Annotated in this window: 96 protein-coding genes and 1 tRNA gene (1 of these 97 cut by a window edge); 70 read left to right on the top strand and 27 right to left on the bottom strand. The window is 32.4% G+C overall.

All coding sequences use genetic code 11. The annotated features are described in order from the left end of the window. Positions 1-16: 16 nt before the first annotated feature. Positions 17-1114, bottom strand: a complete 1098-nt coding sequence (locus ACHRVZ_RS01305; protein WP_395420257.1) for an amidohydrolase family protein — start codon at positions 1112-1114, stop codon at positions 17-19. Positions 1115-1529: 415 nt separating this feature from the next. On the opposite strand from ACHRVZ_RS01305, the gene ACHRVZ_RS01300 reads away from it, so the two are divergent. Beyond that, entirely contained in the window at positions 1530-2015 is a 486-nt protein-coding gene (locus ACHRVZ_RS01300) for an alpha/beta hydrolase (RefSeq protein ID WP_395420256.1), read from the top strand. A gap of 914 nt (positions 2016-2929) precedes the next feature. Here the strand turns inward: ACHRVZ_RS01300 and ACHRVZ_RS01295 are convergent. Beyond that, positions 2930-3973 (bottom strand): helix-turn-helix domain-containing protein, encoded by a 1044-nt coding sequence (locus tag ACHRVZ_RS01295; RefSeq protein ID WP_395420255.1) that lies wholly within the window; start codon positions 3971-3973, stop codon positions 2930-2932. A 1321-nt stretch (positions 3974-5294) separates the two neighbouring features. Between ACHRVZ_RS01295 and ACHRVZ_RS01290 the strand changes: the two genes are divergently transcribed. From ACHRVZ_RS01290 to ACHRVZ_RS01275, 4 genes are all read left to right on the top strand, one after another. Beyond that, positions 5295-5471 carry a hypothetical protein gene (locus ACHRVZ_RS01290; RefSeq protein ID WP_395420254.1) on the top strand — a complete coding sequence of 59 codons (177 nt, stop codon included), beginning with the start codon at positions 5295-5297 and terminating at the stop codon, positions 5469-5471. Between the two features lie 114 nt (positions 5472-5585). Further along, positions 5586-6122, top strand: a complete 537-nt coding sequence (locus ACHRVZ_RS01285) for a hypothetical protein (RefSeq protein ID WP_395420253.1) — start codon at positions 5586-5588, stop codon at positions 6120-6122. 17 nt (positions 6123-6139) lie between these two features. Further along, positions 6140-7426 (top strand): YfaP family protein, encoded by a 1287-nt coding sequence (locus ACHRVZ_RS01280; RefSeq protein WP_395420252.1) that lies wholly within the window; start codon positions 6140-6142, stop codon positions 7424-7426. 1041 nt (positions 7427-8467) lie between these two features. Next, positions 8468-10828 (top strand): arylsulfatase, encoded by a 2361-nt coding sequence (locus tag ACHRVZ_RS01275; protein ID WP_395420251.1) that lies wholly within the window; start codon positions 8468-8470, stop codon positions 10826-10828. Between the two features lie 102 nt (positions 10829-10930). Here the strand turns inward: ACHRVZ_RS01275 and ACHRVZ_RS01270 are convergent. After that, positions 10931-11004, bottom strand: a tRNA-Arg gene (locus ACHRVZ_RS01270). 114 nt (positions 11005-11118) lie between these two features. Here ACHRVZ_RS01270 and ACHRVZ_RS01265 point away from each other — a divergent pair. Further along, the gene (locus ACHRVZ_RS01265) at positions 11119-11631 is read left to right on the top strand and encodes an adenine phosphoribosyltransferase (protein WP_395420249.1); all 513 of its coding nucleotides are present in this window, start codon (positions 11119-11121) and stop codon (positions 11629-11631) included. Between the two features lie 81 nt (positions 11632-11712). Here ACHRVZ_RS01265 and pheT read toward each other — a convergent pair whose 3' ends face one another. After that, positions 11713-14133 (bottom strand): phenylalanine--tRNA ligase subunit beta, encoded by a 2421-nt coding sequence (gene pheT, locus ACHRVZ_RS01260; protein ID WP_395420248.1) that lies wholly within the window; start codon positions 14131-14133, stop codon positions 11713-11715. 274 nt (positions 14134-14407) lie between these two features. Here pheT and ACHRVZ_RS01255 point away from each other — a divergent pair, with 274 nt between their 5' ends. Further along, positions 14408-15913 (top strand): aldehyde dehydrogenase family protein, encoded by a 1506-nt coding sequence (locus ACHRVZ_RS01255; RefSeq protein WP_395420247.1) that lies wholly within the window; start codon positions 14408-14410, stop codon positions 15911-15913. Between the two features lie 76 nt (positions 15914-15989). Next, positions 15990-16364: a DUF779 domain-containing protein gene (locus tag ACHRVZ_RS01250; RefSeq protein WP_395420245.1), complete on the top strand. Its 375-nt coding sequence runs from the start codon at positions 15990-15992 to the stop codon at positions 16362-16364. A gap of 214 nt (positions 16365-16578) precedes the next feature. Here ACHRVZ_RS01250 and ACHRVZ_RS01245 read toward each other — a convergent pair whose 3' ends face one another. The 5 genes from ACHRVZ_RS01245 to ACHRVZ_RS01225 form a co-directional block, all read right to left on the bottom strand. Continuing rightward, positions 16579-17502 (bottom strand): AraC family transcriptional regulator N-terminal domain-containing protein, encoded by a 924-nt coding sequence (locus tag ACHRVZ_RS01245; RefSeq protein ID WP_395420243.1) that lies wholly within the window; start codon positions 17500-17502, stop codon positions 16579-16581. Between the two features lie 72 nt (positions 17503-17574). Then, the gene (locus tag ACHRVZ_RS01240) at positions 17575-18438 is read right to left on the bottom strand and encodes a bestrophin family protein (RefSeq protein ID WP_395420241.1); all 864 of its coding nucleotides are present in this window, start codon (positions 18436-18438) and stop codon (positions 17575-17577) included. Between the two features lie 27 nt (positions 18439-18465). Beyond that, positions 18466-19776 carry a TolC family protein gene (locus tag ACHRVZ_RS01235; RefSeq protein WP_395420239.1) on the bottom strand — a complete coding sequence of 437 codons (1311 nt, stop codon included), beginning with the start codon at positions 19774-19776 and terminating at the stop codon, positions 18466-18468. Between the two features lie 69 nt (positions 19777-19845). Further along, the gene (locus ACHRVZ_RS01230; RefSeq protein WP_395420237.1) at positions 19846-22941 is read right to left on the bottom strand and encodes an efflux RND transporter permease subunit; all 3096 of its coding nucleotides are present in this window, start codon (positions 22939-22941) and stop codon (positions 19846-19848) included. Positions 22942-23048: 107 nt separating this feature from the next. Next, a complete protein-coding gene (locus tag ACHRVZ_RS01225) occupies positions 23049-24107 on the bottom strand; it encodes an efflux RND transporter periplasmic adaptor subunit (RefSeq protein WP_395420236.1) in 1059 nt (352 codons plus the stop codon). A gap of 542 nt (positions 24108-24649) precedes the next feature. On the opposite strand from ACHRVZ_RS01225, the gene ACHRVZ_RS01220 reads away from it, so the two are divergent. The 3 genes from ACHRVZ_RS01220 (at position 24650) to ACHRVZ_RS01210 (ending at position 26838) form a co-directional block, all read left to right on the top strand. Next, a complete protein-coding gene (locus tag ACHRVZ_RS01220) occupies positions 24650-25246 on the top strand; it encodes a TlpA family protein disulfide reductase (protein ID WP_395420235.1) in 597 nt (198 codons plus the stop codon). A gap of 29 nt (positions 25247-25275) precedes the next feature. Next, on the top strand, positions 25276-26130 hold the full coding sequence (locus ACHRVZ_RS01215; RefSeq protein ID WP_395420234.1) for a hypothetical protein: 855 nt from the start codon (positions 25276-25278) through the stop codon (positions 26128-26130). Positions 26131-26235: 105 nt separating this feature from the next. Further along, complete coding sequence (locus ACHRVZ_RS01210) at positions 26236-26838, top strand: PAS domain-containing protein (protein WP_395420232.1); 603 nt, start codon at positions 26236-26238, stop codon at positions 26836-26838. Positions 26839-27123: 285 nt separating this feature from the next. Here the strand turns inward: ACHRVZ_RS01210 and recG are convergent, their stop codons facing one another. Then, on the bottom strand, positions 27124-29232 hold the full coding sequence (gene recG, locus ACHRVZ_RS01205) for an ATP-dependent DNA helicase RecG (protein ID WP_395420231.1): 2109 nt from the start codon (positions 29230-29232) through the stop codon (positions 27124-27126). A gap of 216 nt (positions 29233-29448) precedes the next feature. On the opposite strand from recG, the gene ACHRVZ_RS01200 reads away from it, so the two are divergent. Next, positions 29449-29994: a DUF1697 domain-containing protein gene (locus ACHRVZ_RS01200; protein WP_395420230.1), complete on the top strand. Its 546-nt coding sequence runs from the start codon at positions 29449-29451 to the stop codon at positions 29992-29994. A 79-nt stretch (positions 29995-30073) separates the two neighbouring features. Here the strand turns inward: ACHRVZ_RS01200 and ACHRVZ_RS01195 are convergent, their stop codons facing one another. Continuing rightward, positions 30074-30820, bottom strand: a complete 747-nt coding sequence (locus ACHRVZ_RS01195) for a diphthine--ammonia ligase (RefSeq protein ID WP_395420229.1) — start codon at positions 30818-30820, stop codon at positions 30074-30076. A gap of 93 nt (positions 30821-30913) precedes the next feature. Here ACHRVZ_RS01195 and ACHRVZ_RS01190 point away from each other — a divergent pair, with 93 nt between their 5' ends. Both ACHRVZ_RS01190 and ACHRVZ_RS01185 read left to right on the top strand, forming a co-directional pair. Continuing rightward, a complete protein-coding gene (locus tag ACHRVZ_RS01190) occupies positions 30914-32974 on the top strand; it encodes a M1 family metallopeptidase (protein WP_395420228.1) in 2061 nt (686 codons plus the stop codon). Positions 32975-33156: 182 nt separating this feature from the next. After that, entirely contained in the window at positions 33157-34056 is a 900-nt protein-coding gene (locus ACHRVZ_RS01185) for a patatin family protein (RefSeq protein ID WP_395420226.1), read from the top strand. Positions 34057-34130: 74 nt separating this feature from the next. Here the strand turns inward: ACHRVZ_RS01185 and ACHRVZ_RS01180 are convergent, their stop codons facing one another. Further along, positions 34131-34652 (bottom strand): hypothetical protein, encoded by a 522-nt coding sequence (locus tag ACHRVZ_RS01180; RefSeq protein ID WP_395420225.1) that lies wholly within the window; start codon positions 34650-34652, stop codon positions 34131-34133. 124 nt (positions 34653-34776) lie between these two features. Between ACHRVZ_RS01180 and ACHRVZ_RS01175 the strand changes: the two genes are divergently transcribed. The 3 genes from ACHRVZ_RS01175 (at position 34777) to ACHRVZ_RS01165 (ending at position 38955) form a co-directional block, all read left to right on the top strand. After that, entirely contained in the window at positions 34777-35544 is a 768-nt protein-coding gene (locus ACHRVZ_RS01175) for a sulfite exporter TauE/SafE family protein (protein WP_395420224.1), read from the top strand. Between the two features lie 221 nt (positions 35545-35765). Beyond that, complete coding sequence (locus ACHRVZ_RS01170) at positions 35766-38102, top strand: ATP-dependent helicase (RefSeq protein WP_395421284.1); 2337 nt, start codon at positions 35766-35768, stop codon at positions 38100-38102. A 232-nt stretch (positions 38103-38334) separates the two neighbouring features. Then, a complete protein-coding gene (locus ACHRVZ_RS01165; RefSeq protein ID WP_395420222.1) occupies positions 38335-38955 on the top strand; it encodes an L-threonylcarbamoyladenylate synthase in 621 nt (206 codons plus the stop codon). Between the two features lie 189 nt (positions 38956-39144). On the opposite strand, the gene ACHRVZ_RS01160 is transcribed toward ACHRVZ_RS01165, so the two are convergent. Genes ACHRVZ_RS01160 through ACHRVZ_RS01150 form a run of 3 tightly spaced genes read right to left on the bottom strand, consistent with a single transcriptional unit; the run spans position 39145 to position 41505 of the window. Beyond that, a complete protein-coding gene (locus ACHRVZ_RS01160; protein ID WP_395420221.1) occupies positions 39145-39978 on the bottom strand; it encodes a flagellar motor protein MotB in 834 nt (277 codons plus the stop codon). A 34-nt stretch (positions 39979-40012) separates the two neighbouring features. Then, complete coding sequence (locus tag ACHRVZ_RS01155; protein WP_395420220.1) at positions 40013-41032, bottom strand: glycosyltransferase; 1020 nt, start codon at positions 41030-41032, stop codon at positions 40013-40015. A 26-nt stretch (positions 41033-41058) separates the two neighbouring features. Next, positions 41059-41505, bottom strand: coding sequence for a type I restriction enzyme HsdR N-terminal domain-containing protein (locus ACHRVZ_RS01150; protein ID WP_395420218.1), 447 nt, complete (start codon positions 41503-41505; stop codon positions 41059-41061). A gap of 97 nt (positions 41506-41602) precedes the next feature. Here ACHRVZ_RS01150 and holA point away from each other — a divergent pair, with 97 nt between their 5' ends. The 3 genes from holA to ettA all read left to right on the top strand — a co-directional run bounded on the left by holA (position 41603) and on the right by ettA (position 44632). Beyond that, positions 41603-42607, top strand: a complete 1005-nt coding sequence (gene holA, locus ACHRVZ_RS01145; protein ID WP_395420216.1) for a DNA polymerase III subunit delta — start codon at positions 41603-41605, stop codon at positions 42605-42607. Between the two features lie 66 nt (positions 42608-42673). Next, positions 42674-42856, top strand: coding sequence for a CAL67264 family membrane protein (locus ACHRVZ_RS01140; protein ID WP_294923581.1), 183 nt, complete (start codon positions 42674-42676; stop codon positions 42854-42856). A gap of 81 nt (positions 42857-42937) precedes the next feature. Continuing rightward, positions 42938-44632, top strand: a complete 1695-nt coding sequence (ettA, locus tag ACHRVZ_RS01135) for an energy-dependent translational throttle protein EttA (RefSeq protein WP_395420214.1) — start codon at positions 42938-42940, stop codon at positions 44630-44632. A gap of 73 nt (positions 44633-44705) precedes the next feature. Here ettA and ACHRVZ_RS01130 read toward each other — a convergent pair whose 3' ends face one another. Further along, positions 44706-45122, bottom strand: a complete 417-nt coding sequence (locus ACHRVZ_RS01130) for a thiol-disulfide oxidoreductase DCC family protein (RefSeq protein WP_395420212.1) — start codon at positions 45120-45122, stop codon at positions 44706-44708. A 362-nt stretch (positions 45123-45484) separates the two neighbouring features. Continuing rightward, positions 45485-47650, bottom strand: a complete 2166-nt coding sequence (locus ACHRVZ_RS01125) for a DNA mismatch repair protein MutS (RefSeq protein WP_395420211.1) — start codon at positions 47648-47650, stop codon at positions 45485-45487. A gap of 109 nt (positions 47651-47759) precedes the next feature. Between ACHRVZ_RS01125 and ACHRVZ_RS01120 the strand changes: the two genes are divergently transcribed. Continuing rightward, positions 47760-48428 carry a uracil-DNA glycosylase gene (locus ACHRVZ_RS01120; protein ID WP_395420210.1) on the top strand — a complete coding sequence of 223 codons (669 nt, stop codon included), beginning with the start codon at positions 47760-47762 and terminating at the stop codon, positions 48426-48428. 97 nt (positions 48429-48525) lie between these two features. On the opposite strand, the gene ACHRVZ_RS01115 is transcribed toward ACHRVZ_RS01120, so the two are convergent. From ACHRVZ_RS01115 to ACHRVZ_RS01095, 5 genes are all read right to left on the bottom strand, one after another. Beyond that, a complete protein-coding gene (locus ACHRVZ_RS01115; RefSeq protein ID WP_395420209.1) occupies positions 48526-48912 on the bottom strand; it encodes a DUF4258 domain-containing protein in 387 nt (128 codons plus the stop codon). 36 nt (positions 48913-48948) lie between these two features. Further along, positions 48949-50148, bottom strand: a complete 1200-nt coding sequence (locus ACHRVZ_RS01110) for an alanine dehydrogenase (protein WP_395420207.1) — start codon at positions 50146-50148, stop codon at positions 48949-48951. Between the two features lie 82 nt (positions 50149-50230). Beyond that, positions 50231-50704, bottom strand: coding sequence for a GNAT family N-acetyltransferase (locus ACHRVZ_RS01105; RefSeq protein WP_395420205.1), 474 nt, complete (start codon positions 50702-50704; stop codon positions 50231-50233). A 9-nt stretch (positions 50705-50713) separates the two neighbouring features. Continuing rightward, positions 50714-51121, bottom strand: coding sequence for a tRNA (adenosine(37)-N6)-threonylcarbamoyltransferase complex ATPase subunit type 1 TsaE (gene tsaE, locus ACHRVZ_RS01100; protein WP_395420203.1), 408 nt, complete (start codon positions 51119-51121; stop codon positions 50714-50716). Between the two features lie 82 nt (positions 51122-51203). After that, positions 51204-52757 (bottom strand): response regulator, encoded by a 1554-nt coding sequence (locus ACHRVZ_RS01095; protein WP_395420201.1) that lies wholly within the window; start codon positions 52755-52757, stop codon positions 51204-51206. Between the two features lie 221 nt (positions 52758-52978). Between ACHRVZ_RS01095 and ACHRVZ_RS01090 the strand changes: the two genes are divergently transcribed. From ACHRVZ_RS01090 to ACHRVZ_RS00995, 20 genes are all read left to right on the top strand, one after another. Beyond that, positions 52979-54208, top strand: coding sequence for an HD domain-containing protein (locus ACHRVZ_RS01090; protein WP_395420199.1), 1230 nt, complete (start codon positions 52979-52981; stop codon positions 54206-54208). A gap of 39 nt (positions 54209-54247) precedes the next feature. Continuing rightward, complete coding sequence (lpxD, locus tag ACHRVZ_RS01085; protein WP_395420198.1) at positions 54248-55291, top strand: UDP-3-O-(3-hydroxymyristoyl)glucosamine N-acyltransferase; 1044 nt, start codon at positions 54248-54250, stop codon at positions 55289-55291. Further along, positions 55284-56672 carry a bifunctional UDP-3-O-[3-hydroxymyristoyl] N-acetylglucosamine deacetylase/3-hydroxyacyl-ACP dehydratase gene (locus ACHRVZ_RS01080; RefSeq protein ID WP_395420196.1) on the top strand — a complete coding sequence of 463 codons (1389 nt, stop codon included), beginning with the start codon at positions 55284-55286 and terminating at the stop codon, positions 56670-56672. Before lpxD ends, ACHRVZ_RS01080 begins: the two co-directional genes overlap by 8 nt. 74 nt (positions 56673-56746) lie before the next feature. Next, a complete protein-coding gene (gene lpxA / locus ACHRVZ_RS01075; RefSeq protein WP_029270176.1) occupies positions 56747-57532 on the top strand; it encodes an acyl-ACP--UDP-N-acetylglucosamine O-acyltransferase in 786 nt (261 codons plus the stop codon). 93 nt (positions 57533-57625) lie between these two features. Further along, on the top strand, positions 57626-58192 hold the full coding sequence (gene efp, locus ACHRVZ_RS01070; protein WP_035624093.1) for an elongation factor P: 567 nt from the start codon (positions 57626-57628) through the stop codon (positions 58190-58192). A 134-nt stretch (positions 58193-58326) separates the two neighbouring features. Continuing rightward, entirely contained in the window at positions 58327-59256 is a 930-nt protein-coding gene (locus tag ACHRVZ_RS01065; protein WP_395420194.1) for a UDP-3-O-(3-hydroxymyristoyl)glucosamine N-acyltransferase, read from the top strand. A gap of 1 nt (position 59257) precedes the next feature. Continuing rightward, positions 59258-59620 (top strand): nuclear transport factor 2 family protein, encoded by a 363-nt coding sequence (locus ACHRVZ_RS01060; RefSeq protein ID WP_395420192.1) that lies wholly within the window; start codon positions 59258-59260, stop codon positions 59618-59620. Positions 59621-59704: 84 nt separating this feature from the next. Further along, a complete protein-coding gene (sucD, locus tag ACHRVZ_RS01055) occupies positions 59705-60577 on the top strand; it encodes a succinate--CoA ligase subunit alpha (protein WP_017497509.1) in 873 nt (290 codons plus the stop codon). 164 nt (positions 60578-60741) lie between these two features. Then, positions 60742-61170 carry a hypothetical protein gene (locus ACHRVZ_RS01050; RefSeq protein WP_395420190.1) on the top strand — a complete coding sequence of 143 codons (429 nt, stop codon included), beginning with the start codon at positions 60742-60744 and terminating at the stop codon, positions 61168-61170. 428 nt (positions 61171-61598) lie between these two features. Further along, positions 61599-62210: an RNA polymerase sigma factor gene (locus tag ACHRVZ_RS01045; RefSeq protein ID WP_395420188.1), complete on the top strand. Its 612-nt coding sequence runs from the start codon at positions 61599-61601 to the stop codon at positions 62208-62210. Between the two features lie 91 nt (positions 62211-62301). Continuing rightward, positions 62302-63417, top strand: coding sequence for a FecR family protein (locus ACHRVZ_RS01040; protein WP_395420186.1), 1116 nt, complete (start codon positions 62302-62304; stop codon positions 63415-63417). A 308-nt stretch (positions 63418-63725) separates the two neighbouring features. Further along, complete coding sequence (locus ACHRVZ_RS01035; protein ID WP_395420185.1) at positions 63726-67442, top strand: SusC/RagA family TonB-linked outer membrane protein; 3717 nt, start codon at positions 63726-63728, stop codon at positions 67440-67442. 11 nt (positions 67443-67453) lie between these two features. Next, on the top strand, positions 67454-68938 hold the full coding sequence (locus ACHRVZ_RS01030) for a RagB/SusD family nutrient uptake outer membrane protein (RefSeq protein WP_395420183.1): 1485 nt from the start codon (positions 67454-67456) through the stop codon (positions 68936-68938). Positions 68939-68957: 19 nt separating this feature from the next. Then, positions 68958-69818 (top strand): putative zinc-binding metallopeptidase, encoded by an 861-nt coding sequence (locus ACHRVZ_RS01025; RefSeq protein WP_395420182.1) that lies wholly within the window; start codon positions 68958-68960, stop codon positions 69816-69818. A 45-nt stretch (positions 69819-69863) separates the two neighbouring features. After that, complete coding sequence (locus ACHRVZ_RS01020; RefSeq protein ID WP_395420181.1) at positions 69864-71216, top strand: DUF4302 domain-containing protein; 1353 nt, start codon at positions 69864-69866, stop codon at positions 71214-71216. Between the two features lie 217 nt (positions 71217-71433). Then, positions 71434-71634, top strand: a complete 201-nt coding sequence (locus ACHRVZ_RS01015; protein ID WP_395420180.1) for a hypothetical protein — start codon at positions 71434-71436, stop codon at positions 71632-71634. A 258-nt stretch (positions 71635-71892) separates the two neighbouring features. Then, positions 71893-72639, top strand: coding sequence for a 3-oxoacyl-[acyl-carrier-protein] reductase (gene fabG, locus ACHRVZ_RS01010; RefSeq protein WP_395420179.1), 747 nt, complete (start codon positions 71893-71895; stop codon positions 72637-72639). 89 nt (positions 72640-72728) lie between these two features. Beyond that, positions 72729-74756: a hypothetical protein gene (locus tag ACHRVZ_RS01005; RefSeq protein WP_395420177.1), complete on the top strand. Its 2028-nt coding sequence runs from the start codon at positions 72729-72731 to the stop codon at positions 74754-74756. Positions 74757-74836: 80 nt separating this feature from the next. Next, the gene (locus ACHRVZ_RS01000; RefSeq protein ID WP_395421283.1) at positions 74837-75733 is read left to right on the top strand and encodes a LysR family transcriptional regulator; all 897 of its coding nucleotides are present in this window, start codon (positions 74837-74839) and stop codon (positions 75731-75733) included. 74 nt (positions 75734-75807) lie between these two features. Continuing rightward, positions 75808-76773, top strand: coding sequence for a YeiH family protein (locus tag ACHRVZ_RS00995; RefSeq protein ID WP_395420176.1), 966 nt, complete (start codon positions 75808-75810; stop codon positions 76771-76773). Positions 76774-76778: 5 nt separating this feature from the next. Here the strand turns inward: ACHRVZ_RS00995 and ACHRVZ_RS00990 are convergent, their stop codons facing one another. Next, the gene (locus ACHRVZ_RS00990; protein ID WP_395420174.1) at positions 76779-77582 is read right to left on the bottom strand and encodes a hypothetical protein; all 804 of its coding nucleotides are present in this window, start codon (positions 77580-77582) and stop codon (positions 76779-76781) included. A 322-nt stretch (positions 77583-77904) separates the two neighbouring features. Here ACHRVZ_RS00990 and ACHRVZ_RS00985 point away from each other — a divergent pair, with 322 nt between their 5' ends. Beyond that, complete coding sequence (locus ACHRVZ_RS00985) at positions 77905-78903, top strand: zinc dependent phospholipase C family protein (RefSeq protein WP_395420172.1); 999 nt, start codon at positions 77905-77907, stop codon at positions 78901-78903. Between the two features lie 106 nt (positions 78904-79009). Here the strand turns inward: ACHRVZ_RS00985 and ACHRVZ_RS00980 are convergent, their stop codons facing one another. Further along, the gene (locus tag ACHRVZ_RS00980; RefSeq protein WP_395420170.1) at positions 79010-81100 is read right to left on the bottom strand and encodes an LTA synthase family protein; all 2091 of its coding nucleotides are present in this window, start codon (positions 81098-81100) and stop codon (positions 79010-79012) included. 199 nt (positions 81101-81299) lie between these two features. Between ACHRVZ_RS00980 and ACHRVZ_RS00975 the strand changes: the two genes are divergently transcribed. From ACHRVZ_RS00975 to ACHRVZ_RS00910, 14 genes are all read left to right on the top strand, one after another. Further along, positions 81300-81965 (top strand): response regulator transcription factor, encoded by a 666-nt coding sequence (locus tag ACHRVZ_RS00975; RefSeq protein ID WP_395420168.1) that lies wholly within the window; start codon positions 81300-81302, stop codon positions 81963-81965. Then, on the top strand, positions 81966-83366 hold the full coding sequence (locus tag ACHRVZ_RS00970; protein WP_395420167.1) for a sensor histidine kinase: 1401 nt from the start codon (positions 81966-81968) through the stop codon (positions 83364-83366). 310 nt (positions 83367-83676) lie between these two features. After that, complete coding sequence (gene hisG / locus ACHRVZ_RS00965; protein ID WP_395420166.1) at positions 83677-84534, top strand: ATP phosphoribosyltransferase; 858 nt, start codon at positions 83677-83679, stop codon at positions 84532-84534. 104 nt (positions 84535-84638) lie between these two features. Continuing rightward, positions 84639-85922 (top strand): histidinol dehydrogenase, encoded by a 1284-nt coding sequence (hisD, locus tag ACHRVZ_RS00960; protein ID WP_395420164.1) that lies wholly within the window; start codon positions 84639-84641, stop codon positions 85920-85922. Between the two features lie 102 nt (positions 85923-86024). Further along, a complete protein-coding gene (gene hisC, locus ACHRVZ_RS00955; RefSeq protein WP_395420162.1) occupies positions 86025-87071 on the top strand; it encodes a histidinol-phosphate transaminase in 1047 nt (348 codons plus the stop codon). Positions 87072-87182: 111 nt separating this feature from the next. Beyond that, positions 87183-88319, top strand: a complete 1137-nt coding sequence (hisB, locus tag ACHRVZ_RS00950) for a bifunctional histidinol-phosphatase/imidazoleglycerol-phosphate dehydratase HisB (protein WP_395420161.1) — start codon at positions 87183-87185, stop codon at positions 88317-88319. Between the two features lie 87 nt (positions 88320-88406). Next, positions 88407-88757 carry a nuclear transport factor 2 family protein gene (locus tag ACHRVZ_RS00945; protein WP_395420159.1) on the top strand — a complete coding sequence of 117 codons (351 nt, stop codon included), beginning with the start codon at positions 88407-88409 and terminating at the stop codon, positions 88755-88757. A 68-nt stretch (positions 88758-88825) separates the two neighbouring features. Continuing rightward, positions 88826-89407 carry an imidazole glycerol phosphate synthase subunit HisH gene (hisH, locus tag ACHRVZ_RS00940; RefSeq protein WP_395420158.1) on the top strand — a complete coding sequence of 194 codons (582 nt, stop codon included), beginning with the start codon at positions 88826-88828 and terminating at the stop codon, positions 89405-89407. Between the two features lie 56 nt (positions 89408-89463). Then, complete coding sequence (gene hisA, locus ACHRVZ_RS00935) at positions 89464-90189, top strand: 1-(5-phosphoribosyl)-5-[(5-phosphoribosylamino)methylideneamino]imidazole-4-carboxamide isomerase (RefSeq protein WP_395420156.1); 726 nt, start codon at positions 89464-89466, stop codon at positions 90187-90189. 97 nt (positions 90190-90286) lie between these two features. Further along, positions 90287-91042, top strand: a complete 756-nt coding sequence (gene hisF, locus ACHRVZ_RS00930) for an imidazole glycerol phosphate synthase subunit HisF (protein WP_395420155.1) — start codon at positions 90287-90289, stop codon at positions 91040-91042. A gap of 160 nt (positions 91043-91202) precedes the next feature. Beyond that, the gene (gene hisIE / locus ACHRVZ_RS00925) at positions 91203-91799 is read left to right on the top strand and encodes a bifunctional phosphoribosyl-AMP cyclohydrolase/phosphoribosyl-ATP diphosphatase HisIE (RefSeq protein ID WP_395420153.1); all 597 of its coding nucleotides are present in this window, start codon (positions 91203-91205) and stop codon (positions 91797-91799) included. Between the two features lie 129 nt (positions 91800-91928). Further along, positions 91929-92534 carry a hypothetical protein gene (locus ACHRVZ_RS00920; protein ID WP_395420151.1) on the top strand — a complete coding sequence of 202 codons (606 nt, stop codon included), beginning with the start codon at positions 91929-91931 and terminating at the stop codon, positions 92532-92534. Between the two features lie 509 nt (positions 92535-93043). Continuing rightward, positions 93044-94699 (top strand): M1 family metallopeptidase, encoded by a 1656-nt coding sequence (locus ACHRVZ_RS00915; protein WP_395420149.1) that lies wholly within the window; start codon positions 93044-93046, stop codon positions 94697-94699. Positions 94700-94794: 95 nt separating this feature from the next. Then, the gene (locus tag ACHRVZ_RS00910) at positions 94795-95592 is read left to right on the top strand and encodes a penicillin-binding transpeptidase domain-containing protein (protein ID WP_395421282.1); all 798 of its coding nucleotides are present in this window, start codon (positions 94795-94797) and stop codon (positions 95590-95592) included. 72 nt (positions 95593-95664) lie between these two features. Here ACHRVZ_RS00910 and ACHRVZ_RS00905 read toward each other — a convergent pair whose 3' ends face one another. After that, complete coding sequence (locus ACHRVZ_RS00905; RefSeq protein ID WP_395420148.1) at positions 95665-97209, bottom strand: hypothetical protein; 1545 nt, start codon at positions 97207-97209, stop codon at positions 95665-95667. Positions 97210-97364: 155 nt separating this feature from the next. Here ACHRVZ_RS00905 and ACHRVZ_RS00900 point away from each other — a divergent pair, with 155 nt between their 5' ends. From ACHRVZ_RS00900 to acs, 7 genes are all read left to right on the top strand, one after another. Then, on the top strand, positions 97365-98540 hold the full coding sequence (locus ACHRVZ_RS00900) for a 2-isopropylmalate synthase (protein WP_395420146.1): 1176 nt from the start codon (positions 97365-97367) through the stop codon (positions 98538-98540). A 90-nt stretch (positions 98541-98630) separates the two neighbouring features. Beyond that, a complete protein-coding gene (gene leuB / locus ACHRVZ_RS00895; protein WP_395420144.1) occupies positions 98631-99749 on the top strand; it encodes a 3-isopropylmalate dehydrogenase in 1119 nt (372 codons plus the stop codon). A 267-nt stretch (positions 99750-100016) separates the two neighbouring features. Beyond that, positions 100017-101690, top strand: a complete 1674-nt coding sequence (ilvD, locus tag ACHRVZ_RS00890) for a dihydroxy-acid dehydratase (RefSeq protein WP_395420142.1) — start codon at positions 100017-100019, stop codon at positions 101688-101690. Positions 101691-101761: 71 nt separating this feature from the next. Then, the gene (ilvB, locus tag ACHRVZ_RS00885) at positions 101762-103450 is read left to right on the top strand and encodes a biosynthetic-type acetolactate synthase large subunit (protein ID WP_395420140.1); all 1689 of its coding nucleotides are present in this window, start codon (positions 101762-101764) and stop codon (positions 103448-103450) included. Between the two features lie 87 nt (positions 103451-103537). Beyond that, complete coding sequence (gene ilvN, locus ACHRVZ_RS00880) at positions 103538-104059, top strand: acetolactate synthase small subunit (RefSeq protein WP_154782267.1); 522 nt, start codon at positions 103538-103540, stop codon at positions 104057-104059. Between the two features lie 63 nt (positions 104060-104122). Then, positions 104123-105592: a ketol-acid reductoisomerase gene (gene ilvC, locus ACHRVZ_RS00875; RefSeq protein WP_395420138.1), complete on the top strand. Its 1470-nt coding sequence runs from the start codon at positions 104123-104125 to the stop codon at positions 105590-105592. 497 nt (positions 105593-106089) lie between these two features. Beyond that, the gene (gene acs, locus ACHRVZ_RS00870) at positions 106090-107997 is read left to right on the top strand and encodes an acetate--CoA ligase (RefSeq protein ID WP_395420137.1); all 1908 of its coding nucleotides are present in this window, start codon (positions 106090-106092) and stop codon (positions 107995-107997) included. 83 nt (positions 107998-108080) lie between these two features. On the opposite strand, the gene ACHRVZ_RS00865 is transcribed toward acs, so the two are convergent. Both ACHRVZ_RS00865 and ACHRVZ_RS00860 read right to left on the bottom strand, forming a co-directional pair. Further along, entirely contained in the window at positions 108081-108677 is a 597-nt protein-coding gene (locus tag ACHRVZ_RS00865; protein ID WP_395420136.1) for a PolC-type DNA polymerase III, read from the bottom strand. Between the two features lie 2 nt (positions 108678-108679). Then, on the bottom strand, positions 108680-110596 hold the full coding sequence (locus ACHRVZ_RS00860; RefSeq protein WP_395420135.1) for a DUF294 nucleotidyltransferase-like domain-containing protein: 1917 nt from the start codon (positions 110594-110596) through the stop codon (positions 108680-108682). Between the two features lie 677 nt (positions 110597-111273). Between ACHRVZ_RS00860 and ACHRVZ_RS00855 the strand changes: the two genes are divergently transcribed. The 7 genes from ACHRVZ_RS00855 to ACHRVZ_RS00825 all read left to right on the top strand — a co-directional run. Next, positions 111274-111600, top strand: a complete 327-nt coding sequence (locus tag ACHRVZ_RS00855; RefSeq protein WP_395420134.1) for a hypothetical protein — start codon at positions 111274-111276, stop codon at positions 111598-111600. An 83-nt stretch (positions 111601-111683) separates the two neighbouring features. Beyond that, on the top strand, positions 111684-112877 hold the full coding sequence (locus ACHRVZ_RS00850; protein ID WP_395420132.1) for a hypothetical protein: 1194 nt from the start codon (positions 111684-111686) through the stop codon (positions 112875-112877). A gap of 307 nt (positions 112878-113184) precedes the next feature. Beyond that, positions 113185-113904, top strand: coding sequence for a hypothetical protein (locus tag ACHRVZ_RS00845; RefSeq protein WP_395420131.1), 720 nt, complete (start codon positions 113185-113187; stop codon positions 113902-113904). A 2-nt stretch (positions 113905-113906) separates the two neighbouring features. Next, the gene (locus tag ACHRVZ_RS00840) at positions 113907-114413 is read left to right on the top strand and encodes a hypothetical protein (protein ID WP_395420130.1); all 507 of its coding nucleotides are present in this window, start codon (positions 113907-113909) and stop codon (positions 114411-114413) included. 111 nt (positions 114414-114524) lie between these two features. Further along, complete coding sequence (locus ACHRVZ_RS00835; RefSeq protein ID WP_395420129.1) at positions 114525-114914, top strand: hypothetical protein; 390 nt, start codon at positions 114525-114527, stop codon at positions 114912-114914. 103 nt (positions 114915-115017) lie between these two features. Beyond that, entirely contained in the window at positions 115018-115215 is a 198-nt protein-coding gene (locus ACHRVZ_RS00830; protein WP_395420128.1) for a hypothetical protein, read from the top strand. Continuing rightward, positions 115208-115343, top strand: partial view of a hypothetical protein gene (locus ACHRVZ_RS00825; protein WP_395420126.1) — the beginning only. The gene runs 419 nt beyond the window's last position; the window shows 136 of its 555 coding nt (coding positions 1-136); its start codon is at positions 115208-115210; its stop codon lies off the right edge, out of view. The genes ACHRVZ_RS00830 and ACHRVZ_RS00825 overlap by 8 nt, the downstream gene beginning before the upstream one ends.

Raw genomic sequence — 115343 nt, 5'->3', positions numbered from 1 at the left:
AAACTTTATTTATCTGCTATTTGTCAAGTATATTTTTATAAACGATTCCATTTTTCACAATCAACAATAATGTTTTGTTATAGTCTTCTAGTATATTCAAATTTTCAATAGGATTTCCGTCTACTAATATAACGTCGGCATAAGCACCTTCTTCTATAACACCTAATTTGTTGGGGTAGGGATTACGTGGGCCGCTCATGGCAAGTAATTCTGCATTGGTAGAAGTAGCCATTTTTAATATTTCGTAAGGTTTGTACCAGCGCAATAACTTTACAAGATCTCCTGCTCTTTTTGCCGAATGCTCAGGTTCAAAGAGACAATCTGTTCCAAATGCAGTTTTAATGTTGTACTTTTTTGCAAAATTATAGGCTTTATCGGTACCGCTCATCATAGCTTGTTGTTTGATACGATTTGGTGAACCTTCGGCATAAAGACTTTTACCTTCGTCTATAAAAGGCTGCAGGCTTAGCCATGCCTTTTTATCGGCTAGCATTTTTGCTGTTGCGTCATCAATAAGTTGAGCATGATCTATACAAAGCACTCCTGCACGCAATGCAGTTTGTATGGCTCTAGGTGTATAGGCGTGAACAGTGACATAGGTACCCCAATTTTCTGCGGCATCGACAGCTGCTTTCATTTCTGCTTCTGTAAATTGAGAGACATCCAGAGGGTCGTAAGTTGAAGAAACACCACCACCGGCAGCTAGTTTTATTTGTGTGGCACCAAGGCGAAGCTGCTCTCGTACGCGTTTCAATACTTGATCTGCGCCATCAGCTATCACACCAAAATTATTACGTTCGGTAAAATCAAGGCTTGCTGCGATATCTCTTGGAACAGCATTTGGACTAAGGAAATCTCCATGCCCACCGGTTTGAGAAATCATGGCGCCTGAAGGATAAATACGTGGACCAATTATTAAACCTCTGTCTATCGCTTTTTGTAAACCAACCGCAGGACCGGCAAGATCTCTAAAAGTTGTAAAGCCCTGCATAAGATCTTTCTCTGCAGATTTTATAGCGCTTGCGGTAATGTATTCTATATCGCTGTTCATTAGCTCTGTAATGCTCATCGATTCCATCATGATATGTGTGTGTGCATCAATAAGCCCAGGCATCAAAAATTTTCCTTTACCATCAATAATAATAGTATTTCCGCTTTTATCAGTTGGTATTGGGGATGTAGAAATTTTGCTAATCAGATTATTAACAATCAAAAGATTTCCATTAGTTGTTTTTTCATCCTTACCATTAAAAATTTGAACATTGTTGATGAGGATTGTCTTTTGAGCCATCACATAAAATGAACTCAGTAAAATTGCCGCTGTAAATAATTTTCGTTTTATAGAACACATATTTCTAAGGTTGTTGAAGTTATAGTACTAATATAATAAATGTTGCATTAAGTTATTGATCTTTCCACGGGCATTTTTAGCTTGCGAGCGCTACGGGATAAATTACGCATTATTTTATGGAGGATTTAAAAGAGACTTGCGCACAATTGGTAGTGCGCGGCTTTGAGTGGCTTTAGTAATGTCGAAAGACTATAATGATTCTGTAACTCTGGAACAAAGAACCAAAACATTGGAGGCTTTAGGTGAACAGCGTTGGAAAGATGTCGAAAACGGAAAAGCAGCAGATGGCCCTAGAAATTTACCTGAAAAATTGAAAGGTGATGAACCACAATTTGTAAAAGAATATTTTGATTATTACAGAACGCCGCGTGGTTTTCAAGTTAATTCTGTGAACTCAAACGGGGCTTGGCTGATAACTAACCCTATCTCCTTTATGAATATGCCAATACTAACTTATGTAAAAGAAATTTCGCCAAGGCCAATTCTTTTAATCGCAGGAGAAAATGCACATTCAAGATATTTTAGTGAAGACATTTTTAAATTAGCAAATGAACCAAAAGAATTAATAATTATCCCAAATGCTGTTCACGTCGATTTGTATGACAAAGTAGATGTGATTCCTTTTGATAAGTTAAAAAGTTTCTTTAATGATAATTTGAAATAATATATTGGATGGTGATTTAATACAGTACATAAATTTAGCTCATTTGATAAGTATGGAAATACAGTTGATTTCCTGTCGATTAGACAAAAACAGAGAATGTATGCTCAGCCATTTTTAATAAGGGTAATTGCAAATAATTGCAAGCCAGATAGCATAAATATTGATAAAAGCGGCTCAAACATAAGTGCTGTTAGAGTTTATAACAAACGTAGGTTTTCTAAAATAGTAATTCGACAATTTTAATTATGTTTTAATAAAACAGCTGCTACAGAACCCCTTTGTAAGTCATTAATAAAGCAAAGAAGAGCCAGATATGACTCCTCTTTGTTTATTAAAATTTAGGCTTTTCTGTGGGGCAAAAAAGGCAATTTATCCGTTTTTATTACCAAGAGATATGAAATCTTATGATAAGAAAAATAGATTTTTTTATATCGGATACTTAGTTTAATAAGGGTTGAAAAAGTTTAAAAACAATAAAGTTTGCTTTTAGAGTTTTTATTGTTCTGCAATCAGTACTTATTATTTTTGTTCAGCGATTATAGATTGATAAAGTTTTTTTATTTTTTTGTAAGTTGTATTATCTGCCAAAAATAAACAGTGGATTTTCATCGTCTTCAAACATGGTCATAGGTTTAGTTTCGATTGGCAAGTCATATGTATATTTTGTGCTTGTTTTGTTATTAAATGGGATGCAAAATTAAATGAATATAAAACTGTCAAATGGTCAATTAGGACATATTTTAACAGCGGTACATAATTGTGGTATTAATAAAAAAAAAGCCACAATATATTGTGAATTTAAACTTGTAATACGTTTGTAATGAGTTGTGTATTGTTAAAATGCTAAAATATTTTAATTTAATTAGCAGATCAATTTTCAAAAAAAAATGAGTAAAAAAAATAGAAGAGAGGCGTTAACGAGCTTCTGAAGGCAGCTCACCAAATCGTTTTTTGTAGGAGGAAGCAAATCTGCTGGGAGAATCGTATCCGGTTATATTTGCAATTTCCTGTATGCTGATTTCAGGATTTGTAATTAATTGCTTTGCAAGCAACATGTTTTTTTCTTTATGGTATTTTAACATTGAAAAACCATAGACAATTTTAAAAATAGTCTTTAATTTTGTTGGAGAGCAATTAACTTCTTTGGCAATAAAATCAATTCCAACAAAAGCTAGATGTAAATTAGTTGAAATAATTTTTTCGGCTCTGGCGACCTTACTATAATCAGAATTGCTCAATGAAATGTTTTCTAAAATACGGTTATCTTCGAAAGAATTTTCAAAAAAAGTAACAATTAACTTCATGCTTTTTTTCTTTAAACAAGCAAGATCAAAATTGATATTATTTTTTATAGTTTCTGATAACTCTGCAGCCAGATCATTGCTGTTAGGAGTAATGTCTGTCCATCTGTAAAAGCCCCTTTTATTGTTTAAAAGCTGAAGAATTGCTTTTTTTTGTTTAATTGTTTTTGAAGATATTTTTTTCTTAAACCAGTCTTTTTTAAAAGCAAAACTAATGATCTTTCCATTGGTTTTGTTATAGAAATAATTAGGCACTTCGGTATTAGGCTTATTAAAAGACCAGGTAGTATTTGCTAGAGTAACCTTCGAATCTTTTACAAAAAATTCGTGTCGAAATATCGACAGATTAAGAAAATAATAGTCATTTACATTGTGTTGATCATAATTAGAAATGGCTACTATATTTTCCTTGATGTTCATGGAGGTTACCAAAATCCAAAAACCTTCATCAATTTGTTTATAGTATGTTTTTGATTTATAAAAAGAGCTGTTTATGGAGAAAAACTGCTTTATAATGTTATGCTTTGCTATTGGTAAATGCGTAAGGCCTTCTAGCATTTTCTCGGGAGAATTGTACAAATAAGGCAATTGAAAGAAATCATCTTTTAATAGAAAAAGATATTTATGAATATGTTTAGGCCAATTATCTAAATTCATGGGTAGAAAATTTTTAATGACTGTTTTTAAAAATCATCAGTAATTATTATAAAAAAATAATTAAAAGTAAAGTTGAAATTGGTACATATTAATATTTAAAAAACTTCGAAAAGAAACCTCTAAAATAAATACCAGCGAAAAAAAATATTTTGCAAAATTATGAATTACACTTTAAAATGAGTAGTACTATCTGATATTCCTTTTGCTAATATAGTTTCAACAGTACAAAAGCAATGAGCTATAGTAAAATAATAAAAAAAAGGAAGGTGTCAAATCGCACTCAGACAATATCATTGTATTTTTTCGTTTTGATCGCTGATCCCTTAAGAAAAAGGCAAAAAAAATCCCATTTCGTTAGAAATGGGATTTTAATTTTGTGACCCCAAACGGACAAATTCCGCATCATTTTATGGAAGATTTGAAGATATTGGCTTACTATTTGTAAGGTCTGTCTTTCATTGGCTTTACAAGTTTGGTTTAGATGTCCTGTTAGGGATTGATGTAAAAAAAATGTAAAAACTAAATTGGTTTATGTCAATAAACGGATATACAATTCTACAAAAAAATATTGAGGATTTGAAAAGAATGTTTTAAGTTAGGGGAGTATTGTCTTTGTTTGGCTCAATCAATTATTGTCTGGGATTTTAAAATAAATCTATTTGATTTTCGAAATTTTTTAACAAAATGATAATTTATTTGGTTAAATAAGTCTTCCTTAAATTTTGTAGCAAGAATTTCATAAATAGCAAAAATTTTTTAACATTAGTCTTAGCTTTTTGGGTTGGAAAAAGTATTAAGTCTATACTAATTGATTGTTGTTCGACTGGAGTTAAAAATTGGTTTATTTCTGTATTCCAGAGTTGAGTTGTTTAACTATTTGTAAAACAGGTATTTATACGTGCTTTTAGTATTTTTAAAAGTGCTACTTTTGAAATGTATAAAATTATCAATTTAAAGTATCCACCGTAAAAAATATCTAATCCTTTAATGTAATACTACAAAAAGACAGCTCTAAGTCTATACATAAAAAGGTAACTGCCTGATTGATATTTTAAGCCGCATCAAATTGTTATATTTTGGACAAGCTATCTTTTTTCATGCGATTTTTAACTGCCGATTTTTAAAGATCATAATATGTTGATTTATTCATCTGAATTGAAAATTACTATCTAATTAATAGTTCATTTCATTTTGAGAATAATTGTAAATTGATCTGTTTTTTTATTTAGATACATTGGTAATGCAACGTTCACACTGAGACAGCAACCAAAGCGCTTGAATGCACAGAATAAATAATTTTTGAACGCAAAAAACTGCAGACATGAAAAAGATAATTTTATTTTTTTTCTTGCTGTTGCACATCGAGACAGCATTTCCCCAAGTCTCAGCTTTTCAAAAGATAGCTATACCTGCTACAAATTTTGAATTATCTACTATTTACAAAATCAAAGTAATACCTTCATCTGTTCTGATTTTAATAGAGCTGCACCAGAAATAAATGCAAGAAACTTTGATTTTGTTCACTTGGATGAAAAATGTGTTACAATAGGTAACAACTCTCTAATTTCGCTACAAGAAGCAATCAACAGTAAAACTTAAAATGAACATAATTATGAAAAAATCAAAAATCACCCATGATTCTTTAAAAAAAACCTCAAGAAGGTTTCGTCTTTTACTTAGTGCATTTTTAATATTGTTCACTTTGTCTTGTTGTTCAGATAAAGATAATAATACGGATATTCAAGATAATCTTCCACCCGATCCAGGAGTGGCTGGTAAAGCTACGCTTGAAGGAATAGATAGCGACAAAGATGGCCTTCGGGATGACGTACAGAGGTATATCTACATGAACTTCAATAAAGAAGATGAAAGAAAAGTACTAATTAATCTTGCAAATAATATTCAAATTATGATTTTAAATTCCCAGGATAAGAATAGTGCTATTAATGCTGCTCAACAAATGTCATTGAATTTGGAATGTTTATACTATTTAAACTCAACAAATGCGTCTAAAGTAGTTGAAAATATCGAAGCTCTATCGGCTAATACAGAACTACGATTCGCAGCATATATGAAGGCTAATGAAAATCTATCTGGAGAAACTTTTCTTTCTAACGGAATAGATAATTTCAAAGATAGTTGCTTTTAACCTAAAATATTATAATTATGAAATCTTTCTCGAAATTTTCATGCACTGTAGTTTGTTTATTATTTTTAGTTACAACAATAGAAGCTCAATCAAATCAGTGTAATGATAAAGATATCAATATATACTTTGGAAACGGTATGAACAACACTTTTTTAGAAGCTGCGATGTCTACTATAGCTTTACAGGGAAAACTAATAAATCAATTACCTGCGGATTTGAAAATTCAGTATGGTCTTTCTTACAATAAGAAAGAAGGTCAAGTGAGCCAATTATTACAAGTTGCTCGTCAAAAAAATGTGGATGATTATTCTAAGTTATTTACATGGTTTTCCAGTGTAGACATTGCTCCACAATGGTTCCAAGATTGGATGAAAGAAACAGCAAGAAAATATGATGAAAAGGAATATGTTGTTGACAGTGATCTCCAACGTCATATCCAGAGATATAGCTCTGATCTAAAAGAAGGAAAGCCAGTTATAGTGGTTTCACACTCACAAGGAAATTTTTATGCAAATAGGGCATCAGGCATATTGAATTCGAAAAGCTTTAAAATTGTTGCTGTCGCAACACCATCTGGTTTTGTTGCAGGGAATGGTGACTACACGACACTAACAAATGACCGTATAATAAATATAGTTTCAGGATCGCTTCCAGCCAATACTACCAATAATAATTCATACGAATGGACTAATCACAACTTTGATAAAACTTATCTTAATGGTAATATTTCTGGTCCACAAATTATTAATAACATAAAAAATGCGGTTCAAAAAATAGAATTACCTAACAAAGAAGCAAAACAGGGTTTGATAACAGTAACTTTAGCATGGGGATCTGCACCTGATGTGGATTTACATGTTTTTGAACCCAATGGCACTCATGTATATTATGACAACCCTTTTGGTAGTTCTGGTTCTCTAGATGTTGATATTGTGACATCCTTCGGTCAAGAACATTATTATGTAAGTTGCGATTCAATTGCAATTGGAACTTATACGATTGGAGTTAATTATTATGAAGGTACAACTCCTGAGTTTGCCACGGTTCAGATAAAAGCCGGTAATCAGATACGATCATTTTCAAAAAGTTTGCCTAATGAACAGGGCGAGAAAGGTGATTCCAATCCCTATATTATTGCAAAAATCGAATACTTTTTAAATAAAGAAACAGATAAGTATGAATTTAATATTACGTCCGCTTCTTCTCTTAAGCAAGTAACTGTTAAAGTTAATGAATCAAATGTTTTATCACCAAAAAAATATAAAACTGATAAAATATTTTCAAATAAACTCCAAAAGCGGTAGCAAGCTCTCAATTTTTTAGCGCTGGGAAAGATAAATTCCTGACAAAAAAATTAAGAGCTTGCAATTAAAGTATTTTTCTAGAGTGGCGCAAAACTAAATCGGTACAAAAGAAAAATTTCCGTTTCGCGCCACTCTAGAAAAATAATAATCTTGAATAGGATTAAATCAATTTTTTGCCCAAGTCGAGTAACAATTAATAATCGTAAAATGAGAACGGATGATGAGATGATTAAACATTTTCCAAATGAGATAGCATTATTAGCCTTTGAATAGTAGTTGAAAACAATTTAGAGGAAAAATAAAACATAATTTCAGTTCTATTCTTTGTATTCAAATCTTGTTAAGTTATCAAATACTGCATTTTAAATTTAACTAATTTTTCACGAAAAGACATATTTTTTTATAGGTTGCTTCTTTATCTACTAAGGTTTAAAAAAAGCAAAACGAGTAAAAGTTACTTATTAATTGGGTATAAATAAAAAAAAAGGCGCCAATTGTCTTCAATTGGCGCCTTTTGGCTGCGTGACCCTTACTGAATAATTTGCAAACCATTTTATGCAGGAATTAAAGAAATTGGCTTATTTTCAGATTAATTGGTAGGATTATTTTAAAAATTACTCGTAAGCTGTAGTTTGTATATATAGTGAGGGTAAAATGTTAAAAGCGTTAAATTTAATTTATCCAGTCTTCTGGGATGTATTTTTCAGAGTAGCTTTTTATTTGATAATATAATTGTTAGTAATGCGAATTTAGCTCAATTAAGAAATGAAATTAATTAAATATTTTATAGAATTTCATATCATAATTATAGTGATGACATAAATGGGTATTTCCACCTCTTGGACTTATAATGGTAGTTTCTACTTGTTCTTTTGTTTTACCTTAAATGTGGGTAAGTTAAATAAATAGAAATATGTTTTTAATTAATCATGTTGCAAGTTGTAATATGGAACACACTTCTGATTGATAATTGAGTCAGGTAAAATAAAAGCAATAATTTTAAAAGATAAGATTTTATTTATAAATCATAAAATTTAAAATATGAATAATTTTAACTCAATTAAATTGATTCTTTTGTTATTAGGGATCTTTTCAGTACATGTCGTCTCAGCACAAGAAAAAGAAAAGACAGGAACTCCAGAGATACTACCACAACCTGATTTCCATTTTAATGGACATGTTGGCAGAACTTATCTGGATTCAGATCCTGCACAGTTTCCACAACCTACAAAAGCACCAAAAGGAGCTCCTAACATTGTGATAATCTTAATAGATGATGCAGGTTTTGGACAGTTTAGTACGTTTGGAGGAGGAGTACCATCTCCAACAATGGATAAGCTTGCGGCTGAAGGATTACGGTATAATCGTTTTCATACAACGGCTTTATGTAGCCCGACACGAGCATCATTGCTTACAGGTCGTAATCATCATTCGGCAGCATTTGCAGGAATTACTGAACTTGCCACAGGATACGAAGGGTATACCTGTATACTTCCAAAAAGTTGTGGTACAGTTGGAGAAGTATTACGTCAAAATGGATATGCAACTGCATGGATAGGAAAAAACCATAATACACCTACTTGGGAAACAAGTGATGTTGGTCCTTTTGACCATTGGGCTAACGGACTAGGTTTTGATTATTTCTATGGATTCAACGGAGGTGATATGAACCACTGGAATCCGGTTTTGTATGAAAATCGAAATCTTGTTCCAGCATCGACAGATCCTAATTATTATATGACAACTGATCTTACAGATAAGGCAATTTCATGGATGCAGAAAACCAAAAGTATAGCGCCTGATAAGCCTTTCTTTTTATATGTTGCGCCTGGTGCGACTCATGCTCCCCATCATGCTCCTAAAGAATGGATTGAAAAATTCAAAGGAAAGTTTGATATGGGATGGGATTTATATAGAGAACAAGCATTTGAGCGTCAAAAAAAACTAGGAGTAATTCCGGCAAATGCAAAACTGACTCCAAGACCGGAAAGCCTTCCAGCATGGGAATCACTTAATGCCGATCAAAAGCGTCTTTACTCTCATATGATGGAAGTTTTTGCAGCATATGGTTCCTTTGCAGATGATCAAATGGGACGAATTACTTCAGCTATTAGTAAACTTCCAGATGCAGACAATACGATAACTATATACATCGCAGGAGATAATGGAGCAAGTGCGGAAGGTGGTATTGAAGGATCTGTAAATGAAATGTTGTTTTTTAACGGACATCCTGAAAAATGGCAGGATAACCTAAAAGCAATTGATGAATTAGGTGGTCCTAAATATTTTAACCATTTCACATCGGCTTGGGCATGGGCAATGAATACACCTTTTCAATGGACAAAGCAAGTAGCGAGTCATTTTGGAGGAACTCGTAATCCAATGATTATCGATTGGCCTGCAAAAATTAAAGATAAGGGTGGATTAAGAAATCAGTTTACACATATAATTGATATTGCACCAACGATTTATGAAATGGTTGGAATTACTCCTCCTACTGAGCTTAATGGAATTCAACAAAAGCCGATTGAAGGAATCAGTTTTGCTTATACCTTTAATGATGCTAAAGCAAAGGAACGTCATACTACTCAATATTTTGAATTGGGTGTAAATAGAGGAATATATAGCAATGGTTGGATGGCTTCTGCTATATCATTCCCTCCATGGCAGGCAGAACGCGGAGAATTTAATCCTGATAAACAGAAATGGGAACTTTATAATATTGACGAAGATTTTACACAAGCTAATGATATAGCAAAACAAAATCCTGAAAAGCTTCGTCAAATGCAAGATTTATGGTGGATAGAAGCTTCTAAATATAATGTGCTACCTCTGGATTGGCGAGGCTCTAATCCAAGAATGAATGCAGAACTTATGGGAAGACCAAGTCTTATTGGTAAACGTAAATCGATGACTTATTACCCCGGTGTAAACGGATTACCAGATGCAGCTGCGCCTCCAATGCTTAATAAATCATGGACAATTATAGCTGAAGTTGAATTATTAGATTCTAATACAAGCGGAATAGTAATAACTCATGGAGGAATGCAAGGAGGTTATGGATTGTATTTAAAAGAGGGGAAACCTGTTTTTGTATATAATTATTTGGCTTTGGATCGTATATATTTTAACGCTAAAGAATCTTTACCAAAAGGAAAAACAAAAATTGTAGTCGATTTTGTTTATGATGGAGGAGGACTTGGAAAAGGAGGTAAAATAATAATGAGCGCCAATGGAAAAAAAATAGCCGAAGGACGACTGGAAAAAACAGTACCTGTACAATTCTCCATTGTAGAAGGATTGGATATAGGAAAAGATGGTGGGTCTCCAGTTGACTGGACTTACAAAATGCCGTTTGAGTTTACAGGTAAGATCGAAAAGGTAACTGTTGATTTGAAGTAAGCAGGATTTCCAAACCGTTCCATTTTATATGTTAAAACTTGTAAATAGTTAGAAAAAGACAAAAAAAAATCCCATTTCGTTAGAAATGGGATTTTAATTTTGTGACCTCGACTGGATTCAAACCAGTAACCTCTTGAGCCGTAATCAAGTGCGCTATTCAGTTGCGCCACGAGGCCGTTTTGTTGTCAATTAGCTATTTTTTTGTAACTTCGTTGACTGCTTATTGCGGGTGCAAAGATAGAAAGAAATGTGAGATATACAAGCATAAAATAACATAAAATTTAAAAAAAATGAAGATTGAAAATTATATACGTGATATTCAGGGTTTTCCTAAAAAAGAAATTTTGTTTAAAGATATCACTCCGTTGCTAAATGATCCAATTGCAAGGAAAGAATGCCTTTCAATTTTAATAAATTCTTTAAAAGGACAAAAAATAGATAAAGTGGTAGGAGCAGAGAGCCGTGGTTTTTTCTTCGGTATCTTATTGGCACAAGAATTAAATGCAGGTTTTGTTCCGGTAAGGAAGCCAAATAAATTGCCATACGATAAAATTTCGGCTTCCTATGCGTTAGAATATGGCACGGACAGTTTAGAGATGCATATCGACGCGATAAAGAAGGGAGAGAAGGTTTTGGTTCATGATGATGTTTTAGCAACAGGAGGAACCGCTAAAGCAGTTTGTGAGTTGGTAGAGAAATTAGGTGGTGAAATTGTACAGTGTAATTTTCTAATGGAACTAACTTTCCTGAACGGAAGAGAAAAAATCAAAGAGTATCCAATTTTTGCTGCTTTGACTTATTAAAAGTGAAAAAGAGGAATAAAAAAAAATCCCAATTCTATAATTTTTAGAATTGGGATTTTTACTATAATTTGAAAACAATTTTTATCTTAAAGTTGCTCCAAGTTCAGTCTCAAAAGTTTGTTGCAGTTTCGACATGATTTTATCAATTTGAGCATCTGTAAGCGTTTTTGTATTGTCTTGAATAGTGAAGCTCAATGCATACGATTTTTTGCCTTCAGGAAGTTTTTCGCCTTCATAAACATCAAATAAGTTAATGTCTTTTAAAAGTGATTTTTCAGTTTGCTTCGCAAGATTAAAAATACTTTCATAAGTAGTTTCTTTGTCAATCAATAAAGCTAAATCTCTACGAACTTCAGGATATTTTGGAATCTCACTGTACTTAATTTTTCCTGTAATGATTTTTAGAACCAAGTCCCAGTTAAAATCAGCAAAGTAAACATCTTGCTTGATACCAAAAGTTTTTAGAATTGATTTTTTTACAACTCCCATTTCTACTAAAACATCATTGTTGTAAGTAATTGCAGTTCCTTCTGAGAAAATATCTGATTGAACCGGTGCATTCGAAATCTTATCAATTCCTAAACGCGCCAAAATACCTTTTACATATCCTTTTAATAAAAAGAAATCAGTTGTTTTTTGTGGGTTTGTCCAGCTTTCTTTATTTCTGTTTCCAGATAATAATAAAGTTAGGTGTTTGTGCTCTTCGTATCCGTTAAGATATTTGTGATATGATTTACCGTATTCAAATAATTTTAAATCTGAATTTTTTCTGTTGATGTTATATGAGATTGCTTCTAAACCAGAAAACAACAAAGATTGGCGCATTGTAGATAAATCACTACTCAACGGATTCAATATCGTTACATTATGCTCTTCTTTTAAAACAGTCGACAATTTAGCGTAAGCAGCTGTTGTTAAAGAATTTGCCATCATTTCATGAAAACCTTGCGAGTTTAGCTGAGAGGCAATTACATTTTGTACTTTATAATCTTCCGTTCTTGGTGAGTTAGAAACAGTTGCATTGAATTTTTTAGAAAAATTAATGTTATTGTATCCATAAACTCTCAAAATCTCTTCGATTACATCAATTTCACGTTGTACATCAACACGATAAGCAGGAATAGTTAATCCTAATCCAGAATCAGAAACGCTGTTTACTTTTATGTCTAAAGAAACCAATATTTTTTTGATGGTATCTTTTGGAATTTCCTGTCCAATAATTTTTGAAACGTGGCTGAAGTTCAGTAAAACTGAAAAATCTTCCACTTTTTTAGGATATACCTCTACAACATCAGAAGTTATTTTTCCGCCCGCTACTTCTAAAATTAAAAGTGCAGCACGTTTTAGAGCATATTCAGTGATTGTAGGGTCAATTCCTCTTTCAAATCTAAAAGAAGCATCAGTGTTTAATTGGTGTCTTTTAGCTGTTTTACGAACGCTTACAGCATCAAAATAAGCACTTTCCAGGAATATAGTCGTTGTACCTTCTGTTACACCGGATTTTTTTCCTCCAAAAACTCCTGCAATACAAAGCGGACCTTTTTCGTCGCAAATCATCAAATCTTCTTTATGTAATGTTCTTTCAACATCATCAAGAGTGACAAATTTTGTTCCTTCAGGAAGTGTTTTTACAATTATTTTCCCATTGACTTTTGCAGCGTCAAATGCATGAAGCGGCTGTCCTAATTCATGTAAAACATAATTAGTAACATCGACAATGTTATTTTTAGGAGTTAATCCAATAGCTTTTAAACGATCTTGCAGCCATGCAGGAGATTCCTGAACAGAAATTCCAGAAATAGTAACACCACAATATCTTGGCGCTAGAAGAGGCTCTTCAACATTTACGTCAATTTTTAAAGTACGCATGTCAACTCTAAAGTTGCTCACAGATGGTGTAATCAATTCGACATTTACACCACGTTGTAACATTCCTGCTCTTAAATCACGAGCAGTTCCAAGATGACTCATAGCATCAGCACGATTTGGAGTTAATCCAATTTCGAATACTTCATCATTAACAACTTGAAAAACTTCTGAAGCACGAGTTCCCGGTACTAATTTCTCATCCAGAACCATGATTCCGTCGTGACCAGTACCTAGACCTAATTCATCTTCGGCACAAATCATTCCGTGGCTTTCCATTCCACGAATTTTTCCTTTTTTAATAGTAAATTCTACACCTTCTTTATCATACAAAATGGTTCCAATAGTGGCTACGGGAACTTTTTGTCCTGCAGCAACGTTAGCAGCGCCACAAACAATTTGTATAGGAGCTTCTAACCCAATATTTACAGTTGTAACTTTTAATCGGTCAGCATCGGGATGTTTTTCGCAAGTAAGTACGTGTCCTACAACAACTCCTTCTAAACCGCCTTTTATCGACTGGTATTTTTCGACAACTTCTACTTCAAGACCCAAATCTGTTAGTAATTCTGAAGTTTGCTCAGATGTCCAGTCTGTTTTAATAAATTGTTTTAACCAGTTGTAAGATATTTTCATGTTAACTTTTTTATTCTTGTATAAGGATACAAATATAAGGATTGCGTGTTGTAGTAAGAAACAATTTATTTGGTTTTTTTAGAGTGCATTTAATTTAAGTAAAAGCATCTCGTATTGAATAGTTTGTTTTTTTAATGCTAATTTTTTAATAATTAAATATTAAAAGTTAGTTATAAAAATGAATATGTAATTTTTGTGCTATTAGATGAATGAAAAGTGCTATTCTGAATCAAATTATGAAGGTAAATTTGAAATGAATCAAAAAGATATTATTATGAGTACTATTGCACAAAGACCTGAATTTAAGGCAAAATATGATAATTATATTAACGGAAAATTTACAGCGCCAATAAAGGGAGAATATTTTGATGTTATTTCTCCAATTGACGGAAAAGTTTTTACCAAAGCAGCACATTCAGGAAAAGAAGATTTGGAGCTTGCTGTTGATTCAGCTTATGAGGCATTCAAAACTTGGGGAAAAACATCAGTTACTGAAAGAAGTATTTTACTAAATAAGATTGCACAAAAAATAGAAGATAATCTCGAATATATTGCTACAGTTGAGACTATAGACAACGGAAAACCAATTAGAGAAACACTTGCAGCAGATATTCCGCTGGCGATCGATCATTTTAGATATTTTGCAGGAGTTATTCGTGCCGAAGAAAGTTCGATTGCAGAGTTGGATTCTCAAACAGTTTCAATTGCTTTAAGCGAACCTTTGGGAGTTGTAGCGCAAATTATTCCTTGGAATTTTCCGATTCTAATGGCTGTCTGGAAAATTGCTCCGGCATTAGCAGCAGGAAATACAATTGTTTTAAAACCAGCCGAAAGTACACCAATTTCTATTTTAGTATTGATGGAACTAATTGGAGATATTCTTCCAAAAGGAGTTCTGAATATAGTAAACGGTTTTGGTGCTGAACTTGGACGTCCTTTAGTAACAAACAAAAAAGTTGCTAAAGCTGCTTTTACTGGTTCTACTACAACCGGGCGTTTGGTTATGCAATATGCGACTGAAAATATTATTCCGGTTACGCTTGAACTTGGAGGAAAATCTCCTAATATTTTCTTTCCGTCAGTAGCAGATCATGATGATGATTTCTTTGATAAAGCGATTGAAGGAGCAGTTTTATTTGCCTTGAATCAGGGAGAAATTTGTACCTGTCCGTCAAGATTGTTAATTCATGAAGATATTTACGACAAGTTTATTGCAAGAGTGATCGAAAGAACTGAAGCGATTATAAAAGGAAATCCTCTGGATAGATCGACGATGATTGGTGCACAAACATCATTAGTTCAGAAAGAAAAAATCATGTCTTATATTAAATTAGGAAAAGAAGAAGGTGCCGAATTATTGACAGGAGGAGATGAAAATCATCTTGGAGGAGATCTTGAAGGAGGTTACTATATTAAGCCTACTTTGTTTAAAGGACATAATAAAATGAGAATTTTCCAAGAAGAAATCTTTGGACCTGTTCTCGCAGTTACGACTTTTAAAACGACTGAAGAAGCTATTGAAATTGCGAATGACACAATGTACGGTTTGGGGGCCGGTGTCTGGACTCGTGATGCACACGAAATTTATCAGGTGCCAAGAGCAATTCAGTCAGGTCGTGTCTGGATCAATCAATATCATTCTTATCCTGCGGGCGCGCCTTTTGGAGGTTACAAACAATCAGGAATTGGTCGCGAAAATCATAAAATGATGTTAGGTCAATATCGTCAGACGAAAAATATGCTAATTTCTTATGATAAAAAGAAGTTGGGTTTCTTTTGATTAGATTAGTATGTTGGTTTGAAAAGGTAAGTTTCTGACTTACCTTTTTTTTTAAGTTTAATTTAAAATGAACGTCATGATAAAGAGAATTGATGCAACGGAAAAAGCTATAGAATTAATAAATATTCTAAAGGAAAAACACGGCGATTTAATGTTTTATCAAGCCGGAGGATGTTGTGAAGGAACGCAGCCGCAATGTTTTGAAAAAGGAGGATATTATCAGCGAATGGGTGATGTTTGTATTGGTACAATTGAAGATACCGAATTTTGGGTTGATAAGGATTTATTTGAATATTGGAAACACGCACATTTTACTTTAACTGTAATTGATGCTTTTGGTGTTGGAGGTTTTTCACTAGAAACTCCACTAAAAAAGACTTTCCAGATAGAATATAGAATTTTTACTGAGGAAGAAGAAAAAGATTTAGAACCGGTTAGGTTTATAGAATGAGGAAAAAGGTTCAAAGTTGCAATGGTGTATTAGGAACAAAGGTTTTTGTAGAGACGTACAGCAGTGCGTCTTTTTTTTATATGATGTTTTAGATTTAGAAGCAACGGATTTTAATCTATTTTTAGGATTCTTTAAAAGACAAAAATATGCGTTCTCAAAGCAAAAACCTTTGTCTCTTCCATCTCTGAGCCTTTGCATCTTTTAAAAAAAAAACTCAGTTCACATGCAACAACTGATATTGCTTCGGAGTAATACCTTCGTGTTTTTTAAATAGTCTGATGAAGTAATTTGCGTCTTCAAATCCGGATAAATAACAAACCTCATTAATTTGTATTCCCGGGTTTCTAAGTAGTTTTTTTGCGTATTTTATTTTTTCATTCAAAACATACTCAATCGGACTCATGCCTAATTCTCGTTTAAAAAAACGGTAAAATGAAGCTGTACTCATGCAGGCTTTATCGCTCAGACTTTTGAGATTTATATTTTCTTTTAAATTGAGTTTGATAAATTCGGTCACTTCAAAAATTGGATTATTGGCTTGAATATAAATCCCTTCATCAATTGATTTTATGGTTTGTGTCTGGATGATACGGATTAACAATTCTTGTAATGTCAAGTCTGCTAAAGCATCTTTGGTTATCGAAGTGCTCATGCATTCTTTAATAAGCTTACTTATAGTTGTAGCAAGATCTACATTATTGTAAAAAAAATAATTCTGATAATTGAGCTGCCAATAGGAATCGGTACCTTCTTTTGGATAACGTTCGTTTAAGAAATTTAAAGTATCTGTTATTTTAGATTTATCAATTGCTAGTGCGAGGCATTGAGTCGGATTTTCTCTTGAAGCTTCCGGAAAATCAATTTTCATTTCAACATTCGACGGAATCACAACGGTTTCTCCAGGCAGATAATCAAAACCCGGTTCGTCAAAAAGATGCATTACTTTTTTACCTCTTAGCATACTGGTTACGACAAAATCGTTAAATTTTAGCGGAACTAATTCAGATGATTCGTAGGTTTCAAAGATGTTTAATTCGCAATGATTCAAGGTATAAACACTCCTGTTTTCTACAAGTGTTTTTAGCGATTTTTCATTTGATAAATGAGGCGGATGAATTAAAACACGTTGATTATGCATTGCGATTAAGTTTTAAGTAAAGACTTTAAATTTAATCAAAATAAGTATAAGAATCTTAGATTTAACGTTTTATTAAATCAGTTCTTCAACATGTTTTTTAATGTTTTCGGCTATTTTTTTTGTTGGCAGATCATTTTCATCTTCTCCAAACGGGTCCTCAATTTCTTCAGCAATAAGCTCTAAACTTGCCAGTACGTAAAAAATAAAAACAACTACAGGAGCAACTAGATATCCTAAACTTACAGAATATCCAAAAGGAAGTGTCATGGTGTAAAAGAAGATGAATTTTTTTATAAAAGCGCTGTAAGAGTAGGGAATAGGTGTATTTTTGATTCTTTCGCATGCACCACAAATGTCTGTAAAAGCTTGCAGTTCATCGTTTAGAATAATAAGCTGTTCCCCCGTGATTTTTTTTGCATCGTAAAGATCATTAATCTTATGATACATCATTCTTTTAACCTGATTGGGCTTGTGTTTGTGATGGTCAATTTCTAAATCTACATCGTCAAAAAGTTGCCTGCTGGTTTCAGAATCATGCAAATGTTTGTGTAGAATATTAGCATAAGTGGGAATGATTTTTCTGAAGAATTTTCGATCGTTTTCATCTTTCAGCATTGCCGAAAGTTTAATAGCCAGATTACGGCTATTATTAACGAGACCTCCCCATAATTTTCGTCCTTCCCACCAGCGATCGTAAGCTGTATTGGTTCTAAAAACTAATAATAACGAAATAACAAAACCCAACATTCCATGCATAATTGGAATATTATGGATATAATCATTTTTCCCAATCTTAAAATAGTAAATTTCAAGATAACCAACAAGAGCAGAGTAAATTGCTATAGCAATCATGATAGGGAAAAGTTTTCTAACCGTATCAGATTTATGAAAGTGGAAAATAAATGTAAACCAATCTTTGGTATTGTATGAAATCATTAAAGTAAGTTTTTAAACAAATTTACTTTAAAAATTAATATTTCCTGCCAATTCTTTTAAAGCAATTTCAGATAATTTTGCCTCATATTGAGCGTTACTGTAACGCACTTTTGCATTTACGTAGTTCAATTGAGCCGTTCTGAAATCAAGTGTTGTTATAGTTCCAATTCTGAATTTATCTAATGTAATATCTAAATTTTGTTTTGCGATCGTTACGTTGTCTTCTTCAAGATTAATTAATTCCAGGTTAGTTAGGTAAGTTTGAAAAGCAGTGCTTAATTGCGTATTCAAAATCATGTTTTGCTGCTCTATTGCGATCTGAGAATTCTCAATTTGCAGTTTTGCTACTTTTTCATTTCGATGTTGATTCAATCCGTCAAATACATTTATTGAAGCATTAAAACCGTAATTAAAACCTTTTGACGAAGCCGAGCTTGTAAAACCTAAACTTGACTGACTTTCTGTAAAATTATATCCTGAAGTTAAATTTACTATAGGATATCGGTCAGCTTTTACTTGTTTCAATTGCAGTTCGGCAATTCGTTTATTTATTATTTGTGATTCTAAAGCCGGATTTTGTTTTTGTGCTAAATCCATTAAATCAACTAAAACCAATTTGCTATCTACAGAAACCTGATTGGTTACCGTAAAATTTACTTTTGGATCACGAGCTAAATATTGATTCAGTAAAATTTTAGCATTTGCATAAGATTCTTTTTGTCTCAATAATGCGACCTGATCAGAGTTTAAATCAACCTGAGCATTTAAAACTTCCAGTTTTGAAGCTTTTCCAATGCTAAATCGGTTTTGAGCCAATGTTAATCTTTGTTTCGAAATTACGATTGTAGTATCTAATGCTGCTAGCTGCTGTTGCTGTTGCACTAAGTCGTAATATGCGCTGTTTACCTGACCAATTTTGACCAATACAGTTCGTTTTAATTCAGAATCGCCAAGTTTTTGTAATTCTTTTAACTGGTCTAATCTGGCAAACATTTTCATTCCGTCAAAAACCGTCCATCCTAAACTTACACCGTAATTTAAATTGTTATTTTTCGCATTATTTAAAGATGTCGAAGTTCCGTCCTGACGTGTTTGTGATGAATTAGTCACGCTGTTATTGTCGGTTATTGAAGCAGTTGCTGTTGGCAGCATTCCAGCGTTTCCGATAGTGACATTCGTATCGCTTATTTTTGAATTGTTCTTCGCAATTTTAATTTCAAAATTATTTTCTAAAGCTATTTTCATCGCATCTTCAATAGTCAGAACTTCCTGTGCATTTATTTTTGTAATGCATAAGAAGAAAAATATTAAAGTGCGGAATAAAATTTTAGTATTCATATTAGGTTTTCTTTTGCTTAAAATTCACGAATTAAAATATCTAAAATCCGTGAATTTTTGGCTAATAAATTATTTACTTTCTCTTTCGTATTCTTCAATATGGTCAAATTCCGGATAATGCTTTCTTTCTTTAGACCACATGAAGTAAATCGCAGGAATTACAAAAAGCGTTAAAGCTAATGAGAAAATAGTTCCTCCAACAATAACAACTCCCATTCCGATTCTACTTGTAGACGCTGCTCCAAGTGACATTGCAATTGGTAAAGCTCCTAAAGCAATTGCTAAACTTGTCATTAAAATGGGGCGTAAACGAGCTTCTGAAGCTTCTAGAATTGCCTCTAATTTTGGTTTTCCCTGTTCTCGTAACTGATTCGCAAATTCGACGATCAAAATACCATTTTTAGTTACCAGACCAATAAGCATTACGGTTCCAATTTGGCTGAAAATATTCCAGGTTTGATTGAATAACCATAACGAGAATAAAGCTCCCGCAACCGCCATTGGCACAGTTAAAATAATAATAAGCGGATCAATAAAGCTCTCGAATTGTGCCGCAAGAATTAAAAAGATTAATAGTAAAGCCAGACCAAAAGCGAAAGAAGTATTAGAGCTACTTTCAACAAAATCGCGCGATTCACCACTTAAATCAGTTGTAAAACTTTCATCTAAAACTTTAGCTTTAATTCTATCCATTTCGGCAATACCATCACTAATACTTTTTCCTGGTGCTAAACCGGCAGCAACTGTCGCTGACATATAACGGTTATTGTGGTACAATTGAGGAGGATTACTTTGTTCCTCAACATTAACAACGTTATCCATTTGAATCAATTCACCTTTTTTGTTTTTTACAAACATCGAAGTTAAATCCAAAGGTTTAGATCTGTCTTTTTGATCAAATTGACCAATAACCTGATATTGTTTTCCGTTTTTAATAAAGTAACCAAAACGTTGTCCGCTTAAAGAAAGCTGCAGAGTTTGCGCAATATCGATAATAGAAATCCCTAAACTTTCGGCTTTTGCACGATCGATACTTACATTTATTTCAGGTTTATTAAATTTTAAATTTACATCTGTTGTAGAGAATACATCGCTTTTACCTACTTCATCCATAAAAACAGGAACTTTTTCTCTTAGTTTTTCAAAAGTCGGCGCCTGAATAATGTACTGTATCGGAAGACCTCCACGTCTGTTTACAGCAATTGTAGGTTGTTGTGTTACCGACGTTTTTGCGCTTGGATATTTTTTTGTCCATTTAGTTAATTTATCGGCAATTTCTTTTTGGGATGCTTTTCTTTCGCTGACATCTTTTAATGTAAGTCGTACTAATCCGGAGTTTACTGAATTTGAACTAAATCCGGGAGAAGTAATCACTAAACTAACTTTTTTCTCTGGAATAGAATCATCGATTAATTTAGAAATTTCCTGCATAAAACGATCTGTGTATTCATAAGAAGATCCTTCAGGAGTTGTCATTCTCATTGTTACAGAACTTCGGTCATCATATGGTGCTGTTTCTTTTGGAAGTATTGTGAAAAACAAATAAATCAATCCAAAACAGGCAATTAAAATCGGAAAACTAATCCATTTTTTATCCATAAAACGATTCAATGCATCAGCATAACCGCTATTTAATTTTTCGAAAAATGGTTCCGTTTTAATGTAGAATTTCGATTTTTTCTGTTCGCCGCCTTTCATCAAATAGGCATTTAACATAGGTGTTAAAGTCAAGGATACAAAGGCAGAAATTAATACAGCTGCACCAATTACGACACCAAATTCCCGAAAGAGTCGGCCTACGAAACCTTCCAGAAAAATTACAGGTAAAAATACAGCCGCTAATGTTACCGAAATCGAAATTACAGCATAGAAAATTTCATTAGAACCTTTGATTGCTGCTTCAATTGGTGACATTCCTTCTTCGACTTTTTTGAAGATGTTCTCAGTTACTACAATTCCGTCGTCGACGACCAAACCAGTTGCTAAAACAATGGCTAATAATGTCAATACATTGATAGAGAATCCAAAAAGCCACATAATGAAAAATGTAGCAATCAACGAAACAGGAATATCGATTAAAGGTCTGAAAGCGATCGCCCAATCTCTAAAGAATAAATAAATAATGATGATTACTAAAATAATCGAAATACCTAAAGTTTCAGCAACTTCAAGTACAGATTTCTTTACGAAAATTGTGTTGTCAAGTGCAATATTTAATTTGATATCTTTTGGAAGATCTTTCTTTAAAGCTTCGTATTTTTTATAAAATTCTTTTGAAATATCTAAGTAATTGGCGCCCGGCATTGGTACAATTGCCAAACCAATTAACGGTAATCCAGATTGGCTTAGTTTTGTTTCTAAGTTTTCAGGTCCTAATTCAGCACCTCCAACATCGCTCAAACGAACGATTTTATCACCATCAGTACGAATGATAATATTATTAAATTCTTCTGGTTTAGAAAGATTTCCAATGGTTTTTACAGTAAGTTCTGTATTATTTCCCGTTAGTTTTCCCGAAGGTAATTCTACGTTTTGCGCATTTAAGGCATCACGAACTTCGGCAACAGTACAGCCATAAGCGGCTAATTTTACGGGATCAATCCATAAACGCATAGCGTAGCGTTTTTGTCCCCAAATTTGAACAGCACTAACACCCGGAATTGTTTCTAATCGTTGCGAAATTACATTTTCAGCATAATCACTTAATTCTAAAGAACTTCGTGTATCGCTTTGAACTGTCATCGAGATAATAGCTTCACTATCAGCATCAGCTTTAGATACAACCGGCGGTGCATCAATGTCTTGCGGTAAACTTCTAACGGCTTGTGATACTTTGTCACGAACGTCATTTGCAGCTTCTTCCAGATTTTTATCCAGATTAAACTCAATTGTAATATTACTGCTTCCTTGATTACTTGAAGAAGTTATATTTCTAATTCCGTCAATCGCATTTACGGCTTTTTCAAGTGGTTCTGTAATTTGAGATTCTATAATATCAGAATTGGCTCCTGTGTAATTTGTTCTAATAGAAACCTGCGCAGGGTCAATCGAAGGAAATTCCCTTACACCCAAAAAAGTATAACCAATGAAACCGAATAAAATAATCAGAAGATTCAGTACAATGGTTAAAACAGGTCTTTTTATGCTTGTTGTTGATAAACTCATGTGAGATTTTAGATTTTAGATTGTTGATATAGATTTTAGATGTCTAATATCTATATTCAAGTCTTATGACTTTCGGCTTTAAGACTTGCAACTTTATGACTTTATAACTATTTTACAGTAACTTTTACGGGAGCTTCATTTTTTAATGACATAACACCACTTGTAATTAAAGTATCTCCAGCTTTCAATCCTGATAAAATCAAAATTGAAGAGTCAGTTCTAGTTGTGGCATCAACCATAACTTCTTTTGCTTTTCCCATATCGGCAATAAATACTTTTTTACCGTCTTGTACCGGTACAATGGCTTGAGAAGGAACAACAATGGCATCTTTGATGATATTTAACGGTAATTTTATATCAGCAAAAGTTCCCGGGAAAAGTTTTCCGTCTATATTATCAGCAATTGCTCGAATTTGTAAAGTACGTGTAGCAACAGCAACTTCAGGTTCGATTGCATAAATCTTTGCTGAATAGGTCTTATCTGAACCAGAAACTGTAAAATCTATTGATGATCCTGTTTTTACTTGCGATGCATATTTTTCAGGAATAGAGAATGTAATTTTTAATTTTCCGGTATTTACCAATTTTGCTACCAAAACAGTTGGCGTAATATAAGTTCCGGGTGAAATAGAACGTAAACCAATTTTTCCTGAAAAAGGGGCTTTAACAGATGTTTTTGAAATTTGCGCTCTAATTAATTGGCTTTGCGCCTGCGCCGATGCGTGGTCTGCCTTTGCAACATCAAATTCTTCCTGGCTAATTGCTTCTTTCTGAAGCAATAGCTTGGCTCTTCTTTCGTTTTCAGCTGCCAAACCTTCTTTTGTTGTTGCTTGTCTTAGTTGCGCTTTTAATTCGATATCATTAACTTTAAAAAGTACCTGACCTTTGTTTACATTGCTACCTTCATTAAAGTAAATTCCTTCTACAATTCCTGAAACTTCGCTATGAATTTCTACTTGTTCGTTTGCTTCAATAGATCCGGATAAAGATAGATTATTGTCAAAAGTAGAAGTTTTCACTACAATTCCTGAAACTGTTATTGGAGCTCCTTTGTCTCCAGATTTTTTTGATTCGTCGTTTTTGTTCTTGTTTGATACGACTCTGTAGGCAATAAATCCTCCTATAACAATGATTAATAGGGCGTAAACTAGGTTTTTTACTTTCATAAAATTGAGGTAAATGTATTTTTGGGTATATAATTTAGTAAGCTCACAAATTTAACTTTTTGAAGCGAAAACGAAAGAGCTAAGTCTTTTATTTAACACTTGTACGTACAAATTTTAAATTATGATTTAAGTTGGACTAATTTTCTTCACAATGGTTTAATGTGGGTTGAAAAAAAAAAATTAATTAGTTAATCGGAAGAAATGCAGTTTACTATTTATACTTGCCAAAAGGGATTGTTGTTTAGGTTTTTACGCACAAATAAAGTAGAATTACGTGTACTGAAACTAAGATAAAACTGATAAATAAATATTTTAAGGTATTTTGTCCGATTTATTTTGCACTTTATCGATTTAATTCGTAACATTGATAAGCTTAAACAAAATGATAGTTTTTTTGTGCGAATAGTAATGTTTTTGAAGGTTAAGCGGGAATATGTGTAGGTTTTTTATTTGTTTTTAAGTTAATTTTTTTAAATAATAAAATAAATCAATTAACAATTGTTTAGACATTTTTCGTTTCGGTAACCTCAAAACTACTTTTTATGATAAAAAAACTACTTGCTGGATTATGGTTTACTTTATTACTTGTTGCAATTTCGGCTTTGTTTTGGCAGAATGAATTTAAATATAGTTTGCCTACACCAATTCCTAAAAATTATCATGATATAGCCATGGGAAGTAGGGTTGATTTAAAATGTTGTGTGAGTGGTGGCAAGCCAATTTTTATACACTTTTTTAATCCTGATTGCCCTTGTTCACGCTTTAACGTTCCTCACGTAACTGAACTAATTAAAAAGTACGGCGATCGAATCAATTTTAAAATTGTGGTATTGAATAAAGAGAAAACTTTTACAATAGCAGAAATTCAAAATAAGTTTGACGCCAAAATTCCCGTTTATTTTGATGATGGTATTGCAAAAAGCTGTGGTGTTTTCTCGACTCCTCAAGCTGTTCTTATAGATGCTTCTCAAAAATTATACTATCGTGGAAATTACAATAAAACCAGGTATTGCACTAATGCAGATAGCAATTATGCCCAAATGGCAATAGATTCATTATTAAAACAAAATCAGTCCCCTTCATTTGATGCTTTAGCTCTCCGAGCTTACGGATGTTCATTACCAAAATGCACTAAATAAATCTATTTCTTAACCTAATTCTTTAATTTATGAAAACAAAAGCCAGTTTGAATGAACAAGATTATCTGCACAATTTTATGTCTACGATGACGCAAAAATCAGATATAATAATTAATTACGTTCTTGCTATTTACTTTTTTCTCGGGATTGCCTTAGCTTTTAAGTATGATACGTTTGAGATTGGAGTAGGAGTCGGAACCTTAAATTTGTTGTTGTATTACTCAGCAAAATTTTTCTTTAAAAACTCTAATTTTTATCAGTATGTGTTGTCAGTAGTTTTGGCAATTTTTATGGCGCAGTACATTTATCAAATGCACGGATTGTTTGAGATGCACTTTACCGTTTTTATTGCGAGTACAATCTTGATTATTTACCAGAACTGGAAACTGCAAATTCCGCTTACACTTTTGGTAGTGCTGCATCACGGAGCTTTGGCTTATATGCAAAATACCGTTTTTAATGATCCAAAGGGATTACAATTGTATTTTTCGCAAGTGAATTTTGATTTAGAAACATTTCTTATACACGTTGTTTTGGCAGCAGTAGTGTTTTTTATGAATGGATATTGGGCTTATTATTTTAAAGAACACAGTCAAAATCATATTTCTAAAATCTCTGATGAATATGAGTTAGAGAATATCAAATTAGCATCTGCTAAATACAGCTCAATGACTGCTACAAAAGAGTATAATGATTTTATTCACAGAACAACTTTAGATTTAAAATTACCGGTAAGTTCAGTACTTAAGCTTATTGATGTTTCAAAAGGGCATACTGATAATGACAAATTATTGAGCTACTTAGAAATGATGCGAGAAAGTACTAAGAAAATAGACGATTTGGTCAACGATATTCATGTTAAATCGACGAATAGCAGAAGTTGAAAATTGGTATTAAATACTAAGAGATCAACTACTGAGTAGAATAATACTTTAAAGGAATTTAATTTATACGCAAAATGTAATACATTAATTTTAAATAGAAGATTTATGGATACCAGAATTACTCGCCCAACTCCATCAGACAGAGAAGTTGATTGGAATAAAACTAAAGTATTATTAAGCAAAACGGATACAAAAGGAACCATTTTGTATGCAAATGAAGATTTTATAGATGTTTCTGGTTATGATGAACATGAATTAATTGGCCACGCTCATAATATAGTTCGTCATCCTGATATGCCTAAAGTAATTTTTAAATTCTTATGGGATAGTATTAAATCGAGTGAGAATATTCATGTCATTATAAAAAATATGTCGAAAACTGGAAGATTCTATTGGGTAGTAACCGATTTTAAGATTATTGCTGATAACGATGGAGAAATTGCAGGTTTTTTTGGTACAAGAAAATCAGTTCCTGAAGAAATTATTACAAAGTTTATAGATCCGTTATACAAAAAGCTCTTGCATATCGAGGAAGTCAGCGGAGTAGGCGCTTCTGAAGATTATTTGATTGGTTTTCTGGAAGAACGCAAAAAAACATATATGGAATACATTGATCATCTGATTGCTACAGGAAAAGATGATAAAAATAAAATAAGCAAAGGACTTTTTAGCGGTCTTTTTGAAAAAAAAGCATCGCCTAAAAAATAAAATTAGTCCAAACAAGATACTTCATTGTACGAAATTAAATATTCAAACTTAAAAATTTGTCCCCCAACAAATCTAATCACCTAAGATAAAAGTTATTGAGTATTGAGGTTTGTTACAATGAAGTTTTTTTTAGTTTCTAAGCAACTAAGGCGCTAAGTTTCTAAGTGTTTTAGTCTGTTTTTTTATTTAAATTTTTTTTCGCAATCCAGTAATACTAAGAGCAGTAATAAGTTTTAAAATATGATACTAAAACTTAGAATCTTAACATCTCAGAACCTTAGCTCCTTAACTAATATAATTCCAAATATTTTTCTTTTTTGTCAATTCGATAAAAACAGCTTTTAAGATCGCGTGTTCTGGTTTTTGTAACGGGGCATCTTCTTTTAGAACTTTCATAGCATAATTACGAGCTAAACTTAAGATATCTCGGTCACGCACAATATCAGCAATTTGAAGATTTAAAACACCACTTTGTTGTGTTCCCATCAAGTCACCGGGTCCACGAAGTTTAAGATCTACTTCGGCAATTTCAAAACCGTCGTTGGTCTGTACCATTGTTGCCATTCTGGTTTTACTATCGTCGCTTAATTTATGGCTCGTCATTAAAATACAATAACTTTGTTCAGCACCACGACCAACGCGACCACGCAGCTGATGAAGTTGCGATAAACCAAAACGCTCCGCACTTTCAATAATCATGACACTTGCATTTGGTACATTAACACCAACTTCAATTACAGTTGTCGCCACCATTATGTTTGTTTTTCCTTCAGAAAAACGTTTCATTTCAGCATCTTTATCCGCAGGTTTCATTTTTCCGTGTAGAATTGAAATCGAATATTGAGGTAACGGAAAATCACGTGAAATACTTTCGTAACCGTCCATTAAATCCTTATAATCCATTTTTTCAGATTCCTTAATCAACGGATAAACAATGTAAATTTGTCTTCCTAAAGCAATTTCATCCCGAAGAAATTTCCATACTTTCAATCTGTTACTATCGAATCGATGAACGGTCTGAATTGGTTTTCTGCCTGGAGGCAATTCATCAATTACCGAAATATCTAAATCACCGTACAAACTCATTGCCAGAGTTCTCGGAATAGGAGTGGCGGTCATAACTAAAACGTGTGGCGGAATTTCATTTTTCTTCCACAATTTAGATCTTTGCTCCACGCCAAAACGATGCTGTTCATCAATTACGGCTAGGCCTAAATTATTGAATTTTACTTTATCTTCAAGTAAAGCATGCGTACCAATTAAAATATGCAAACTTCCATTCTCTAATTCTTCATGAATGATTCTTCGTGCTGCAATTTTGGTTGAACCGGTTAATATTTTTATGTTGATGTTTAACGTCTCCGCTAATTCTGATAAACCAATAAAATGCTGATTGGCAAGAATTTCAGTCGGTGCCATTAAACAAGCCTGAAAACCATTGTCAATCGCTAAGAGCATACTTAAAAAAGCCACAATAGTTTTTCCCGAACCTACATCTCCTTGTAATAATCGGTTCATTTGGGCATTACTTCCCATATCTGAACGGATTTCTTTCACCACTCTTTTTTGCGCGTTTGTAAGCTGAAAAGGCAAATGATTCTGATAAAATTCATTAAAAAACTCACCAACTTTTGTAAACGGATGTCCTTTTATTTTATGTTTTCGAATCAGGTTTTTAGTGATTAATTGCAATTGAATAAAGAATAATTCTTCGAATTTTAATCTGAATTGCGCTTTCGCTAAAGTATCGGTGTTTTTAGGAAAATGGATGTTAAATAAAGCTGCTCTTTTTGAGATAAGTTTTAATTCTTCAATCAAATAAGCCGGAAAAGTTTCGGTAAATAAAGCCTGAGTTTCAAGGAACAATTGCTCCATTAACTTATTAATGGTTCGGTTCGAAATTCCTCTATTAGTTAGTGTTTCTGTCGAAGGATAAACGGGCTGCATTGCTGATCGAAGACTTTTTTCATGTTCGCTTAGCAATTCAATTTCAGGATGCGCCATACTAAATTGGCTTCCATAAAGCGAGCATTTACCAAAAATCACACAAACTTCATTTAGTTTTAAACTTTCTCGAATCCATTTATGACCCTGAAACCAGTTTAAGTCGATTTGTCCTGTATCATCAACGAAAGTGGCAACCAAACGCTTTTTGTTTTTGGCAAATTCAACCGTTTTTATGTTGATGATTTTTCCAATAATCTGAACTTCCGCGCCCGTATTTTGAAGTTCGTTTATTTTATAATAACGCGTTCTGTCAATATAGCGATTCGGAAAAAAATTGACTAAATCTCTGTATTTATGAATACCCAATTCCTTACGAAGCAATTGACCGCGACTCGGGCCAACACCTTTTAAGTATTCAATTGGGGTTTCAAGGAGATTATTAGACATTATTTTTTAGATAGTTAGATCTTTAGATTTTAGACTTCTTAGATTAATAGAAAATAGAATAGAACCAAGAAAATTGAGATTACATTTTAGTCTGTTTTCTTTGTTCTATGATCTCTTCTCTTTCAAAAAGCGAAGATAGATTTTAATTAGGAAATTTGAAAATGAGGGAATTTAAAGTTTAGAAAATAATATCTTTGGAGGATAAAATTTTAAGAAATGACAACACATTTAGCACTTTTAAGAGGAATCAACGTTTCTGGTCACAATATGATGAAGATGGAAGCATTGAAAACAATGTTGGAGAATATTGGTTTTAAAAATGTGAGAACCTATCTTCAATCGGGAAATGTTTTTGTGGACACTGATGAAGAAAGCGCATCGAAAGTTGGTTTTATGATCAAGCAGGAAATTTTTAAAGTTTTCGGACACGAAGTTCCTACAATAGTAATTACTAAAGAAGATTTAGAATTGTGTTTTAAAAACAGTCCATTTTTGAAAGAGAAAGAAATAGATACTAAAAAATTATACGTAGCTTTTGTGTCAATTACGCTTAAAAGCGAAAATATAAATGATCTTAAAATCAGTCAGTTTAAGCCAGACGAAGCCAGTATTGATGGCAATAGAATTTTTATTAAATACGCGGTAGGTGCAGGAAAAACTAGATTTGATCAAAAATACATTGAGAAAAAATTGAATGTAACAGCAACAATAAGAAACTGGAATACGGTTACGAATTTGCTTAATATGTATAATGAAAATTAGAAAATGTGTCAATTAGAAAATGAGATAATTATGGAACGTTCTAAAATTATCAAACTGACACATTTTCTAATTGTCTAATTTAGTTTTTAGGTATCAAATCACAATACCAGAATCCAAAATCAAATGCATCACTGGCGCTTGTGTCACAAGCTGTATCAGATGAATCTTCGTTTTTTGGCTTTTCATATTTGCGATAAACAATTTCACCAACGTCAAAATTGACGGGTTCTGAAAAAATAGGCCCGTCAAAAGCAAAAGTATGAAATTCGCCGTTTTCACCACAAACATCTACGTTCTCCGGTAAATCATTAATGAAATCCTGATCGATAATTCGGCCAACAAAACTCTTATCCAAATAACGTTCGTTTACACAAACGACAATCGTTTTAAAACCAAGCGAAATAAACTCCTGAATTAAATTTTGTGTTGGAATTTTCCAAAGCGGAAAAACTCCTTCAAAACCTATTTTCGCTAATTGTTCTTCACGATATCGACGTAAATCTTCGAGAAAAATATCACCAAAAACAGAATGTGTAACACCTTTGTTTTTTAATTCAGTTAAAGTTTCAGTCATTACATTTTCATAAACTTCCATTGTTGGCATTTCTGGAATCTGCATGATTTTTAATGGTAAACCAATATTTTTTGCCTGCGCTTCTAAAAGTTCAACGCGAACACCGTGCATCGAAATTCGTTGAAATTGCTGGTTAACACTTGTCAATAAACACTCAATTTTAAAATCAAGATTTTGCAGAATTTTGTATAAAGCCAGAGCAGAATCTTTTCCGCTGCTCCAGTTAAATAAGGCTTTTTTTGGTGTTGACACGTTGTTATAATTTTCTGTGGTAAACTTACAAATTTCATTCGATTTGTTGGTGAAACCTTTGTAACTTTGAAATTTGCCTTCAAATTATTTTCGATGAAATACATTTTTCTATTATTTACTACTTTTCTTTTCGCACAACAGACCCAATTTGTCGATTTTAAATCGGTTTCAGGACAATTGTCTGTTAATGCCAAAGAAAAATCAGTTTCGGGTTCGGTTGATTATCAATTTGAAGTTTTAAAACCAATAGATACTATTAAGATCGATGCCAAAAGCATGGATTTTTCAAAAGTTCAAATTAATAATAAAGAGGTTGTTTTTGTTAATTCAGGTAAACAATTACAAATCATTAGTAATTTTCAAAAAGGAGAACATCATTTAACTTTTGGATATACAGTTCAACCAAAACAGGCTTTGTATTTTGTAGATATTGAAAATCAAGATGTTCAAATTTGGACGCAAGGACAAGGCAGATACACAAGCAATTGGTTTCCTAGTTTTGATGATGTCAACGAAAAAGTAATTTTTAATTTGGGAATTACTTATGAAAAGGAATATCAAGTAGTTTCAAATGGTATTTTAAAAGAAAAAAATGCAAGCGGAAATTCATTTCATTGGCAATATGAAATGGAAAAACCAATGAGCTCATATTTGTTAATGCTCGCAATTGGAAAATATGATAAAACAGCGTTAAAAGCAAAATCTAAAATTCCGTTAGAGTATTATTTAGAAAATAAAGACGCAAATCGTTTTGAGCCAACTTACAGATACTCAAAACGTATTTTTGATTTCTTGGAAAAAGAAATTGGAGTTAAATATCCTTGGAAAATATACAGACAAATTCCGGTTCGTGATTTTTTGTATGCGGGAATGGAAAATACGACAGCAACACTTTTTGCGACACGTTATGTTGTTGATTCGATTGGTTTTGAAGATCGTAATTATACCAATGTTGATGCACACGAGTTGGCGCACCATTGGTTTGGTGATTTAATTACAGCCGAAAGCAGCACGCATCATTGGCTTCAGGAAGGTTTTGCAACTTATTTTGCCGCTTTGGCCGAAAGAGATATTTATGGCGATGATTATTTTTATGCTAAACTATACGATACAGCGCAACAGATAAAATTTGCTTCAAGAACCGATGCAGTTCCAGTTTTGAATGCTAAAGCCAGTTCGCTGACTTTTTATGAAAAAGGGGCTTGGGCACTGTTTGTTTTACACGAATCTATTGGTGATAAAGCGTTTAAAAAAGCAATAAAAAATTATCTAAAAAAGTATGCATACAAAACCGTAAATACTCAAAATTTCTTTGATGAGATAAAAAAAGTATCGGATTTTGATTTAGATAAATTTCAAAAAACGTGGTTAGAATCGACTGTTTTCGATACACCAACTGCAAATACGTTATTGAGCAAAAACAAAGCGATTCAGGTTCGTTTGGAGGTTGATAAACTAAAGAAAACGGCTTTGGCTGAGAAAGAAGATTTCTTAAAAAAGACTTTAGAATCAGATGTTTATTTTTCTGTAAAAGAAGCAATTGTAAATCAATTGGAAGTTGAAAAATATGAAGTAAAGAAAGAGCTATTATTAATTGCTTTACAAACCAATGACATACAAGTTAGACAAGCAGTTGCTGGCTCATTAGCAAAAATTCCTGAAGATTTTAGAACAACATATGAAACCTTACTAGATGATAAATCTTATCAAACACAGGAAATTGCATTGTACTATTTATGGAAAAATTTTCCGGATCATCGAACAGATTATTTAAACAAATCTAAAAATTGGATTGGATTCAGCGATTATAATCTTCGGACACTTTGGCTTTCACTAGCGTTATCAACTCCAAATTATAGTGATAATTCAGAAACTTTGGTTTCAGAATTAATTGCTTTCTCTTCTACAAAGTATGAAGCAACTACGCGACAGAATGCATTGGAAAAACTAATATCTTTTAAAATTATAAACGATCAGGTTTTGTCTAATTTAGTAAATGCAACTACGCATCATATGTGGCAATTTTCAAAATACGGTCGAGATACAATTCGGATTTTATTAAAAAATTCAGAATTACGTGCTTCGTTTGAAAGAATTTTGCCTAATTTGAACCCCGATGAACAATTTCAATTGAATCGTTTGTTGAAAGAATAAAGAGAATAGAATAAAGAGAATAGAATAAAGGGAATAGAATAAAGAGAATAGAATAAAGAGAATAGAATAAAGAAATTAGAGCAAAGAAATTAGAGCAAAGATTTAACGATTGTAAAAAGTCTTTATTCTTTGTTCTATTTTCTTTTCTTTCTAAAAACAAAACAAAAACCTACAATAAGTATATGAGAGCATTGGTTATTTCTGGTGGAGGAAGTAAAGGCGCATTTGCCGGCGGTGTGGCGCAATACCTAATAGAAGAAAAAAATCACGAATACGATTTGTTTATAGGAACTTCTACCGGGAGTTTGCTTATACCACATTTGGCGTTGGGTCATATAAAGAAAATTCACTCAGTTTATACTAATGTTACCATGGGAAGTATCTTTAATATTTGCCCTTTTGTGGTTAAAACTAAAGATGGAGTAGATATTGTAACAATTAACCATTTCAATGTATTGCGTCAGTTTTTTAAAGGAAAAAGAACTTTTGGTGAAAGTAAAGGTTTGAAAAGATATATACAGAATAATTTTTCTATTTCGGATTTTAATAAACTTAAAAAACTGAATAATGATGTAATAATTACGGTTACTAATTTTACTAAAAACGAATCAGAGTATAAATCAATAAAAGATTGTACTTATGAGGAATTTTGCGAGTGGTCTTGGATATCCAGTAATTATGTTCCGTTTATGAGTTTGGTCGAGAAAGATAATTTTGAATATGGCGATGGAGGTTTTTCAAGTTTGGTTCCTATTCGTGAAGCTATTAATCGTGGCGCAACCGAAATTGATGTTATTATTCTGGAAACGGAAGTCAATATGAACAAAACCGTTATTGGTAAAAATCCGTTTTCATTGATGATCGATTTATTCCGAATTGCCTTAGATCAGGTCGAAAAACATGACATTGCTATAGGAAAACTGATGGCAAATAATAAGAATGTAAAGCTTAACTTATATTACACGCCAACCAAACTGACAGATAATGCACTTATTTTTAATAAAGAAGTGATGAAAGAATGGTGGGAGCAAGGTTATGAATATGCTCAGAATAAATCTGAGGTTATGAGTGATAATCGATAATTTTAGACTTCAGATTTTAGATTGAACTTGATAGTAAAGATACAAGAAATCTAAAATCTGAATTCGTCAATTAATTACCAAAGTTCAGCAACCTCATTCTTAATATATCCCAAAGCAGCATTACTAGGAGATTGTTTCTCTAATAAATCATTCAAAATCACTTCACGTAATTTGTCTGCATTTTCTACACGGTCGCTCATAGCGGCTTTTCTAATGATTTGTATCGTTGAGTTTTTTGCAGTTGTAATAATTGTCCAACATTCGTCAGACATATAAATTTGTTGTGTTAAATTATGTTCAAATTCCTGCTCGATTTGCTCGATTAAGAAGTTTACATAGTCGTGTTTCTCATTTGAAATGGGCGCAATTCTAATTAGCAATTTTGTCAAATTGATACGTTCTAAAAATAACGTCATGCGCTCGTAAGCCTGTAAACGAATTGGTAAAGATTGTTTGTTATATTCTCTGTTCAATAAAAAATCACGTTTTTTATCGTTGTTTTTAATGTGTAATTCAAAAAAACTATACGCTACAAATCCTGTAACAATGGCTGGTAAAGTATAACTGGCTAATTCTATAATTCTTGTATAATCCATTTGATTTAATTTTTCAACAAAAATATACTTTTTGGAGAGAAATCCATTTTAAATTTATTGTATTAAACAAAATGGAAGTCTATTTTTGTTGACGGTTTTCAAAACTGCCTGAAACACAATATTAATGGATTCATATATTATAATTTTACTTTGTTTAGCTGCTTTTGCTGCAGGATTTATAGATGCTATTGTTGGCGGCGGCGGATTGATTCAGACTCCAATGGGATTGATTCTGTTGCCAAATTTACCTGTGTCTACTGTAATTGGTACCTTAAAATTACCTGCTTTTAGCGGAACTGCTTTTGCTGCCTTTCAATATATGAAAAAAGTTGTGATTCAATGGAAATTACTTTTGATAATGATGTGTTTAGCAGTTCCATCTGCATTTTTAGGTTCAACTTTATTGACCATGGTAAGTAACGATTTTATGAAACCACTTTTGTTGGTCGTTTTGTCTTTACTATTTATATATACGTATGCAAAAAAGAACTTTGGACAGCATGTTGCAAAAGATCATTCGGCCACGACACAAATAATTTATGCGGTTGGTATTAGTATAATCGTTGGTTTTTACGACGGATTTATTGGTCCGGGAACCGGTAGTTTTTTTGTAGTTGCTTTTATAGCACTTTTAGGGTTTGATTTTTTGCACGCTTCTGCGAATGCCAAAATGGTAAATCTGGCGACTAATTTTGGCTCGATTTGTTTGTTTATGATCAAAGGAAAAATCATTTGGACAATTGCAATTCCAATGGCTATAAGTAATGGACTTGGCGGTTGGCTTGGCGCAAAATTGGCAATTAGTAAAGGAAATGGTTTTATTAGAATTTTCTTTTTGGTTGTTGTTGTCGGAACATTGATTCGATTTGCTTACGACGTTTTCTATAAGTAGTTTTTTTTTCATCATATAGGAGATTATAAGCCGTTTGATAAAGAAGGCTTTTTTAAAATTCCCACCTTTAAGTATTTAATAGTTTTATTTGAATTATTAAGGATTAAAAGAGCATATATCACGAATAGCTATGTTCAAAAAAACTTAGAACCTTAGTAGCTTGGTATCTTAGGAACTTTCTTTTATAATTCTTATTTTTGCATAATATGGAGAAAAATTTCATGCAGAAGTACATTGACCAGCTCAATGAAGCGCAACGACAACCCGTTCTGAAAAAAGACGGGCCAATGATTATTATTGCTGGTGCAGGTTCAGGAAAAACACGTGTTTTAACAATTAGAATTGCTTATTTAATGGCGCAGGGTATTGATGCTTTCAATATTTTGTCGTTAACTTTTACGAATAAAGCAGCCCGTGAAATGAAGCACAGGATTTCTGATATTGTGGGAGCGAGCGAAGCAAAAAATCTTTGGATGGGAACCTTTCACTCGATTTTTGCCCGTATTCTTCGCGCAGAATCAGATCATTTGGGATATCCGTCTAACTTTACTATTTATGATTCTCAGGATTCGGCTCGATTGATTTCTTCAATTATTAAAGAAATGCAATTAGATCGTGATATCTATAAACCAAAACAAATTTTAGGACGTATATCTAATTATAAAAACAGTTTAATTACGGTAAAAGCCTATTTCAATAATCCTGAATTGGTAGAAGCCGATGCAATGGCTAAAAGACCTCGATTAGGAGAAATTTATCAACAATATGTAGAGCGATGTTTTAAAGCAGGTGCAATGGATTTTGATGATTTATTATTAAAAACCAATGAATTACTGACTCGTTTTCCTGAGATTTTGGCTAAGTATCAAAACCGTTTTAGATACATTATGGTTGATGAGTACCAAGATACCAATCACTCTCAGTATTTGATTGTTAGGGCTTTATCAGATAAATTTCAGAATATTTGTGTAGTTGGAGATGATGCACAGAGTATTTATGCGTTCCGTGGAGCGAATATCAATAATATTTTGAATTTCCAGAAGGATTATGAAGGCGTAATAATGTTTCGTTTAGAGCAAAATTATCGCTCAACCCGAAACATAGTTGAAGCTGCCAATACCGTTATGGAGCATAATAAAACCAAACTGGATAAAGTAGTTTGGACAGCAAACGATTTTGGTGCAAAAATTAAAGTTCACCGTAGTTTAACAGATGCCGAAGAAGGTCGTTTTGTAGCGAGTACTATTTTTGAACAAAAAATGCAGAATCAGTTGCATAATGGTTCTTTTGCGATTTTGTATCGTACCAATGCACAATCGCGTGCAATGGAAGATGCATTAAGAAAACGCGATATTCCGTATAGAATTTATGGAGGATTGTCTTTTTATCAGCGTAAGGAAATCAAAGATGTTTTGTGTTATTTGCGATTAGTAATTAATCCGAAAGATGAAGAGGCTTTGGTTCGTGTGATTAATTATCCTGCACGTGGAATTGGAGACACAACTGTTGAAAAACTTACGATTGCAGCCAATCATTATAAGCGTTCGATTTGGGAAGTAATGGTGAATATTGATAAAATCGATTTAAAACTGAATAATGGAACGAAAAACAAAATAAAGGATTTTGTAACGATGATTCAGAATTTTCAGGTAATTGATCAAAATCAGGATGCATTCTATATTACAGATTATGTAGCTAAGAAAACAGGCTTAGTTCAGGAACTTAAAAAAGATGCCACGCCGGAGGGAATGGCAAAAATTCAGAATATTGAAGAACTTCTAAATGGACTGAAAGACTTTACTGATGGTCAGAAAGAAATTGATGGTGCTAGAGGAGCTTTGTCTGAATTTATGGAAGATGTAGCACTTGCGACGGACTTAGATAATGATACTTCTGATGAAGACCGTGTTGCCTTGATGACGATTCACCTGGCAAAAGGTCTTGAATTCCCTCATGTTTTTGTAGTAGGAATGGAAGAAGATTTATTTCCGAGTGCAATGAGTATGAGTACAAGAAGTGAATTAGAAGAAGAACGTCGTTTATTTTATGTAGCTTTAACTCGGGCAGAACATCAGGCATATTTGACATATGCGCAATCGCGTTATCGTTGGGGGAAATTAACTGATAGTGAACCGTCTCGTTTTATTGAAGAAATTGATGGACAATTTTTAGAATATTTAACTCCTGCCGAAAGTAATTATCGTTATAAATCACCAATCGATGGTGATATTTTTGGTGATATTGATAAATCAAAATTGCGTTTAGCAAAACCGATTGGTTCAACACCACCAAAGCAAGTAACAGCAAACGAACCAAAATCAGATCTTAATATTCGTAAATTAAAACCAGTTGCGGGAAACAACCCAAACAGTGCTGCACCTAATTTATTTGATAATAGCTTAACAATTGGTAATGTTGTTATGCACGAGCGTTTTGGTAAAGGTGAAGTTGTTAATATGGAAGGTGTTGGAGCTGATAAAAAAGCCGAAATAAAATTTGAAGTTGGAGGTATCAAGAAATTGTTGCTTAGATTTGCTAAATTAGATGTTGTAGGGTAAGAAAAGAATCCAGAAGAAAGATGATAGAAAATAGATTTTTGAAAAAGTTAATTTTTTGTTGCTGGATTTGATTTTTAACGTTAAAAAATTTTTCATAACTTTTCAAGAGATTTCGGATTATTTAATTTTAAATTAAATCTATTTTCAATTGAAATTATCTTATTTATAAAAAAAATATAAGAATTAAAGAGTAGTCTTTATTCTATTGTCTAACATCTTTATTCTAAAAAAAATGGCTGAGTTCATAAAAATATATCCAGATAAACCTAGTGAAGCTGCAATTGCAAAAGTTGTAAAAGTGCTTCAAAATGGAGGTTTAGTAATTTATCCTACAGATACCGTTTACGGTTTAGGTTGTGATATTACAAACTCACGTGCTTTAGAAAAAATAGCAAAAATTAAAGGTGTTAAATTAGAGAAAGCAAATTTTTCATTTATTTGTCATGATTTAAGTAATTTATCAGATTACGTTCGTCAGATTGATACGTCTACTTTTAAAATTCTGAAAAGAGCTTTGCCTGGTCCTTATACTTTTATTTTACCTGGAAATAATAATCTTCCAAAAGAATTTAAAAAGAAAACCACAGTCGGGATTCGTGTTCCGGATAATAATATTGTTTTAGAAATTGTGCGTCAATTGGGAAATCCTATTGTATCGACTTCGATTCGTGATGAAGATGATGTAATTGAATATACGACAGATCCGGAATTAATTTTTGAGAAATGGCAAAACCTTGTAGATTTGGTTATTGATGGAGGATATGGCGATAATGTTGCGTCAACAATTATTGATCTGTCAGAATTTGAACCAGTTATTGTCAGAGAAGGAAAAGGAGATATTGGGATTTTGTAAAAAAAAACTGAATTTACATAATTATTTAAAATAAATGGCTAACTTTAATATTAGTTAAAATTTAGTTAGTTGATTAAAAATAATGCTATTCTTGATTTATATTTAATTGGTTATTAAAAAAATTAAGGATACATAAAAGCAGGTCAATTGACCTGCTTTTTCTGTATTATAAAGTATGTAAACAAGGAATTATTTCGCTTGTTTTTTCATTTCTTTTTCAATCATATCGTAGAATTGATCGATTTTTGGCATAACCACAATACGAGTTCTTCTGTTACGAGCTCTGTCATCTGGAGTATCGTTAGCTACCAATGGTACGTAAGAACTTCTACCAGCTGCGATTAATTTTGCAGGGTTAACACCAAGATCATTTGTTAATACACGTACAATAGAAGTAGAACGTTTAACACTTAAATCCCAGTTGTCTAGCAAGATTCCGTTGCTTTTGTAAGGAACGCTATCAGTGTGCCCTTCAACCATACATTCAAAATCAGGTTTGTCATTTACTACTTTTGCAACTTTAGCTAAAACACCTTTAGCTTTATCAGTTACATCATAGCTACCACTTTTAAATAATAATTTATCTGCAATAGAAATAAATACAACTCCTTTTTCTACATTGATTTCGATATCTGGATCATTAATTCCAACAGCTCCTTTTAAGCTAGTAACTAAAGCTAAAGTTACACTGTCTTTTTTAGTTAATGCATCCTGAAGTCTAGATATTTTTAAATCTTTTTCTTTTAAACTTTCTAAAGATTTTTCAAGATTTTCAGCTCCTTTAGTAGTTAATACTGTTAAGTCTTTAGAAGTGCTTATTAAATCTTGATTATGTTGTTTATAGCTTTCTGCTGTCGCTGCTAATCCTGCTTTTTCCTCTAAACAAGCATTTAGTTTTACGGTGCAAGAGTTTAATAAATCTTGGGTTTCTTTGTTCTTAGCTTCTAACGCTGCGTATTGCTTTTTCGATACACACGAAGTTAAGGCCATTAATACTGATAGTGCAATTACTATTTTTCTCATAGGTATTATATTTAATTAAACGTTGATTACAAATTTAGTTTTTAATATTTTGATTACTGTTAAAGATTTCTTTAAATACAGTCACTTTCTTTATGTAATACAAGAAAACGATACTTTTTACTGTATAGTATTGTTGTATTTGAAAATCTTTACGTTCTCGCAGATATTTTAAAGATATGCAATAAAATGAAAAATGAGCTTTAAGAATAGCAAAAGTATGACTGAATTTTCCTTGTGTAAGAAAACGGATACCAGCAATACCATCTAAAACCATTCTGAAGAAAATGATCCAAAACAAACCTTTTTTGGGTAAGTTTTTGACAAGCATTAAAAGTGAATTTCTAAAATTCAAATAGGTCTTTTTAGGATTTCCTTGCTGCAAAGTTGCTCCTCCAACATGATATACTGTTGATCCGGAATTATACTTAATAATATGTCCTTCATTTGCAGCGCGCCAGCATAAATCAATTTCTTCCTGATGTGCAAAAAAGCTTTCGTCAAAACCACCAAGTTCATGATATACTTCACTTCTAATGAAGAAACAAGCTCCTGATGCCCAAAATAACTCGCAATTGTCATTGTATTGTCCATTGTCTTTTTCAACAGTTTCGAAAATACGTCCACGACAATAAGGAAAACCATATTTATCAATAAATCCACCTGCTGCTCCGGCGTATTCGAAATATTCTTTGTTTTTGAAGTCAAGAATTTTAGGCTGTACGATCGCAGTTTGCTTTTCAGTTTCAAAAGTTTCGATAATTGGTTTTAGCCAATTTTCTGTCACCTCAATATCTGAATTTACTAATGCATAAATTTCGGCATCAATATGTTGAAGCGCATCATTATAACCTTTTGCAAATCCATGATTCCCACTATTTTCAACTATTTTTATAGATGGAAAGTTTTGCTTGATAAAATTTACAGAAGTATCTGTAGATGCATTATCAGCAACATATACAGTAGCACCTTCCGAAAATTGAACGACAGATGGTAGAAACTGTTCTAACAATTTCACTCCGTTCCAATTTAAAATGACAACAGCAATTTTATCCAAAGGTATTTTTTATTTTATTTTTAATATTATTTTTTATAATCCGGTAATGCTTTTAAAAACTCATACTTTTCGTTTTCAAAATCCATTTGACAATAATAATGATTCAACCCGTTTGTGACATTCAAAAACCGTGCCTGCATTGTCATATTGTAACGGGCAATTTGATCAAAAGTTGCTTGCGAAATTTTAACTTCGGGTCCCTTACATTCTACTAATATATGTATAGTACCATCAGAATTAAAAACAACAACATCATATCTCTTTCTTAATCCGTTGACTGTTAAAACTTTTTCAACGTTAATCAAAGATTTGGGGTATTTTTTCTCATTCATTAAGTAATGAACTACATGCTGACGAACCCATTCTTCTGGAGTAAGAATGATAAATTTTTTCCTGATTTCATCAAAAATAGACACTTTATTTTCGCTATTTTTGAATCGGAAAGTATAAGAAGGAAAATTTAGTTGCTGCATAGCGCAAAAATATAAAATAGTTTCAGGTTTCAAAGTTTAAAATTTCAAGTTATTGAAATGAGATCATGAAACCTGAAATTTGAAACAAAAGAATTGAATGGACGAAGTTGTAAAAATTGTTAATGATATAAAAGCCGGAAATATAAAGCCAATTTATTTTTTGATGGGTGAAGAACCTTATTATATAGATAAATTGTCTGAGTATATTGAGCAGAATGTACTTGCAGAAGAGGAAAAGGGTTTTAATCAAACCGTTTTATATGGTAGAGATGTTTCTGTTGAAGATATCGTTTCAACGGCCAAGCGCTATCCTATGATGGCTGATCGTCAGGTTGTTATCGTGAAAGAAGCGCAGGATTTATCTAGAACAATTGATAAAATAGAGTCATATGTTAATAATCCAATGGAAACTACGGTATTGGTGTTTTGCTATAAATACAAAACGCTTGATAAACGAAAAAAAGTGACCAAATTATTAGCTCAGAAAGGAGTCGTTTACGAAAGTAAAAAGCTATATGAAAATCAGGTAGGCGATTGGATAAAACGTGTATTAGCAGGAAAAAAATATACAATTGACCCAAAAGCAAATGCAATGTTAGTCGAGTTTTTAGGGACTGATTTGAGTAAAATCAACAACGAACTTGAAAAATTGCAAATAATTTTACCTCAAGGAACTCTAATAACGCCACAGCACATAGAAGAAAATATTGGTTTTAGTAAAGATTATAATGTTTTTGAACTTCGAAAAGCAATTGGAGAACGTAATCAATTAAAAGCGTATAAAATTGCCGAGAATTTTGCACATAATCCTAAAGAATATCCGTTGGTAATGACGACAGGATTGGTTTTTGGATTTTTTATTCAGCTTTTAAAATACCACGGACTTAAGGATAAAAACCCAAAAAATGTTGCGACTGCTATTGGTGTAAATCCTTATTTTTTAAAAGAATATGATTTGGCTGTCAAGAATTATCCAATGCGTAAAGTAAGTCAGATTGTTGGCGCTTTGCGAGATATTGATGTGAAAAGTAAAGGTGTTGGCGCCAATGCTTTACCACAGTCTGACCTGTTAAAGGAAATGCTGTATAAAATATTTAATTAAGCCGTGAAAATTCACGATATTTGCATTTCTAAAAATTAAACGACATTAAAAAATAATTACACAATTATGGGAATGAATAAAAATACTGTCTTAGGATGGGCTACTTTTATAATGGTACTTATGGGATTGTTACTTATAGGTCTTGGCGCTTTTAGATACAGAGACGTATCAGGTTGGGGTTTTGCAGCAACAGGAGTTGGTTTCTTAGCTAATGCTTGGGTTTTTAATGCATTGAAAGGAAGAGTTTAAACCATTTCGAAATCAATTGTAAAAAATTGATTGCAGGATAAAGTCGATAAAAAATTAAATAATAAAATAAAATTATAACAAATGTCAGACGATAAGAAAGTAATTTTCTCGATGTCAAAATTGAGTAAAACCTACTCAAGCAGCGACAAACAAGTATTGAAGAATATCTATTTGAGCTTTTTCTATGGAGCTAAAATTGGTATTTTAGGTTTAAATGGTTCTGGTAAATCTTCACTTTTAAAGATTATTGCCGGAGTTGATAAAAATTATCAGGGAGATGTAGTTTTTGCTCCTGGTTATACAGTTGGATATTTAGAGCAAGAACCACAATTAGATGACGAAAAAACAGTAATCGAAATTGTTCGTGAAGGAGTTGCTGAAACTATGGCAGTTCTAGAAGAATATAATAAAATCAATGATTTATTTGGTCTTCCTGAAAACTACGAAGATCCTGATAAAATGGATAAATTGATGGATCGTCAAGCAGCTTTGCAAGATAAAATCGACGCATTAGGAGCTTGGGAAATCGATACCAAACTTGAAATTGCAATGGATGCTTTGCGTACTCCAGACGGAGATACGCCTATAAAAAACCTTTCAGGAGGTGAGCGTCGTCGTGTTGCTTTATGTCGTTTGTTATTGCAACAGCCTGATGTATTGTTACTTGATGAGCCTACCAACCACTTAGATGCTGAATCGGTACTTTGGTTAGAGCAGCATTTAGCACAATATGCTGGAACTGTAATCGCTGTAACGCACGATAGATATTTCTTGGATAATGTTGCAGGTTGGATTCTTGAGTTGGATAGAGGAGAAGGTATTCCTTGGAAAGGAAATTATTCTTCTTGGTTAGATCAAAAATCTAGCAGAATGGCACTTGAAGAAAAAGTGGCTTCAAAACGTCGTAAAAACTTAGAGCGTGAGTTGGACTGGGTTCGTCAGGGAGCCAAAGGTCGTCAGACAAAGCAAAAAGCGCGTTTGCAGAATTACGACAAATTATTAAATGAAGATCAAAAACAACTGGATGAAAATCTGGAAATTTATATCCCGAACGGACCACGTTTAGGAACAAATGTTATTGAAGCTAAAAATGTTGCGAAAGCTTTTGGAGATAAATTATTGTATGATAATTTAAATTTCACTTTACCACAAGCTGGAATTGTTGGAGTTATCGGACCAAACGGTGCTGGTAAATCGACAATTTTCAGAATGATTATGGGTGAGCAAGAGCCAGATAGCGGAGAATTTTCTATAGGAGAAACTGTAAAAATCGCGTATGTAGATCAGTCACACTCTAATATTGATCCTAATAAATCAATCTGGGAAAATTTCGCAGATGGTCAGGAATTAATCATGATGGGCGGACGTCAAGTAAACTCTCGTGCTTACTTAAGTCGTTTCAATTTTGGTGGAAGCGATCAAAACAAGAAAGTTTCAATGCTTTCTGGTGGAGAGCGTAACCGTTTGCACCTTGCTATGACTTTGAAAGAAGAAGGAAATGTACTTTTGTTAGATGAGCCTACCAATGATTTAGATGTAAATACACTTCGTGCACTTGAAGAAGGTCTTGAAAACTTCGCTGGTTGTGCCGTAGTTATTTCTCACGACAGATGGTTCTTAGATAGAATTTGTACACATATTCTAGCATTCGAAGGAGATTCTGAAGTTTATTACTTCGAAGGAGGATTCTCAGAATACGAAGAGAATAAAAAGAAACGTTTAGGTGGTGATTTAACTCCAAAACGTTTGAAATACAAAAAGTTAATCAGAAATTAATTTTTGATTCTAAATACAGAAGCCTCAAGTTCAATTGGAATTTGAGGCTTTTTTTTATATAAAATTGGTTTAGTTATGAAATAAATTTGGCTTTCAATTCTGGGGTAGTAATCATGCAGCTTTCTTTTTTGCCATACCATTTGTATCGATTTTTAGCAATATAATCGTAGGTATAATTTCGAAGTTTTTCGGGAAGAATTTTAAAAATTGTCAGCAAGCTATAAATCCCTCCTAAATCTTTGCTAATTTCAAGAACGGCTGAAGATTTGTAATAATATGCCACACCAGGATTGTATAAAATTATACTGTCAATTTTATTCTGATCAATACCAATATAATTGCAAATCTCTTTTCCTAAGTCTGATTGTAAAGCTGCAAATCTATAAATATCCTTTTTATCATTTTTGATAATAAACTGAACTGCGCTGTTGCATAAATTACAAACACCGTCAAAGAGGATTATTTTTTTATTTTTTGGAAGATCTTGCATTTTTTTAATTCAAGTTATTTTTTATCATTTCGAGGAACGAGAAATCACACAAAAAACTCCACAATCTAAATCGCCATCTTTGTCGAGTCACGTGTGTGATTTCTCGTTCCTCGAAATGACAAGTTTGTGGTTATTTAATCTTTGAGGTTGATTTTTGAGCATTATTTTTTGTTATTGATATGTGAAATTGTATAAATTTTACCAATCAAAAATGACTTTCATAAATTACCCTTAAGCCGTTTTTGGAAAATTTCTACCTTCTTAATCATCTTTAAAAAAATATCTTCTTTAAACGCTTTATTTTAATTTTCGACTCAATTTTCGCATTTTTAAGACTGAAAAATGGTACTGGCACTAAAAAATTATTTCTTCGCAGCTTCGACTAATTCCAATTCGTCCAAATTTACTTTAGAAGTGAAAATGCCATAATTTACTGTTGCTTTATTTTTTTCGATTGAATCAATACTACCAACCGATCTTCCTTCGAGCATCCGAACGCGATCACCAACTTTTAAAATTGGTTTTGGTTTTTCAATAATCGGTTTAAGTTTCTTTTCTTTTTTCTCTTTTCGAATTTCTTCAACTTGAACGGTTACTTCTGCAATAACTTCTTTTTTCTTTTCGATTATTGCTTTGGCTTCTTTTGGAGTTGCTTTTTTGCGTTTTGAATTTTCAATTTCTATGATTTTCAAAAATTCTCCAATAAGTTCTTTTTTATTTTTATTGTTGAAATATTTCTCGGAAATATCTTCAATTTTCTGACCAATGTAAATCGTCTTTTGGTTGCTGTCGTATAATTCCTGATAGCTTTCCAGTTTTTGCTTGATTTTTACATTGATGTTTTCCATCTTCTTACTTTCCTCTCTTGCTCGCGTTTCTTCTTCTTTTAAGTTGATAGAAGTTTTTTCAAGTTTCGATCTTTCTTTTTGTAGTGTTGCAATCGTTTTATCAAAACGAACTTTTCCAACTTCAATTTTCTTTTTGGCACGATTAATAAGTCCAAACGGAATTCCATTTTTCAATGCAACTTCAAAAGTAAATGAACTTCCGGCTTGACCTAAAGCCAGTTTGTACATTGGCTCAAGAGATTTTTCATCAAACATCATATTCGCATTTGTAGCAAAAGGCAATTCGTTAGCCAGTATTTTCAAGTTTGAATAATGCGTTGTGATAATCCCAAAAGCTTCACGATGATAAAATTCTTCAAGGAAAATTTCAGCCAAAGCACCACCTAATTCAGGATCAGAACCTGTACCAAATTCGTCAATTAAGAACATGGTTTTCTTGTTGCATTTCTTCAAGAAATAATTCATGTTTTTTAATCGGTAACTATAAGTACTTAGATGATTTTCAATAGATTGATTATCGCCAATATCGGTTAGGATTCTGTCGAATAAAAAAGTTTCACTGCGTTCGTGAACTGGGATCAACATTCCTGATTGAAGCATTAATTGTAATAAACCAACCGTTTTAAGCGAAATTGTTTTTCCTCCCGCATTTGGTCCAGAAATAACAATGATTCGATTATCTTGTTTTAGTTCAATGGTTTGCGGATGCGTAATCTCGTTTTTTTGTTTATTATTCAAATATAAAATCGGATGATAAGCTTCTCTGAAAAACAACCTTCTTTCTTCTGTAATTGTAGGTAAAATTCCGTTGATGCGGTTGGCATATTTTGCTTTTCCTGCAACTACGTCAATATCACTTAAGAATTCCTGATATTCAATTAGCAAAGGCAAAAACGGACGAATTGCGTTCGATAATTGCTTTAAGATTCTTGTAATTTCTTCCTTCTCTTCATATTCCAAATTAGCTAATTCTCTTGAATATTGTAAAGTTGCTTCTGGTTCAATATAGGCAATACTTCCGGTTTTTGAACTTCCTAAAATTGAGCCTTTTACTTTACGGCGATACATGGCTAAAACCGCTAAAACTCTACGATTTTGAACAAAACTTTCTTTTATGTCGTCTAGATAACCAAGACTATTATTGTGAGTAAGAGAAACTCCAAAACTTTGATTTACTTTACCGCGAACAATGTTCATATTTTGACGAATACTCAGTAAAGCTGGTGAAGCATTGTCTTTAATTTCACCATATTTGTCTACAATGGCATCGATAAGGGTAACAATATCTTTCGTGTATTCAACTCTTGATGCTCTAGCATTTAAGTTTGGATAATAATCATCGAACTTTTTAAGGAAGTTCAATAAGAAATTTGAGGTTGACGAAAGTGTTGCAATTTTCCTGAAACTCCCTACTTCTAAGAAGCTGTCTTCAATTGCTAAAAATTTGATTTCGTGAGTTATCGCGTCAAATCCATGATTCGGAATGGCGTTATTATTTTCAAAAGATGAAACATACTCAGATGTTTGCATTAAAGCCTGCATCAAAGTTTCTTTATCTCTAAATGGTGTTATTTGTAAAGCTTTTTCTTTTCCAATATCTGTATTACAGCCAGCTGAAATGGTTTCAAGTACTGTTGGAAATTGTAAATCTTGTAATGTTTTTTCGGTAATGGATATCATTATATATCGTAAGTTGTAAAGTTCAAAGTTACAAAGTTTTAAAACTAAATAGCACTATTAATTGGTACTTTGGAAAAAACTTTGCGTAATTTGTAGAAAATATACTAAAATGAAAATCAATCTTTCTTCTGAGTGGCAAAAGGTTTTAGAAGATGAAATTCAAAAGCCTTCTTTCAAGGAATTAATCTCGTCTTTAGAAGCTGAATATAACACATATACGTGCTTTCCTCCAGTGGAATTAATTTTTTCCGCTTTTAATAATTGTTCTTTTTCAAATATAAAAGTCGTTATTATTGGTCAGGATCCTTATCACGGAGAAGGAGAAGCCAATGGATTAAGCTTTTCTGTAAATGATAATGTAAAGATTCCGCCTTCGCTACGAAATATCTTCAAGGAAATAAATATGGATCTTGATTCTATTTTTATGCCAACTTCGGGTAATTTAGAGAAATGGGCAAAACAAGGAGTTTTACTTTTAAATGCTTCTTTAACGGTTCGAAAAGATAGCCCAAATAGTCATAAACACTTGAAATGGAATCTTTTTACTGATGCTGTAATTCAAGCTATTTCAGATCGAAAAGAAAATATTGTCTTTTTATTATGGGGAGGTTTTGCTCAGAAAAAAGGACTTAAAATCGATCGTTCAAAACATTATATTCTAGAATCCGGACATCCGTCTCCAATGAGTGCTAATCAAGGAAAATGGTTTGGAAATAAGCATTTTAGCCAAACAAATAGTTTCTTAAAATCAAAAGGAATTAAAGAGATTAAATGGTAAATTAAGCCTATTTGCAAAAAAATATACGAATCTAAATTTATACAATCTTGTCAGTTCTCTAGTGTGATTTCTCGTTCCGCAAAATGACAAAAAGGGATTACTTTTCTACTGGTTTCTTAGTAATTTCTTCTAAAACTGCTTTCTTTTCGTAGTTGACAACTTTTAGAATTATTTCCTGATTTTTTACTGTTTTACCTTCAATAATATAAATTTTTCCATTTTTAAACGGAACATTACTTTGATCAAAATCTACATCACCGTATGTTAATGTGTTTTTAATATCGGCAGTGTCAATCCATTTTTCGTTTAAAGTCTGAATCGCTTTATCAGAATATTGAAAAGGTTTTGTTCTTAAATCATTCAAAACTCTGGCGTTCGGAAAGTAGTTACAACGAGTATCTTTTCCACTGAAAACAAGGGCTACAAAAAAGCATCCCATAATTAGACCAATCAAATAATATGCAAAACGGTGTACGAACTTCATGAAATAAAATTTTTGCAAAGGTACGCTAAAGTTCCTTTAAAATACAAGTAAATTAATGTCGTTGTCCGGTAAATCAAACCATTCGCCAATTGCTTTGTTTGTTAGGATTCCGTGGTATAAGTAAATTCCGTTTTTCAATCCTTTATTACATCTAATAGCGCTTTCTAAACCGCCGTCTTCGGCAATTTGAAGCAAGTATGGAGTTAAGATGTTACTTATTGAAAGTGAGGCAGTTTTAGAATATCTCGAAGGGATATTTGGAACGCAATAATGCAGAACATTACTTTTTATAAAAGTCGGTTTTTCGTGAGTTGTCACTTCTGAAGTTTCAAAACATCCGCCGGTATCGATACTTACATCAACAATTACAGCGCCTTTTTTCATATGTTCTACCATAGTTTCTGTAACTATAATAGGACAACGTTCTTTTCCGCGCATGGCACCAATAGCAACATCGCAGCGTCTTAAAGCTTTTAATAATGCTTTTTGCTGCACTGTAGATGTAAAAATTCGTTGGTTTAAGTTGTTTTGTAAACGACGTAATTTTGTAATCGAATTGTCAAATACTTTTACATTTGCTCCTAAACCAATAGCAGTTTTAGCAGCAAATTCGCCTACAGTTCCAGCGCCTAAAATAACAACTTCAGTAGGAGGGACGCCGGTAATGTTACCAAATAAAAGCCCTTTTCCAAATTCATCCGTAATCATTAATTCAGCTGCAATAAGTATTGAAGCGGTTCCTGCAATTTCGCTTAAAGATTTTACAGCTGGATAAGTTCCGTCTTCATCTTTGATATATTCAAATGCAAGTGCGGTGATTTTTTTTTGTGCCAAAGCTTCAAAATAAGCTTTCTTCTTGGTTTTTAATTGAATTGCAGAAATGATTGTCGTTTCAGGATTGATCATTTCGATTTCAGCTAATGTAGGAGGCTCCACTTTTAATAGTAAAGGACAGCCAAAAACTTTTTTAGTGTCTTTTGTGACTTCTGCACCAGCATCAGAATATTCCTTGTCAGAATAACTTGAGCTTTCTCCGGCACCAGATTCGATCATAACGCGATGACCTTCATAAGTCAAAGAGTTTACGGCATCTGGAGTTAGACAAATACGACGTTCCTGATAACTTGTTTCTTTAGGAATCCCAATGAAAAGCTCTCTTTTAAATCGGCCAATTTCAAGTTTTTCTTCTTGTGGCAGCAGTTGTTGCTTCGTAAATGGAGTTAAGGTAATTGACATGGGTGGTGCAAATATTAAGAGTACAAATTACGTAAAAAGTTTTAAAATCAATGTAAAAATTCTGCTAATACTGTTTTAATAATTAAGGTAGTAATTTTTCCATTTTTATATCGGCTCTTTCGTAGATTCCTTCTTCGAGAGCAATCTCAACAAAACCAAATTTTTCATACAAATGAATAGCCGGAAGTAGTTTTCGGTTTGAATATAAAAACAACCTTTTAATGTTTTTTTCTTCTGCAACAGCAAAACAATGAACCAAAAGTTTATTGCCAATTCCGAGGCCTTGTGCTTTATCAGAAACTGCCATTTTACTTAATTCAAAAGTTGTATTGTCTACTTTTAATAATGAAGCGGTTCCCAGAATTTCGCCATTATATTTTGCATAGAAAATCATTCCTCCTTTATCGATAATTTCTTCTTGCGGATTAGAAAGTACAATTTCGTCTTTTTCTTCAACTCTAAAATATTTTTGAAGCCATTCTTTGTTTAAAGTTTTAATGGGGTCTTTTAAATCCGGAGAAAAGGGAATTATTTCTACTGTATTTTGGGTAATCATATTTTTAGCTTAAACTAAATTCAATTCTCTCTTGCCATCAGCCATCAACTCAATTGTAACTATTGAAGTTTCTTCGGGAAGTAAACTCGCAATTTTTTCAGACCATTCAATAAAGCACCAATTTCCAGAATACAAATAATCATCAACACCCATATCGAGTGCTTCTGTTTCTTTATTTAATCTGTAAAAATCAAAGTGATAAACGATTTGATTGTTGGAAGTGGAGTATTCATTAACCAAAGAAAAAGTTGGACTGCTTGTTGCGCTTTCAACTCCTAAGCTTTTGCATAGTTGTTTGATAAGTGTGGTTTTTCCAACACCCATTTCTCCGTTAAAGAGAATGATTTTTTTTGGATTTGAAGCTAAAATTTGCTCAGCTACTTCTTGAATTTGATCTAATGAAAAAACGATATTCATTTTTAATGTTTATTTATGATAATAGTCTCAGTCACAGTTCTAAGTTTCAGCTGAAAAATAAAAATTGCGACTGAATACTTTTTTATTTAGGGTTAAATACTAAAAATGGAATAATCATTTCTTCTAATGAAATTCCACCATGTTGATACGTATTTTTATAATAACTCACATAATGATTGTAGTTGTTTACATAAGCTAAAAAGTAATCATTTTTGGCAAAAATAAACGAACTGCTCATGTTTATGGCAGGTAAACCAATAGTTTTGGGTTCTTTTACAACATACACATCCTTTTGTTCGTAAGTTAAACTACGACCTGTTTTATAACGCAAATTTAAGCTTGTATTTTTATCACCAACAACTTTTGAAGGGTTTTTTACATTAATTGTTCCATGATCTGTAGTTAAAATCAATTTGAAACCTAATAATTGTGCTTGCTGAATAATTTCTAAAAGTGGAGAGTTTTTAAACCAGCTCAAAGTCAAAGAACGATATGCTTTATCGTCTGAAGCAAGTTCTTTTACAACCTCCATTTCGGTTTTAGCATGCGATAACATATCAACAAAATTGTAAACAACTGTTACTAAGTCATTTCCTTTTAATGCTTTGAAGTTTTCAGCAAGTTTTTTTCCGCCTGCATAATTCGTGATTTTAAAATAATCTTCCTTAATATTTAATCCCAAGCGCTTTAGTTGAGCAGAAAGAAATTCGGCTTCGTAAAGGTTTTTTCCTCCGTCTTCGACGTCATTTTTCCAATATTGCGGAAATTGTTTTTCCATTTCAATAGGCAACAATCCTGAGAATATGGAATTTCTTGCATATTGAGTTGCAGTTGGAAGAATGGAGAAATAGGGAACTTCTTTTTCTAATTTGTAATAATTAGAAACTACAGTTTCAAAAGATTTCCATTGATCGTAACGTAAGTTATCAATTACAACAAATAAAATTGGTTTGTCTTTTTTCTTGATTTCCGGAACTACTAATTCTTTAAATAAATTGTGCGATTGAACAGGTTTGTCAGCTTTCGGCGCGAACCAGTCTTCGTAGTTTCTCTCTATGAATTTTCCAAATTGAGAATTAGCCTCCACTTTTTGAGATTCAAGAATTTCAATCATTCCCTGATCATTGATGTTCTCTAATTCTAGTTCCCAAAAGATTAATTTTTTGTACAATTCAATCCAATCTTCAAATGAATTAACCATTGCTAATTCCATCGAAATTTTTCTGAATTCTTTTTGATAATCTAAAGTAGTTTTCTCTGAAATTAATCTTGAATGATCAAGATTCTTCTTTAAACTCAATAAAATCTGATTTGGATTTACAGGTTTGATCAAATAATCTGCGATTTTAGAACCAATGGCTTCTTCCATTATGTATTCTTCTTCGCTTTTAGTGATCATAATCATCGGGGTTGCCGATTTTTTTTCTTTCATTTCAGAAAGGGTTTCCAGGCCACTCATTCCGGGCATATTTTCATCTAAAAAAACAATGTCAAAATTGTCTTCTTCAAACAATGCTATAGCATCTAAGCCATTATTGCAAGTAGTTACAACATAGTTTTTTTTCTCCAGAAATAGTATATGAGGCTTTAAAAGGTCGATTTCATCGTCGACCCAAAGTATTTTTATCTTATCCATAAACGAATGTAATTTTAATGCAATTTAGAAGTATAGAACTTAAAAAGTATTAAAAATAGTATAAATTTCAGAATAAAGTATTGTGATTTTGGTATAATATATTTTTCGTATTTCGCTATAACCTTGATAATCATAGTGAATTATTGTTGATTTTTAAGTTGAAAACGCAAAGCTGTTTATAGTTATTTACTTATATTTGTTGACCTAAAAATAACCAAATAGTGACTCATATCAATAAGTTAAAAATATTCAATGACCCCATTTATGGGTTTATTTCCATCCCGAACGAACTTATTTACGATTTAATTCAGCACCCGTATTTTCAGCGTTTACGCCGTATATCACAGATGGGATTATCGTATTTGGTCTATCCTGGTGCCAATCACACGCGTTTTCATCACGCTCTGGGTTGTATGCATTTGATGCAAAAAGCTGTTGAAACTCTTAGATTTAAAGGAGTTGCAATATCTTCAGAAGAAGAGAATGCGTTATATATTGCCATTTTGCTGCATGATATTGGCCATGGACCTTTTTCGCATGCGATGGAAAAAAGTATTGTTGAAGATGTAAATCATGAAGCGATTTCGTTATTATTTATGAATCAGCTCAACGAAGAGTTTGATGGAAGATTGAGTCTCGCAATTCAGGTTTTTAAGGGAGATTATCACAGAAAGTTCATGTTGCAATTGATTTCAAGTCAATTAGATATGGATCGAATGGATTACTTAAAACGAGATAGTTTTTATACTGGTGTAGCGGAAGGAAATGTCAATTCTGAGCGTTTGATTCAGATGATGAATGTGGTTGATGGTACTTTGGTTATTGAAGAGAAAGGAATTTATTCAGTAGAGAAATTCCTGCTTTCGAGAAGATTGATGTATTGGCAGGCTTATTTGCATAAAACAAGCTTGGTGGCCGAATTAATTTTGATGAAAGTCCTTAAAAGAGCTAAAGAATTAACGTTAAAAGGCATTGCTTTGCCTTGTAGTGAGCCTCTTTTGTATTTTATGCAAAATAAAATCACTTTAGAAGAATTTGATGCCGAAAGATTAGATCTGTTTTCTCAATTAGATGATTTCGATATTATTAGTGCTCTAAAAGCATGGCAGAAAAATAATGATTTTATACTCTCTACATTAAGTAAAATGCTTATTAACAGAGATTTGTTGAAGATTAAATTGAGTGCAGAGAAAATCCCAATGGAAGAGTCTCAATCTTTGAAGGAAGAATTCGCTGAAGCGCATCATATTTCACAATTAGAAGCCGGTTATTTTATATTTAGAGGTAAAATTAAAAACCAAGCTTATAGTAAAGAGGCGGAACCGATACGAATTTTGAAAAAAGATAAAACAATTGAAGATGTTGTAGAAGCATCTGATCAGCTGAATTTGAAATCGTTATCTAAGTTGGTGACAAAATATTACATCTGTTTTCCAAAACAACTTATCTAAAATTAACATTTAAAATCTATTTTTTATATTTTTGTCGCAATGAAATTTACAGCAGAACAAATAGCAGGAATTTTAGAAGGAGAAGTTGTTGGGGATCCCAATGCAGAAGTTTCTCGGCTATCTAAAATAGAGGAAGGTGAGGAAGGATCGCTTACTTTTTTGGCTAATCCGAAATATATCAACTACATATATAGTACAAAAGCATCAGTAACTATTGTTAATGACAGCTTTGTACCAGAACAGGAAATTACCACAACTTTAATAAAAGTAGAGGATGCATATGCGTCTTTTTCTAAGCTTTTGCAGTTTTACAATCAGGTAAAATTGAACAAAAACGGAATCGAAGCTAATTCTTTTATTACCGAAGGAACTAAATATGGCGAAAATTTATACTTAGGAAGCTTCAGTTATATAGGACAAAATGTGGTTCTTGGAAACAATGTAAAAATTTATCCAAATAGTTTTATTGGCGATAATGTTGTTATTGGCGATAATGTGTATATTTTTGCAGGCGCTAAAATATATTCTGAAACTATTATCGGGAATAATTGTACCATACATTCCGGAACAATTATCGGTGCAGATGGTTTTGGTTTTGTGCCAAATGAAGAAGGTGTATATAGTAAGGTACCACAAATTGGAAATGTTATCATAGAAGATAATGTTGATATTGGTGCTAATACCACAATAGACAGAGCAACTCTTGGGTCTACTATTATTAGACAAGGAGTTAAATTAGACAATCAGATTCAGATTGCGCATAATGTAGAAATTGGTAAGAATACTGTAATCGCTGCACAATCTGGTGTTGCGGGTTCTACAAAAATTGGCGAAAACTGTATGATTGGCGGGCAAGTTGGTATTGCTGGCCACTTAATTATAGGTAATAATGTTAGATTGCAAGCTCAATCTGGAGTAGCAAGAAACATTAAGGATGGAGAAATTTTGCAAGGAACTCCATCACTTGGATATACTGATTTCAATAAATCATATGTTCATTTTAAGAATTTGCCTAAAATTGTTGCCGAAATGGATGAATTAAAAAAACAAATAACAAACCCAAAAAATGGAAATAATGGTTAAACAGAAGACCATCAAGAATGAAATTTCACTAACAGGCGTTGGATTACACACTGGGAAAGAAGTTACAATGACTTTTAAACCAGCTCCAATTAATAATGGTTTCACTTTTGTAAGAGTAGATTTGCAAGGTCAACCGGTCATCGAGGCTGATGCTAATTATGTTGTTAATACACAAAGAGGTACTAATTTAGAGAAATTAGGTGTAAAAATTCAAACCCCAGAACACGTTTTAGCTGCATTAGTTGGCTGTGATTTGGATAATGTTATTATAGAATTAAATGCTTCAGAACTTCCAATTATGGATGGTTCTTCAAAATATTTTGTTGAAGCAATTGAAAAGGCACAAATCGAAGAGCAAGATGCGAAACGTAATGTTTATGTTGTAAAAGAAGTAATTTCTTTTACTGATGAAACTACAGGAAGCGAGATTTTGGTTATGCCAAGCGATGATTATCAAGTAACTGCAATGGTTGATTTTGGTACGAAAGTTTTAGGTACTCAAAATGCGACTATGAAAAGTATAGCCGATTTTAAAGAAGAAATTGCTAATTCAAGAACTTTTAGTTTTTTACATGAATTAGAGTCTCTTTTAGAAAACGGATTAATAAAGGGGGGAGATTTAAATAATGCTATTGTGTATGTAGATAAAGAAATATCTGATGCTACAATGGAAAATTTAAAGAAAGCTTTTGGAAAAGATAAAATTTCGGTTAAGCCAAACGGAGTTTTAGACAACCTTACTTTACACTATCCAAACGAAGCTGCAAGACATAAATTATTAGATGTTGTTGGAGATTTATCGTTGATCGGAGTTCGTATTCAAGGAAAGATTATTGCTAACAAACCTGGGCATTATGTTAATACTCAGTTTGCTAAAAAAATGGCAAAAATCATTAAAATTGAGCAAAGAAACCATGTGCCGGTTTATGATTTGAATTTGGAACCGTTGATGGATATTCATAAAATTATGGCTGTATTGCCACATAGACCGCCGTTCTTGTTAATTGATAGAATTATCGAAATGTCGGATAGTCATGTAGTTGGGATGAAAAATGTAACTATGAATGAAAATTTCTTCGTAGGACATTTTCCTGAAGCACCGGTTATGCCAGGAGTTTTAATTGTTGAAGCTATGGCACAAACAGGAGGGATCTTGGTTCTAAGCACAGTTCCGGATCCTGAAAATTATTTGACTTATTTTATGAAAATAGATAATGTTAAATTCAAACATAAAGTTTTGCCTGGAGATACGTTAATTTTCAAGTGTGAATTGATTTCTCCTATCAGAAGAGGAATTTGTCACATGCAGGCAAATGCTTACGCAAACGGAAAATTAGTTACTGAGGCAGAATTAATGGCTCAAATTGCAAGAAAACAATAATAATTTAATCAATTTTATTGTTTACGTTTGTTGCCCAAATTAGATTATTTTAATTTAAAATATAAAACTTACAGATGAATCAACCATTAGCATATGTTCATCCCGGCGCCAAAATCGCTAAAAACGTTGTAATAGAACCCTTTACAACAATTCACAATAATGTTGTTATTGGTGATGGTACTTGGATTGGTTCAAATGTGACCATCATGGAAGGTGCTCGTATTGGAAAAAATTGTAATATTTTTCCAGGAGCAGTAATTTCTGCGGTGCCACAAGATTTAAAATTTGGTGGAGAAGATTCTCTTGCCATCATTGGAGATAATTGTACAATTAGAGAATGTGTTACTATAAATAGAGGTACAGTTGCTTCTGGTCAAACAATTTTAGGTAATAATTGTTTAGTAATGGCTTATGCTCACATTGCGCACGATTGCGAGATTGGTAATAATGCTATTATTGTTAATGGTGTTGCTTTGGCAGGTCACGTTGTTGTTGGTAATCACGCAGTAATTGGTGGTTTAGCGGCAATTCACCAATTTATTCATATTGGAGATCACGCTATGATTTCTGGTGGATCTTTGGTAAGAAAAGATGTTCCGCCTTATACAAAAGCAGCAAAAGAGCCGTTATCTTATGTAGGAATAAACTCTGTTGGTTTAAGAAGAAGAGGTTTTAGCACTGAAAAAATTAGAGAAATTCAGGAAATCTACAGGATTTTATATCAAAAGAATTACAATACAACACAAGCTTTAAGTATTATTGAAGCTGAAATGGAAGCCACTCCTGAGAGAGATGAAATTTTAGATTTTATTAGAAATTCATCAAGAGGAATTATGAAAGGTTATTCAGGAAATTATTAGAGAAAGTTCTATCGTTGATTTGTTTAATCGTTTAATCGAGAACAAATAGACGATTAAACGATTAAAGAAAACATTAAATAAAACAAAATTACAATGGCATCTACATCAGATATTAGAAACGGATTATGTATTAAATTCAATCACGATATTTATAAAATCGTTGAATTTCTTCACGTAAAACCTGGAAAAGGTCCAGCTTTCGTTAGAACAAAATTAAGAAGTTTAACTACAGGAAGAGTATTAGATAATACATTTTCTGCAGGACATAAAATTGACGATGTGCGTGTAGAGACGCATAATTACCAGTTTTTATATGCTGAAGGAGATGAGTTTCATTTTATGAATACAGAATCTTTTGAGCAAATTTCTTTGAATAAAAACATCTTGGATGCTCCGGGATTATTAAAAGAAGGAACTAGTGTAATGGTTCAGGTTAATACTGAAACTGATTTACCTTTATCAGTAGATATGCCATCTTCAGTAATTCTTGAAGTTACATATGCTGAGCCAGGAGTAAAAGGAAATACGGCTACAAATGCTACTAAATCTGCTACGGTAGAAACTGGTGCAACTGTAAACGTTCCGTTGTTCATTAATGAAGGTGATAAAATTAAAATTGATACAGCTTCAGGTTCTTACATGGAGCGTGTAAAAGAGTAATTTTTAATTAGATAATTTGTCAATGAGTCAATTAGAAAATTAGTGAAACGTCACAATTTCGAATATTCATTTTCTAATTGACACATTTTCTAATTGACACATTTTCTGATTGACAAATTTTCTAATTATAAAATATGAAATTTCCAAAGATTCATTCTTTACAAGAAATTGCAAATTTGCTTCAATGCGAATTTATTGGTGACCAAAACTTTCCGGTTTCTGGCATGAACGAGATACATGTTGTTGAACCTGGAGATATTGTTTTTGTTGACCATCCAAAATACTACGATAAAGCTTTACAATCGGCTGCGACAATTGTTTTAATTAACAAAAAAGTAGATTGTCCTGAAGGTAAAGCACTTTTGATTTCTGATGATCCTTTCAGAGATTTTAATACCTTAACGAAACATTTTAGACCTTTTCAGGCAACAAATGTATCAATAGCTCTTTCTGCAACTATTGGAGAGGGGACTGTGATACAGCCTAATTGTTTTATTGGAAACAATGTTACAATTGGTAAAAACTGTTTAATACATCCAAATGTTACTATTTACGATCATACTGTAATTGGAGATAATGTAATGATTCACGCCGGGACTGTTTTAGGGGCAGATGCTTTTTATTACAAAAAACGTCCAGATGGTTTTGATCAGTTAATTTCTGGTGGAAGAGTTGTTATCGAGGATAATGTTGGAATTGGAGCTCTTTGTACAATTGACAAAGGTGTTACAGGAGATACAACAATTGGCGAGGGAACAAAATTAGACAATCAGGTACATATTGGACATGATACGGTGATAGGAAAAAAATGTCTTATTGCTTCTCAAACCGGTATTGCCGGTTGTGTTGTGATTGAGGACGAAGTTACAATTTGGGGACAAGTAGGAACAACAAGTGGAATCACGATAGGAGCGAAGGCTGTTATTATGGGGCAAACTGGTGTTACTAAATCGGTTGAAGGCGGGAAATCATATTTTGGAACTCCAATCGAAGAATCTAGAGAAAAGTTAAAACAATTGGCCAATATCAAAAAGATTCCTGAAATTTTAAATAAATTGAAGTAATATGTCTATAAAAGAATTTGTTCAAAAATTTTACAAGTCAGATGCCTTAATTGATAGCGAAATCATGAAAACTTATTTACATCCTGATGTAAAGTTGGATTGGCATAGCACCAAAGGATTAATTGAGATGGATCAGAATTCGATGTTGGATATGGCCAATGAGCTTAGTCGTGCTTATGTTCGTTCTAAAGTGAGAATTAGTCATATTATTGCTGAAGATGACTTGGTTTCGATACGATATTCGCATTTTGTGAAAACGATTGAGAATCCTAGAGAAGAGATGTTGTTAGCCCATTTTGCTACTATTTGGCAAATAAAAGATGATAAATTATATCGAGGTTATCAAATGAGTCAATTTTCTTAATTTTTTTGAAGACAAAAAGGTTAAAATACGTTACAAAACCTTACTTTTGCATCACAATTTTAAAAACTACATAAAATATATATCATGAGTGTTTTAGTTAATAAAGATTCCAAAATAATTGTTCAAGGATTTACAGGAAGCGAAGGAACTTTCCACGCTTCTCAAATGATTGAGTACGGTACTAATGTTGTTGGTGGTGTTACTCCGGGAAAAGGAGGAACTAGCCATTTAGATCGTCCGGTTTTTAATACAGTTAAAGATGCTGTTGAGCAAGCTGGAGCTGATACATCTATCATTTTCGTACCGCCAGCTTTTGCTGCTGATGCAATTATGGAAGCTGCTGATGCTGGAATTAAAGTAATTATTGCTATTACAGAAGGAATTCCTGTAGCAGATATGATTAAAGCAAATAATTATGTTAAAGAAAGAAATTCTAGATTAATCGGACCAAACTGTCCAGGAGTTATTACTCCGGGTGAAGCTAAAGTTGGTATCATGCCAGGTTTTGTTTTCAAAAAAGGAACAGTTGGTATCGTTTCTAAATCAGGAACTTTAACTTATGAAGCTGCTGACCAAGTTGTAAAACAAGGTTTAGGAATTACTACAGCTATTGGTATTGGTGGAGATCCAATTATTGGAACTACTACTAAAGAGGCTGTTGAATTATTAATGAACGATCCGGAAACTGAAATTATCATCATGATTGGTGAAATTGGAGGTCAATTAGAAGCTGATGCTGCTAAATGGGTTAGAGCTGATGGTAACCGTAAACCAGTTGTTGGTTTTATCGCTGGAGAAACTGCTCCTGCTGGTAGAACAATGGGTCACGCAGGTGCTATTGTTGGTGGTTCTGATGATACAGCTGCTGCTAAAAAACAAATCATGAGAGACAACGGAATTCACGTTGTTGATTCGCCAGCTGAAATTGGTAAAAAAGTAAAAGAAGTACTTGGATAATCTCCAATATTCGAAATAAAAAATTCCAGAAAAAAGTCTCAATATTTTGTTGAGACTTTTTTACATTTTTAAAATGTTGGAAATATAATTAAAAACTTAGCAACTCAGATTCTTAGTCCCGTCCCGAAGTTTCGGGATTAGGATAGAAGCTTAAAACAGAAAAGATGTACAAAGAATTAGAAAAATTTAAAGTAAGCAACAGTTTTACTTTTACTATTGAAGACAGTTTAGAACAAGTTTGTAATGCTCCAGAAGGTGGTGCAGGTGTATTTGTTGTTTATGCTGTTGAAGGTGACGCAAAAGAATTAATCATGGTTGGTTCTACAGGAACTGTTCAGAACGACGGAACTTTAAAAAGCAAAAATGGTGGTTTATATGATAAAATTGTAAACGGACACCAGTTTGCAAAAACAGGAAGAAAGTATTCTTGGCCAGCTCAAATGAAATTGGAAAACATTGACGCTTTAGAAGTGATTTGGTATGAAACTTTTAATGCAGATGTAAAAGCAATTCCAACTGCAGTTGAAGGACAAGTTTTGCAAAATTTCTTAGATGAAAATGCAAAATTACCAAGATGGAATGTAGCTTTCTAAAGTTATTTTAAATAATAAATAAAAAAAGCCTTACTAGATTTAGTAAGGCTTTTTTGTTTATTGGATGTGAATAAACAGGTAACTTCTTTTTATTTTAATTTAAAATTTTATTTTCTAAGTAAAGAAAAAGAGATTTTAAGTTAAAGCTTGTTAAAAAATATATTAAAAAAGTATGGTGGTAAAATCTGACATTTTAAATCTTTTTCAAAAAAAAATGATATAATAGAATTGGTGCTAACCCTTACAAAATCAGTAAAAATAAGCATTTTCTTAAGTATTACTGAAATACTTCTTTTGTGTAAAAAAATTGGTTTTGAAATTTTGCTTTTATATATTTATCACACTGAACTAAAGGATAATGTTAAAAAACTGTATTCTTTATGTTAAAACCAAGAGCTTATTTTCAAGAATTCTACCGAAACTAAAATATGAAGACCAAAACTTTACAATTCAAAACTTTTGACGACATTACGCTTTGGAACAACTTGAAAGATGGAAATGAAAAGTCATTTTCAATATTATTCGAAAAATATTATGGGGACCTTGTTAACTACGGTAATTCACTTTCTCCTTATGCCGAAAAAGTGCAAGATTGTGTCCAGGACGTTTTTACTGATATTTGGGTTTATCGAAGCGGATTGCAAGGTTCTGTTGTTGTAAAAGCTTATTTGTTGTCAAGCGTACGTAAGCGAATTGCGCGTTTGCACGAGCGCGATCATATTTTTCGTAAATCGACAAGTACAGATTCTATTGCGTTCCTTTTAGAATTTTCAGTAGAGCATGAACTTATCGATGATGATTATGCCACAAAAGAAAAAGTAGTTCACTTGAATAAGTTACTAAATGATTTACCAGCTCGCCAAAAAGAAGCTTTGTATTTAAGATATCATCAGGGATTAACAGTAGAGCAAATTGCTGAAATGTTAGATGTAAATTATCAATCAGCGAGTAATCTCTTACATCGCGGTTTACTTACGCTTCGCAAAGAATGGAAGGGTAGTTTTTCGTTAATTATTCTACTATCCTCAACAGCTTTTTAGTTTTATTTCAAAAAAAAATAAAAAAAATCACAATTTGGTGAGTATATAATAAGAAAGCTGTCCTCTATGTTTTTGTAACCTCATTTTTTAGATGCAAAAACGTAATAAATATACCGAAATAGAAGATTTTTTATCTGATGAATCATTTCAATCATGGATTTTATTTAAAATTGATGAAGATGGTTGGGAAGAGTGGACTTTAGAAAATCGTCAACGCGCTAAGTTGGTAGAAGACGCCAGACTGTTATTATTGGCAATGAAAGTGCCAAATTCTACATTGTCTGAAGCTGATATTCACAATGCTTTACAAAATACCTGGATTAAAATTGAAGAGAAAGAAAATCAAAATGATTCAATTGATGATTCAAAAATAAAATTTTTCAGAAAGTATTTTATTAGAGGAGTTGCTGCAGCTCTACTGTTTGGCTCAGTGTCAGTTTGGTTTTATAAAAATCAATTTGGACCTGAAAGTAAAATAGTTACTTATAAAGAACTTATAGATGAAAATAATGAAGGTTTAGTTGAACAAACTAATAATTCTAATAAACCGCAAATCATTACATTATCTGATGGTAGTTCGGTTTTACTACAACCCAATAGCAAATTAAGTTATCCTAAAATCTTTACCGGAAACGAAAGAAAGGTGTATTTATCCGGCGAAGGTTTCTTTGAAATTAGTAAAAATCCTAAAAAGCCTTTTTTTGTTTACGCAAACGAAATTGTCACGAAGGTTGTTGGAACTAGTTTTAGAGTCAAAGCTTATTCTGACCAGCCTGATGTTGAAGTTCTTGTTCGCACCGGTAAAGTGAAGGTAAAATCTAATGATCTGGTATCAAAATCAGATCATGAAGAAGTGGTTTTGCTTCCTAATCAGGCATTACGTTTTGTACGTAGTGACTTGAGTTTTAATAAAATTACAAACATTACCCAAGATCAGGTATTAACTCGAAGTGTTGGAAACATTGAACAGTTAAGTTTTGAATTTACTGATATTCCCGTATCACAGATTTTTGAAACAATTGAACAAGCTTACTTGGTGGATATTGATTATCCTAAAAACAAACTTAAAGATTGCCATCTTACTACTTCACTTAGTGATCAGCCTTTAACAGAAAAACTTAAAATTGTTTGTAATAGTATTGGTAATAACACCAGTTTTGAAATGAATGGAAATCAAATTATAATAACATCCTCAGGTTGTAATTAACTTAAAGACACGCAACTGTAATTGTGTGTAAGATGTTTGGTTTGGGATCTAAAATGAATTCTTTCTTTTTAAGAATAGGAGCGGATTCGTTTTCTGAAATTTTAAAAAAGTTAGGATATTAAAAAGCGAACTGAAACAAACTAAAACTAATATAAAATGCCTATGTGAAAGATAATGAGCAAAAAAAAGTGCCGAAATGCTGTAACATTTTCGACACTTAAATGAATTGAGTTACTCTCTGTAAAGAGTAATTCATAATGTTTCTTAAAATACACTCGAATCAGTATTAATCAAAACAAACCAAAATTATGAAAAAACCAGTTGTTAAACAACGATTACTCCATCGAATCATGAAAATAACACTATTTCAGTTTGTCTTGGCACTTGTATTTTCAAGTGTGGCCATGGCAAATGATGTAAATGGGCAAAAAAAGTTAGATACGAAAGTTACTATTAATGTTGCAAATCTAACTTTAGACAATGCTTTGTCTAAGTTAGAGAAATCGGCACATGTAAAATTTTCGTATAATTCAAGATTGCCTCAACTTAATCAAAAAGTTAGCATAGATGCAGATCAGGAAATTTTATCTAGTATTTTAAATCGAATTTTAATACCATTTAATATTACTTATACAGAAGTAAGCAATCAGATTGTTTTACAAAAAAATGCAGCTGCAGATCCTTTTACAAGTGCTGAGGCTAATAATTCGTTATTCGAAATATTAACTGCAGGACCAATTATTAAAGGTACAGTTACAGATGCAACAGGCAGCCCGTTACCTGGTGCCACTGTATTGGCAAAAGGAACTAAAATCGCTGTCCTTACAGATTTTGATGGTAGGTTTACAATCGAAATGCCTGCAAACAGTGATAAACTTGTGATTTCTTATGTTGGAATGGAGTCTAAAGAAATTGGTATAGCAAATGTTACTCCTACTATTGTTTTAAGTGAGCAAGGTCAAAACTTAAAAGAAGTTGTCGTAACTACAGGATACGAAAAAACATCAAAAAGAACCTTTACTGGTGCAATTAGTAAGATTTCGGGATCTGAATTAAAAGTAGATGGTGTGGTTGATGTTAGTAGAATGATTGAAGGTAAAGCGGCTGGGGTAACTGTACAAAACGTAACAGGTACATTTGGTACAGCTCCTAAAATTACAGTACGTGGATCATCTTCAATTTTTGGAGATACAAAACCATTATGGGTAATTGATGGTGTTGTTCAAGAAGATATTATTAATGTTTCATTTGCTGATTTGGCTTCTGGAAATTCATCAACATTGTTAAGTTCTTCTGTTGCTGGTCTAAATGCTAATGATATTCAAAGTATTGAGATTCTTAAAGATGCATCAGCAACGTCTATCTATGGTTCTAGATCGTTAAACGGAGTTGTTGTTGTTACAACTAAACAAGGTCGTAGAGATTCTCCGCTAAAAGTGAGCTATTCTGTTGAAAATACGGTAAGAACTGTACCTAGTTATACACAATATGATATCTTAAATTCTCAAGAGTCAATGAGTGTTTTTCAGGAAATGAAACAAAAAGGATACCTTGATTTAAGTTCATCATACACAGGTAGATTTGGAGGTGCTTATAATATTCTTGCAAAAGAGATTAATCGCTATAATGAGTCAAACGGCCAATTTGGAGTTAAAAATGACCAACCAAACATCAACCAATTCTTAAAAAAATATGAGTTAGCAAATACCGATTGGTTCAGCGTTTTATTTAGACCATCTATTACTCAAAACCACTCATTAAGTTTTTCTGGTGGTGGAAAAAACAATACGTTTTATGCTTCATTAGGGTATTATACTGATCCAGGATGGACTATTGCGGACAATGTAAAACAATTGACATCAAACATAAAAGGAACCTTTTTTGTAAACGACAGATTAAACATTACGTTATCTACGATGGGTTCTATACGTGATCAGGAAGCTCCTGGAGCCTATGAGAGTCAAAAAGACGTTGTATTTGGTAAAGTAAATAGAGATTTTGATATTAACCCATTCAATTATGTTTTAAGTACAAGCAGAACTTTAAGACCTTACGATGATAATGGTGATTACGAGTATTATCAAAATAACTGGGCACCAATGAATATTGTAAATGAATTGGCAAATAATACATTAAATATTAAAGTAAATGATATTCGTTTTCAAGCTGATTTAGATTATAAAATCAATAAACATTTGACTTATAATTTAACAGGTTCTGCTCGTTATGCAAACACTTCAAGAGAGCATAAAATTTACGAAAATTCAAACGTAGTTGCGGCATATAATGCAGGTGTTGGAGATAATGTAAATACGCAAATACAAAAAGACAATGTGTTCTTATATCAAGATCCTAACGATTTAACTGCGCCAAAAGTTTCTGTTTTACCAAGTGGCGGATTTTTAAGAAAATTTACTAACGACATGACTTCTTATAATATTAGAAATAGTGTTACTTACAGAAATACATTTAATGAAAAACATGAAGTAGAAGGTTTCTTTGGTACAGAGCTTAGATCAGTAGATAGAAACAATGATAATTTTACTGCTGTTGGTATTCAATATGATAAAGGATTAACTTCTTTTATTGATCCTAAAATAATTGAGAAAATTGTAAATGGGGGTGACTCATATTACGAAGTTGGTGCTGAAAGAGAGAGAACTGTTGGTTTCTTTGGAAAAGTTGGATATACTTATGATCGTCGTTATACAGCCTCTTTAACAGGTCGTTACGATGGGTCTAATAGACAGGGTGACACAGGATCTTCAAGATGGTTGCCAACTTATACTGTAAGTGGAAAATGGAATGTTGCTGAAGAAAAATTCATGAAAAATGTTGAATCTATCAATACATTGGCATTAAGAGCATCTTATGGACTTACTGCAACAGCGGGTCCGGCTACTAACTCATTGGCAATTTATAAAAGTTTTATAACAGATCGTTTTAATCTTTCAGACAGAGAAAATGCAATACGAATTGAAGATTTGCAGAATAAAGATTTGACATGGGAAAAACAATATGAAACTAATATTGGTGTAGACATAGGTATGTTTAATAACAGAATACAATTGACTACTGATGTTTACAGACGTAAAGCGTTTGACTTAATTGATTATGTAATTACTTCAGGTGTTGGCGGACAATCTGTTAAGCAAGGTAATAATGCCGATATGGAAACAAAAGGTATTGAACTTGGGTTTACAACTCAAAATATTGTTAGCAACAACTTTAAATGGTCAACAACATTGAATTTTTCAGTTTATGATCAAAAGATTACAAAATTAGCAAACAAACCATCAGCATTTGATTTGGTTGATTCTAATGGGGGTAATACAGTAGGACATCCTAGAAACTCAATTTATTCTTACCAATTTACAGGATTGAATAACCAAGGATTGCCAACTTTTATTTTGCAAGACGGAGCAGAAAATAATATTACAAAAGCAAACTTTCAGGATACTAACGATGTTATGAAATATCTTAAGTACGAAGGTTCTATTGAGCCAAATAAATCAATTGGTTTAGCAAATACATTTACTTATAAAAACTGGTCATTATATGTGTTTATTGTAGGTTCAGGAGGAAATAAAGTGCGTTTAAACCCGGTTTATAGTAATGAATACAATGACTTAACGGTTTTTACTAAAGAATTTACCAATAGATGGATTAATCCTGGAGATGAAAACATTACAAACGTTCCTGTTATTGCCGACAGAATTTTAAATAGAAATTACGGAGAAAGCGATTTACAAATTGCATACAATACTTATAATTTTTCTGATGTAAGGGTTGCAGATGGTGATTTTGTGAGATTGAAAAATATTTCACTTAGTTGGGAGTTTCCTAAAGATTTTAAAAGAAAACTTGGACTTAGCACCTTTACTTTAAAAGGATCGGCAGTAAATCCATGGTTGATTTATTCTGATAAAAGATTGCACGGGCAAGATCCTGAATTTCGTAATACAGGAGGAGTTGCTTTCCCAATCACTTCTCAGTATACATTTACTTTAAATGTTTCATTATAATAAGATTAATTATGAAAAATATAAAAATAGCACTTTCATTAGTATTATTAATTAGTATTAGTAGTTGCGACGATTTTCTTTCAGAAGTACCAGATAATAGAACACAAATAAATACACCTGAAAAAATTTCAGAATTATTAGTAACAGCTTATCCAAATGTAACATACATGGGGATTGCAGAAACAATGTCTGATAATGTATTTGATAGTGCATTACCCAATTCGAACTTAGATAATAAACAAAGTTACAACTGGGAAATGCAAACTCAATTAGGATTTGATACTGAAGAGTCTTTCTGGAGCGCTTCGTACAGCGCAATTGCATCTGCAAATCAGGCTTTATTAGCTATCGAAGAACTTGGTAGTCCGGCTAGTTTGAATCCTCAAAAAGGTGAAGCGCTAATCGCCAGAGCTTACTCTCATTTTATGTTGGTTTCATTATGGGGAAATAGATATAATCCTGCAACTGCAGCTACTGATTTAGGTGTTCCATATGTTACAAAACCAGAAGGAGCTTTATTAGCAAAATACAAACGTAATTCTGTACAGGAAGTTTTTGACTTTATTGAAAAAGATATTAATGAAGGTATGAAATACGTGACGAATGATTATAAAGAAGTTAAATATCATTTTAATGTTAATGCAGCAAAAGCATTTGCCAGCCGTTTCTATTTAGTTAAAGGAGATTGGAGTAAAGTACTGGAATACACAAAAGATTTAGGTACCAGACCAACTACACTTAGAAATTATGCAACTTTTAATGGAGTTCCTTATGAGGAGATGCCTATAGAATATTCTAAAGCAGAACAAGTGGCTAATTTATTAATATCTTACCCAAATTCAATTTGGAGCAGAAGTTTCTCATATAGATTTACTCTTGCAGGAAACAGATCAGATGAGATTTTAGGAACAGCAACTAATATTTATGCTAAACCTTGGTTAATACGTGCGGCAGGTCAGTATAAAGGAGGTCAAACAGTTTTAGTTCCTAAACTTTATGAATATTTTAAAGTAACTAATTTAACAACAGGAGTTGGACAGCCTTTTACCAGTACAGTACTTTTAAGCAATGATGAGTTTTTCTTGAACAGAATCGAAGCTCATGTTATGAATAATCAAATTGCAGAAGCAAACTCTGAATTAGAATATTTCCTTGGTACCAAAACATCAGGATACAATGCCGCTACAGATAAATTAACGGAAGCTAAAGTAGTAGCAAAATACCCTGTAATTGCCAATGAATTTACTCCTTTTTATGCTTTAACACCAGTGCAGGCATCTTATATAAAAGCAATTGCAGAGGCTAGAAGAAGAGAATTTTTACATGAAGGCTTGAGATGGTTTGATATCAAACGTTTTAATCTTGTGATAACACATGATACGTTTGAGTTTGGAAAAGTAGTGAGACACAACGTTTTGGAAAAAGACGATAAAAGAAGAGCGTTACAAATTCCAGCTAGAGCATCTGATAATGGAATAGAAAAAAATCCTAGATAAAAATTTAATTTTAACTATTATGAAAATATTAAAAAGATATAAAGCGATCGCAATGATTACAACATCATTGTTATTTGTTGCTTGCGCGCACGAAGATCAGCCAACAGAAAGTCAATTAGATTTTTCACAACGAAATAAAACAGAATTAGACAAATGGATTGATACAGGTTTTTTAGATCCATATAATATCAAAGTATATTATGAATGGAATCAAAATCTTGTAGATAATACCCGTTATTTATTTCCACCAACCATTGATAAAGTAAAACCAGCTCTTGAAGTCGTTAAGAAAATCTGGATTGACAGTTATACGACTATTGGCGGTGCTGATTTCGTAAAGAAAATCGCTCCAAGAGAATTTGTTTTAGTTGGAGGTATGAATTTAAATACAAATGGTACAGTAACATTAGGACTGGCCGAAGGTGGACAGAGAGTTACGCTTTTTCAAGTAGATTATCTAAACAAAAAAAGCAGGCCGGATGTTACTGAGTTTATTCACACCATTCAGCATGAATATGTACACATTTTAAATCAAACAAAACCTTTTGATGCGCAAGCTTGGGCAAAATTAACGCCAAGTGGTTATACAACTAGTTGGTATGCTGAAGAAATTGAAGATTCAAGAGAGTTGGGTTTTATAACAAGTTACGCAAGGTTAAATATTTATGAGGATTTTGCAGAGACAGCTTCTATAATTTTAACAAGTTCTAAAGCTGAGTATGCTGCAATTCTAGCAAGTATTAGTGATCCTGTAAGCAGAGTCAATATCCAAAAGAAAGAGGCTATTGTTGTGCAATATTATAAGGATGCTTTTAATATGGATTTTTATGCTCTAAGAGATGAAGCGCAAAAAAATACCGATGCTGTAATCGCAAACTAAAAGTATTAATAAAGAGCAATAATTAATTTATTAAAAATCGATATTATGAAATTAAAATATATATATAAGTATTTGATAGTGGCTTTTGTAGCAATACTATTGGGTGCGTGTACAAGTACGGAAGCTGATGAAAAATTTGAGCAGACACCTACAGAGCGTTTAAATGCTCAGAAAAAAGAACTAAATGATGTATTGCTTTCATCTGCTGAAGGATGGAAAGCGGTTTATTATACAGATAGTACACAATTAGGAGGCTGGACACATTTGTTTAAGTTTACAGCTGACGGAAAAGTGGATATGGCATCAGATTTTGACGATGACACATCTGTTTATAAAAGTCAGTACGAAATTCAGTTAGGAAGCACAGTGAGTTTGGTATTTACAACAGCTAATAGAATACATCTTTTATCTGAATCCAATAACTTTCCAACATCAGCACTTTATGGTAAAGGGTATTTAGGAGATTTTCAGTTCTTTTATTACGGTCAGAAAAATGGAGAAATTATTTTTAGAACCAATAGAAATTCTCATGAACTAAGATTTGTAAAAGCCACAGCCCAAGATTGGACTAATTTACCAAAAAATACACCTATAATCGAAGCAATTACCGGTGATATAAATAGTCCGCTATATCGATTATTGGTAGTAAATGATGGTTCGGCAATACAAAATTATCAATTCGATTATAATACAGATGCTCGTTTTGGTACAGCCGCGTCTTTAACAGCTGGTTCTAATGATGTTTTAAATTTAGCATTAGCATTTACACCAACAGGCGCTACGGTAAAGCCGGCATTAGTAGTAAAAGGTCAAAAGTTAACTAATTTTGTGTACGACAGTGTAAGCAATACTTTTATTGCGACTGGAACGGGTGGAGTGACTGCAACAATTAAATTTACGTCTGTACCTCCAATTTTAACAGATGATTACAAAGTAGCTGTTCCACCTGCGGGAACACCTGCAAATGCATATGGTTATATAGCTCCAAACTTAACAGAAGCGCCAACTAACTCAGAACTTTTCAAAGTGCTTTTGGCTCAAGTTAATGCATCACTTCCTGCAACTCAGAAAGTTTCGCGTATTCAGTTTAGTTTCTCACCGGGTGGGGTTGGAGAGATTATTTATCTTTTTACAGGTGGAAAACCAATCATTTATCATAGGGTAAGTATTACTGCAGATCCAGTTAATAAAACGATAATCCTAAAAAATACATTCTGGCATAATGGTGCGGCAATTACTCCTGCTCCGGCATTCCTGAAAAATATTGATGACAAATTGCTTGATCCAAAAGGATTGTACATTAAGAAAGAAAGCTTTAAGTATAATGCTCCAAATACAATTTATACTTTCACAGCTGCTTCTACTGCATTTAGATTAACAACTTACGCATTTCAATAATTTTTAGTTTTTTTATATTTTGGATAAAAGGCAGCTCATATTTTTGAGCTGCTTTTTTATTGATTTTTATTTAAGAATAAGATTATAATTTTTTATTAAAAAAGAAAAATTTTCTTATATTTATACGTGAAAATGAGAAGACTATGTCTTTTTCTTAGTCTGAAACTCAACAGACTATAAACGATTGAGAACACAAAAATCAAACAACCTAATTATTATGTTAAAAACAATTTTAAATTTTAAAGGAGTTGAAGTATTAAGTGCAACAGAACAAAAAAATACAGTTGGTGGAGAACCTATAATATGTATGATACCATGGAGGCAAGGAACTTACAATGGTCCATGTATTATGTTACCACCTATACAACCTGCAGAGCCAATTTGCAGAATAACAATTGATGGTGTAGTTTGTGAATAAAAAAATATTAAACCGTTTCGTAATTTTTGAAACGGTTTTTTTTATAAGTACTTTTAAAAGAATCGCCCTCGCTCATAATTTATACCAATGTTATTTTTTTAAAAAGGGAATTATCATATATTTGACAAGTCATTCTTAGCCCTGTTCCAATAATAATCAGAAGAAATGAGAATTCTTTTATTTAGTCACTTTTCAAGTGTAAAATATTGAATATGAGACGCAGGTAGCTATAAATAATTATTAAAATTAATTTTGAATATGAAATTACTAGAAGGAAAAGTTGCCATTATTACAGGTGCTAGTCGTGGAATTGGAAGAGGAATTGCAGAAGTTTTTGCTAAAAACGGTGCAAACGTTGCTTTTACATACAGTTCATCTGTTGCGTCTGCAGAAGCACTTGAAGCTGAATTAAACGCTTTAGGTATTAAAGCAAAAGGATATCAATCAAATGCAGCAGATTTTAATGAATCGCAAGCTTTTGTTGATGCTGTTTTGGCAGATTTTGGAACAGTTGATATTTTAATAAACAACGCCGGAATTACAAAAGATAATTTATTGATGCGTATGTCAGAGGCTGATTTTGATCAAGTTATTGATGTGAACTTAAAGTCAGTATTCAATATGACTAAAGCAATTCAAAAAACTTTCCTAAAGCAACGTGCTGGTTCAATAATTAATATTAGTTCTGTAGTTGGTGTTTCTGGAAATGCAGGACAAACTAACTATGCAGCGTCAAAAGCAGGTGCAATTGGTTTTACAAAATCAGTAGCGTTAGAGTTAGGTTCTCGTAACATTCGTTGCAATGCAATTGCTCCAGGTTTTATTGAAACTGAAATGACTGCAAAATTAAACGAAGATGTAGTAAAAGGTTGGAGAGAAGGAATTCCATTGAAAAGAGGAGGAACAGCAGAAGATGTTGCAAATGCTTGTCTTTTCTTAGCTTCAGATATGAGTGCTTATGTTACAGGACAAGTACTTAATGTTTGCGGAGGAATGCTTACTTAAAAGTTGCAAAGATTCTAAGTTACAAAGGTTCAGAGTTTTTTTTATATTGTAATCTGTAACCACAATCTTCCAATCACTAAACTATAAATATGACTACAAACACGATTCTATTATTATTACTTTCTTTAGTAATAGCGGGTGGAGTGTCGTATTTTCAATATTTTTTCAAAGCCAAAAACAAATCCAATGTGATTTGGTTTTTGGCTTTTTTACGTTTTTTGGCCATTTATGGTTTATTGGTTTTGTTGATAAATCCGATAATAACTAAAAACTCGCTGGAAATAACCAAAACACCTTTGGCAATTGCGGTTGATAATTCAAGTTCTATTACAGCTTTAAAATCAGATAAAAAAGTTGAAGAATTGTACAATAAATTAGTTTCAAATCCTGCACTTAAGGAAAAATTTGAAATTCAATCCTATCAATTTGATGCCGATTTTAAACCTTCTGATAAATTTGATTTTAAAGGAAAACAAACCAATCTTGATGAAGTTGCCAAGAATTTAAAAAGTATCAACAAAAATCTGATTTTCCCAACCGTTATAATAACAGACGGGAATCAAACTACAGGAAAAGATTATGTATATCGTTTTGATCCTGCTAATAAAGTTTATCCTTTGGTTGTGGGAGATACAACTACCTTTTTAGATTTAAAAATAAATCAGTTAAACGTAAACAAATACGCATTTCATAAAAATAAATTCCCTGTTGAAGTTTTTCTACAATATGCAGGAGATAAAACTGTAAATGCCGATTTTACAATTGCGCAAGGAAATTTAATTATTGCCAAAGAAAAAGTTTCTTTTTCGCCATCAAAAAAAACAGCAACACTAAATTTACTTTTGCCGGCTGATAAAGTTGGTTTGCAAATTTTTAAGGCCAGTATTTCATCCAACTCAAAAGAAAAAAACAGCTATAACAATACTAAAAATTTTGCAGTCGAAATCATTGATCAAAAGTCTACAATTGCGATAGTTTCGTCTATAAATCATCCTGATATTGCAGCATTAAAACGTTCAATTGAAGTTAATGCACAACGTAAAGTAATTTTAGTTAAACCAAGCGATATTAATCAGTTACAAGATGTTTCAGTTTTAGTTTTGTACCAGCCAACAGCCACATTTAAAGCTATTTTTGATAATAATAAATTAGCTGGAACCAATATGTTTGTTATTACCGGAACCAACACTGATTTTAATTTTTTAAACCAGCAACAAAATAATTTGGTATTTAAAATGAGTGGTCAGAGAGAAGATTATTTATCTGAATTTCAATCACAGTTTAATTTGTTTGCGATAGATAATATAGGTTTCGAAAATTTTCCACCACTTCAAAATTTATTCGGTACAATTACAACAAACGGAAATGTATCTGTGTTGCTTTCGTCAAAAATTAGAAATGTTGCTACAAATGCACCTTTATTAGCTTTTGCCGAAAATCAAGGAAAACGTACCGCTTTTCTTTTAGGAGAAAACAGTTGGAAATGGCGTTTACAAAGTCATATCGACAATCAGTCATTCGAGAAATACGATGTTTTTATAGACAAAATCATTCAGTATTTAGCATCGACAACTTCTCGAAAATCTTTAGTCGTAACACATGAAAGTTTTTATAATTCGGGCGAAGCAATCGAAATCAATGCACAATACTTCAATAAAAATTACGAGTTTGATGAAAAAGCACGATTAACAATTACAGTTACAAATGCAGAAACAAAACAAACCAAAAACTACGATTTACTAAAAGGGAATAATTCTTTCTCAGTAAATCTAGATGGATTATCCACGGGGAAATATAATTTTATTGTAAAAGAGTTAAATACAAACACATCATATTCAAGTCATTTCGAGATTTTAGATTTTGATATTGAAAAACAGTTTGTAAATCCAGACGTTTTAAAATTGAAACAATTGGCATTACAAACCAACGGAAAAGCTTTCTTTGAGAATCAAGCCGATGATTTGATTCAACAACTTCTTGAAAATAAAGAATACAAATCTATAGAGAAGAATGTTTCAACCAAAACCCCTTTAATTGATTGGGTTTGGTTATTGGTTTTAATAGCTCTCTTATTGACTACAGAATGGTTTGTTAGAAAATATAATGGGTTGCTCTAAGTAGTAACATAGATTTATAGCAACAAAGGTTCAAAGTTTTTGCTTAACTTGAAACCTCAAACTTGAAACAGAAACAAAAAATGGATTTCAGGCTAAAAGTATTCTACACCGTCGCGCTCCGCCTTAATTTCACTAAAGCGGCAACAGAATTGTATATCTCGCAGCCAGCAGTTTCTAAACACATTCAGGAACTCGAAGAAAATTATAAAACGAAGCTTTTTGAACGAAATGGCTCTAAAATAGCTTTAACTCCCGCAGGCAAAATTCTATTAAAACACACCAAAAACATATTCGAAATCTATCGTGAAATCGACTTTGATATGAGTTCGTTTAGTAAAGAGCGTCAAGGACTATTGAGGCTAGGAGCTAGTACAACTATTTCTCAATATATTATTTCGCCGGTTTTGGCTCGTTTTCATCAAAAGCAAAAAGATATAAAAGTCAATTTACTGAACGGAAATACGGAACAAATTGAAAATGCTTTAATCAATAAAGAAATCGAAATAGGAATTGTTGAAGGACAATCTAAAAATCAGTCAATTAAGTATATTCCGTTTTTAAAAGACGAATTGGTTTTGGTTTGTAACACTGAAAATCTTTTAATAAAGCAAGACGAAATTTCGCTTGATGATTTAAAAACAATGAAATTCGTAACTCGAGAACGTGGGTCAGGAACACTTGAAGTTATAGAATATGCGCTCAAACAAGTCGATTTTAAAATAACAGATTTACAAATCGAAATGCAATTAGGAAGTACAGAAAGTATAAAATCATATTTATTAAATTCTGATTGTTTTGCTTTTATGTCAATACATGCTGTAGATAAAGAACTTAAAAACAATGAATTTGTAGTTCTGGATGTAGAGAATTTATCAATAGAAAGATACTTTTACATCATTACATTATTAGGTAAACCAGATTCTTTATCGGAACTTTTTATTCAAAATATTTCTTCTTATTATAACTTAGAGTTATAGTCGATTGTAATTTGCAATTGGCGATTATGCTTTAAACAACGGACCTTTGTAGAAGAAATATTAAAATTATTATTTTGAAAACGAAACAACATACCGCATCGCATTTATTTGGAGTTAATCTTTACATTCAACAAGTAATTTTTGTTGTAATAATTGCATTGTGTTTTTCTTCTATTATCTCTCCGCCAATAGCACTTTTATTGGGTGTCATTATGGTGAATATTTTCGGGAACCCCTTTGCAGAGTACAATCATATTGCAGTTACTTTTTTACTTCAATTCTCTGTAATAGGTTTAGGTTTTGGAATGAACGCCACAGACGCACTTTCGGCCGGAAAAGAAGGATTTTTACTGACTATTTTTTCGATATTTAGTACTTTAATATTAGGTACATTTTTAGGAAGATGGTTGAAAACTGATAAAAAAACATCCCATTTGATTTCTTGTGGAACTGCCATTTGTGGCGGAAGTGCCATTGCAGCTATTTCGCCAGTTATAAAATCAAACGAAAATCAAACCTCAATTGCGTTGGGTGTTATTTTTATACTCAACTCAATCGCATTATTTGTTTTCCCGTTCATTGGGCATCAATTAGATTTATCTCAAAAAGATTTTGGGTTATGGTGCGCTATCGCCATTCATGATACAAGTTCAGTTGTTGGCGCTGCAAATAAATATGGAGCAGAAGCTTTGCAAATAGCTACAACTGTAAAGTTAGCCCGAGCCTTATGGATTATTCCAATTTCGCTTTTAACAGCTGCCATTTTCAAGAATAAGAACTCTAAAATCAAGATTCCTTATTTCATAGGTTTATTTATTTTAGCAATGCTTTTAAATACTTATGTACCTGCAACCGCTGTTGTTGCGCCACATATTGTCAATATTGCTAAAATTGGCTTAACAATTACTTTGTTTTTAATAGGTGCAACCTTGAATATTAACACATTAAAATCAGTAGGAGTAAAACCCTTGTTGCAAGGTGTTTTTCTATGGATATTTATTGCTGGCTTGGGTTTGGCTTCAATCTTGTATTTAGGTTAAAACAACTATTTTACATTTGAAAACTTTACAATAGGCTGACCAACAATATTGTACCATTTCCCTTTAAAAGTAAAACGTCTTTCTATTATAAAATTAAACTGCTTTTTAGTTTTGGCCATTTGGCTTACTTCCTTTGGCATATCAACCTCGTATTCATCGTCGCCACCTTTTGACTTACGGTAAAATCCAGTTGTGGTTACTATAAAATCTCTAAAATATTTTTTGTTATTATCATTTACAACTTTGTATGTACTGGACCAATTTGTACCGCCGCCGGTATTGGAAAGCCCGTAATTATCAACTTCCATTAAAGGTTGATACTTTCCGTCAAAACCTGCAATTAAGTAAAGATAGTCGTAGTATGGAGCGCCCGCGCCTCCATTTGAGTGTACTAATGTAAAAGCATATTGATCTTCGCCAATTTCTATTAATTTAGGAGTAGGTGCTCTGGCAAAAGCACCAAACGCAGCAATTGCCGGCTGAAATGATCTCATTTGCCAAACATTGTCATTCTTAGTAAACTTTGCAACACCAACAAGCCCTCCTGAAAATCTACCTGTTTGCAATCCATCTGCATCATAAATAGAATGATTAAAGAAAAGTAATTTGAATTGGTTTCCTTTTGAGTCAACATAGCTAATATTGTCAAGAAGTCTTGTTGCAACACCATCTTTGTACGGGAATAATTGATTGCCTTCGACACCATTAACATCAGTATAAGCGGTAGGTTTACAGTTATTACATTTCCAACTCAAAAAAGTATTGTGATCAGAAAGATTATACAATTTTCCAGGAAATAATTTTTGCATTGTTTTTACTGCATCCAACGGATCGGATGCTTTCAGAGTTCTTTTCGTATTTAAAATTGTATCACTGACATTTTTTAATACAATATCCTCTTGTGCAGTACAAATAGAAGTAAATAAAAGCAAAAAAATAATAAGGTAAACCAGGCGCATAGATTTAGTTTTAATGATAAAAATAGTATAAACTTACAAAGAATTTTTATATGAATATATGGTAATTAAAAGGTATAAATGATTCGAAAAATTAAATTAACATAATATTACTTGGGATTCTTTTAAATTATATATAAATAAAATAAATTTGTACCTCAAACAAAAAATATAAATGAAAAACTTAAAAATGAAGCCAAGACTAATTGCATTTTTCGCATTAGGAATTGGATTTTTGACATTATCTTGGGGAATCGTTGGGCATGAGCGTATTAACAAAGCTGCAGTAATGGCTTTGCCGCACCCACTTCAGATTTTCTTTTACAATCACATCGATTTTATTACGCAAGAGGCTTCTGTACCGGACATTCGTAAGTATGCCTTGAATTATAAAGATGAAAATCCGAGACATTATTTTGATATGGAAAATTTTGGTTCAGCAGACAGCTTGCCAAAAACCATGGAAGAAGCAAAGAAAAAATACAATGCGAAGTTCTTGAACGATAATGGAATTTTGCCTTGGTATATTGAAGATATGATGGTTAAATTAACCAAAGCATTCAAAGATAAAAACAGAGCCGAGATTTTATTTCTTGCCGCAGATTTAGGTCATTATATAGGTGATGCACACATGCCATTACACACTTCTGCAAATCATGACGGACAATTGAGCGATCAAAAAGGAATTCATTCACTTTGGGAAAGCAGACTTCCTGAATTATTTGCTAAAAATTACAAGTTAAATGTTCCGCAAGCGCAATATTATCAAGATGTTCATAAAGCAACTTGGGATATGATTAATGATACACATAGTCTTGTACAGCCATTATTAGATATTGATAAAAAACTTAGAACTACAACTCCTGAAAATCAAGTTTTTAAACTGGATGCAGATGGAAAAGTAATGAAAAGCAAATACAATACAGCTGTTTTCTCTGACGAATACGCTAAGAAATTGCATAAAGATTTAAATGGAATGGTTGAGAGCCAAATGAGAAAAGCCATTACAGCAACAGCAAGTTTTTGGTATACTGCTTGGGTAAATGCAGGAAAACCTGATTTGAGCGACTTAGATTCACCGGAAGTTACACAGAGAAATTTTCAATTTTTAAAAGACGATTTGAAATTGTTTCAAAGTGGTGATTTATTTGGAATGAAAAATCAAAACGACTAAGGAGAGTTTTTAGTCTCAGTTTTAAGATTTTAAACATAAAAGAAAGCCTCAAGTTCAATTGAATTTGAGGCATTTTTTATGCGTATAAATAGAAATAAATTTAGCTTTATTTTTGATATTTCTTTTCTTTTAACATGTCTGAAGCAGTTTGATAAAAAGAAATTGTTTCGTTTACCAAATTAGTTTTTTCTGTTGTCATTGGGATTTCGTTGAAATCAATTTGGTATTCAGGAGCAATTCCAGGCTTTGTATTGATTTGTAAATCAAATTGTTTAACCTGTTGTTTTGGAGATAAAATAGTCAAAACATTATCCTTTATTAAACCTAAATCCTGATAAGTCGCGATAAAAGCTCTTGGTTTATAATCAGGTTTTAAAACATCCTGACCAAAGAATTTACTTTCATAGCTAAAATTTAATAATCCAAAAAGAGTTGGCATGATATCAATCTGCGACATAATTTTATTGTATTTCACAGGTTTCGCGCCAGGAGTATAGATGAATCCGGGGATTCTGTATTTGTCTAACGGAAGCTCAGTTTTTCCTGCACTTGAAGCGCAGTGATCAGCCACAATTACAAAGACAGTGTTTTTGAACCAAGGTTGTTTACTTGCCATTTCAAAAAACTTTCTCAATGAATAATCGGTATACTTTACACCGCCATCGCGCGATTTAATATCACCTGGTATGTCAATTTTATTGTTCGGGTAAGTAAAAGGTCTGTGATTACTTACAGTCATAATATGATTAAAGAAAGGCTTATTTTCCTTAGCTTCACCATTCATAACCTTTATAGCTTTATTGTACATATCTTCATCACAAACTCCCCAAACGTTTGAAAAAGTAATTTCTTCAGGAGCAAAACTTGATTTGTCAACTATTTGATATCCATTACCAGAATAAAAATCCTGCATATTATCAAAAAAGGCATCTCCACCGTACATGAATTTAACGTTATAGCCTTTTTGTTTAAAAATTTCCCCGGTTGAGAATTTGTTTTTATTATCTTCTCTTTTTACAACACTTTCGCCGGCAGTTGGCGGTAAGCATAAAGTTACAGCCTCAAGTCCGCGTACAGTTCTGTTTCCAGCTGCATATAAATTAGTAAACTGCAAGCTTTTTTGCGCCAAACTATCTAAAAACGGTGTTATGTTTTGCGTGTTTCCGTATGCTTTCATAAACTCAGCGCTATAACTTTCGATAGTAATCAAAACCACGTTTTTGTGATTTTCTATAGAATCACTAGTTATTGTACGTTTTGTACTTTGTCCCGAAATAGTAGGTAATTGTAGTTTTAGAAGATTAAAAGCTTCTTCGTTTGGAAGCGTTTTGTAAAATTTAAAATAATCCAATTTATTATTTTGAAAAGCCAAATAGAATTTATACAATCCGTTTGCCTGCAATTCATTAACGAAAACATTTTTTGAGTTTTCAGTTTTTGCTAATGTTGGAATAGCAACGAGAGAGACTAAGAATAAAGCAATATAAATTCCGGTTATTTTTATTTTTTCAATTAAAGATGGAATTTCATCAATGTAATTTCTGGATTTTTTAAGAATAAAATAAGTAACAATCCCCGTTACTAAAAACAAAGCAGAAAATAAAGGAATTACAGGATAAGATTGCATAATGTTTCCAATAACTTCCGTAGTGTAAATCAGATAATTTACCGCAATAAAATTATATTTTACACCAAATTCATTCCAAAAAAAGTATTCACTTAATCCGTTCTGAAGAATCAGTAAAACATATAGAAAAATCACAAAAGCAAACAGCCAATATCTAATTTTATCTCTTAATTTAGGTAGGAAAAGCAAAAGAGCAAATAAAGCAGTTTTGATTCCGATAAAAATTAGAACAATTTCAGGTAGAGCTCCACCATATTCTGTAACAATACTTTTGCCAGAGGCAACATAGATAAATAAAGCTAAAAGAATACTTAGAATAATATAGCCAGAAGGTTTGTTGTATTTAGAATTTGATATAAAAATTAAATACAACCATAAAAATACACTTGCAACAACAAAAACGAAAAAGTCTGAAAGTAGTCCTAAACTAAAAATTTTCAAACTCTCAAGAAATGTAAAAGAGCTTTGGGTTATTGGATGAAAAAACAAAACAATTCGTAATACAAAGCTTACAGCAAAATAAAAAAAAGCAAGATTGTAAAATGGGGATAATTTCTTGTAAAAATTCATTGTGGTATTTTTTATGCAAAAATAATCCTTATAAATTAGTTCTGGATTAAGTTACACTTTCACCTTACTTAACTTTATCTTAATATTAGCTTAAGATAAGTCGACCTGCGTTATTATAATGATTTTAAGCCTATTCTGAGTTCCTTTTTTTTATCTTTGAACATAAAAAATTATGTTTTAATCTAAATTAATTAAGTAAATGCACATTTTAATAGTTGAAGATGAGTTAGGTATTGTTCAATTTTTGCAACAAGGTTTGCAAGAAGAAGGATACCAAATTACGACTGCAAATGACGGTTCAAAAGGTTTTGAATTAATTCAGGAAAATCATTTCGATTTAATTTTACTTGACTGGATGCTTCCAAAAATTAATGGTTTAGATTTATGCAAAGCCATTAGGGTAAAGGATCAAACTACTCCAATCATTTTTTTGACTGCAAAAGATACAGTTCAGGAAACGATCGAAGGATTAAAAGCAGGGGCGAATGATTATATTAAAAAGCCTTTTAGTTTTGAAGAATTGGTAGAACGTATTAAAATTCACTTTAGAAAACAAAAGAAATTAGAGGTTTTAACCCTTGGCACCATTAAGATTGATTTATCTAAACATATTGTTTTAAAAAATGATGAAGAAATAGCTCTTACTCAAAGAGAATTTGAATTGTTGACCTATTTAATTCAAAATAAAGGAAAGGTTTGTACCAGAAATCAAATTTTAAAAGATGTTTGGGAAATTAATTTTGAATATGATACAGGTGTAATAGATGTTTTTATGAATGCGATCAGAAAAAAACTCAATTTAAAAATTGAAGAAGATTATATAAAAACTATTCGTGGTATAGGTTATATCGCCAACGATTTATAGATGGGACAGCTTTCCTTTAAAAATAGAATTGCTTTAAATTACATTGTCACAACCGGTTTGCTGATTTTGGTTGTTTTTTCGGTTATTTATTCGATCGTAAAACATACAGTTTATAGTCATATAGATGAAAATATTAAGATTGAAATTCAGAATCACCTCGAAGAAATAAAAGAGGAGAATGGAAAAGTAATTCTTATTGATGAAGAAGAGTGGAATGAGCGTGAACACAATACTGTAGATGTAAACCCCGTTTTTGTTGAGTTTTTAGATCTAAATAAAAAAGTTATTGAAAAAGCGCCAAATTTAAAAACAGAAACTCTTCAGTTTAAAGATTCTGTAGAAGATTATGAATTGTTTGATACTAAAATGGGGAATCATGATATCAGGCAAATTCAGGTTCCGCTTCATTTAAACAATAAAAAAATTGGATATGTTATTGTAGCGATGTCGCTCGCGGACTCTAAAATGGTACTGAATAATTTGTTTGAGATCATGTATCTTTCCTTTTTAGGTATTTTGATATTATTGTTTTTTATTGCCCGATTCTTTGCAGGACGAAGCATAAAACCAATAAATGCTATAATTAATACATCGAAGATTATAACGAAAGACAATCTAAAAGCACGAATACCTTTGCCCAAAACTCGTGACGAATTATATACACTTTCTAAAACAATAAATAATTTACTTAATCGAATCGAAGATGCAATTGAACGTGAAAAACAATTTACTTCTGACGCCTCACATGAATTAAGAACGCCACTTACTGTTATTAAAGGAACGCTTGAAGTATTAGTTCGTAAACCACGAGACAATAAGGAATATGAAGAAAAGATTAATTATTGTGTAAAAGAAGTAGATCATTTAAATACGTTAGTAGATCAACTGCTTTTAATGGCGCGTTATGAGAATCAGAAACAAAATATAAATACAGAATTAGTTTATTTAAATGCCTTAATTCTGGATACATTGACCCTCAATTCAGAAAAAATAAATACTAAAAGAATCAACGTCAGGTTTAGTGCAAATCAAGATTATTACATTAAATCAGATAATTTTTTGGTAATTACTATTTTAAGAAATATCATTTCAAATGCTGTTAAATATACAAATGCCGATGGGGAAATTTTAATTTCACTTTATAAACAAGACGGGAAAACAATATGTAAAATTTCAGACAATGGAATAGGAATAAAAAAGGGAGATTTAGACGCAATTCTTAGTCCTTTTTTCAGATCAAATTCTACGGATCATCCCGAAATAAAAGGTACGGGTTTAGGTTTATCTATTGTAAAAAGAACAGCTGAACTGCTTGATGTAAAGTTTAAGATTGAGAGCGAAATAGGTGTCGGAACAACAGTAATTTTAAACTTTAATGATAATATGAAATCGTTATCGTAAATTTAAAAAATCTAATAAAATCAAGGCTCAGGCTTTTTTTTAACAATAAACTATCGTTAAGTTAAATTAAAAATTGCTTTTTTATGAAATTAACTAGTATATTTGCAACCGAATCAAAGAATTATAAAATAAACCAAGTCATGATTTCAATACAATTACATCATCATCATTTTCATTATTGCTCTCAAGCGATGTGTTAATGGTATGCGTGTAAATCATCATATTTTAAAACCCGTTTGAGTACATCAAACGGGTTTTTTTTATACCAATTCTTTGTACTCAGACTATTAATCCAACAAAAACTAAAAAAATGAGTACGTTAAAAATTGCAATTCAAAAATCAGGTCGTTTAAACGAAGACAGCATTCAAATTCTAAAAGATTGTGGTATTTCGATCAACAACGGAAACGATCAGTTAAAAGCCGAAGCTTCAAATTTTCCTTTAGAAGTTTTATACTTAAGAAATTCGGATATTCCTCAATATTTAATCGACGGAGTTGTGGATCTTGCTATTGTAGGAGATAATTTATTAGTAGAAAAAGGGAAACACATTGAAGTAATTCAAAAATTAGGATTCTCAAAATGTAAAGTTTCTGTTGCAGTGCCTAAAACATTTGAATACAATTCTATTCAGGATTTGGCTGGTTTACGAGTGGCAACTTCTTATCCAAATACAGTAAATGAATATTTTAGCTCTTTTGGGTTAACTGTAGACATTCACCAGATTTCAGGTTCTGTAGAAATCGCGCCAAATATTGGTCTTGCAGATGCTATTGTAGATATCGTTTCAAGCGGAAGTACATTATTCAAAAATAATTTAAAAGAAGTTGAAGTAATTCTTAAAAGCGAAGCGGTTTTGGCAGTTTCGCCAAAAGTTTCTCCTGAAATTCAGAAACACATAGATACTTTAAAATTCAGAATTCAATCTGTTTTAAGAGCAAGAAATTCTAAGTATATCTTGATGAACGTTCCAAATGAAAAAATTGATGAAATTGGAAAAATTCTTCCTGTTTTGCGTAGTTTAACCGTGTTGCCTTTAGCGCAAGAAGGTTGGAGCAGTGTGCACTCAGTAATTGACAAAGATACATTTTGGGACGTGATCGATCAATTAAAAGAGGCTGGAGCTGAAGGGATTTTAGTTTGTCCAATTGAGAAAATGGTTCTTTAAATGCGCTTCGCGCGCTTTAGGCAGTAAGCTTTTAGCTTTACGCCGAAAAACACAAAGTTAATAAAGCTTAGAGCCTAAAGCCTAAAGCTTAAAGCATAAAAAAAATGAATAAAATAGACAATCCAAAACCAGATACTTGGTCAGAAATACTTAAAAGACCAACCAAAACTATTGATGATATCGAAGTTACGGTTAAAGAAATATTCAAAGAAGTTCAGAAAAAAGGCGACGAAGCTGTTGCAAAATATACTTCAATCTTTGACGGAATTGCTTTAGATAGCTATGAAGTTACTTCGGCTGAGATTCAGGAAGCAATTAGTTTAATTTCTAATGAATTGAAAGAAGCTATTAAATTAGCAAAAGCCAATATTTATAAATTCCACACTGCTCAAAAAACAGAAAAAATTTCAATTGAAACTACTGAAGGAGTAAATTGCTGGCAAGAAAAAAGACCAATTCAAAAAATTGGTTTGTACATTCCGGGCGGTACAGCACCTTTGTTTTCAACAGTTTTAATGCTTGCAGTTCCTGCTGAAATTGCAGGTTGTAAAGAAATAGTTTTGTGTTCGCCACCGGATAAAACCGGAAAAATAAATCCTGCGATTCTGTATGCAGCTAATTTATGCGGTGTAACTAAAATATTAAAAGTTGGCGGAATCCAGGCTATTGCCGGAATGACATTTGGGACACAATCTATCCCAAAAGTATATAAGATTTTTGGACCAGGGAATCAATTTGTAACAGTAGCAAAACAATTGGCAACACAGTTTGGTGTCGCAATTGATATGCCGGCCGGACCTTCAGAATTATTAGTAGTGGCTGATGATACTGCTGTTCCTGCTTTTGTAGCTTCAGATTTATTATCTCAGGCGGAACACGGTACAGATAGTCAGGTGATTTTAGTTTCAACTTCCAGAAAACTAATTGATGCAGTAGAGAAAGAAATTCAGATTCAAGTCGAAGCTCTTCCAAGAAAAGGTATCGCTGAAAAAGCTATCGAAAATTCGAAACTTATTTATGTAGAAACGGATCAAATTGCTTTGGATTTAATCAATGAATACGGTCCGGAACACTTTATTATCTGTTCAGAATTTGATGATTTTTATTGCAACGGAATTGTAAACGCAGGTTCTGTTTTTATTGGAAACTATACTCCCGAAAGCGCTGGAGATTATGCTTCAGGAACAAATCATACGCTGCCAACAAACGGATATGCTAAGAATTATAGTGGGGTAAATCTTGATAGTTTTACGAAGTCAATGACATTTCAGAAAATATCTGAAAAAGGAATTCAAAACATCGGAAAAGCGATTGAAATCATGGCCGAAGCTGAAGGTTTGCAAGCGCATAAAAATGCGGTAACGCTTCGTTTAAAGAGTTTAGAGTAAAGAACATAGAATATAGAGTAAAAAATATAGAAGCAAGATGAAAGATAAAGTGAGAAGTCTATTCTCTTTATTCTATTTTCTATATTCCAAAAAACAAAAGAAATGAAATTCGATATAAACACAATAACACGTGAAAACGTAAAAACATTAAAACCTTATTCTTCAGCTCGTGATGAGTTTGAAGATTTTGATACTGCCGAAATGATTTTCTTGGATGCCAACGAAAATCCGTTTCAAAATGGTGTGAATCGTTATCCTGATCCGCAACAAAACTCAGTTAAAGCGATTTTGGCAAAGAATAATAGTGTAAAATCAAATCAGATTTTATTAGGAAACGGAAGTGACGAAGTTTTAGACTTACTTTTTAGAGCTTTCTGTGAACCAAAAGTGGACAACATTATTTCGTTGCCTCCAACATACGGAATGTACAGTGTTTTGGCGAATATCAATGCTGTAGAAAACAGAGAGGTTTTACTTTCAACAGATTTTCAGCCACAAGTTGAAAAGATTTTGGATGCTGTTGATGCGAATACAAAAATCATCTTTTTATGTTCACCAAATAATCCAACAGGAAATTCTTTCTCAGATGAAAGTGTGGTAAAATTACTTCAGAATTTTAAAGGTTTAGTTGTAATTGACGAGGCTTATATTGACTTCTCTGACAAAGAAAGCTGGTTAACTGAAATTGACGAATATCCGAATTTAGTGATTACACAAACGCTTTCAAAAGCGTATGGTTTGGCTGGAATTCGTTTAGGAATTTGTTATGGCTCTGAAGCAGTAATTTCAGTTTTGAACAAAATAAAACCTCCGTATAATGTAAACGAATTAACGCAACAAAGAGCGATTCTTCGTTTGAATGATTCAGATAAAATTAAACAAGAAATAGCTTCAATTATTGAGCAAAGAGAAGAATTACTTAAAGTTTTACTTGAAGTTAATTTTGTTGAAAAAATTTATCCAACAGAAGCTAATTTTGTACTAGTAAAAGTAGATGATGCAAATAAAAGATACGATCAGTTAATTGCAAAAGGAATTGTAATACGTAACAGAACGACTCAGCCTTTATGCGAAAATTGTCTTCGTTTTACTATTGGAATCCCAGAAGAAAATGCAGTTTTGATTAAAGAATTGAAGTTGTTAAAATAGAAGAAAGAATATAGACCAAAGAAGAAAGAAAAAAAGGATAGAGCTTTTTAGGTATAATGAAAAGTCTATTTTCTTTACTCTTTTTTTTTTTTTTTCTGAAAAATATAAATTATGAAAAAAGTACTTTTTATCGATCGCGATGGAACGATCGTTTTAGAACCAGAAAATTATCAGTTAGATGCTTTGGAGAAAGTAGAATTTTATCCAAAAGCTTTTCAATATTTGGCTAAAATTGCCAATGAATTGGATTATGAATTGGCAATGGTCACCAATCAAGACGGATTAGGAACGGATAGTTTTCCGGAAGATACGTTTTGGCCAACGCAGAATTTTATTCTTAAAGCCTTTGAAAATGAAGGTGTTTTGTTTGATGATATTTTTATCGATCGATCATTTCCTGAAGATAATGCGCCAACGCGTAAGCCTAGAACCGGAATGTTGACGAAATATTTGAATAATCCTGAATATGATTTAGAAAATTCGTTTGTCTTAGGCGATCGTTTAACAGATGTTGAATTGGCGAAAAACTTAGGTGCAAAAGCCATTTTTATCAATGATAATGACGGAATTGGAAGTAATGAAATTTCATCAAAACGTGAAGAATTAGATGAAACTATTATTCTTCAAACCATGAGTTGGAAAGAAATTTATGAGTTTTTGAAATTAGAAGCACGTTCGGCTTCGATTACTCGTAAAACAAATGAAACAGATATTTTTATCAGTTTGAATCTTGATGGAACTGGAAAAAGTAAAATCGAAACCGGAATTGCCTTTTTTGATCATATGTTAGATCAAATTGCGCGTCACGGCCAAATGGATTTAGAAATTCTGGTAAAAGGTGATCTCGAAGTCGATGAGCACCACACAATCGAAGATACCGCAATTGCTTTAGGTGAAGTTTTTGCAAAAGCATTAGGAAATAAACTAGGAATTGAGCGTTACGGATTTTGTTTACCAATGGACGATTGTTTATCACAAGTCGCAATTGATTTTGGAGGAAGAAACTGGTTAGTTTGGGAAACCGAATTTAAACGTGAAATGGTAGGTAAAATGCCAACAGAAATGTTTTACCATTTCTTTAAATCATTCTCTGATGGAGCTAAAGCTAATATCAACATAAAAGCTGAAGGAACGAACGAACACCACAAAATTGAAGCAATTTTCAAAGCTTTTGCAAAAGCCATAAAAGTTGCAGTGAAAAGAGATACAGAAAAAATGATTTTGCCTTCGACAAAGGGTATGTTGTAAAGAGTTAAAAGTTGTTTCAAGTTCCAGGTTTCAAGTTCTGTTGAGAAACCTGAAACTTGAAACCCGAAACAAAACAAATAAAAAATTATGAATGCTCAAAAGTTTGCCAAAGAATGGATAGAATCTTGGAATTCACATGATTTAGAAAAAATCATGAAGCATTATTCCGAAGATATTGAAATAACAACACCAATGATAAAACTTGCTGCAGGAATTGAAAGTGGTTCACTTCAGGGTAAAGAGCAAGTACGAGCATACTGGAGCAAAGCTTTAATAAAGATTCCTGATTTGCATTTTGAATTGGTAGAAGTTGCGTCAGGTGTTGATTCGGTGGCGCTTTATTATAAATCAATTATGAATAAAATGGCGATAGAAGTCATGTTTTTTAATAAATACGGATTAGTAAATAAAATGATCGCTCATTATACGGATCTCTAAAATAAAAATTTGTTTCAGGTTTCAAGTTCTGTAGAGTAACTTGAAACCTGAAACCTGAAACAAAAAAAATGAAAATAGTAATTATAAATTACGGAGCAGGAAATATTCAAAGCATTATGTTCGCTATTGAAAGGCTTGGTTTTAAAGCTGTTTTGAGTAATAACCCGGAAGAAATTCTGGCTGCTGATAAAGTGATTTTTCCAGGTGTTGGAGAAGCCAGTTCAGCGATGAAAAAGCTGAAAGAAAGCGGTTTAGATAGTTTGATTCCGAATTTGAAACAACCGGTTTTGGGTATTTGCCTGGGAATGCAATTGATGTGTAATTCATCGGAAGAAGGAAATACAAAAGGTTTAGGTATTTTTGATGTTGATGTGGTTAAATTCAGTCAAAAAGTAAAAGTTCCTCAAATGGGTTGGAATCAGATTTATGATTTAAAATCAGATTTGTTTAAAGGGATTTCGGAGAATGAATTCATGTATTTGGTACATAGTTTTTACGCTCCAAATTGCGATGAAGCTATTGCTACAACGAATTATAAACTTGAGTACGCTTCGGCTTTAAAGAAAAATAATTTTTACGGAACACAATTTCACCCTGAAAAGAGCGGCGCTGTTGGGGAGAGAATATTAGAAAATTTTTTAAAAATATAATTTGAAATTAAAGGGCTTTACAACTTCAGACTTTCAAACTTTTAAGACTTAATAAAATGAGAATAATACCTGCTATAGATATCATTGACGGAAAATGTGTCCGTTTATCAAAAGGAGATTACAATACCAAAATAATTTACAACGAAAATCCGCTTGAAGTGGCGAAATCATTCGAAGCCCATGGAATCGAATATTTGCATTTAGTAGATTTAGATGGAGCAAAATCCAGCAAAATCGTCAATTATAAAATATTAGAACAAATTGCGAATCAAACAAGTTTAAAAATTGATTTTGGCGGAGGTTTAAAATCAGATAATGATTTAAGAATTGCTTTTGAAAGTGGTGCAAATCAGATAACTGGCGGAAGTATTGCAGTTAAGAACAGAGCAATTTTTGAAAAATGGATTTCAGAATATGGTTCAGACAAAATTATTTTGGGCGCAGATGCCAAAGACGAAAAAATAGCCGTTTCAGGTTGGTTAGAAGATTCAGATGAAGATTTAATTCCGTTTATTCAAGATTATCAAATTAAAGGAATTCAATACGTTATTTGCACTGATATTGCAAAAGACGGAATGCTTGAAGGACCAAGTTTTGATTTGTACGAGAAAATTTTAAAAGAAGCAATTGGCGTAAAATTAATTGCATCTGGCGGAATCTCAACTTTTGATGAATTACCAAGATTAGCAGAACTTGGTTGTGAAGGAACTATAATTGGAAAAGCAATTTATGAAGGGCGAATTACATTAAAGCAACTAGAAAATTACATAATTAGTAAATAAATAATTGAGATAATGTGTCAATTAGGAAATTAGATAATTTTTCACAATATTTTTAAATTATCTAATTGACTAATTATCTAATTAACAAATTGAAGAAATGTTAGCAAAAAGAATCATTCCTTGTTTGGATATAAAAAATGGCAGAACTGTAAAAGGTGTTAACTTTGTTGACTTGCGTGATGCCGGTGATCCGGTTGAATTGGCAGAAATTTACTCGGCTGAAGGCGCTGATGAATTGGTTTTTTTGGATATTTCGGCAACAGAAGAACGTCGTAAAACATTGGTTAATATGGTACGAAGTGTGGCAGAAAAAATCAATATTCCTTTTACAGTCGGCGGTGGAATTTCATCTGTTGAAGATGTAGAGATTCTGTTGAATAACGGTGCTGATAAGGTTTCTATTAATTCATCGGCGGTTAAAAACCCGCAGTTAATTAATGATTTGGCTCAGAAATTTGGAAGCCAATGCGTTGTTGTTGCTATTGATGCCAAGCAAATTAACGGACAATGGATTGTGCATTTAGTCGGAGGGAAAGTTCCGACTGAATTAAATCTATTCGATTGGGCCGTAGAAGTTGCAGAACGTGGCGCAGGCGAAATTTTATTCACTTCGATGGATAATGACGGAACTAAAAATGGCTTTGCAAACGAAGCTTTAGCTAAATTATCTGAATTGATCAATATTCCAATTATTGCTTCCGGAGGAGCAGGAAATATTCAGCATTTCGTTGATTCTTTTAAATTAGGAAAAGCCGATGCGGCTTTGGCTGCAAGTGTTTTTCACTTTAAAGAAATAGAAATAAAAGCTTTGAAACAGGAACTTAGAAATAATGAGATTGAAGTTAGACTTTAGTAAATAGAGTAAAGAAGAAAGATCATAGATGTTAGACTTTAGGAAATAGAGTCAAGAATAAAGAAGTAAGATTTAAATCAAAAAATAAAAAATAATATAGAAGTTCGAATTTAGTTTTAACTTTAAGACTTTCGACTTTACAACTTTAGACTAAAAGAAAATGAACATAGATATAAAAAGCGCACACGGATTAATTCCGGCAATAATTCAGGATTCAGAGACGAAAAATGTTTTGATGTTGGGATATATGAATGAAGAATCACTTCAAAAAACAATAGAAACTCAAAAAGTAACTTTTTTCAGCCGTTCAAAACAAAGACTTTGGACAAAAGGCGAGGAGAGTGGTAACTTTTTAAATTTGGTTAGTATTAAAAATGACTGCGATGGTGATACACTTTTAATCCAAGCGAAACCTGTTGGCCCTACGTGCCATACGGGTGCTGATACTTGCTGGCAAGAAGAGAATAAGGAAAATTACGGGTTTATTTCTCAGTTAGAAAACACAATCAAAACCCGAAGAGAAAATGCAGATTCTGAGAAAAGTTATGTAGCGTCATTATTTGAAAAAGGAATCAACAAGATTGCTCAAAAAGTTGGTGAAGAAGCTGTTGAAGTAGTTATTGAAGCCAAAGACGATAATGATGATTTGTTCTTGAGCGAAAGCGCTGATTTATTATTTCATTACTTGATTTTATTGCAAGCAAAAGGTTTTCAATTGAATGATGTTGTTGATGTTTTGAAGAAACGTCAGAAGTAGTTTAGTTTTTTGAGAAAAGAAAATAAAATTGCATTGTGATTTATAACTATTACGGTTTTAAATCACAATGCAATTTTTTTGTGTAATACTTGAAAAAAAAGTATTTTTAATACCTCTAAATATTCTTTTATGAAGTTGTATATCTGTTTGTTGATGTTGATGAATACTTGTTTTAATTACGCTTTTAAGAAACATGAATTACCATATTCAATTGTTGTTGCAAAAGCAGATTTAATTGTTGACGGAACAATTTCTAAAGTTTCAAAGAATGAATACGAATTTACAATAAGCCAGTTTGTAAAAGGAAAATCAGGCTTAAAAATTAAGGTATCAATTTGGAAGGAATGGATTTGTGATCCAAGAATAAAAGCGCTTAAAACTGGTCAAAGATTAATTTTGTTTCTAGAAAAAACGCCTTATGGTAATTTTAGTACAATTAACGGTAGCACTGGTGAAATATACGTAGATAATGATTCTTTTATAAATATATTTCTTCCAAAAGAGTTTACTAATCCTAAAATTTTAAAAGAAGGAATTTCTATGTTTTTACAGACTTATACAGTTTATGGAGATTTAAATGATCGGTTTTTACAAAATATTTATTTTCAGTCAAATAAATCCATATTTGAAATTTACAAAATGAAAGAAGATAATATGGCTTTTAATTTTTTAGGTGGTAAGGATGTATCTTATGTCGAAGTCAAATATAATTTGATACCGCAGTTTATTATTTAAAGGTTTTTTTAAAAGTACTTCACAAATCTAAAGTCTGGTTTGCTGAATCACTTTGCGGGACTTCGACTTCGCACAGTCTGACAAAAAATGAGGTTAATAAAAAAGAGAATAAAAATCAGTGTTATTCGCGAGCTATCTCATTACGCTTTACAAACTCAAAACTGCAAACTCCTGTGGTTGACAAAATTCATATTTTAAACTTTTATAGGGTTGTAATACAGGATATTCTGTAGTGTTACGTAATCGATTTTTAAATCATTTGTTAGTTTACGAATAACTTGTGATCGAACACATCTAGCCTAAAATAACTGCGATTTTACTTGCTTTCATAAATAACTTATGTGAAATTAATTGTCTAAAATACAGAAGAATAAAATAATTTTAACATTATTTTTTCTCAATAGCCCTTGCAAAAACATTTAAAACTTGATCTGAATGTTTACATTTGTTGCAGTTTGAATAGGTTTTAAAACCTCATTTATTTCAATAAAAGAAAATAAGAACTTCGTATGAAAAAATACTTCTGTGGCGCTTTTACCGCCTTTTTATTTGGTTTTACGGCCAATGCGCAAGGACTTCTTAACAAGTCTGAAACGGTTTTTACACATCAGGATACTTTACGCGGAAGCATTACAAAAGAACGCGCCTGGTGGGATTTAAAATACTATCATTTAGATGTAAAAGTAAATCCAAAAGACAAAACGATAACAGGATCAAATACTGTTCGTTATACTGTTTTGAGTGCATATAATAAAATGCAAATTGATTTGCAGCAACCAATGCAGATTTATAAAGTTAAACAAGACGGAAAAGAATTGAAATTTGAAAGAGACGGAAATGCCTTTTTTATTCAATTGACGGCTGATCAAAAAGTGGGTGAAACGAAAGAAATTGTAATTTCATTTGGAGGAAAACCCAAAGAAGCTGTTAATCCGCCTTGGGACGGAGGAATTACTTGGAAAAAAGATAAAAACGGGAAAGATTTTATTGCTTCATCATGTCAGGGATTGGGCGCCAGTGTTTGGTGGCCTTGCAAAGATCATATGTACGACGAAGTGGAGAATATGCTGATTAGCGTAAATGTTCCCGGAGATTTGACAGATGTTTCGAACGGAAGATTGAAAAGCGTTAAAAAGGAAAAAGATGGCACGAAAACATTCAATTGGTATGTTTCGAATCCAATTAATAATTACGGTGTAAATATAAATATTGGTGATTATGTAAATTTTTCAGAGAAATATAAGGGAGAAAAAGGAGACTTAGATTGCAATTATTATGTTTTAAGAGATAATTTGGCTGTTGCCAAAGAGCACTTTAAAGATGTTCCAAGGATGCTAAAAGCATTTGAGAATTGGTTTGGTCCTTATCCGTTTTATGAAGATAGTTATAAATTGGTTGAAGCGCCTTATTTAGGAATGGAACACCAAAGTAGCGTTACCTACGGAAACCAGTTTAAAAATGGGTATTTAGGACGTGATTTAAGTGGAACTGGTTGGGGATTAAAGTTTGATTTTATCATTATTCACGAATCGGGTCACGAATGGTTTGCAAACAATATTACTTATAAAGATATTGCTGACATGTGGATTCATGAGAGTTTTACCAACTATTCTGAAAGTCTTTTTCTGGAGTATTATTATGGAAAAGATGCTGGAGCAGAGTATGTAATTGGCTGTAGAAAAATTATCAGTAACGATAAACCAATTATTGGTCATTATGATGTAAACAATGAAGGCTCTGGCGATATGTACCCGAAAGGAGCAAATATGTTGCACACAATTCGTCAAATTATAAACGACGATGCGAAGTGGAAATCAATTTTAAGAGGTTTAAATAAAACGTTTTATCATCAAACGGTTACGTCTAAACAAATTCAGGATTATATCAACACGCAATCTGGAATTAACTTAAATAGAGTATTTGCTCAATATTTGACTACAACTCAAATTCCTGTTTTCGAATATATTTTTAAAAACGGAGCTTTAGGATATCATTGGACAAATTGTGTGTCTAAATTTGATATGCCAGTTAAAGTAACTTTGAATGGCGAAGAAATATGGTTGAAACCAACTACAGAATGGAAATCTGAGAAAATTACAGGTGATAAAAGAACTATTGAAGTTGATAAAAACTTCTATGTTACGAGTTCTAATATTGTTGAATAGTTTTATTCTTTTATAAATTAGGAATTACCAAGATATACATGAGATTAAGAAAAATTGTTTTAATTCTGTTATTAACGTTATTGTTAATCTCTTGTATGTCAGGTAAAATAAGCGGTAAACCTGCAGTAGTTTTAACTGATGCAATAACGGTTCGGGATTTTAAGAAACATTTTGATTCTTGTAATGTTAGCGGGGCGATTGCTATTTACGATAATGTCGACAAAAAATGGATTTTATCTGATACAGTTGATGTTTATGTAGAAACACTGCCAGCATCGACATTTAAGATTATCAACCTTCTTATTGCACTAGAGACAAAAACGATTACCGATGAGAATGCTGTTGTTAAATGGGTAAAAAATACGGATACTATTAAATACGGCTATAGACCAGAAATTTATCATGATATGACCGTAAAGAAAGCTTTTGAAGTTTCGGCTGGGTGGGTATTCATTGAGTTAGCGAAAAAGATCGGCAAGGAGAATTATAAAAAATATTTGACACTTTGTAATTATGGTAATCTAAATCTTTCTCAAAAAGATGCTGATTTTTGGAACTTTGGTGCTTTTGGAATTTCTCCAGTAAATCAAGTTGAATTTCTGAAAAAATTCTATGACGAGAAGCTGCCTTTCTCAAAAAGAAATATCGGAATAGTAAAGAATGTAATGCTTAATGAGCAAAAAGAAGAGTATTGTATTCGCTCAAAAACTGGATGGACGCGAGAAAACGGTTATAATATAGGTTGGTGGGTTGGTTACATTGAAAATAAAAAAGGTTCTTATTTTTTTGCAACGAGACTTTTGCAGAATAGAAAAAATAATACGACTAATTTTGGAAGTTGTAGAAAAGATATTACTAAAGCAATATTTAAAGATTTAAATATAATTGAATAATAAAAGCATTGAAAAAGTAAACCCGACAAATTTTTATAATCTGTCGGGTTTGTTTTTATTTACTGGAATTTTCTATCGACTACTCAATTTTGCTTTTTCTTTTATAATATCAGCAATTTTGCGATTTTCAATCTTACTTTCTAGCCAGGAAATAATATCTAAATATAGGAAAGCTCTTTTTTCGTAAGTGTTTTTCTCTAATTCGATAAAGCGTAAACGCATTTTGATAAATTCCTTTTTAATATCGGCAGGGTAAAAGTTATTCAGGTTTTTCAGGAACTTAATAATCTCTTTTTGAACTTCGTGCAAGTCGTTCATTTTTAATAGAAACTTATAAGTGTTTTTTAGATGATTTTCTAAATAGTAATCTTTACCTAATTCATAGTGTGTAATTAACGACAATAACCTTGCAAAACACATTAAGTCCTCGCGCATAGACAAGTTTTTGTTGTTGATGATTTTATCCAGATAAAAAATGCATTCATTGTATTTTTCATTTCCAAAATAAATCGATGCAATTTTATAGTAGAACAACATTTCGTGATGTTCATCAAGGTGTTCACTATGTATTTTTATCTTCTCAAGAATTTCCGGAATTAGATATTCGCTTTCAGCAAAAGTCCCTTCCAGAATATGTAAATTTAACTTATTGTTATAAACATATAGAAATGATAACGACGCAATGTTATCGTTTACCGGAAATTTAGGATCTTCGATTGTTTCTTCTAAAAGCGTTAAGTATTTCTTGAAATTAGATTTGTACTTCAACATATACAAAGATTCCAAAAAGTAGTGATTTCCTTTTAAGAAAAATACCGGATTCTGAATAATCATGTTTGGATTATCATAAAATAGGGTAACCCATTTATAAGCATATTTATAACTCGCTAAGAAATCCTGAACCAGAAAACTTCTCCAAAGATTGGCATTGTAGAACCAATACTTTTCACGGAAACCAAATTTGCTTTCGTCAAGCTTTGCAATGTGTTTATTGAAATAATCATCAATATATTTATACTCTTCATCGCTTTTTACGTAACCGGTTTTTAGCATGATTCCGTATAACTGAAGTGATAAATTTGAAAGTTTACTTGAAATGGTATTTCTGTAATTTAATTCTTTTGCCTGAATAACCAATTCGTCGGCACGACCTTGAATACTTCGGGTTATATATTGTGATTCGATTAGTTTTTCGAATTCTACAATTTCATATGCCATATATTTCTCATCATTTTCAAGCGCAATGATTTTTGTTTTATCCAGAATCTTTAAACTTTGTTTGTATAATCCTTTATTATATAGAATTACTGCAAAATCGATTTGTTCGCGCAATTGATAACGAATATTTTGACTCGGAATATTCAGTCGAATACTCACTAATATCTGCTTGTATAGATATGATTTTAAGTTAGATAACTGTACTTTTTTAATAATTCCGCTCTTAAGGATAAGCTTTTCATCGTAGTTTTCAGATTTATCTAAAATATTAAACAATTCGATGAATTTAGTATTTGAACTCGTCTCTAAACGGCTTGCAAAAATCTTAAACTGTCTTTTTTCAGACTTAGAAAGGGACTTTATTAATACAAATAAAAAATCTTTTTGATGGTTAGCCATTGTAAAATATAATAATGTAACTTGTTGGTTTTTAGTTGTTTAATACGTTATAAATTGTTTTATGAACAGTATAATTTCATTAAAATGAATTTCATACTGATGAAGTACAATATATATTTGTTATCAAGATGTGAAATTACATTAAATAAATGAATATGAATAGAGAGAAAGTTCAAATTTTTGACACCACTTTGCGCGACGGCGAACAAGTTCCAGGATGTAAGTTAGATACTAAACAAAAATTAGTTATCGCAGAAAGACTTGATAAAATGGGAGTTGACGTTATCGAAGCAGGTTTTCCTGTGTCAAGTCCGGGCGATTTTTTATCGGTCTCTGAGATTTGTAAAATTGTAGAAAATGCAACCGTCTGCGGACTTACAAGAGCCGTAAAAAACGACATTGATGTTGCTGCTGCTGCCTTAAAGCATGCTAAAAGACCTAGAATCCACACTGGAATCGGAACATCTGAATCTCATATACTCCATAAACTAAATACCACAAGAGAAGACATTATTGCCAGAGCAAAATATGCAGTTTCTCACGCAAAATCTTATGTAGAAGATGTTGAGTTTTATGCAGAAGATGCTGGTAGAACTGACAATGCTTTCCTTGCAAAAGTTTGCGAAGAAGTAATCAAATCTGGTGCAACAGTATTAAACATTCCTGATACAACAGGATATTGTTTGCCAGAAGAGTACGGAGCAAAAATTAAATATTTAAAAGAAAACGTAAAAGGTATCGAAAACGTGATCCTTTCATGTCACTGTCATAATGATTTAGGAATGGCAACTGCAAACTCTATTGCAGGAGCGATAAATGGGGCGCGCCAAATAGAATGTACTATTAATGGTATCGGAGAGAGAGCTGGAAATACAGCGCTTGAAGAAGTAGTGATGATTTTTAAACAACATCCTTACCTGAATTTAGATACAAACATCAATACAAGAGAATTGAATGAAATGAGCCGATTAGTTTCTGAAAGTATGGGAATGATCGTTCAGCCAAATAAAGCTATTGTTGGAGCAAATGCTTTTGCACATAGTTCAGGTATTCACCAAGATGGTGTAATCAAAAACAGAGCAACTTACGAAATCATGGATCCACTTGATGTTGGTGTAAATGAATCTTCGATTATTTTGACAGCTAGAAGCGGAAGAGCTGCTTTGGCTTACCGTGCAAAAAAAGTGGGTTACGAACTTACAAAAGTACAATTGGATATTGTATATATTGAGTTTTTGAAATTCGCAGATATTAAAAAAGAAGTTATAGACGCTGATATTCACCAAATTATTGAAGCTTCAAAAATTCAGGGAGAATTAATCAGAAGCTAGTTAGAAAATAGAACATAGAGGAAAGAGTTCAGAAGTAAGAAAATAGACGAAAGAGAAAAAAGGATTTAAATACATAAAGAACGAGGCGTTATGAATTTGAAAATAGCAGTTTTACCAGGAGACGGAATTGGACCAGAGGTTATTTTGCAAGCTAAAAAAGCTTTATATGCTATTGGCGAAGTGTACAATCATGAATTTGTTTTTGAAGAGGCGCTCATGGGGGCTATTGCTATTGATAAAACAGGGAATCCGCTTCCGGAGCAAACTTTAAATCTTTGTTTAAATACAGATGCAGTTTTGTTTGGCGCTATTGGTGATCCAAAATACGATAATAATCCAAATGCAAAGGTTCGTCCGGAGCAAGGATTGTTGAAATTGCGTAAAGAACTTGGTTTGTTTGCTAATATTCGCCCTATAAAACCTTATAAATCATTACTTGATGCTTCTCCTTTAAAAAGAGAAATTATCGAAGGAGCTGATTTTACTATTTTCAGAGAATTAACAGGTGGAGCTTATTTTGGAGCTAAGACATTAAATGAAGAAGGAACACACGCTTCAGATTTATGTGAATATTCAGAAGAAGAAATTACCAGAATTGCACATTTAGCTTTTAAATCGGCACAAAACCGACGTAAAAAACTAACAATGGTTGACAAAGCAAATGTTTTGGAAACTTCAAGATTATGGAGAAAAGTAGTTCAGAAAGTGAGCGAAGGTTATCCAGATGTAGCTTTAGACTTTTTATTTGTAGATAATGCAGCAATGCAAATCATTCTAAATCCAAAACAATTTGATGTGATTTTGACAGAGAATTTGTTTGGAGATATTTTATCTGATGAAGCAAGTGTTATTACAGGTTCTATTGGTTTGTTAGCTTCAGCATCTTTAGGAGAAAAAAATGCGCTTTTCGAGCCAATTCACGGTTCTTATCCTCAGGCAAAAGGAAAAAATATTGCCAACCCAATTGCTTCAATTTTATCAGCTGCAATGTTATTAGAACATTTCGGCTTGTTTAAAGAAGCAAAAATAATTTATCAGGCTGTAGAAAAAGCTATTGAATTTAAAGTTGTGACAACAGATTTAAAAGCAGATTCAAAATTTGGCACCAATGAAGTAGGGGAGTTTGTTTCTAATTTCATTTTTAGCAAAGATGATCTGTTGTATTTTAATAATGATAATGTTAGTATTGGTCAATCGACAATTGTTTAAGGTTTTTACTAAAATTATGAAGTAAATAACAAGAAGTATTGAAAATGTTGAGATTTTATTTTTTTAGTCCTATAAGTTTTCATACTTTTGTGACACTAAAAAAATAAAGATGCAAATCTCAATTATTATTACTTCTGTCGTTGTTGTCAATGTGATTCACACATATGCATCGGGAATGGTATAAATATAATTGAAAAACTATATTACAAACCTTCCAAATACTGGAAGGTTTTTTTTTGAACAAAAATTAAAATAAAATATTACATAATGGAATTAAATAAGTACAGCAAAACCATCACTCAAGATCAGACACAACCTGCAGCGCAAGCGATGTTGTATGGTATTGGTTTAACTGAAGAAGATTTGAAAAAAGCCCAGGTTGGTATTGTTAGTATGGGTTACGATGGTAACACTTGCAACATGCACCTGAATGATTTAGCAAAAGATGTTAAAAAAGGTGTTTGGGATGTAAATCTTGTCGGACTTATTTTTAATACCATTGGTGTAAGTGACGGAATTTCTAATGGTACTGACGGAATGCGTTTTTCATTGGTTTCAAGAGATGTTATTGCAGATTCTATTGAAACAGTAGTAGGTGGACAATGGTATGATGGTGTAATTGCAATTCCGGGTTGTGATAAAAATATGCCTGGAGCATTAATTGCAATGGGAAGATTGAACCGTCCGTCGATGATGGTTTACGGTGGATCAATTCACTCTGGAAAATGGAAAGGTGAATCTTTGAATATTGTTTCTGCTTTTGAAGCTTTAGGAAAAAAAGTGAAAAACGAAATTACTCCTGAAGATTTTAAAGGAGTTATTCAAAATGCATGTCCTGGAGCCGGAGCTTGTGGTGGTATGTATACTGCAAATACAATGTCTTCTGCAATTGAAGCATTAGGAATGAGTTTACCTTACAGTTCTTCAAACCCTGCATTAAGTCAGGATAAGAGAGACGAATGTCTTGCTGCCGGAGCTGCAATGAAAATTTTATTAGAAAAAGATATTAAGCCTAGAGATATCATGACTCGTAAAGCTTTCGAAAATGCTATTACAATTGTAGCAGTTTTAGGAGGTTCTACAAATGCAGTTATGCACTTAATCGCAATGGCTCACTCAGTTGATATCAAAATTACTCTGGATGATTTTCAGGCAATTAATGACAGAACACCTGTATTGGCTGACATGAAACCAAGCGGTAAGTATATGATGGAAGATATTCACGCTGCTGGGGGAATTCCTTCAGTAATGAAATATTTATTAAGCGTAGGATTAATTCATGGAGATTGTTTAACTGTAACTGGAAAAACTGTAGCTGAAAATTTAGCCGAAGTTCCGGATTTACAAGATGGACAAGAAGTAATTCATGAAATTCAAAAAGCTTTAAAACCAACAGGAAATATTCAGGTTTTATACGGAAACCTTGCGTCAGAAGGTGCTGTTGCAAAAATTAGTGGAAAAGAAGGAGAATATTTTGAAGGTCCAGCTGTTGTTTTTGAAGGTGAATTTGAAGTAATTCCTGGTCTTGAGGCCGGAAAAATTAAACCAGGTAATGTAGTCGTCATCAGGTATTGTGGACCAAAAGGTGGTCCGGGGATGCCTGAAATGCTGAAGCCTACATCTGCGATTATTGGAGCTGGATTAGGAAGCAGTTGTGCTCTTATTACAGACGGTAGATTCTCTGGAGGTTCACATGGCTTTGTCGTAGGACACATTACACCGGAAGCTTATGATGGTGGTGGTATTGCTTTAGTTAAAGATGGAGATTTAATTGCTATCGATGCTGTAAATAATACAATCAACCTGAAGATATCTGACGAAGAATTTGCAGCCAGAAAAGCGGCCTGGGTTCAACCGCCGTTGAAAGTTACAAAAGGAGTTTTACTTAAATATGCAAGATCGGTGTCGAGCGCTTCTACAGGTTGCGTTACCGATAATTAATTTTACAATAACAATATCAAAAAATCGATTTCACTTTCAAATGAGAGTAACGTTGATAAAAATAATATACTATGAAAATATCAGGGGCAGAAGCCGTTATAAGATGTTTATTAGCAGAAGGAGTAGACTTGGTTTATGGATATCCGGGAGGAGCAATCATGCCTGTTTACGACGAATTATATAAATTTCAAGATCAATTACACCACGTTTTAGTACGTCACGAGCAAGGTGCAACACATGCAGCTCAAGGTTATGCAAGAGCTACAGGAAAAGTAGGGGTAGCAATTGCTACTTCTGGTCCGGGAGCTACAAATTTAGTTACGGGAATTGCAGATGCTCAAATCGATTCAACTCCAATGGTTTGTATTACGGGCCAAGTAGGAAAACATTTATTAGGTTCTGATGCTTTTCAGGAAACTGATATTATCGGAATTTCGACTCCGGTTACAAAATGGAATTATCAGATTACAGAAGCTTCAGAGATTCCTGAAATCATTGCAAAAGCATTTTACATTGCGCGTTCTGGTCGTCCAGGGCCAGTGTTAATTGATATTACTAAAAATGCTCAGTTTGACGAGTTTGATTTTAGTTATGAGAAATGTACTTCGATTAGAAGTTATAATCCAGTTCCGAAATTAAAATTAGATAAAGTTGCTGAGGCTGCTGCTTTGATTAATAGTGCTAAAAAGCCTTTTATAGTTTTTGGTCAGGGAATCATTTTAGGACAGGCCGAGGAACAACTAAAAGCTTTGATTGAAAAATCTGGAGTTCCGGCAGGTTGGACTATTTTAGGGCTTTCAGCATTGCCAACAGATCATCCGTTAAATGTTGGGATGTTAGGAATGCATGGAAATTACGGTCCTAATAAGCTGACTAATGAATGTGATGTTTTAATTGCCTTAGGAATGCGTTTTGATGATCGTGTTACAGGTAGTTTAAAAACTTACGCAAAACAGGCGAAAGTAATACATTTTGAAATTGACCCAGCGGAAATTGATAAAAATGTAAAAACTGAAGTGGCAGTTTTAGGAGATGTAAAAGAAGCTTTAACTGCGTTATTGCCTTTAATTGAAAAGAAATCTCATGAATCTTGGCACAATGAATTTAAAGAGTTTGATAAAATTGAGTTTGATTCAGTTATAAAAGAAGAATTAAATCCAACAAATAATAAAGGAATTTCTATGGGTGAAACTATGGAAATGATCAATAAACACTCAAAAGGTGACGCAATTATCGTTTCAGATGTTGGTCAACACCAAATGTTTGCTTGTCGTTATGCTAAATTTAATTCGACCAAAAGTAATATTACTTCCGGAGGTTTAGGAACAATGGGATTTGCTTTACCAGCTGCCATTGGAGCTAAAATGGGAAGACCGGATCGTGAAGTTGTAGCGATTATTGGAGATGGTGGATTTCAGATGACGATTCAGGAACTAGGAACAATTTTTCAGACGAAAGTGCCTGTCAAAATTGTAATCTTAAACAATGAATTTTTAGGAATGGTACGTCAATGGCAAGAATTGTTTTTTGACAACAGATATGCTTCAACAAAAATGATCAATCCAAATTTTGTGGCAATTGCTGAAGGATATCATATTAAATCTAAAAAAGTAACTGAAAGAGAAGATCTGGATGCAGCGGTAGCAGAAATGTTAGCATCAAAAGATTCTTATTTCTTAGAGGTTATGGTTGAAAAAGAAAACAATGTTTTTCCGATGATTCCAACAGGAGCATGTGTTTCTGAAATTAGATTAAGCTAAAGAAAAAAGTTTCAAGTTTTAAGTTTCATGTTTCAGGTTCAACAACTTGGAACATGAAACCTGAAGCAAAAAAAACGATAAAAAAACATGGAAGATAAAACATTTACCATATCGGTATATTCAGAAAATAATGTGGGTTTGTTAAATAGAATATCAGGAATATTCTTAAAGCGTCACATTAATATATTAAGTCTAAACGTTTCAGAATCAGAAATAGAGAATGTTTCAAGGTTTATCATTGTAGTGAATACAACAGAGAAATGGGTTCAGAATATTGTTGGACAAATTGAAAAACAAATTGAAGTTATAAAAGCTTTTTATCACACAGACGAAGAGACTATTTATCTTGAAAATGCATTATTCAAAATCGCTTCAAGTTTGTTGTTTGATGAAAAACAAATACAAAATATCATAAAAGAAAGTCAATCGACAATTGTAACAGTTTCTCGTGATTTCTTTGTGATTTCAAAATCAGGAAGACGTTCAGAAATTGAAGAATTATACGAAAAATTCAAACCTTACGGAATTATGCAATTTGTACGTTCAGGCAGAATATCAGTTTCTAAAGAAAAAATGGAAATTTCGACATTATTAGAAACATTCAAATAAATAATCTTAGTTACATATTAATCAAATATTAAATTACAACATTCATTAAATATTAAAAACAAAATGGCAAATTATTTCAATACATTACCACTTAGATTACAATTAGAACAATTAGGAGTTTGCGAATTTATGGAGCAATCAGAATTTGCTGACGGGATTGCTGCACTTGCAGGAAAAAAAGTTGTCATTGTAGGTTGTGGTGCACAAGGTTTGAATCAAGGTTTAAACATGAGAGACTCAGGTTTAGATATTTCATATGCATTACGTGCAGATGCAATTGCTGAAAAGAGAGCTTCTTATAAAAATGCTACTGAAAACGGTTTTAAAGTAGGTACTTATGAAGAATTAATTCCAACTGCTGACTTAGTTTGTAACTTAACTCCGGATAAGCAACATACTGCTGTAGTTACTGCCATTATGCCATTAATGAAAAACGGATCAACTTTAGCTTATTCTCACGGATTTAATATTGTTGAAGAAGGAATGCAAATTCGTAAAGACATCACGGTAATTATGTGTGCTCCAAAATGTCCTGGTTCTGAGGTTCGCGAAGAATACAAAAGAGGATTTGGTGTACCAACTTTAATTGCAGTTCACCCGGAAAATGATCCAAATGGTTTTGGTTTAGACCAAGCAAAAGCTTATGCAGTTGCAACAGGAGGACATAAAGCGGGAGTTTTAAAATCATCTTTCGTAGCTGAAGTAAAATCAGATTTAATGGGTGAGCAAACTATCCTTTGCGGATTGTTACAAACCGGATCTATTTTATGTTTCGATAAAATGGTTGAAAAAGGAATCGATGCTGCATATGCTTCAAAATTAATTCAATACGGATGGGAAACTATCACTGAAGCTTTGAAACATGGTGGTATTACAAATATGATGGATCGTCTTTCTAATCCTGCAAAAATCGAAGCTTATGAAATTGCAGATGAGTTAAAAGATATTATGCGTCCATTATTTCAAAAACACCAAGATGATATCATGTCTGGAGAATTTTCTAGAAATATGATGATTGACTGGGCTAATGACGATGTAAATTTATTGACTTGGAGAGCTGCAACAGGAGAAACTAACTTCGAAAAAACAGCTCCACAAGATGCTCCAATCTCAGAACAAGAATATTTTGATAATGGAGTTTTAATGATTGCAATGGTAAAAGCTGGTGTTGAATTGGCTTTTGAAACTATGACAGAAGCTGGAATTATTGAAGAATCAGCTTATTATGAGTCATTACACGAATTACCTTTGATTGCAAACACAATTGCAAGAAAGAAATTGTTTGAAATGAATCGCGTTATTTCGGATACAGCAGAATACGGTTGTTATTTATTTGACCATGCTTGTAAACCGTTATTGACTGATTATATGAAAACTGTTGAAACGAATATAATAGGAAAACCATTCTCAACTTCAAACGGAGTAGATAATGCTGTATTAATCGCAGTGAACAAAGAAATTCGTCAACATCCTATTGAAGAAGTAGGAGCATGGTTGAGAGAATCTATGACTGCAATGAAAAAAATTGGATAACAAATTGGGAATTACCACAGATTTGAATGTGGGGTCTGCGCTGTATCACTGTTTTATATAATATTTTGAATTAGTAAGCACTTATTAAAAAAAAATGGATATAGATGCATATTGCATTCACTTAACTTCTGTTATTAAGTAAGTTAAGTGAAGCTGATCCCTAATGAAGGGAGTGTATTTAGTGATGAATATACTTGTTGAAGTTTCGTTTTAATTAATAAAGATGCTGCTATTTTCAAAATAGGATAAACGCACTGCAATGCAGAATTGCAAAATTAATTGTTATTGAAATTGTTATAATTAAAAAGGCATGATATTTATTTATCATGCCTTTTTTGCGCTGTGCTTTTTTACTTCAAAAAGTAAAATTTTATATTTTATGTATAAAAAGACAATATTTTTTTTAATATGTGTTTTTTTTTGCTAAAATTTATGAATTAAATAATTTTAAGAATACGCTGATATTTAATACATTTATAAAAAAATTCCAAAAACATATGAGTTATTATAAAATTGAAAATTTAGAACAATATTTTAAACATTACAATAAGTCAATAAGGGAACCAAGGAAGTTTTGGGGAAAAATAGCTGAGGAAAATTTTACCTGGTACCAACAATGGGAAAAAGTAGTTGATTTTAATATGGCTGATGCCGAAGTAAAATGGTTTACTGAAGCAAAAGTTAATATTACAAAAAATTGTATCGATAGACATTTAAGCAAAAGAGGAGAAAAAACTGCAATTATTTTTGAACCAAATGATCCTTCTGAAGAAGCTTTACATATAACATATAACGAATTATACGAGAGAGTTTCAAAAATGGCAAATGTCTTACGTGACCAAGGTGTCCGTAAAGGAGATAGAGTTTGTATTTATTTGCCAATGATTCCTGAATTAGCAGTTGCTGTATTGGCTTGTGCAAGAATAGGAGCAATTCACTCTGTTATTTTTGCTGGTTTCTCTGCTTCAGCAGTTTCTGCGAGAATTAATGACTGTGAGTGTAAAATGGTTATTACTTCAGATGGAGGTTACAGAGGGAACAAAACTATTGATCTTAAGGGAATTGTAGATGAAGCGTTAGATACTTGTCCATCAGTTTCTAAAGTTTTAGTTGTAAAAAGGACTAAGACTGAAATTAAAATGAAAGAAGGACGTGACGAATGGTTACAGCCTTTATTAGATGTAGCATTAGATAATAGTGTTGCTGAAATTATGGATGCTGAAGATCTGTTGTTTATTTTATACACTTCAGGATCAACAGGTAAGCCAAAAGGAATGGTGCATACTACTGCAGGATACATGGTTTATACAGCGTATACTTTTAAAAATGTTTTCAGTCACGAAGAAAATGATATTTTTTGGTGTACTGCAGATATTGGTTGGATTACTGGTCACTCTTATATATTATACGGTCCATTATTAAATGGAGGAACAACTGTAATTTTTGAAGGAGTTCCGTCTTATCCGGATTTTAGCCGTTTTTGGGATATTATCGAAAAACATAAAATTACACAATTCTATACAGCACCAACAGCAATTCGTTCGTTAGCAAAAGAAAGTTTAGATTATATTCAAAAATATCCTCTAAAATCACTTAAAGTTATTGGATCAGTTGGAGAGCCAATCAACGAAGAAGCTTGGCACTGGTTTAATGACCACGTTGGAGATAAAAGATGTCCGGTTGTTGATACTTGGTGGCAAACAGAAACAGGTGGAATTATGATTTCGCCAATTGCTTTTGTAACCCCAACAAAACCAACATATGCAACTTTACCATTACCAGGAATTCAGCCTGTTTTGATGGATGAAAAACGTAACGAGATTGAAGGAAACCAAGTTGTTGGAAGTTTATGTATTAAATTTCCATGGCCAGGAATTGCCAGAACTATTTGGGGAGATCACCAACGTTACAAAGATACTTATTTCTCGGCTTTCCCTGGAAAATACTTTACAGGAGACGGAGCATTAAGAGATGAAGTAGGGTATTACAGAATCACGGGTAGAGTAGATGATGTTGTGATTGTTTCAGGTCATAATTTAGGAACAGCTCCTATTGAAGATGCAATCAACGAGCATCCTGCTGTTGCTGAATCTGCAATTGTTGGATTTCCACATGACATTAAAGGAAATGCTTTGTATGGTTTTGTAATCTTAAAGGAAACCGGAGAAGTTCGTGACAGAACTAACTTGACTAAAGAGATTAATCAATATATTTCAGATCATATTGGACCAATTGCTAAATTAGATAAAATTCAGTTTGTTTCTGGTTTACCAAAAACACGTTCAGGAAAAATTATGCGTAGAATTTTACGCAAAATAGCCGAAGGAGATTTTTCTAATTTTGGAGATACTTCAACATTATTAAATCCGGAAATTGTAGAAGAAATTATGAAAGAAAGAATTTAATAACTCGAATTTTATAGATAATAAAAAAGCCTCTTAATTTTAAGAGGCTTTTTTTATATTTAAATTTGAAATTATTCTTTTGACTATTTAATTCCCAATCGAGATTTTAATTTTAAAAACAAAAGAGCAATTTTATAAGCATCTTCAGAAGAAGAGTTTCTGTCGCTTTTTGGGATTTTGTAAATCTCGCTTAAATCGTCGAGAGAGAATTGTTTGTCATTAATGTCCATTAATTTTCGGTACATCATATCAACATCCAGAGCTTCATTTTTAAGTCTTCCGCAATCCAAACGTTCCAAAGCTGCGTTTAGCATTTCAATGTCAAAATTAATATGATGACCAACCAAAATTGAATTTCCAATAAAATTTATTAAAGCTTCTATTGCATCTGGTTCAGGCATTTTGAGCATTTTGCTTTCAATAATAAATTCATTCGAAAGTCCGTTGTCCTGCAAAAATTTGTACTGTAATAAAACTGCTTCAAAGCTATCTTTTATAGAAATACTATCGTCAACCACAGAAAAAGCTCCCAAAGACAAAATAACATCTTTATTCGGGTTTAATCCTGAAGTCTCAGTAGACAAAACTACAAATCTGTTAGGTTTGGTTTCGAATTTATTTAAGTATTCCTTCCAGAAATCCGGATACTCTTTATTGATATTTTTAATCCAGTCTAGCATATTTATGAGAATTGTGTAAGTTGAAATTTACTCTTAATTAATTCCTCAAGGTCTTTCATTGGGGTTAAGGCATTTTTTAACTTCTCTTTATCCGTTTTAGACATTTCTCTTAAATTGATATATTGTCCGGAATCATCATTTTTTAATCCTTCAACGGTTCTAAATTTTGACAGGGTTAAAAAAGCTTCGGCACAACTTAAATATATCTCTGCATTTTTAGAATCTGTAATAGCTAATTGTTTGAATCTCAAATAAGTATTTTTGATTCCTTTTATATTGGCATTTAAAATTAATAAACGTGCAGAGTCAATTAATGGCATTAATGCACGTGTTTTTATATCAAATTTTGTTTTATGCGGGCCTTCTTCTTCAATAATAAATTTCTTAAAGAAGCTTAAAGGTGAATTTCTTTTTAAAGCATCATTTCCTAAGAAATCAAAGAATAAGGTATTGTTTACTGCATTTTTAAAAATGACATTTTCAATAACTTCTTCAATCTTTGGTTCACCAAAAACAATCTCATAATCAAAGAAAATACTACTTAAATCATTGCTGTTTTCACCTGGAGTATTCATCCAGCTATTGTATTGTTTTGTCCAGTCTGTCAATGATTTACACCATAACATATTGCTTCCCATATGTCCGTTTGGACAAAATTCATAACCTACCTTTTCAAGTATAGAAGTGGTTCTTTTTGCCAATCTTAAAAAGTAGTCTTTTACCTCTCTGTATTTATCAGGTGCAACATCTTCAAAAATTAAGATACTATCCTGATCCGTCAATAGAAGCTGCTCTTTTCTACCTTGACTTCCAATGCTTAACCACGCAAATCGGGCAGGAGGTGAGCCTAAGTCTAGAATAGATAATTCTACAGCACGTTTAATAATTGCTAAGTTGATTTCGCTTGCAATATTGCTGATATGAGAAATTGGAATATTTTTCTGAATCGAATTTTGAATTAAATCAGACAGACGATCACGAATTTGTTTTAAATCTTTTGGTAATTGAGAACGTTTAATTTCTTTAATCAAAACACCGGGATTACTTGCTTGAGCAACAATTAAATCGTGCTCAGATATAATTCCTTTAACAGCAGATTTACTTGTGCCATCTTTAGTAACACATAAATGCGTAACATTATTTTTTAACATCAACAATTGCGCTTCTGCAAGAGATACATTTTCAATAACAGTAACAACCGGTGACGACATGATTTTGTCAATTGTTTCAGTAATAGGGTAGCGTCCCGTTGCAATTTTTGAAGATAAATCGGCATTTGTAACAATTCCAATTGGATTGTTTTTTTCGCAAATCACGACATTATCAACCATAGAATCTGTCATCAAAATAGCAACATCTTTTATGATACTGTTTGATTCTGTTGTTAATGGCGAATTGTTGTACGCAAGCGACTGTATGTATTGCATTTCTGATTGCTGATCTACATAAAAAGCAGTGTCAGAAATTAATTTTCCGTTAGAATTTATATTATCTTTTGTATGTCTTGAATTAATTGCAAAGCTCTCTAACAAAAAGTTAAGTACGTCAGAATTATTAGCGACAAAAGGCCTGAAAACGGCAATTGGAATAGCATAAATAATACTTTCTTCACGCGCTTTAGCCGTCATCATGTAATTGTTTTTAGCAAAAAACGGACGTAAGCCAAAAATATCACCTTCATGACATTTATTTATAATAGTTTCTTCAGCATCTGCAATTGTGGTCAAGTTTATGATACCAGAAGCTACTACATAAAAACTATCATGTAGCAAATCGTTATTTTGAAACAATACAGCATGTTTCTCTAAATTGATAACACGAATGTTTGTAGCAATATCAGATAATTCCTGAAAAGTTAAATTATCAAATGGCGGGTATTCTTTTAAAAAATCTGCAATATGCTCAGCAATTGTATTCATATGTTTGATAATTTTTTTAAAGTATCGAATGTAAAAATAATAAAATAAAGTCTTACAATGAAAGCATCTGCGCGAGAATATAATTATTTTAAATAAATGTTAAGATTAACTGATTTAGAGGCTTTAAAATGATTTATTAGTGTTTAAAATCGCAATTGTCTCGTGATTTTTAAATTTCGTCTTACAAATAAAAGAATAAATGTTTGGTAAATGGTTCATTTGTAATAGGTTTGAAATGAGTCTTATTTTAAAACGCCAAAAATTGAACGATAAGAGATCCTAGGTTAAGGGAAGTTTCTAAATATTCTATTTTACATAATATAAATTATAGTTCATTTGTCATGTAACTTATTAACAAATAAACCATGGCTTTAAAACGCTCCTCATTAGAAAATTATGTCTTATTACTTGTTCATGTAGACTCAATGCGATTAACAAAATTTAATGCAAAAACCTTTTTGAAAAAAATCCGTCCATTTTGTAAAACTGAACATCTTGCACATAAAATATTGCATATACGTGTTCGAGGTTCGAAAGTAGGAATTTCCATTCACATAGAAAAGGATTGTTTTATAATTCGTCAAAATCAGGCTTTGCATGAATTTATCTTTTATTGCGATTCCTGTAAAACTCTCCTTAGAAAGTTATTGAAACATAATCTTTTAACTCCTTAATATATGTCAACAATTTTACTTTTAATTCAAAAACGAGAAAATTTAATATTAGAATTAGCTGGATTAAATTACGATTTAAATGAGTATTCAAAAAATCCTGTAGAAACTGTCGATTTGATTGGTCTTAAACATCAGCATGATTTTACTATTAGAGAAATTACAAAAATTGGTCAGCAAATAAATGTTTTTTTTAATTCTCAAGTTTCAAATTATAAAAACAAATTTTTTGAAATCGAAAAGAAAATAACAGAAGCTGTTTCTAAAAAGGAATTTACAATTAACGACTTGCCTAAAAATCATTATTCGCTTTGGCAAAATTTAGAAAATTAATTTTTTGCTACTCCCCTTTCGATTTTTCAATTGTTGCCGTAGGGTATAACGGCAACTAACTCACTCAAACCTACTAAAAAATAATGATTTCATATAAAGAAAGGCATCAAGCCCAAACTAAATTCAAAAACAATAATTTAAAACCTACTCTTATAAATATAGATTACTTAATTATTAATCTCGAGGGTCAACCGTTCGGAGAATTTCCCGAACATTCAAAATTTCGTTTAAAACCATACGAATATGGAACTAAGATTTTTGAGATTAGAGCAGATTTATATTATGAAGATTTAAAAATTGGAATTTATACCGCAAGACCACGCTCTGCAATTATGAGTGAACAATTTGCTCAACTACAATTTGAAAACAACCTATTTTATACATTATCAAACGATGCCTTAAGAGGTGTTATAAATGCTTTCTGCGATGAAACCAACTACTTTTTTAAGTCTGTTAATAGACTTGATATATGCCTTGATAAGTCTGATATCAACAATTCTTATCGTAATTTATATAGTAATGTTGTTGCAGGTAACTACCTTATTTCGGGGCGTCCAAAAAATTTACAAAGCTATTTTGAAACCTACAAAGGAAAATCAATACTTAACGGCTTCCAAATTGGAAAAAGAACATCTGATAAAATAATACGATGCTATAACAAAACGCTCTCTTTGCAGCTTACAGAAAAGCCGTATATAAATGATTATTACGCTAATAATGGTTTGAAAAATGACAATGTTTGGCGTTTTGAATATCAGTTAAATTCAGCTTTTTTCAGAGGACTAAATGAATATTCTAAAGCAGACTCAAGTGTCAGTCAGGCAATGACTTGGGGTGTTTTTGATAAAGCAAATCTTTATGAGTTATTGAAGATAGCAAATAAAGGTTTTTTTGAACTTCGAGAGAATACTGGGAAAAGTCAAATCAATAAAGAAAAGCTTATTATTCTTTTTGATTTTGATTTTTTACAATCTCAAATAACAAAATTTAATCCTATAATCAAGCGTTTAAAAAAGGTTGTTCTTTCTTCAACAACAATAAAAAAGCGTCTTGCAAAATCTCTGTTTAGAGAATATTACGCAAACAATCAAGATATATCTTATATCGTTGCTTTAAATCTTTTACTTGAAGATTTAGACATGATTACCGAAAAACCACTTATAAACTGGTTCAATAATAAATTGCATTTCTATCTGCATGAATTTAGAACAAAGGAAAAATTAGTAAATGATTTTGATTCTGAATTATTCCATGAACACCAACTTTTATTTTTATAAGCCATGAAAACACTGAATACAAGCCAAAAAGTAACTAAGACTGAATTAATGCATTTGCTTGGAGTAAGTTATAATACTGCTCTTAAAGAGTATCAGGTTATTATAGATAGCCTTGAATTAAAGCGGTCTTATTTGATGATTTCTGATTTAATTAAGTACGGTATTTTGTAGAATTATCTTAAAAATGATAGTCTAAAAATCATCAAAATTATTCAAAAAACATCAAAAATCATCAAAATTACTTAACCCTTTTTTGTAGTTGCAATAATCTTTGTGAAAGAAATTAAACAAATAAAATTTATAACAAATGAAAATTGCAACTATTACAGGCGTTAAAAAATCGCCAGAATTAACAGTAACAAAATCAATCGGTTCTTTGATTATTTCAAGTGATTTGGCTTTGTCGGATTTGAGCACTGAAAAAATCAGCGTCTACATTGAGCGCGGAAACGGTTCGAATGTCATTTTGGCAAACAAAGTTTTGCTTAAAGATTTCATTTTAGCGAGTACTTACGGTACTGAAAATACACAGTCAGATGAAGATAATGCTTTGATTGCTTTATGTGAAATATCTGAGGAGGGTTCTGTTTTTCTTGCTGAAAAAGAGAGTATTAAAATACTTTTAGAAGATTTGGTTGTGGCTAAACGTTACGATTTATACGGAATTGAAGAGCCTGTAGCGACAAACAACTTGTATTTTTTCGAACAAAAAACAGTTGCTTCTGAGGAGTTTAACAAAAAAATCGACGTACAAGGATTTGATTTGGCAATTATGACAGTTGATGATTCTGTGAGTGATTTATCTTATCAGTTCCAAAATGGACAAGTTGTTAAATATCTTCCATTTGAATTGCAAACGTTAAGTCGTGATATTGACCCAATTCAAGCGGTTCTTTCAGATGGAAAAGTGTTACAAGGTTTAACAGATAGACTAACATTGCCTTTAGTGGCTGTTGTTGGAATTGAGATTAATAAATCTCAAGGGGCGGTTATTAATTTCGTCGTAAGGGCGCTTAAATCTGTGTAATTATGGGATTTTTTAAAAAAATTGGGCAATCCATTAAAAAAAATGTCTCGTTTAAAAACTTGGTAAAAGTTGCTACTACTGCTGTTGGTTTTGTACCAGGCGTTGGAGGAATTGCTCAGCAAGTAATCGGAAAAGTTACTGATGCTGTGGAAGCTAAAAAACTTGCAAAAGAAGCGGAAGCACAAGGTAGACAAGCGGAAGCCGACTATTGGAATGCTCAAACAAAAGCTTTAGAACAAAGTTCAGCTAATACCGTTGGTGCTATCGCAAATGCGGGTTCTAACATGTTTGCTAAATCTGTTGCTACAGGAATCAATGACGGCTTAAGTGCAGGATTTGTTGAAGGAAGTGGTCAGGTTGGTGCTACTGTTGTAAGTTCAACAATAAAGGTTTGGTTTGAAAGAAATTGGAAAATTGTTATTGGTGCTGTCGCTGGTCTTATTGCATTGATTTGGTTTATAAGACGTGATCGCAATAACACAGGCAAAAGAGTTGCAAAAAAACGATAAGCCTAGAAATTACTATCGAATCTATCTCATAGTATTTCTGATAGATTCGGCAGTAATAATTTTAAAAAAGATGGCTGAAATCATACTATTAATCAAACACATTATAAAATAATGGCACAAGGTAAAAAGGGTTATAATTCAAACAATCAGAATAGTAACCAACAAAAAGTTAAGCATTCAGGTGCAAAAAATACTACTTACACCCCTTCTTCGGGTCCAAATAAAGGTGTTGAACAGCATTTGACAACAGGTTGGAGATTATCTAATGGAGAATTGATTGCGATAAAATGTGTAACAACCTCAAAATCTAATCTTTCCGAAAAGGGTTGGTTTGGTTCGGTAGCATGCACATTTACTAACACCAAAACAGGTGTTCAATCATTTCATTGGGGAACAATGCAGAAAAACGGCGGTAAAGTTGTGATAGACGGAATGGCGTTTGTTATTAATCCACGTGCGAAAAACGGTGGTTATGCAGGCACATTTATACGCTCGAACTAATGTTTAAGGTATTATTAAAATTTCTCCCTCTGATACTTCATGAGGGGGTTGATTTACTCAAAGAGTATTTAGAAAAAAGAAAACAACTTAAAGGGACTAAAAGATGAAAAGTTTAAAAACAATTTTATCCGTAATAGGAATTATAGTAAAATATGGTGCAGTTGTTACTGCAATTTTGAAAGGTATTCAAGTTGTATCTGATGAATTAGAAAAGCTTGATTTAGGTAAAGAAGACGCAAAAGCTTCTACTCGTCCTCTTCAATTACAGGATGAATCTTTAATTAACGAAGCGCATGAGTAGTTTTTTAGGTCAAAAAGATAAAACGAGAGGTATTCGTAATAATAATCCGGGCAATCTAAGATTTGTAGCTTCTAATAATTGGGTTGGTAAAATTCCTTTTGTTGATAACACAGATTCCGGTAAGGCAT

Source organism: Flavobacterium sp. FlaQc-57, assembly GCF_044007395.1.
Taxonomy (GTDB): Bacteria; Bacteroidota; Bacteroidia; order Flavobacteriales; family Flavobacteriaceae; genus Flavobacterium.
This window is presented reverse-complemented; position numbering and strand designations above follow the sequence as displayed.

Excerpts from the sequence above, each read along its gene's own strand:
- ACHRVZ_RS00855 (WP_395420134.1), top strand. The coding sequence starts at position 111,274 with ATGTCAACAATTTTACTTTTAATTCAAAAACGAGAAAATTTAATATTA.
- ACHRVZ_RS01265 (WP_395420249.1), top strand. The coding sequence starts at position 11,119 with ATGAAGATTGAAAATTATATACGTGATATTCAGGGTTTTCCTAAAAAA.
- ACHRVZ_RS01300 (WP_395420256.1), top strand. The coding sequence starts at position 1,530 with ATGTCGAAAGACTATAATGATTCTGTAACTCTGGAACAAAGAACCAAA.
- ACHRVZ_RS00835 (WP_395420129.1), top strand. The coding sequence starts at position 114,525 with ATGGCACAAGGTAAAAAGGGTTATAATTCAAACAATCAGAATAGTAAC.
- ACHRVZ_RS01040 (WP_395420186.1), top strand. The coding sequence starts at position 62,302 with ATGCAAAAACGTAATAAATATACCGAAATAGAAGATTTTTTATCTGAT.
- ACHRVZ_RS01030 (WP_395420183.1), top strand. The coding sequence starts at position 67,454 with ATGAAAAATATAAAAATAGCACTTTCATTAGTATTATTAATTAGTATT.
- ACHRVZ_RS00980 (WP_395420170.1), bottom strand. The coding sequence starts at position 81,100 with ATGAATTTTTACAAGAAATTATCCCCATTTTACAATCTTGCTTTTTTT.
- ACHRVZ_RS01140 (WP_294923581.1), top strand. The coding sequence starts at position 42,674 with ATGGGAATGAATAAAAATACTGTCTTAGGATGGGCTACTTTTATAATG.
- pheT (WP_395420248.1), bottom strand. The coding sequence starts at position 14,133 with ATGAAAATATCTTACAACTGGTTAAAACAATTTATTAAAACAGACTGG.
- hisH (WP_395420158.1), top strand. The coding sequence starts at position 88,826 with ATGAAAATAGTAATTATAAATTACGGAGCAGGAAATATTCAAAGCATT.
- hisD (WP_395420164.1), top strand. The coding sequence starts at position 84,639 with ATGAATAAAATAGACAATCCAAAACCAGATACTTGGTCAGAAATACTT.
- ACHRVZ_RS01305 (WP_395420257.1), bottom strand. The coding sequence starts at position 1,114 with ATGCCTGGGCTTATTGATGCACACACACATATCATGATGGAATCGATG.
- ACHRVZ_RS01210 (WP_395420232.1), top strand. The coding sequence starts at position 26,236 with ATGGATACCAGAATTACTCGCCCAACTCCATCAGACAGAGAAGTTGAT.
- ACHRVZ_RS01185 (WP_395420226.1), top strand. The coding sequence starts at position 33,157 with ATGAGAGCATTGGTTATTTCTGGTGGAGGAAGTAAAGGCGCATTTGCC.
- ACHRVZ_RS01280 (WP_395420252.1), top strand. The coding sequence starts at position 6,140 with ATGAAATCTTTCTCGAAATTTTCATGCACTGTAGTTTGTTTATTATTT.
- ACHRVZ_RS01050 (WP_395420190.1), top strand. The coding sequence starts at position 60,742 with ATGTACAAAGAATTAGAAAAATTTAAAGTAAGCAACAGTTTTACTTTT.
- ACHRVZ_RS01220 (WP_395420235.1), top strand. The coding sequence starts at position 24,650 with ATGATAAAAAAACTACTTGCTGGATTATGGTTTACTTTATTACTTGTT.
- ACHRVZ_RS01180 (WP_395420225.1), bottom strand. The coding sequence starts at position 34,652 with ATGGATTATACAAGAATTATAGAATTAGCCAGTTATACTTTACCAGCC.
- ACHRVZ_RS01290 (WP_395420254.1), top strand. The coding sequence starts at position 5,295 with ATGAAAAAGATAATTTTATTTTTTTTCTTGCTGTTGCACATCGAGACA.
- ACHRVZ_RS00845 (WP_395420131.1), top strand. The coding sequence starts at position 113,185 with ATGAAAATTGCAACTATTACAGGCGTTAAAAAATCGCCAGAATTAACA.
- tsaE (WP_395420203.1), bottom strand. The coding sequence starts at position 51,121 with ATGAATATCGTTTTTTCATTAGATCAAATTCAAGAAGTAGCTGAGCAA.
- ACHRVZ_RS00970 (WP_395420167.1), top strand. The coding sequence starts at position 81,966 with ATGGGACAGCTTTCCTTTAAAAATAGAATTGCTTTAAATTACATTGTC.
- ACHRVZ_RS01060 (WP_395420192.1), top strand. The coding sequence starts at position 59,258 with ATGTCTATAAAAGAATTTGTTCAAAAATTTTACAAGTCAGATGCCTTA.
- ACHRVZ_RS00860 (WP_395420135.1), bottom strand. The coding sequence starts at position 110,596 with ATGAATACAATTGCTGAGCATATTGCAGATTTTTTAAAAGAATACCCG.
- ACHRVZ_RS01295 (WP_395420255.1), bottom strand. The coding sequence starts at position 3,973 with ATGAATTTAGATAATTGGCCTAAACATATTCATAAATATCTTTTTCTA.
- ACHRVZ_RS01120 (WP_395420210.1), top strand. The coding sequence starts at position 47,760 with ATGAAAATCAATCTTTCTTCTGAGTGGCAAAAGGTTTTAGAAGATGAA.
- ACHRVZ_RS01235 (WP_395420239.1), bottom strand. The coding sequence starts at position 19,776 with ATGAATACTAAAATTTTATTCCGCACTTTAATATTTTTCTTCTTATGC.
- ACHRVZ_RS00920 (WP_395420151.1), top strand. The coding sequence starts at position 91,929 with ATGAAGTTGTATATCTGTTTGTTGATGTTGATGAATACTTGTTTTAAT.
- ACHRVZ_RS01175 (WP_395420224.1), top strand. The coding sequence starts at position 34,777 with ATGGATTCATATATTATAATTTTACTTTGTTTAGCTGCTTTTGCTGCA.
- holA (WP_395420216.1), top strand. The coding sequence starts at position 41,603 with ATGGACGAAGTTGTAAAAATTGTTAATGATATAAAAGCCGGAAATATA.
- ACHRVZ_RS01170 (WP_395421284.1), top strand. The coding sequence starts at position 35,766 with ATGCAGAAGTACATTGACCAGCTCAATGAAGCGCAACGACAACCCGTT.
- ACHRVZ_RS01025 (WP_395420182.1), top strand. The coding sequence starts at position 68,958 with ATGAAAATATTAAAAAGATATAAAGCGATCGCAATGATTACAACATCA.
- ACHRVZ_RS00830 (WP_395420128.1), top strand. The coding sequence starts at position 115,018 with ATGAAAAGTTTAAAAACAATTTTATCCGTAATAGGAATTATAGTAAAA.
- ACHRVZ_RS01125 (WP_395420211.1), bottom strand. The coding sequence starts at position 47,650 with ATGATATCCATTACCGAAAAAACATTACAAGATTTACAATTTCCAACA.
- ACHRVZ_RS01115 (WP_395420209.1), bottom strand. The coding sequence starts at position 48,912 with ATGAAGTTCGTACACCGTTTTGCATATTATTTGATTGGTCTAATTATG.
- ACHRVZ_RS00900 (WP_395420146.1), top strand. The coding sequence starts at position 97,365 with ATGAATAGAGAGAAAGTTCAAATTTTTGACACCACTTTGCGCGACGGC.
- ACHRVZ_RS00985 (WP_395420172.1), top strand. The coding sequence starts at position 77,905 with ATGAAAAACTTAAAAATGAAGCCAAGACTAATTGCATTTTTCGCATTA.
- hisF (WP_395420155.1), top strand. The coding sequence starts at position 90,287 with ATGTTAGCAAAAAGAATCATTCCTTGTTTGGATATAAAAAATGGCAGA.
- ACHRVZ_RS00915 (WP_395420149.1), top strand. The coding sequence starts at position 93,044 with ATGAAAAAATACTTCTGTGGCGCTTTTACCGCCTTTTTATTTGGTTTT.
- hisB (WP_395420161.1), top strand. The coding sequence starts at position 87,183 with ATGAAAAAAGTACTTTTTATCGATCGCGATGGAACGATCGTTTTAGAA.
- leuB (WP_395420144.1), top strand. The coding sequence starts at position 98,631 with ATGAATTTGAAAATAGCAGTTTTACCAGGAGACGGAATTGGACCAGAG.
- ilvN (WP_154782267.1), top strand. The coding sequence starts at position 103,538 with ATGGAAGATAAAACATTTACCATATCGGTATATTCAGAAAATAATGTG.
- ACHRVZ_RS01250 (WP_395420245.1), top strand. The coding sequence starts at position 15,990 with ATGATAAAGAGAATTGATGCAACGGAAAAAGCTATAGAATTAATAAAT.
- ACHRVZ_RS01020 (WP_395420181.1), top strand. The coding sequence starts at position 69,864 with ATGAAATTAAAATATATATATAAGTATTTGATAGTGGCTTTTGTAGCA.
- ACHRVZ_RS01110 (WP_395420207.1), bottom strand. The coding sequence starts at position 50,148 with ATGTCAATTACCTTAACTCCATTTACGAAGCAACAACTGCTGCCACAA.
- lpxD (WP_395420198.1), top strand. The coding sequence starts at position 54,248 with ATGAAATTTACAGCAGAACAAATAGCAGGAATTTTAGAAGGAGAAGTT.
- ACHRVZ_RS00850 (WP_395420132.1), top strand. The coding sequence starts at position 111,684 with ATGATTTCATATAAAGAAAGGCATCAAGCCCAAACTAAATTCAAAAAC.
- ACHRVZ_RS01065 (WP_395420194.1), top strand. The coding sequence starts at position 58,327 with ATGAAATTTCCAAAGATTCATTCTTTACAAGAAATTGCAAATTTGCTT.
- ACHRVZ_RS01225 (WP_395420236.1), bottom strand. The coding sequence starts at position 24,107 with ATGAAAGTAAAAAACCTAGTTTACGCCCTATTAATCATTGTTATAGGA.
- ACHRVZ_RS01165 (WP_395420222.1), top strand. The coding sequence starts at position 38,335 with ATGGCTGAGTTCATAAAAATATATCCAGATAAACCTAGTGAAGCTGCA.
- ACHRVZ_RS01215 (WP_395420234.1), top strand. The coding sequence starts at position 25,276 with ATGAAAACAAAAGCCAGTTTGAATGAACAAGATTATCTGCACAATTTT.
- ACHRVZ_RS01045 (WP_395420188.1), top strand. The coding sequence starts at position 61,599 with ATGAAGACCAAAACTTTACAATTCAAAACTTTTGACGACATTACGCTT.
- ettA (WP_395420214.1), top strand. The coding sequence starts at position 42,938 with ATGTCAGACGATAAGAAAGTAATTTTCTCGATGTCAAAATTGAGTAAA.
- hisG (WP_395420166.1), top strand. The coding sequence starts at position 83,677 with ATGAGTACGTTAAAAATTGCAATTCAAAAATCAGGTCGTTTAAACGAA.
- hisA (WP_395420156.1), top strand. The coding sequence starts at position 89,464 with ATGAGAATAATACCTGCTATAGATATCATTGACGGAAAATGTGTCCGT.
- ilvD (WP_395420142.1), top strand. The coding sequence starts at position 100,017 with ATGGAATTAAATAAGTACAGCAAAACCATCACTCAAGATCAGACACAA.
- ACHRVZ_RS00865 (WP_395420136.1), bottom strand. The coding sequence starts at position 108,677 with ATGCTAGACTGGATTAAAAATATCAATAAAGAGTATCCGGATTTCTGG.
- fabG (WP_395420179.1), top strand. The coding sequence starts at position 71,893 with ATGAAATTACTAGAAGGAAAAGTTGCCATTATTACAGGTGCTAGTCGT.
- ACHRVZ_RS01095 (WP_395420201.1), bottom strand. The coding sequence starts at position 52,757 with ATGGATAAGATAAAAATACTTTGGGTCGACGATGAAATCGACCTTTTA.
- ilvB (WP_395420140.1), top strand. The coding sequence starts at position 101,762 with ATGAAAATATCAGGGGCAGAAGCCGTTATAAGATGTTTATTAGCAGAA.
- ACHRVZ_RS01230 (WP_395420237.1), bottom strand. The coding sequence starts at position 22,941 with ATGAGTTTATCAACAACAAGCATAAAAAGACCTGTTTTAACCATTGTA.
- ACHRVZ_RS00905 (WP_395420148.1), bottom strand. The coding sequence starts at position 97,209 with ATGGCTAACCATCAAAAAGATTTTTTATTTGTATTAATAAAGTCCCTT.
- ACHRVZ_RS01240 (WP_395420241.1), bottom strand. The coding sequence starts at position 18,438 with ATGATTTCATACAATACCAAAGATTGGTTTACATTTATTTTCCACTTT.
- ilvC (WP_395420138.1), top strand. The coding sequence starts at position 104,123 with ATGGCAAATTATTTCAATACATTACCACTTAGATTACAATTAGAACAA.
- ACHRVZ_RS01285 (WP_395420253.1), top strand. The coding sequence starts at position 5,586 with ATGAAAAAATCAAAAATCACCCATGATTCTTTAAAAAAAACCTCAAGA.
- ACHRVZ_RS00975 (WP_395420168.1), top strand. The coding sequence starts at position 81,300 with ATGCACATTTTAATAGTTGAAGATGAGTTAGGTATTGTTCAATTTTTG.
- ACHRVZ_RS01160 (WP_395420221.1), bottom strand. The coding sequence starts at position 39,978 with ATGAGAAAAATAGTAATTGCACTATCAGTATTAATGGCCTTAACTTCG.
- ACHRVZ_RS01275 (WP_395420251.1), top strand. The coding sequence starts at position 8,468 with ATGAATAATTTTAACTCAATTAAATTGATTCTTTTGTTATTAGGGATC.
- ACHRVZ_RS00910 (WP_395421282.1), top strand. The coding sequence starts at position 94,795 with ATGTCAGGTAAAATAAGCGGTAAACCTGCAGTAGTTTTAACTGATGCA.
- sucD (WP_017497509.1), top strand. The coding sequence starts at position 59,705 with ATGAGTGTTTTAGTTAATAAAGATTCCAAAATAATTGTTCAAGGATTT.
- ACHRVZ_RS01150 (WP_395420218.1), bottom strand. The coding sequence starts at position 41,505 with ATGCAGCAACTAAATTTTCCTTCTTATACTTTCCGATTCAAAAATAGC.
- lpxA (WP_029270176.1), top strand. The coding sequence starts at position 56,747 with ATGAATCAACCATTAGCATATGTTCATCCCGGCGCCAAAATCGCTAAA.
- ACHRVZ_RS01035 (WP_395420185.1), top strand. The coding sequence starts at position 63,726 with ATGAAAAAACCAGTTGTTAAACAACGATTACTCCATCGAATCATGAAA.
- ACHRVZ_RS00945 (WP_395420159.1), top strand. The coding sequence starts at position 88,407 with ATGAATGCTCAAAAGTTTGCCAAAGAATGGATAGAATCTTGGAATTCA.
- ACHRVZ_RS00840 (WP_395420130.1), top strand. The coding sequence starts at position 113,907 with ATGGGATTTTTTAAAAAAATTGGGCAATCCATTAAAAAAAATGTCTCG.
- efp (WP_035624093.1), top strand. The coding sequence starts at position 57,626 with ATGGCATCTACATCAGATATTAGAAACGGATTATGTATTAAATTCAAT.
- ACHRVZ_RS01245 (WP_395420243.1), bottom strand. The coding sequence starts at position 17,502 with ATGCATAATCAACGTGTTTTAATTCATCCGCCTCATTTATCAAATGAA.
- ACHRVZ_RS01005 (WP_395420177.1), top strand. The coding sequence starts at position 72,729 with ATGACTACAAACACGATTCTATTATTATTACTTTCTTTAGTAATAGCG.
- ACHRVZ_RS01105 (WP_395420205.1), bottom strand. The coding sequence starts at position 50,704 with ATGATTACCCAAAATACAGTAGAAATAATTCCCTTTTCTCCGGATTTA.
- ACHRVZ_RS00990 (WP_395420174.1), bottom strand. The coding sequence starts at position 77,582 with ATGCAAAAATTATTTCCTGGAAAATTGTATAATCTTTCTGATCACAAT.
- ACHRVZ_RS01000 (WP_395421283.1), top strand. The coding sequence starts at position 74,837 with ATGGATTTCAGGCTAAAAGTATTCTACACCGTCGCGCTCCGCCTTAAT.
- hisIE (WP_395420153.1), top strand. The coding sequence starts at position 91,203 with ATGAACATAGATATAAAAAGCGCACACGGATTAATTCCGGCAATAATT.
- acs (WP_395420137.1), top strand. The coding sequence starts at position 106,090 with ATGAGTTATTATAAAATTGAAAATTTAGAACAATATTTTAAACATTAC.
- ACHRVZ_RS01130 (WP_395420212.1), bottom strand. The coding sequence starts at position 45,122 with ATGCAAGATCTTCCAAAAAATAAAAAAATAATCCTCTTTGACGGTGTT.
- ACHRVZ_RS01255 (WP_395420247.1), top strand. The coding sequence starts at position 14,408 with ATGAGTACTATTGCACAAAGACCTGAATTTAAGGCAAAATATGATAAT.
- ACHRVZ_RS01190 (WP_395420228.1), top strand. The coding sequence starts at position 30,914 with ATGAAATACATTTTTCTATTATTTACTACTTTTCTTTTCGCACAACAG.
- hisC (WP_395420162.1), top strand. The coding sequence starts at position 86,025 with ATGAAATTCGATATAAACACAATAACACGTGAAAACGTAAAAACATTA.
- ACHRVZ_RS01080 (WP_395420196.1), top strand. The coding sequence starts at position 55,284 with ATGGTTAAACAGAAGACCATCAAGAATGAAATTTCACTAACAGGCGTT.
- ACHRVZ_RS01015 (WP_395420180.1), top strand. The coding sequence starts at position 71,434 with ATGTTAAAAACAATTTTAAATTTTAAAGGAGTTGAAGTATTAAGTGCA.
- recG (WP_395420231.1), bottom strand. The coding sequence starts at position 29,232 with ATGTCTAATAATCTCCTTGAAACCCCAATTGAATACTTAAAAGGTGTT.
- ACHRVZ_RS01200 (WP_395420230.1), top strand. The coding sequence starts at position 29,449 with ATGACAACACATTTAGCACTTTTAAGAGGAATCAACGTTTCTGGTCAC.